Consider the following 115343-nt stretch of genomic DNA (forward strand, 5'->3'; position numbering starts at 1 on the left):
AGCGCGCTGCTTCATGGGCGGCAACGCGGTCATTACACACCAAGGCCATATCACAGCCGGCATTAATAGCCGCATGGACGCGCTCATTAACACCACCTACGACATGGGCCGCTTTCATCGATAAGTCATCTGAAAATAACACGCCGTTAAAGCCCAATTGCTTACGAATGATGTCTTGTAACCAGATGGTAGAGAAACCCGCTGGTTTATCATCGACTTGGTCAAAGATAACGTGTGCGGGCATCATAGCGTCTAACCATGGCATAGTCTGTATAAAGGGTTGCATATCTTGCGCTGCAATCTCAGCAAAGCTGCGGGAGTCTATCGCATCCGCTACATGTGAGTCGGGTGCGACTGAGCCGTGACCTGGGAAGTGCTTGCCGGTAGTGGCCATACCCGCGGCTTTCATTCCGCGCATAAATTGGGTGCTTAGCGCGACGACCGCTTCAGGGCTGGCGTGAAAACCTCTATCTCCAATCACTTGGCTGACCCCATCAATATCTAATACTGGCGCAAAGCTTAAGTCGATACCCACAGCCAATACTTCTGCTGCCATCAGGTAACCACAGTCATAGGCCAGTCTTAAAGCTTGGCAAGGGTCTGTAGTAAATAGAGCGCCTAACTTACCCATCGCGGGCAAAGGACTAAAGCCGTCTCTAAGCCGGGCGACGCGGCCACCTTCTTGGTCGACACCGATTAAGATATCAGGGTTATGATGGCGAATGTCTTCGCATAAGGCGCGTACCTGCGCAGGTGACTCGACATTCCGAGCGAATAAAATAACGCCGCCCACTTGCGCTTGCTCAATCAAGGACACATCATCCGCTGATAGCTGAGTGTCGCCTACATCAATCATCAATACACCGTACATACCTACTTATCCTTTATGCTAAATCCATGCCGAATCAATACGAAATCTTAGCGACATTATGACAGCTATTGCTCGATGCCGCACACACCTTGGCGCAAGTTATTACTATCTATAGTATGATAATTAGCGAGTAGCAGGTATATTGGTAAGGACGCTGTTAGAAACTAGGAGGGACCGCTCATGCTGTGCAATAGCTTAAGAAGCCACATACAGTTTGGTCACATTTGCCCCTAGAGAGTTATGCTAATATTTAGCAAAATTTAACCTTTATCCTGTGCTTACGCTATACCTTAGCAGGAAGCAGAGCAGCGAAAGTTGCCGTTAATTTAATCTATATCGCAATAGTTTTTGCCCCAGCCGCCCAAGCTGGTAAATATAGACTAAGGTTGCAAACAGAGCCTAGCCTGGCGCAAGGTTACCCTTTTCGATTTCTTATTTTATAAACTGATAATTATTTAGGTCTTAATAATGAAAAAACAATCTACGCAATGGTTATTAAGTGCGGCTGCCGTCGGCGTTGCTGGTATCGTATTTTCGCAAAGCTACGGTGTGGCCGTGGCCAGTACAGCAACCGAAGGCTTTCAAATCACGCCTGAGCAGCAGATGACCACGCGACAAGTGGCAGCATTGTTGGACCGCAGTCATTATCTTAATCAGCCGCTCAACCAAGAGATGGGCCGGAAGATTATGCAGATGTATATCGATAATCTAGACCCCAATCACACGCTATTTTTGCAGTCTGATATCGACGAGTTCAACAAGAAATACGCGGATAATTTCGCGGATCGTATGAAGCGTGGTGACTTGTCTGCGGGCGTGGCTATCTTTGAGCGCTATCGCAAACGCTCTAGTGAATACTTTGATTTTGCTAAAAAGCTGCTAAAAACGGATGTGAACCTCAAGCGCAAAGACACCATCGTCCTCGACCGTGAAGATGAGCCGCACTTTAAGTCGGCTAAAGAACAGCGCAACTATTGGGAGCGTCAAGTCACCTTCCAATTGATGAGCATCACTTTAGGCCAAGAAAGCGAAAAGGCGAAAGAGAAGGTCTTTTTAGACAACCCCGATATTACCCGTGGTCAGGACTTAGTGCGCGATGATAAGCGCAGTCCTAGTGAGATTTTACTCAACCGTCTCTCGCGTCAGCAAGGCCAGTTGGAGCGTCTAAAAGACGATGAGATTATGGAGACCGTGTTAAATACGGCCATGCTCACTTATGACCCGCATAGCAACTACTACGCCCCTATCCAAGCGACTGAGCTCCAGATTCAATCGAGTCTACAGTTAGAAGGTATCGGGGTCTCTATTCGTCCTGACCGTAAAAACCCAGACTATACGCGTATTGTCACTCTAGTGGATGGCGGTCCTGCGGCTAAGACAGGCCAGGTGAAACCCAATGACTTAATCATTGGTATTGCGCAAGATGGCAAAGCCATGCAAGATGTCGTGGGCTGGTCCACGCGCGAAATCGTGGGCCTTATTCGCGGTAAACGTGGCACGCCAGTGACGATTAAAGTTCGTCAGCCCAATGCTCCTGAAGCCAGTGCCCGTACTATTACCATCGTGCGTGATGTCATCGAGCAAGAAGAGTCTGGTGTGACTCATCGTGTGGTCGAAGTGCAGCGTCCAGGTATCGATGAAAGACCACAACGTATTGGGGTGCTAGAGATTCCTAGCTTTTATCTCAACTATAAAGCACGTCGTAATGGCGAGAACTACCGCAGTGTCAGTATCGATACGCAACGGGCTATCGAGGCGCTGAATAAACAAAATATCGACGGGATGGTGGTCGATTTACGCAATAATCCAGGCGGCTCACTCGATGAAGTCGCGAAAATGTTGGGTCTCTTTATCAAAGAAGGGCCATTGGTACAGATTCGTGATAACCGCGGTAATGTGCAGGTCTATAAAGATGAAGATGGCGGCAAGCAATTATATGATGGCAAGCTTGCCGTGATTACCAACTTAGCTTCTGCTTCCGCTAGTGAGATTTTTGCTGCTGCAATCCAAGATTATGGCCGCGGTTTGGTAGTAGGAAGTACGACCACCGGTAAAGGCTCGGCACAGATTCAATTGGATAATTTAGCGTTAGGCTCGGCGACGTTAACCCAGCGTAAGTTTTACCGTATCACGGGCGGCAGTACCCAGAATAAAGGGGTAGTGCCTGATGTCGAATTGGTCAATATTTATGACGATGCCACCTTTGGTGAGCGCGCACAGAAATATGCGCTACCTTGGGATACTATTAAGACGGCGGCCTATAAACCGGAAGGAAAGTTTGTCTCTGACACGCTAGCGACGCTCAATCAGCAGTCTAAGATTCGTCAGACCACCAATCCAGAATTTGTCTACCTATCGACGTTGAACAATATCCGCGATATGGAAGATGAGAAAGCGCCACTAAAAATTAATATCGACACTCGCCGCGCTAAGATGAGACTCATCGAGCAGCGCACTTTAGAGGCTGAAAATAAACGTCGTGTGGCAACGGGTGAAAAGCCTTATGCCGATTGGAACACTTATCAAGCGGCTATCGATGCGAAGTTTGAAGAGCGCAGCCAAATGAAAGAAGCCGAGCGTCCACAACTGCCAGAAGATGAAGTGTTTATCAAGGAAGCCGCCTACTTGATGCTAGACGCTGATCCGGTGACCAAAGTAGCGCCTAAGCCTAGCGTGACCCCTGCTGGACCTGCCGCGGCTAAAGCTGCGTCCACTACTCTAGAACCCACGCAGCAAGACATCATCGCGACCAAACCTGAGGTCGTAGACACTGCTGAATAATTAGTCAAGGTAGCTAAGTAGTCAAGATAGCATTGTGCTGATAAAAAAAAGGCTAACCGGAAAGGTTAGCCTTTTTTTATGACGAGAGTTTTATAACAAGACCTTGAGCTATGCTTTAAACCTCAGTAATTAGAGGTAGCGTTACTCGAACGCTTAAACCTTCGTTAACGTCTTGAGTATTAACTCGATTGGCGGCAGTAATCTGCCCACCGTGGGCAGTAATGACGGCGTGAGCAATGGCTAATCCTAGACCATGACCACCGGTCTGTCGTTGCCGCGCACTGTCTAACCTTACAAAGGGCTGAAAAATTTGGTCGATATCCGCTTCTGTGATGCCGCTGCCTTCATCTTGAATATCAATAATCACGCTGCGATCATTATTATAATGGGGCATGCCCATCTTTTTACGGCGATTATTTAAAGCAGTGTCGGTTGCTGTAGTCGTCATAGTCTGGACTTTGACGCTCACTTGCCGACCGGCAGGGGTATGCATAAAGGCATTGCGAATGATGTTCTCAAGCGCGCTATGGACTTGCTCAGCATCGAGCATTAACGCTAGGTTATCGGGACCTTGGTAATGCCATTGAATGTCTTTTTGTTGAAATTCAAACCGCACATCCAGGCCAATTTGCTCGATAATCTGCACGATATCGCTAGCGCTTTTTTCGGGAGCGCCTGAGCCAATGCCCATCTGCAAAGATTGAATATGGATGATTTGCCCAATTAACGCATTGAGGCGGGCCGACTCCTTTTGGATGCGGTCGAGGTAGTTGCTGGCTTGCGGAGCTCGGTCATGGGCCAGCTCAGTAGCCACCTCTAACCGTGCTAGCGGCGAGCGCAACTCATGGGAGATGTCGCTGAGCATTTGCTGGCGAGCTTGATCGCTCTGCTGTAGCCGTTGTGACAATAGTGCGATATCTTGCGCCAAAGCGCCGAGCTCGTCTTGGCCCAGATGCGTCAGTGATTGCCCTGCAGCATAATGGCCATGGCTCAGCTCATGCACAGTATGCTGCACTTTACGAATACGCCCGGTCAGTGAGCGACTGAGCCAATAACAAACCAGGATGCTAAAGAGCAATAGCAAAGCAAAGCGTAAGCCTAGATAACTTTGCTTCATCGCAATAATTTCGCCATAAGGCAAGCGCGGATAGAGGTGAATATTGGCGGTGCGCCCATCGGCTAGCGTAACCGTAGTCTCGGGCAGCTCATTACCGTCACGCCAAGCTTTAAGCGCGGCTTTGCCAATGTCTGATAAGGGCGGTGCCAAGCTACCGGGAATTTCTGTAGGGCCGGCTCTCGAAGCCGCTCTAGTTCTCGATTCTGCAGGATACAGACGCGATTCCTCAGCACCACCACGCGGCGTATAGGAGCGTGGCCGCCAGCGCTCTGCTGGAAACAATACATCCCCGGCTGAATCTACCACGATGACCTGATGCGATATGCCCCGTTGGTTCTTATACAGCGTCTTAACCGATTCAATATCCCCAGCTTGAAGATACTCGGCAATCTGGGTTTGTATCTCTGTCAAATAAGACACTTGCTTGCGCATGCGCTCATCGATAGCTTGGGCCATTAAAGTACGCTCTACCAATAGAGTGAGCGCTGATGTGAATAAAACGGTCAGTAACATCGCCAAAAATAACCGCCAGAATAAAGGCAATTTGGCGAAAAGCTTAAACTTGCTTGGCGAGGGGGCAGCCTGGGGCTCGGATAGGGGAGTAGCGGTCATAATACCAACTGATAACCACGCCCGCGCACGGCTTTGATGGGGTCATTATGATAGGACTGGAGTTTTTTGCGCAGGCGCGAAATATGCACATCAATACTACGGTCGTACGGCTGCAATTCGCGCTGTAGCACCTTTTGCGACAGCCATTCTTTACTGACCACGTCGCCTTTGTGGCGCAGTAGATTGAGAAGCAAGTCGTATTCAGTACCGGTGAGCGATAGTGTATCGCCATCAATCACACACGTGCGAGCACTGGTATCCATATCCAGGCGGCTGTCCGGCAGTGGGGTATCATCCGCTATGGTGGGGCCTGAGCGCTTTACCACAGCATTGATACGGGCCAACAGCTCGCGGGGGTTACAGGGTTTCGCGATATAGTCATCCGCGCCTAACTCTAAGCCAATAATACGATCGATTTCATCCCCCTTGGCAGTGAGCATAATGACGGGAGTAGAGGAGGCGGTATTGGGCAGCTGCCTTAACACGCTGAGGCCATCCATCTTGGGCATCATAATATCGAGCACCAGTAAATCATAGGCGCGAGTCTGCAACATCTGAAGCACTTGTTCGCCGTCATAGGCACAATCACAGCGCACATCATAACTGCTCAAATACTCCTGCAATAGCGCCGTCAATTCAACATCATCATCACCGAGCAAAATATGCAGCATGGTCTCACCTTTATTATTAAGAGTTAGCTTTGCCGCCGCCAGCCTAAATCTAGTGGGCAGTCACCCACCTAAATACGACGCCAAGCCTTAGTTTGATTACCATTATTGTCTAAGGCGCGCGCCCAGAGCAAGCTTCTGATGCAAACGTTACCTTTCTTAAAGTTTCATCATCCAACGCAACGCAGTACTGCCTTATCATAGCGCTCATAGGATGCCAAACTATCGGCATTACTGGATACCCTAAAAAATTTAAACTTCTATTTAAATATTAACCAGTACAGGCTCCATCACTTTTAAGATGACTGTAAACCCTCAATTAAAGGAAATAACGATGAAAAAATTACTATTAAGCACCTTATTAGCAGCCAGCTCTACTTTAGTATTGGCCAGTGGCGCACAAGCGGCACCAACCGCAACGACTAGCGCTACCAACACAACCACTATCAAGCAAGTTGATCAAAAGAAAGTGGATAACAAAAAAGCGAACTTTAAAAATAAGCGCCACAATGGTTTTGAAGCGCTCAACTTAACAGACGCGCAGAAAGCTAAAATCAAAACCATCATGGAAGCACAGCGCGGTGAAGGCGACCGTACGCAGATGCGTGCTGAGCATCAGCAAACCCAACAGAAAATTGCTGATTTGACTAAAGCTAGCACCTTAGATACCCGCGCACTAAATACTATGGCAGATGCTCAAGCGGCAAAAGCCAAACAACGCTTTATCAAACGCGTACAAATGCAACATGCTATCGCGCAAGTGCTAACGCCAGAGCAACGTGAGCAAATGGCTACGGCCCAAGCTGAGCGTCAGCAAAGATTCGCTCAAGGTTGGAAACAACATAGCAAGCCTGCAGCGAAATAATACTTGGCAACTTACTGCTATCGGCAATGGCAACTTGCTACGAGTAGCTTACGGCTATAGGTAGGTCGATTTAAAACCGATAGAGTTAACACCGATATTAGTTGCATGACCTATTAAACTTAAAAGCATAAAAAAGCCAGCATCGTGAGATGCTGGCTTTTTATTATTACGGCTTTAAAGCCAGTCCTATTTAACTAGTACTGCTTTAACAAGTCGTGATTAGTGCTGAACACCACCGGCGCCGTGGACATGGCCATGGCTCAATTCTTCAGCAGTAGCTTCGCGAACTTCAGTGATTTCAACGTCAAAAGTCAAAGTTTTGCCCGCTAATGGGTGGTTGGCATCAACAGTAACGATTTCGTCGTTCACGTCTTTTACAGTCACTAGCATCACTTGGTCGCCAGACTGTGACTGGAACTGCATACCCGGTTGGATATCTTCAACGCCTTGGAAGTTATCACGTGGAATCTCTTGAACCGCTTGGTCATGGTACTCGCCATAGCCGTCAGCAGGAGCAACAACAGCGGTCAATTTATCGCCAGCAGATTTGCCTTCAAGCTGTGACTCTAGACCTGGGATGATGTTGGCGTGGCCATGTAGATAAGCTAGTGGCTGACCTTCTGGTGATTGGTCAATCACGGTGCCTTCTTCATCAGTTAGCGTGTAGTTGAATAGTACAGCAGAGTCTTTTGTAATCGTAGTCATAAAGTATCCTAAATTTGAATTCAAATAGTAAAATGAAAAGATAAATAAACCGAAAATAGGGGTGCACTTACCCGGCACACGGGACAAATAGAAAAGGTACGATAGCCTTTTATTCGGCGATTAATACCGCTCTATGGCGAATTAACCGTCTATTTTGCCAGTTTATATGATTAACTTTAGCAGTTACTCCCATTAATAGCGATGATAGGGCTAAGTTTCAAGGCAAAATAATAAAAAGATGGTACAAATTTTCAAACTTGTGTTACTTAAACGTTAATTTGGCCACTTATTTTGCCAAATTCAGTAAAACTGCACTTTTTTAGCCTGATAAACGAGTCGCTTGTCTTTACCTATAGAGAGGTCGGGGCTAGATAACGATAGATATTACACTAGGAAATACAGCGATTGAAACGATAAGCTACAGCTGTCCGTATGGTATCGGCCACTTGCTTTTACCGAACCAGTTACTTGGCTATAGTTGACGATAAATTGTGGATACTCTAGGCTAAGGTCACTGCTTTCCACCGTTTTCTGACTCTGGCTAGTTACGCTAGACCCATGATTTTATTCTAAACCTATAATAAGACGCTATTATGACTGACCTTACTGCTTCTGCCTTATCTGCTGCCGCCCCTTCCCAAGTATTGAGCGACCCTTTAGCAACCGTACACTATCATCTCGACTTTGAGCGCTATGCGCAGCATCTGGTGACGGTACAACTTAGTTTTATCGCCAATGATGATCAGCCGATACTATGGCTACCTTCGTGGATTCCGGGCAGTTATCTTATGCGCGAGTTTGCCCGGCATATTACCGCAGTGCAATACAGCGTAGCGGACGAGGATACTGATGACTATAATGATGACGCAGCTACTGAGATTGGTACTGAGGCATGGCTCGATACAGGGTTAAATGACGATTTAGATAGTGACATTACGGCAGACGACCAGCTAGCTGGTGCCGATTTTGAGGAAGACCTGGCGCTACACCGGGCACAAAAGATTAGCAAAAGCGAATGGCAATTGACTGAGGTTAACGCCGGTGATGAGGTCTACGTCACCTACGAGGTTTATTGTTTTGATTTATCAGTACGTACGGCTTATATCGATCAGCAGCGTATTTACGGCAACTTTACCTCGCTAGCTTTGACTATTGAAGGCCAAAGTGAGCAGCCGATTGAGGTGACTTTAAGTGTACCTATAGTGTTTTATCAAGATAAAACGGAGCAAGTGAAGCTGGCTTGCGGGCTAAAAGCGACCCATCTGCACACGGAAGAGGCGCATTATTATCAGTTACAGACTGACAGCTACGCGGCGCTTATCGATTATCCTTTTGAGTTGGCTGAGCAGGTTGAGGGCTCCTTTATTATCCACAATCAAGCAAAAGAGCCTTTAGTCCATCGCTTATTTATCTCGGGCAAGCACCAGACCGATGTCGCTCGCTTGCAGCAAGACTTGGCGTCTATTTGTCAGACCTATGTCTCGTGGTTGGGCGATACACCCTTTAGTGACTATACCTTTATGACCTATGCCAGTGGCAATGATTATGGCGGGCTTGAACATATTAACTCGACCAGTTTGATTGCCCCACGGCGCGACTTGCCCAGTAGCCATGAGCCAGAAGAGCCCATGTCGGCCTATCAACGCTATCTCGGCCTGTGCAGCCATGAGTACTTCCATTCGTGGTGGGTCAAAACAGTACGTCCCGATGTCATGATGGAGGTGGATCTACGCCAAGAGGCTTATACCCCGCTATTGTGGGTGTTTGAGGGCTTTACCTCTTATATCGATGATTTTATGCTGCAAGCGTCCGGCATTATTAGCCCCAAAAGTTATTTAGTCCTGTTAACCGAACAAGTGAACCGCTATTTGCAAACCCATGGTCGTCACTTGCAAAGCGTAGCAGAGTCGAGCTTTGATGCTTGGATTAAGCTGTACCGCGCTGATGAGAATACGGGCAATGCTGGGATTAGTTATTATAATAAAGGCGCGCTTGTGGCACTGTGTTTAGACTTATTATTACTAAAACATAGCGAGGGTAAATATCGGTTATTCGATATCGTAAAAGCCTTCTATGCGCAGGCGAAAGCGCAAGGTAAGCGCCGGATTGGTATGACTTCACAAAACTTAGGTGAGGTTATCGGCGGCTTTATCGATGCAGAGATTTGGACAGACTTTAAGGCGCGTTATGTCGATGGCGTAGAAGAGTTGCCGTTTGTAGAGTTGCTAGCAGCAAATGGTACTAAAGTGAATGAGGTCAAACATAATAATACCTTACCATGGGGTATACGGGTGGAAGAGACCTCAGCGGGCTTACAGGTGTCCAAAGTGCTGCGGGATAGCGTAGCGGCTAGTGCCGGCCTCTCGGCTAAGGATATTATTGTGGCAATAGACGGCATTAAGGCCGATAAAGCGCAGTTAAAACATATCGCTGAGACCGCTACAGCAACCGTAAGCTGTCATGCGTTTCGCCGAGATGAGCTGCTCACGCTGCAGGTTCCTAGCAAATTGACTGCCCAGAATGAGTGGGGACAAACGCAAGAGTGTGTCGCCAATCCTAGCTTGGATAAAGTGCAATTAGCTTTGCAAGAATCGGGTTGGGAGACTTGGTTAAACGCACCCTATGCGTAACTCTTAGTCCTATTATTGCCCCTATTTACTGGCCACAAAAAAAGCGCCGTTAAGACTGTCTTAGCGGAGCTTTTTTAGCGCACTTGTTGCCTTAGTTATCAGTCTATATCTATTCGTTTTAATCCGAGTTTAATGCTGGCTAAAGTTTTGAATCTGAGTTTTCTTATTCTACTGGCTCTGCCTTTAGCGTAGCATTGTCAGTAGTATCAGGGCTATTCAACCCACCCTCCACAGATGCCGTCTCGTCTGCTAAGCCATTTATTGCCGGCTCAGCCGCGTCCTTTAAAGGCACTAAGCGCGGTTTCGCATTGATACCTTGGGTCAGTAACCAAGCTTCTAACGCTTTAATTTCAGGAACTTGCTCTTCGATAATCTGCGCCGCCAGTTGCCGCATTTCCGCATCATTACCATACTTAAGCTGGATATTAGCAATAGCTTCGGCACCGCGATGATGCGCGAGCATAGTTTGGGCAAAGATTAAGTCGGGCGTAGGCGAGGCAATAGCGGTCCGTATCCGCTCATTCATGGCTGCAATAGCATAATGATAAGACTCACGAATCTGGATAGTACTGGGGTCAGGGCTACGCGTGTCAGGGTGCGATGCCATCCATTTACGCAGCGCATCGATTTCGTCTTGTTCGGTACTAAGAATGGTATCAGCAAGTTGGCGCAGACTAGGATCACTACCATAACGTTGCTGCAGTCGAGTCAAATCTACGGCGCCGCGATGATGGCCTAGCATGACCCGCGCAAAGGCGACATCGACATTATTGATAGAGAGCATCAACTGCATCTCATCGTCCATCTTTTCCATAGCCTTGCCATAGTCTGCTTGCAGCCCGAGCAACACCTGGGTGTCAGCGTCTACTATGGTGGTACCGGACGCTACAGGCTGCTCTGGGTTTGGTTGTTCATCATCTATTGCACTCGTCGGGGGCGGCGCCGGTTCCGTCGTCGTCGTGGACGGCTGCTGCTCAGCATTAGGCTGACAAGCAGTCAACGTGGTGAGGCAAATACCGGCACAAAAAAGAGGGAGCAAATAACGAAAAGGCTGCATGATAATTCCTACAACAGAGCGTGAACAAAGCGAGCAAAACGAGCTAAAAAGGCATCACTAAGGGGATGTTCGCTTTATGATACGTGATAGCACCTGTATAAACCAGTACAGGACAGTGGCTAGCTTGTTAAAAATGCAGAATTTTTGTTTATATGATTTTATTAAGTAAATTTAAACTTTAAATTAACCTGTATATAGGTAGATGTTTATAGCAGCTAATAATAATTAAAAGCTCCTAATGAACGATTTGCAGCCGTTATTTAATACCGAGCTGTTGTAAGCGCTCATTATTCAAATGGACGCGGACAAATTTACCCACCTCGATATTACCCAATTCAAAACTAGCGACCGACCAACGAATCAGGCGCAAACACGGCAAGCCCACATGGGCCGTCATACGTCGCACTTGACGGTTTTTACCCTCATATATAGTGAGCATTAGCCAAGCGGTGGGCACACTTTTACGCTCCCGAATCGGTGGGATGCGTGGCCAAATAGCTAAGGGCAATTCGCTCACTTCTAAGTGCTGTACCAAAGCCGGCAAGGTCATGCCATCTTTTAACAATACGCCTTGGGTCAGCTGAGCCAATTGCTCAGGGGTAGGGGTGCCCTCTACCTGCACTAAGTAGGTTTTACCTTGTTTGCGATCCTTTAGGTGTTTGGGCGGTTGCGTAATGGCGCGATTGACCCGACCATCGCTGGTGAGCAGTAGTAGGCCTTCAGAAGTGGCATCGAGTCTACCGACCACTCGCAACGACTTATCCGTAAAAAAGTCTGCTAAGGTGCCAAAGTCATTATTATCATCATTGCGAAATTGACTCAGCACGCCGTAAGGCTTATTGAATAAGATGACATCAGGCATAGGGACGGTATTCCAAAATAGAGAAAAGTGAGGGTATAAGACGGGTGATAAGTAGCATTCTATGAGGGCTGTTAGCAGGGCTTAACATAGGACAGCTCTATTATTAACAGAGATTTTAAGCTCAAGTTACCTAGCTGTCGGCGTAGTCTATCATGCTATAAAAGCGATTTATATTAATACTAAAGCCCCGTTTGTTGCTATAGGACGTCCTTAAAGGAGTGAGTTTGCTCACTCATTCAGCTATAGTCAGCAAGCCTTATTCAAACAGCCTTATAATAATGAAACTATAACCTTACTAATAATAAGGCTATTTATTATAGTGCTACTATATTGACTAATGTAGCTAACGAATACTAGCGCCTAAGACCTGAGGGAAGCTACTTTCCATTAATAGGTGGTCTTTTATTGAAAACCCATCTGCTAGCAAAAAATTACCTACTAATAAAAAGCTACCTGCCATTAAGGAGTGCACCCATATGCCCTATAACCAAGTCATAGTCCCTACGTACGGCGAAAAAATAACGGTTAATGCTGACCTATCGCTTAATGTGCCCAATCACCCAATCATTCCTTTTATCGAAGGCGATGGGATTGGCGTAGATATCACTCCAGTTATGATAAAAGTGGTCGATGCCGCTATCTCAAAGGCTTATCACGGTAAAAAATCTATCGTTTGGATGGAGACTTATTGCGGGGAGAAGGCCGCGAAAATCTACGACGGCCCTTATATGCCTGCAGAGACGCTAGAAATTTTGCGTGACTATATCATCAGTATTAAAGGGCCTTTGACCACACCCGTAGGCGGGGGTATGCGTTCGCTAAACGTAGCGCTGCGGCAAGAGCTGGACTTGTATGTGTGTCAACGTCCGGTGCGTTGGTTTGCAGGCGTGCCCAGTCCTGTGCAGCATCCTGAGCTCACCGATATGGTGATTTTCCGCGAAAATTCTGAAGATATCTATGCGGGTATTGAGTGGCAGGCCGGTAGTGATGAGGCTCAAAAAGTCATCAAGTTTTTGCGTGAAGAAATGGGCGTAACCAAGATTCGTTTTACTGATGACTGCGGTATTGGCATTAAACCCGTCTCTAAAGAAGGCACGCAGCGGTTAGTACGCAGAGCGATACAACATGCCATCGATAATGATTTGCCCAATGTGACCTTAGTTCACAAAGGCAATATTATGAAGTATACCGAAGGCGCGTTTAAAGAGTGGGGTTATGAGTTAGCCGCAGAAAATTTTGGTGCTAAGCTACTCGATGGCGGCCCTTGGATGACTATAAATAATCCTAAAACGGGTAATGAGTTGGTCATCAAAGGTGTCATCGCCGATGCTTTTTTACAGCAAATTTTAATGCGTCCATCTGAGTATTCGGTAATCGCAACGCTAAACCTCAATGGCGACTATATTTCAGACGCGCTCGCAGCACAGGTGGGTGGTATCGGTATCGCACCTGGCGCCAACAAAGGGGATGCTATTGCGGTCTATGAGGCGACTCATGGGACGGCGCCCAAATATGCCGGTCAAAATAAAGTCAATCCAGGCTCGCTGATTTTATCAGCTGAAATGATGCTGCGGGATATGGGTTGGACGGCGGCGGCTGACCTAATTATTAAAGGGATCCAGGGGGCTATTGCTAATAGAACCGTGACTTATGATTTTGAGCGGCTGATGGCGGATGCTACGCTTTTGAGTACTTCAGAGTTTGGGGAGGCGGTTATTGAGCATATGGGGGGGTGAGTCTTCTTTTTAGGTTGGTAGTTTGGCTCAGCTGTTGAGGTAGATGCCCAAAAAATCCCCCTAAATCCCCCTTTGTAAAAGGGGGACTTCCAAATCTTCCTCTTAAGAAGCAGTGTTTCTCACCTTCATGAAAGGAGGACTGTGAAATCCCCCTCTTGCGAAGCAGTGCTTCTCACCATTAAAAAAGAGGGACTTAAATGCTTATAATCATCCATAAAAAAACACCCCAAAGGCTAAAACCCTTGGGGTGTTTTCATTACTGCTAGTTAAGCGCCGGTTAACATAAACCGCCTTAACGTTAGCGAGCTAAGCCTATTATAAAGAGGCTAAAGCGTCATTGAACAATTTGCTTGGACGCATAACTTGTGAGGCCAATTCTTGGTCCGCATAGTAGTAGCCTTTGATGTCGACCGCTTTGCCTTGAGCTTCGTTCAGCTCTTTAACAATAGCGTCTTCATTGCTAGCTAGCTTTTCAGCTAATGGCGCAAATTTCGCTTTTAATTCTGCGTCTTCATCTTGAGACGCTAATTCTTGAGCCCAGTACATAGCCAGATAGAAATGGCTACCACGGTTGTCTAATTCACCGGTTTTACGCGATGGTGATTTGTCATTCAACAGCAGCTTTTCAGTAGCAGTATCTAGCGTATCCGCCAAGATTTTCGCTTTAGCATTTTTGTCATTCTCAGCTAAATGCTCTAGTGATACGGCTAGCGCTAAGAACTCGCCTAGAGAATCCCAACGCAAGTGGTTTTCTTCAGTCAGCTGCTCAACGTGCTTCGGTGCAGAACCACCAGCGCCAGTCTCAAACAAACCGCCGCCCTTCATTAATGGTACGACTGACAGCATCTTCGCACTGGTACCTAGCTCTAGGATAGGGAACAAGTCAGTGAGATAGTCACGGAGGATGTTACCGGTAGCAGAGATGGTATCAAGGCCACGAGCCACACGCTCTAGGGTATAACGCATCGCACGTACCTGAGACATAATCTCAATGTGCAAGCCCTCTGTGTCATGATCTTTAAGGTACATTTTAACCTTTTTGATCAGCTCGTTTTCATGTGGACGGTACGGGTCTAACCAGAAAATAACAGGGGTATCTGATTCACGGGCACGGCGTACGGCCAATTTAACCCAGTCTTGAATAGGCTCGTCTTTAACCTGACACATGCGCCAGATATCGCCCTTTTCAACGCGTTGCTCAAGCAGTACTTCACCGCTGTCCACATCAACAATACGCGCTACACCGGTATCGCTAGACTCAAAAGTCTTATCGTGTGAGCCATATTCTTCCGCTTTTTGCGCCATTAAGCCAACGTTAGGGACGGTACCCATAGTGGTTGGGTCAAAGTTACCATGCCATTTGCAGAAGTTGATCATTTCTTGATAAATACGGGCGAAGGTAGACTCAGGCATAACCGCTTTACAATCATACAGTTTACCATCAGCGCCCCACATTTTACCGCCATTACGAATCATAGCTGGCATAGAAGCATCAACAATCACGTCGCTTGGTGAATGGAAGTTGGTAATCCCTTTAGAAGAATCTACCATGGCCAGACGCGGACGATGCTCTTGGCAAGCATGCAAGTCTTGCTCAATTTCTTCACGTTGTGAAGCTGGTAAAGTAGCGATTTTGTCGTAGAGATCCGCCATACCGTTATTCACGTTAATACCTAGTTCTTCAAAGGTTTTACCGTGTTTCTCAAAGGCGTCTTTATAGTAAATTCTGACCGCATGACCGAAGACGATAGGGTGAGACACCTTCATCATAGTGGCTTTTACGTGTAGTGAGAATAGGATACCGGCTTCGCGGCAATCTTCCATTTCACGCTCGTAGAACTCAAGCAAGCATTTCTTTCTCATATACATCAGGTCGATGACTTCTTTGTCTAGTAAAGCGATTTCTGGCTTTAAGACTTTGATAGTACCGTCCTCTAACAACAGCTCCATACGTACAGTACGAGCTTTGTCTAGCGTCATGGATTGCTCGCCATCGTAGAAGTCACCGCTGTGCATGTGTGAGACGTGCGTTTGTGACCACTGCTTCCACTCACCCATAGAATGCGGGTGTTTGCGGGCGTAGTTTTTCACGGCTTTTGGCGCACGGCGGTCTGAGTTACCTTCACGCAATACTGGGTTTACCGAGCTGCCTAAGCTTTTGCCATAACGCTTACGAATTTCTTTTTCTTCTTCTGTTTGTGGGTCTTCTGGGAAGTTAGGAATAGCAAAGCCTTTGCCTTGCAACTCTTTGATAGCCGCTTTTAACTGCTGTACAGAAGCACTAATATTCGGCAATTTGATGATGTTGGTGTTAGGATCCTGCGTCAGTTTACCCAGCTCAGCTAAGTTGTCCGGTACGCGCTGCTCTTCCGTTAAGTAATCTGGGAATTCAGCTAAGATACGGGCAGCAACTGAGATATCAGTCGTTTCAACAGAAACCCCAGCCGACTTAGTAAAGGCTTGGACAATAGGTAATAGGGATAGGGTGGCTAGCGCAGGCGCTTCATCGGTTTTTGTATAAATAATTTTTGACATTATAGTAATAAGTTCCTTTAGGCTGGAGTGAATAAAAAGGCTTGAATATAATTTTTGGCATAGGTGCTTGCTGCTATACGTGAAGAATACTAGGCAGCAGGGCACTATGGGATTAGCTTAAGTGCATCATAGATAGTCTCTTACAGATTTTGAGACCGGTTAAAACTTTACTTTGGCTAGCTTAGAATGACTTTGGATAACTTTGATTGACATGACATAAAAACGGCTGTCTAAACAGGGCGTTGCTACAACCCGCCTGCCTGATGCTCTATTATAGTGAATCCACTATAGTTACGCTACGATGTCAATCACGGATAATGAACTTAGTGTACTGTTTTCGCTCATATCGTATGTATCATAATTATATTAAGCTAGTAACAACGTTATTCTACCAGTCATTGGCACTGATATCATCTTTTCCAGACAAGTAGTGCGTTTTCATTCGCTTATATAAGCACTCGAATCAGCAGTCCAAATCAGTATAAAACTGCGCCTGTTATCTGGCTATAGGTGATTTTATAGTCTGATGTTGCGAGAAAGCTACCGACGCAAGACTAGCTAGCAAAGCTCTAATTGAATAATTAGGGCTTTTTTTATGCGGGCAATGCTTATGGCGGCCATCTATAAATTAGTGACCTCAAAAATAATCTTCCTAATAAAAGGTTAAGAGCAGCCTTCTACCAATAAGATAGCCTCAGGCACCCCAATCTCGATGCTAGCAACTTGACCTTGCAATTGGTTTTGTAATGCAGGCGTCCATGCTTGCGGCGTCACCTCATTCTGGCTTAACTTCTGACCACCTGCCATCTTATATTTAATCTGTAACGGCGGCTGTCCGACTTCTATTGACTGCGGCTCGACTGGAGCGATGAGTTGGTAATGGTCGCCTGTAGCCTCATATTTATCCAACTCATAAGTCAGTGTGGCCTTATGGGCTTCCCAAACCTTAGCAGCAGGGTCACCCACTTTAATAGTGTTATAAAACGCAACGTTCGCGTCATTGATACGGATCAGCGCCATTTTATTATCGATAATCTGATACAACACCTCCGGCATTTTATCGTCCGATTGTGGCGTATTGGGGGCGTCGATTGGTCTGGTGAAATAACAGCTGGCATTATCAAGCTGTAAATCGGGTGGCTGTAGCTGCTGCTCAGTTAGGTATTCGGGCGTTATGGTAGTACCAAACTTTACCCCTTGGTAACCTTGCGGACTAACGACATCGGCTGGATAAGGGGCGGGCATCGCGTTAGAGGATTGTAGCGAAGGGTCGGGATGAGAGGCCTCTGCTGTGGTCGGTGATGAGGTAGTTGCTGGGGCAACATTAGTAACATCAGTAGATGGGGTGGCTGACTCGCTATCTGCAGCCTCGCTCGGAGGAGTATTACAACCCGATAAGGCGCAACTACTGACCAATAACAATAGCGGTAATAGCGCTGTTTTAGGCATTAAACTCATATTATGGATTAGGGTCATTCGTGTATCCTTACACAGTAAAAGCTGAATTATACGCTGACCGACTAGCGCTAGAATTAGGCTAGTCATATTTGCAAATTGTGACAGCAAAATATGTAAGGTTTGGTAGGCTAAACGTATTCTAATTAAAAATATTTTATGCTGTGCTTATGACTTACTCGTACGCTTTGACGCAAGATACGGACTGGCAGAGCCAAACGGCTTGGCAAGTCCCCGATACGCCCTTTATGTCTTTTGCCTTTTGGCAGGCGCTGAGCGACACCGAAGCTATTGGCGGTGACTCTGGCTGGCTGCCTATTTTTATTACGGTTTATCAGAATAATAGCAGTGCTGACGAGACTAGATTGGTCGCTGTAATGCCTTTGTTTGTTAAGGGCCATCACCGCGGTGAGTTTGTCTTTGACCATGCTTGGGCAGAGGCCTTTGCTAGGTACGGGGTAGACTATTATCCGCGACTGGTGACCAGTATTCCTTATACGCCTATTACCGGCCAGCGCTTATGGTTGGCCGAGGGTATTGAGCTCAGTGCTGACATTTTGATTGCGGCGCTAGCGGGCGTGGATGATATCGCTGCTCAGGTCAAAGCCTCGAGCTGGCATGGCTTGTTTGTGAGCGAAGAGATGGCAGAAATAGCCACTAGTCCCGCTATGATGCGTGATATAGAACCGGTATTACTGGCTGCCGCTACGGATATGAATGAGTCCATCATTGAGCAGCAACTGTTTGAGCGGCAAGGCTGTCAGTTCCTTTGGCAAAATCAAAACTTAATGAATGAGGGTAAACCGTTTGCAAGTTTTGATGAGTTTTTGCAAACGTTGACGGCGAAAAAACGCCGCACCATCCGCAGCGAGCGTAAAAAAGTCGCTAAGCAAGAGCTGGAGTGTCGGCTCAAGACCGGCGATGAGATTACGGAAGCAGACTGGGCGGCGTTTTACCATTGCTACGTGATGACCTATGCAGTGCGTGGTCAGCACCCTTATTTAACCGCAGACTTTTTCACCCAATTGGGCGCGAGCTTGCCCGAGCATTTGATGTTAGCGCAGGCGTTGGACAAGCGTGGTGAGATTATCGCCAGCAGTTTATTTTTATGCGACACGTTAGGCAGTGAAAATTCTACTTTATATGGCCGCTATTGGGGCGCTCTCGGCGAGTACGATAGCCTGCATTTTGAGCTGTGTTATTACCAAGGGATTGAGTTTGCGATCGCTCAAGGGTTAGACTACTTTGACCCTGGTACTCAAGGTGAGCATAAGCTGATTCGGGGCTTTGTGCCTACCGCCACGCATTCTCTACATCGCATTTATGATGCGCGGTTTGTGCCTGCCATTGGTCATTTCTGCGAGCAAGACCGTGAGCATATGCGCCAGTACCGTGAGCAGGCCCACGCAGCGTTGCCTTTTAATGAGGACAATATGCCCGCTTTTAAGGGGTAGGAAAATACTACCCTCCTTTATAAAAACTGATAAACCATAAGACGCAGCCAGTACCATGACCCTGAAATGCCCTAAGAATCTTTTATTAACCCAATCAGCCACAGCTCAGACCCTCACGGCTAGCTTAAGTGGCGATACGACTCCTGCAGGTTTACAGCCTTGGCTGTATTCTGATGGCTCATTAACGGCATTGTTAGAGGCGAGGGCAGGGCAGCCATTACGGGTACAGCGAACCTTTGAAGGCTATCGGCCGTTAACGCTATCGCAAAAACGCCAACTCGGCTATCAAGGGGCCAGTCTCAATCGACCGATGCAAGCTTGGGTACGTGAAGTCCTATTGTTTGGGAATGATAAGGACCCCTGGGTAGCGGCGCAAAGCTTATTTCCCTTACCCAGTTTGCAGGGCGAGGCCAGACGGTTACAGCAATTAAAAGGTACGCCTATTGGCTACGTCTTATTTAAACGCCAACGTACTTTGCCCAATCAGCGCTGGGTGAGTTTGACCGATCAAGGCTGGCAACGGCAGACCCGCTACGATTGGTATGGTCGACCTCTCTTAATTAGTGAAACTTTTTTACCGCGTTTTTCCGTAAATCTTGGCTAGGTGTTGGCTAAGTTCTGGCTAGTTATGCGCCAATCTGTGATGTGAGCTCGGATAATATTTATAGCCAGTCTTGTTCACCTCTATACTTATGCACTTTTATATCTATACTTATGCCCTTTTATAAAAGCTACTGCCAGTATTTCTGACTCAATATCGATGACTCATAAAACTCTCTTTGCGAGTGACTGATATACATTAAAAAGAGTCAGCCTAAGCAAGTTCTTTTTTGCCCTCTACTCAGTAAATTTCATGTTACACTTAGGGCTTAACTGACATTATTTAGGTAGGGTCTAGTACCCACAAAGCGGTTATGGCGTCAGACTTATCGACTGTACCCCAAAGTACAATGGTCGCTCTTCTTCTTTGTAAGTGTATTTTTGTTTAGACGCATCATTGCTGCCCTAAACGCCGACTCTAGATGATGCTTAAGTTACCTCGCAATAATAAATCATCGGACTTTTCTAACGCCAATAGGACTCAACCATGTATAAAGACATCTCTATCCAAGAATTTGATCCCGCCCTATACGAAGCCATGACTGCTGAGAGTAGCCGTCAAGAGTCACATATTGAGCTGATCGCTTCAGAAAACTACTGCTCACAAGCGGTAATGGAAGCCCAAGGATCAGATTTAACGAATAAATACGCAGAAGGCTACCCTGGCAAGCGCTACTACGGCGGTTGTGAGCATGTCGACGTGATTGAGCAATTGGCTATTGACCGTGCCAAAGAGTTGTTCGGTGCTGAATATGCCAACGTCCAGCCACATGCTGGCTCACAAGCGAACTCAGCGGTATTTTTGGCGCTATTAGACGCCAACGACACTATCTTGGGTATGAGCTTAGATGCGGGCGGTCACTTGACGCACGGTGCCCATGTGAACTTCTCTGGCATCAACTATAAAGCTGTTCAGTATGGTCTAAATACTGAAACGGGCGAAATCGATTATGAGCAAGTTGCAAGCTTAGCGCGTGAGCATAAGCCTAAGATGATCATCGCTGGTTTCTCTGCTTATTCACAAGTGGTTGATTGGGCACGTTTCCGCGAAATCGCTGACGAAGTAGGCGCTTATCTGTTCGTCGATATGGCTCACGTAGCCGGTCTAATCGCTGGTGGTGTCTATCCAAGCCCAGTACCTTTCGCTGATGTGGTCACGACGACTACGCATAAAACTTTACGTGGCCCACGTTCTGGTTTGATCTTATCGCGTGATGACAAGTTGGCGAAAAAGCTAAACTCTGCGGTCTTCCCAGGCAACCAAGGTGGCCCATTGATGCATGCCATCGCTGCCAAAGCGGTCTGCTTTAAAGAAGCCCTACAAGATGACTTCAAAACTTACCAGCAGCAAGTCGTGAAAAACGCTAAAGCTATGGCGGAAGTGATTCAAGAGCGCGGTTATGACATCGTCTCTGGCGGTACTGAAAACCACTTGATGCTAATCAGCCTAATCAAGCAAGAAATGACCGGTAAAGAAGCCGACAAATGGCTTGGCGAAGCTTACATCACCGTCAATAAAAACGCTGTGCCTAACGATCCTAAATCACCATTTGTGACTTCTGGTATCCGTATCGGTACGGCTGCTACGACGACTCGTGGTTTTAATGAAGACAACTCTCGTGAACTAGCGGGTTGGATTTGTGACGTATTAGACAGCCGTGGTGATGAAACGGTCATCGCTGAGACTCGTGAAAAAGTCAAAGCTATCTGCAAGAAATTGCCTGTATATGCTAAAAACCAGTAATCTTTTAGTCAGTTCTTAAGCATAAAAAACCGCTTAGCTTAATTGGCTAGGCGGTTTTTTTATGGCTAAGAATAATTTTTATTTTTGACGTAGGGTGGCGTTAGCGTAGCGTAACCCACCAGATTTAGAGTTTTGCTGGGCTAAAGCCACAGCCTACGCGACCTTGCGCAAAATTTTATTTATATTTAATTCTACATTCATAGGAGTACTTATTGTCAAATCATCTAAGTTTATTCGGGTCAGTATTAACGGCTTTATTAATTTCCGGTTGTGCAAGCCAAGCTTTAGAGACGCCTCTAGAGACACCTGCGATTGGGAAAATAGAAGTCCCTGAGCCTGCCGCCATTATTAAACCCGAACCCATAAAGCAACCTTTGCAAATCGCCACTTGGTCACCCACTCCGCAGATGGGTAGGTTTACGGCGATGAATGCAGGCTATTTGCGAGCCTACCAAAACTGTCTGGTTTTAACACGAGATAAAGACAGCTTACCGACGGATGAAAATAGTTTATTGTTGGTATTGGCCGATACGTCCTTCTCTTGGGATGAGGAAAAACAAACGCTAGTATTCGAAGACAAGCCTTATAAGCTCGGCGATGAGCTTTATCTCGGCGGCGGCTCGTTTAGCTATCCTATTGGTATTCTCACGGATCAGGTGGAAATCAATTGGAAAGAGTGTGGTTTAAGTCGAGGGTGGTTGGGCGGTTAGGTAAACCGTCCATATAGGGCCATTCAAATAAGGACATTCAAAGCAACGATTTTGACGTAGCGTAGCGTAACCCGCCAGATTTAGAGATGAGCTATAGATCTATAGTTTTGCTGGGCTACAGCCTCAGCCTACACAATCTTTGTAAGTCCTTAAGTTTATTGGGAGGATGTAGGATTTTATCCACGCTACGCCATTTGCTAGCTATAAGGCTATAAAATAATATCCGAATAATTTAGATAATCGACATGCAATAGGCGAATCGCAAAGTCGGCAGCAGCATCGCTGTCATTATTGCCATATAAGACCCCATCGACGAACTTTACCTGCCCCGCTTGGCTAAAGCTGGCTGAGGCGCTGATTAATTTAAAGGCTTGGTCACCGCTAGCATTCACATTGGCATCTATCGCCGACAGACTGATTTTATCCTCGCCCGATTTAAAGTCCGTAATCACGTCGCTTAGACTTAATTTGGTACTCGAATCGTATTGGGACTCAAAGATAAACACATCTTTGCCCGAGCCCCCGCTCATCGTATCTTGGCCGCGACCACCATAAATAGCATCATCGCCAGCATTGCCATAAAGCGTATCGTTACCCGCTAAACCATAGAGCTGGTTGTCCTCGGCATTGCCCACCAGTTTATTATGCCAAGCGTTACCGATAGCGATGCCGCCCTTATTTAAATACAAACTCTCGACGTATTCTGGCAAACGGAAACTCACCGTACTATAGACGGTATCATTGCCTTGTTTTGAGTATTCAAGCACGCGGTCATCATAGTTATCCACGATATAGACGTCATTACCGCTACCGCCTAACAGGGTGTCTTTGCCCGTACCGCCGCTCAGATAGTCATTGCCAGCACCGCCCCGCAAGGTATCGTAACCCGCCATCCCGTGAATGGTATTGTCATAGTCATTACCCGTGATGGTGTCGCTAAATTCAGAGCCGGTAGCCTTCTCAATCTTGGTGCCATAGCCAATAAACATCTGGCCTGCTGTCAAGATACTTGAGCTCTTATTACCCACATGACTCCACTGGCCCTCGCTCATATTGAGGGTGGTATTGGTCCAAGCTCCCGATAAATCGATACGATCGACGCCCGCGCCATCCCAAATATAGTGGTCAGTGACGTGATAGGTATCATCACCCGCGTGTTGCTGAGTACTCGGCCCATAAATATATTGTAGCGCTGCTAAGTCGAAATCGCCCAGTACCGACTCGCCACCCGTACGGTCGTAAGACATGATGGTATGACTCACATGGTCTTCGCTAGTAGGTAGGGTGGGCCAAGGGTCATTGGCATCAGGCCCTTGATAATGCGGGTGTTTGAGCCCCAAAGTATGCGCGGTCTCGTGCAATACCGTATAAACCCCGAGCGAGCCATCCAGCTTAAGGTCGATGTTATTAAATCGGCTGCTATTAAAGTGTACATCGCCACCGGTTTGACCATAGCCCGTATAGCGGCTGCCCTCAGTACCATATCTATTGCTTAAGTCATCCATAAAAAAGGTCATTTGTGCCTCGTTGAACGCTACAAACTTGACGTTAAGCACTTGCTCAAAATCCTTTAATGCAGATAGGACCACATTTTTTTCTGTGCTGTTAAAGCTGCGGAAGTTTTGTGGTAAGCCATGTTCGATGGCATTGCCGTCTTGATTAGGGCTGGTCGCAAAATTATAGGTAATCGTTTTGAGAGTAGTGCTCGGCAGGTCGATATTCGCCTGGACAGTACGCTCAGCTTCGTGAGTCCACGTGAGTAGCGAGTCTATGAAATAAGGGCGGTTGTCTTGCGCAAAGTACTTATTGTCCATAACATCAGCAGCCATATTGAGAAGTTGAAAAGAGAGGGCCGAATAAAGCGCTGCTAGTGTAGAACAATCGATAATTACAATTGTGAGGGGAGTCTTACTCAGGATATGTCATTGTAATAACTATGTTTATATATTTAATTAAATTTAAATAAATACTTAAATATCGATGACGAGTTCAAGGGGCTGTAAAATTACTGAGGCCGCAAAAGAGGTACGCTACAGTTTGCAATGCTGCTATAGAGAAACAGAAGGGCGAAAAATTTTTATAAAACTATCAGCAGGTAAGCTCAGTTATGAACCATAAGTAAGAGAGCAAAGCTTAAAAAATAAAAATGAATTAGTATGGTTATCATTAATAAGTCGGCTGCTATTTACCACTGATTCTCATATACAGCCATTCGTCGATTATTGCAGATCGATTACAAATTAGTAGGCAATAAAAAACGCCAGCACAAAGCTGACGTTGATTGAAGTAAATGAAGGACTAAGTAAGGTTAAATTTACCCTTATCCTTGATTAAAAAGTAGCCGTGGGGACTAACCGCGCACTTCACCATGGCCGTAAACGATCCATTTTTGTGAGGTAAGGCCATTGAGACCTACGGGACCACGTGCATGGATTTTATCAGTAGAGATACCAATCTCAGCCCCTAAACCATATTCAAAACCATCAGCAAAACGGCTAGAAGCATTAATCATCACGCTAGCGGAATCGACTTCGCGGATAAAGCGCTGCGACTTGGTATAGTTGTCAGTGATAATAACGTCGGTATGGTGGCTACCGTGTTTGTTGATATGGGCAATAGCGGCATCTAGCCCATCAATGACCTTAATAGCGAGGACTGGCGCAAGATATTCGGTATCCCAGTCTGCATCGGTAGCGTCGCTCACATGGCCGGCGAGTTTGGCGTTGTCTTGTAGCAGAGCTTTCGCTGTACCATCCACACGCAATTGCATATTGTCATCGGCGGCAATAATAGCTTCAGCAATCTTAGGCAGCAGTTGCTCCGCGACCGCTGTATCTACCAACAAGGTCTCCATGGTATTACAAGTGCCGTAGCGATGGGTCTTTGCATTCACGCTCACTTTGATAGCGATTTCAGGGTCAGCATCGGCATCGATATAAGTATGGCAGTTGCCATCTAAATGCTTGATGACGGGGACACGGGCATCACGGCTAATGCGTTCAATTAGGCCTTTGCCACCACGCGGTACGATGACATCGACATAGTCGGTCATGGTGATGAGCTCGCCGACAGCCGCACGGTCAGTGGTCTGTAATACTTGCACGCCATGCTCAGGCAGACCGGCTTTTTGTAGGCCTTCTAACACGCACTTAGCAATAGCTTGATTGGACGCAAATGCTTCAGAGCCACCACGTAGGATGATGGCATTGCCTGATTTAAGCGCGAGTGAGGCCGCCTCTAAAGTGACATTGGGACGCGATTCATAAATCATACCGACCACGCCTAGTGGGACGCGCATTTTGCCCAACTGAATACCAGAGGGGCGGAAGGTCATGTCGGAGACTTCACCGATAGGATCGGGTAGCGCAGCGACGTCTTTTAGACCTTGCAGCATGCCGTTAAAGCGGTCTTCATTTAACTCCAAACGATCGAGTAGGGCAGCGTCTAGATTATTCTTTTCGCCATTATCCATATCGATTTTATTAGCCGCTAGAATAGTGTCCTTAGCTGCGAGTAATACCTCATGGATCGCCATTAAGGCGGCATTCTTGGTGCCCGTATTCGCTGCCGCGAGTAGACGTGAAGCCTCGCGAGCTTGTTGGCCAACTTGCTGCATATAAGCGGTAATATCAGTAATGGTCGTGGTCGTCATTAAAGTCTCCTTTGCTATTATGTTGAATGTTTTTTTGCAGTAATGGTTTTGCAGTAATGGTTTTAAAATAAGAAGGTTGCCATTAACATAGAGCAGATGGTGCGGATAGTAAAGGCAAATCCGTGCTGAGTAGCGGTTTCGTAAACAGAAAATAGCCTTTAGCGTATTTTTGTTGGGGTCTATGGTAGTCCAAGTTAAAAGGTATGTGAGAAAGACTAAATTTAAGTTAAAATAAGCCGAGCTTCTTTACAACTATTTGCTGTAGAAGCTCGCTAAAAAGTTAAGTTTTCCTAGCGGTATGGTGGATCAATAGCTTATTTAAAGCGCTTATTCATAATTATCTTTATAGTAAGTTTTTTAGTAAGTGTCCTGTTGCTGCCCGCCTATGGAAAGCTTTTATACTCTTTTTCCTAACAAGGAATACCTGATGACCAAAGTATTAAATATTCGTTCTACGAAGCTTCTTATTCTTCCTACTTTAGCGGTGGCGTTATTGCTAGGGGCTTGTGGCGATAAAAAAGCGGCTACTGCTGAGGCCGATGCGAATGCACAGCCAGATGCGCAGACTCAGGTTGAGCAAAATGCGACGGCCGTGGCCACTGATGATATGGATCACGAAGGCATGGATCATGACCATATCGAAGAAGGCGTAGCAGGAGATAATGTAGCGGTTGCCGAAGCTGCAGACACCGGTGATGTCGCTGTCGCTAGTGGTGATGACGTATTAGATGGTACAGAAACTGAAGAGCACATTTCTACTAATTAAGAGTACTGGTCTACTAATTAACAGTGTTGGTTTATTAAGCCATCCTGCCTAGCGGGAATTAATAAGCTGTTGCCAGTATTTTTTATAATTGATAATAATTTACAGTAGCCGAAAGCCTAGCGTTTTCGGCTTTTTAGTGGCTGAGGGGTCGCTGGACTAGGCTTATCACGGCATTAGTGCTATATAGTCAGTCCACTCAAGATTTGACACAGAGTCACTGGTATAAGTTTGCGCCTGCCTCAGTCATATAATGACTTCTAGCCAGAAAATTTATATTAGTGACTCGCTAAGTACCCGTTTTAAACAGGACTGACTATAGAATTGACTACATAGAGTATTTGCCTTTTCCCCCCTGTTTAAGCGACAATAGGCCGGATTGACTATTGGCTAGTCATAACACTCTTCTCCTATAATTAGGCCCGCTACTTTGCGGCACGTCTCAAAAACTCATTCGATGGAATCTATTGACACCATGTCCGATACTGCTAATCGCCCAATTGCCCTAACGCTTGATAATATTTATAAAAGCTATGGTTCGCTCGAAGTCTTAAAAGGCGTATCGTTGACCGCTTATGATGGCGATGTCATCTCTATTTTGGGTTCTTCGGGCTCGGGTAAATCCACTTTATTGCGCTGTATCAATCTGTTAGAAAAGCCTAATAAAGGCGATATTATCTTGGGCGACGAAAAGCTGCTGCTGAAACCTGGTAAATCGGGTGAGTTGCAAGCGGTCAATAATCGCCAGTTAGAGCAACTGCGTGCGCGCGTAGGCTTTGTATTCCAAAACTTCAATCTGTGGCCACACCGTACCATTTTGCAAAATATTATTGAAGGGCCAACGCAAGTCCTAAAAATTAAAAAAGACCAAGCTATTAGCGAAGCGGAGCAACTGTTAGAGAAGGTGGGTCTATTAGACAAAAAAGATGCGTATCCTGCCAATCTGTCCGGTGGCCAGCGCCAACGCGTTGCTATTGCTCGTGCTTTAGCGATGCAGCCCCGCGTCTTGCTATTTGATGAGCCCACTTCAGCGCTAGATCCTGAGTTGGTCAATGAGGTGCTAGCGGTCATGCGCGATCTGGCAAAAGAAGGTCGGACGATGTTAATCGTGACTCATGAAATGCGCTTTGCCCGAGAAGTCTCTAGCCAAGTGGTGTTCTTACATCAAGGCCGTATTGAAGAGATGGGGACGCCTGAGCAGGTGTTTGATAATCCAAAATCGGATCGGGTACGTGACTTTATGGGCTCGCATCGTTAGAGTGACTGGCCTTTAAAGCTTTTAGCTTAGACCTAGTAGAGAAAGACAGATCCTAGTATCTGTCTTTTTTGCATTTACAAGAGTAGGGTCTGTATGGCATCAATCCAATCTGTCCCAAGCTATGTTAGCGGACAACGTTAATGATGTATGAAGCCTTGCTTTATACCCCTTAATAGGCAAATAATTAGGCTATACACTCATCTCATTACAACATAATGACCCGCTAACCCTAAAGTGTTTGTTTTTGATAATGCGCTAAGGTATTATCAATTTGATTACATATTGCAACGATTCGTTAGCATTTGCCATTATCTTTGTCGCATACCTTGCCAAGGGATGGCCATGCTAGCCGCCTTAAAGGAATTTAACATGGTAACTTCTCGTCTTCTATGGTCAGCTTTGTCCATCTCGACTGCTATAGCTCTAAGCGCTTGTAACCAGGCTCCTGAAGAAAAGACCGACGCACAAGCCGATGGTGCAGCTACAGACACGCCTACTAAAACCATCCGTATCGCTACTGAGGGCGCTTACCCTCCGTTTAACTTCACCAACTCTGACGGCAGTCTTGGTGGCTATGATATCGAAGTAGCCCAAGCCCTATGTGACCAGATGCAAGCCAAATGTGACATCGTCGCTCAAGATTGGGACGGTATTATTCCTGGCCTATTGGCTAAAAAATACGATGCGGTAGTGGCGGGCATGTCGATCACCCCAGAGCGTCAAGAAAAAGTAGACTTTACTGAACCGTACTTTGCCAACACTATGGTTTGGCTAGCTCCAAAAGACGGTGGCTTTGATCCAAAAAACATCGCCAACGTAAAATTGGGCGGTCAGCGCTCAACCACGCCAGGCGCTTATTTGCAGGATAATTATGAAGGCAAAAACGGCGTAACCGTGCAGTTGTATGACAACTATGACAACGCTTACTTAGATTTAAAATCAGATCGTAGCAATGCAGTACTGGCAGAAAAAGTCTCTGCAGTAGCTTGGTTAAAAGACAACCCTGAAGGTTTTGGTATCGTTGGCGATGAGATCGACAATGATGACAACATCGCTATTGCTGTGCGTAAAGGCGATGCTTTAAAAGAAGACTTTAACAAAGCCTTGGATGAAATCCGTCAAAACGGTACTTTGGCTAAAATTGAGCAAGCGAACTTCGGTCAATAATTATTTTAGTGCCGAGTTGGTAAACTGCTAGCCCGTATTTTATACCCCGGATTGATAGCTTATTGGCCTACGCGCTGAGGGCTATTAATCCGTACCCCTACAAAAGAAGCGCTTAACTATTATATATTGTGGCTATACGCAAAGCTCATTAGCAGGATTGGCGTCTTTCTCGCAATACCGATTAAGCCCGACTGTGCCGGCTACGCTGCGGCAGCGCTATATAATGCATTAAGCGTCTTTATGCCTATTAAGGAAACCCCATGACCCCACTTTCAATGTCTATCAAATCAGTAATGCTAGCCTCATTAGGCGCTTCAGTATTAATGCTAAGCGCTTGTAATAAGCAAGCTGCTGAAACCGATGCTGCGCCAACCGCTGATGCGACTACCGATGCCGCTCCGCTTAATCTGAAGATTGCTACCGAATCCAGCTACAAGCCTTTTAGTTATACCGATGCTAATGGCGATGTGATTGGTTATGAAATCGACCTGACGAATGCTCTATGTGAGCAGATGCAAGCCAAGTGTGAAATCATCTCGCAGGATTGGGATGGTCTTATCCCAGGTCTAAATGCTAAGAAATTTGATGCCATCATCGCCGGTATGTCGATCACCCCTGAGCGTCAAGAAGTGGTTGACTTCACCGACCCGTATTTCCATAGCGGTATCATTTTGATCGGTAAAAAAGGCGATGACATCAACGTTGATGGCCTTAAAGGTATTCCAGTAGCCTCGCAGCGTGCGACCGTCTCTGCCCAGTATCTGCAAGACAGCCATCCTGAAGCTAATATCAAACTTTATGATACCCAAGATAACGCTTATCTTGACCTAACTTCAGGCCGTGTTCGCGTCATGATGTCCGATAAAGTGACGGGTGTGGATTGGTTAAAAACCGAAGCGGGCCAAGGCTATGAAATTAAAGGCGCTGAAATCACCTCACCAGATGGCGATGCTATGGGTATTGCCTTCAGAAAAGGCGATCCTTTAGTTGCGAAGTTCAATACTGCACTAGGCGAGCTAAAGTCTAGTGGTAAATACGATGAAATCACAGATCGCTATTTCGGCACTAGTACCACGGCTGCTGCACAAACGGCCACCAACAATACTGTGACTGCGGGTGAAGTAGATGCCGTAGTTGAGCAAGAAGGCGATGCAGTCGACGTCGACGCTAAATAATCTGGTCAATTAAGACGGTAGGCTACGGCAGAATATTTGCCAAAGTATGCTCCAGTCTTGCTTGATTAGCTTAATAGGCTAAGAGTTTGCGACCTCGATAGAAGTGATGGCTTTTATCGGGGTTTTTTTATCTCCAGACGGTCGCGAGAGTAGGGTAGCGATAGCAATACGCGCCCTGCTATTTGCTAAACATGGTCAGATATTTACGGGGTTATAAGCGAGCTGATAAACTTTTGTGTAGGCGCTGCGCTGGGTGATATTTGCTATTAACTATCGGGTAGTCATCTATGATAAAATCACGCATCATTTCGATCCAGCCAGCTATCTTAAGGATATTTGCCAAACATTTTGGCGAATAGACTGTCTACTTTTAGATCATTTTGCTATCACGCGCGCTGCTAATCGAGTAGTGTTTACCAGTATAAGTATCGATTTATAAGTGGCCTGTCAGATTGCCACCGCATAGGATGTGGTGCTGATATTTCCTACCATAGCCCCAATTACTCTTGAGTAGATAACCGTGTTTGATTTACAAGGCTTTGGTGCCTTATTACTAAGCGGCGCTGTCGTGACTATCAAGCTTGCTATGACCAGCCTAGCCTTTGGTATGGTGCTGGGGCTGCTCGGTGCGACCGCCAAACTGTCCAAGATTTGGATACTGCGTAAGCTTGCGACGGTATATACCTCGACGATGCGCGGGATTCCTGAGCTGCTGCTCGTCCTCTTTATTTACTATGGCGGCTCCATTTTGCTCATGAGCATTTTGGAGACCTTCGGCTATACCGACTATGTCGAAATCAGCGCCTTTTGGGGCGGGGTGATGGCGTTGTCGATTGCTTTTGGCGCCTATGCGACCGAAATCTTTCGGATGGCGATCCAAGAGATTCCAATCGGGCAAAAAGAGGCCTCTCAAGCTATTGGCATGCGGCCACTACAGACTTTTTGGCGCATTACTTTGCCGCAGGTTTGGAGCATTGCCTTGCCAGGGTTGGGCAATCTATTTTTGGTCCTGCTCAAAGATACGGCTTTGGTATCGGTCGTGGGTCTCAAGGATATTATGTATCAGTCTTCACGCGCTGCCCAATCGACGCAGCAGCCGTTTACCTTCTACATGGCCGCGGCCATTATCTATTTAGGACTGACCGTCCTGATCACGGGCTTTATGATGTGGCTTGAGTGGCGCGCAAATCCTGCCGCTCGCTACGCCAAAAAACTCACTCGTCAGACGATATCAGGGTAGAGGGACTTATGGACTGGAATTGGCAAGTTATTTTTGAGCATATCCCAGACTTACTGGGCGGCTCTGTTCTCACCATTCAATTGGTGTTATTTTCTGGCATTATCGGGCTGTTTTTTGGTTTGGTATTGGCTTTACTGCGCTTATCGAATAATTGGTTGGTGCAGGCGCTGCCTTTCGCTTATATTTTCTTCTTTCGTGGTACACCGCTGCTGGTACAAATTTTCTTAATCTATTATGGACTGGGTCAATTTGAGTCCGTGCGCGAGTCTTGGCTCTGGGAGCCGGTACTAAGCCAGGCTTATTGGTGTGCCATAATCGCCTTTACCCTCAATACTAGTGCCTATACCGCGGAAATTATTCGCGGCGCTATTCAGAATATTCCGGTCGGTGAGCTGGAGGCGGCAGACGCTATCGGTATGTCGAGATGGCAACGTCTGACCCGCATTACCTTACCGCGAGCCTTTGGTATTGTCTTACCTGCGTACAGCAATGAAGTTATCTTTATGCTCAAGGGCAGTGCCTTGGCGTCGACGATTGCTTTGATGGATATCACTGGGGTCGCGCGGACTATTAGCGCGCGGACTTATACCTTGATGGAATTATTCTTTGCGGCAGGTATCGTCTATCTACTGCTGTCTTGGGTGATTTTGTTCACTTTTAGAATGCTAGAAAAAAGACTCAATCGTCATATGAGTTATGTGCCGCCCGATGTCGTGACCCGCACCATTCCTTAATAGCGGGCAGGCTACTTATAAGCCGTCGACTCATACTCATCGAATCAACAGGATATTTTTTATGTCTCATGCTCAGTCCGTCAGCCCTTCTACAATTGGTAAAGTGGTCTGTGTTGGCCGCAATTATGCGGCGCATGCTGCGGAGCTGGGCAATGACATTCCGACTCGGCCCATCCTGTTTATCAAGCCGGCCTCTAGTATTGTGACTTTAGATACCCCGATTATGTCGTCGGTGAGCGACTCACGCCGTGGCAACTCGTATCCGGTGCACTATGAAGCCGAGCTGTGTGTGCAGTTGGGTAGTGATTTAAAAAAAGCCACGCTACAGCAAGCCAAAGCGGCCATTAGCGGCGTGACTTTAGGGTTAGACCTTACCTTACGCGATTTGCAAAGCGAGCTTAAAGACAAGGGTCACCCTTGGGAGCGCGCTAAAAGCTTTGATGGCGCCTGTGTGCTAGGGGATTGGGTCAGTCCTGAGACTTTCGGTGACTTCACGAACGTTAAATATCAATTGTTCATCAATAAGACCTTAACCCAAGATGGCAATACCGCACTCATGCTGTTCCCAGTCTATGAGCTGTTGGTCGAGATTAGCCATGCCTTTAGTTTGCAGGCCGGCGATGTGATTATGACCGGGACTCCGAGCGGCGTTGGCGAGCTAGAGTTTGGTGATGAGCTAAAATTAGTGTTAGGCGGGCATACTTGGCGCGGCAGCGTGGTGTAGGTTGATTTGAGCGCTGTGCTCGTTGCCTGCAGCAGTGGTTAGCTAGACGCAGTAAAAAACAGCCTTACTAGAATAATCCATAACCACCGTTATTTTGATAGCGGTGGTTTTTTATGGTCAGCATTATTTAACCCCACCTTTGATAGTGTCATCAGACTGTCATCAACCTTTCAACGTTATGTCATCAAATCTGCGTAGGCTTATGCCATTGCATTAATCCAGCTTTTATCTTTTACCACGCTAGACTTACGCTAACCCAGCTGCCACGCAAGGTGACCTATTATGACGTTATCCGAAAATACAATAATAAATACTCAGACCCTAGCCCACGATATTGGTGAGGACTCTAACCCTACTAATAACCCTGAATTTCACAATATCATCCAGCGACGTATGAATCGTCGCAGTGTCCTCAAAGGCGGTACCGGACTGACCGCAGCGGCCTTTTTTGGGGCGCTACCGCTAGTGGGATGTAGTGATGATGATGATAATGATGTGAATACAGACAAGGGCAATGATGCGGCTGTCCCTGCCAGTGGCGATTTAGCGCGACCAGAGAGCTTAAACTTTACTGCTGTAGCCCATTCTACTGCACCCACCATGAGCGTAGCGGCAGGCTACAAAGCTGAGATGATTCTACCTTTAGGCACCCCGATAATTCCTGGACTTGAGAATTGGAAGGACAACCGCGAGCAGTCTGCCGAGTCTTTTGAGCAGCGTATGGGCGACAACCACGATGGGATGTGGTTCTTTGGCAAAACGGGCAATGGCTATGATCCAAAGGCTTCGGACACCGGCTTATTGGTTATGAACCATGAGTACGTTAATAGCGCAGAGCTAAGCCCATATGGCTATAAAATTATTGAGGATAAGAACGCTGCCCCTATCTATCAAGAGCAGCGTCTGGCCTCGGACATTCGCCGTGAGGTTAACTGTCATGGGGTGGCGGTAGTCGAGCTGGCCCGCCGCGCCGATGGTCAGGGTTATGAGATGGTGCTGGGCTCTAAGTTTAACCGCCGTATCACCAGTAGCTCTGAGTCGCAACTGGCAGGGCCAATAGCGGGATCTGATTGGGTGAAAACCAAGTATGACCCTACTGGCAATAAAACCCGCGGTATCAACAATAATTGCGGCGCCGGACTGTCGCCATGGGGTACTTACCTCACTACAGAAGAGAACTTTTTAGGGGTGTTTGCGCGCGGTTCAGATGCTGCTAAATTAACGGTTACTGAAAATTATGGCCGAGCTCGTTATGGCGCTGAAGAGAGCTTTCCCGGTTGGGATTATCTATGGCATACGCCGCCAGCCAAAGATGCCAAAATTATGGATGAGTTTTCACGCTGGGATATGACAGCGGTCGGGGCGACAGCGCTGGATGACTATCGCAACGCCTTTAATACCTTTGGTTATATTACGGAAATCGACCCGTTTGCCCCCAATTCCTTGCCACAAAAACGTACTGCTCTAGGTCGTTTTGCTCACGAAAACTGTGCCTATGCACCCGTCAAAGAGGGGCAGCCGGTAGTATTCTACATGGGCGATGATTCGCGCGGTGAGTACATTTATAAATTTGTCTCCAAAGCCGTCTGGTCCAATAGGGATATCGGTGGCGGCCTAAAAGCGGGCGACAAATATATGAATGAGGGCACGCTCTACGTCGCGGTCTTTAACGAAGAGGGCAGCGGTGAGTGGCGACCCTTGACACAAGGTCAAAATGGCCTCGATAGCAGCCATGCCCAGCTGCCTTTTAATACGCAAGCCGACGTATTGGTCTTTGCGCGAGCTGCCGCTGATGTATTAGGCGCAACTAAAATGGATCGTCCAGAGTGGGTGTCGGTCAGTCCCATCACGGGCGAGGTGTATGTCACCTTGACCAACAATAAATACCGCGGTGTGCTGGATGAGCAACCGGTAGATGGTGCCAATCCGCGTAGCTATGCCGTCGGTGGCAAAGCGCGTGGCAACGATAATGGGCATATCATTCGCTGGGCCGAGAGCAAGGGCGACCACGCAGCCACTACCTTTGAATGGGATATCTATCTGTTTGCTGGACCCAGCGACTTGACCGCAGAAAATCTATCCGGTCTTAATGATAGCAATGACTTGTCATCCCCTGACGGTCTCTATTTCGACCCACGTGGTGTGCTCTGGATTCAGACCGATGACGGCGCATATACCGACACGACCAACTGTATGCTGCTCGCGGCATTACCTGGTAAAGTGAGCGATGGCGAGGTTAAGACCACCTCAGCCGGGCAGCAAACTCGGGTCGGCATGCAGGCCAATGATAATAACATCAAGCGCTTCTTCGTCGGCCCAGAAGGGTGTGAGGTCACGGGCATCACCATGACGCCAGATTTCAAAACGCTGTTTATTAACATTCAGCATCCTGGCAATACTTGGGGCGCAGTCGTCGGAGGTAGCACGCCGCGGTCAGCTACAGTGATGATTACCAAGGAAGATGGCGATGTAATCTTGGCGGAGTCCCTGCAAGCAGCGGCCACTACCCCTACAAAATAATGGGGTAGTATGACGTTGGCAACTCCTCATTAAGGGGCTAAATCATAATAACTCCAAGTTACGGCTTGGAGTTTTGATGTTTTAACCTCTTAAAAAATTAGCACTATTAACAAGTATATTTAGCATACAAATCATAGTGTTCCCATTCGCTTAATTAAGAGATAATATAGGCCATTACTTCTACCCTTAAAACTATTTAAATTATGCCTAAGTCCAAGCCAATCGATACCATCCATGACCTGTTTGCTACTACGCGACGTCCCCCCGAAATCGATGCCGGTGCTGATTATAGCAACCGATTTCAGGGCAATGTGTATGAGCAGCTGGCTGCGTTGGAATATATTTACCTAGATGAGTTGACCGCAGAAAAAGTAGATGACAGCTATGCTATGTCCATGCGCGAGCCGATATCTTTGGCCGACTTTTTTGAAGGGCTGACGCAGCTGGCCACTATGGGCGTGGTGGAAATCACGGATATCGTAGAAGCCATTCACCGTGAGATTCTGCTGCGCCCTTTAGGCCGGTTTAATGAAGGCAATCTCGATAAATGGCAAGGCGGTATCACGGGCCGAATCTATGGCACGATACGCAGTGTCATGGCACTGGTAGGGAACAATCTCGCTTCAGGACTGCGCCTGTATAACAACGTGCGCAATCCTAAAGAAGTGCGGCGCTTACCGAGAAGCTTGCGCCGACTGGTCAATATCTTAAATGGGGTGATGGGGGATCATTTGGTCAACCATGATAACCCGTTGGCTGTGCCTATGGTGCTGTATGCTAGCAATGGCTACCCGCAACGCGAACCCTTGTCAGGACGTATTGTGGTCTTATGTCATGGCCTGGGTTTGAGTCATCTAAGCTGGCAGGCGTCTAAAATCGGTAATTTAGGCGAACAAATTGTCGAGAGTATGCCAAACACTACCGTGTTATATCTTAACTATAATACCGGGCGACGTATCTCCACGAACGGGCGCGACTTGTCTAAAACGCTACAAGACTTAGTCGATAACAACCCAGACATTACCCAAATTGATTTAATTGGGCATAGCATGGGGGGATTGGTGGCTCGTAGTTCGCTGTTTTATGGCAAAGAGCAAGGGTTTAGCTGGGAGAAGCAGGTGGGGAATCTTATCACGCTAGGCTCTCCACATCAGGGCGCCAGTCTCGAGCGTATTGGCAACTTTGTACAGGAAAGGATTGCGCAGCTGCCTTTTGCGGGCTCCTTAGCAAAATTAGGCGATTTGCGTAGTGCGGGCGTCATTGATTTGCGTCATGGCAGTATTCGTGATGCGGATTGGAAGTCTTTAGAAGGTCGCAGTGTGCTGCCATCCGACTTTCGCCATCCTGCGCGTTTGCCTTTGCATGTGCGTACTTACTTGGTGGCGGCGGTGTTGGTCGAGCCCCGTTATGACTCGAAGACAGCCAGCTTTTTAGGGGATGGTCTGGTAGCAGTGGAGTCTGCGTTAGGGGAGCATACGGAAGAGCATACTTTAGCGGTACCGGAAGGGCGGAAGGCCGTTTTTTATGGGGTCAACCATATGAACCTTATGTATAGCCGTAGAGTCACCAAGCAAGTGGTCGCCTGGTTGTTGGACAATGGCCAAAGCGAGGGCAGTGATGAGGATGATGTGTGGGGTACGCGCATCAACTCTTATCCTAATGATCTAAGCCTATTGGTTTAAAGGTGGCTGGGTAAGTAAGGCTATCGCACAAAAAAAGACTCATGAATTTTTTATGAGTCTTTTTTTTCAGTTGCAGGGTGCGCGCGGCACATCGTACCGTTCTTAGAAAGTATAAGCAGCTCTTGGAAGAATAACCAGCAGCATTATTAATTAGTAAACCATCAAGAGTAACCACTACCTAGTTTAAAAATAAGTCCTAATGCACCTTACCCTGCAAAGTTGTGTTATAAAACTCACGCATATCTTTAATCATCTTAATGGTCTGCAGGCGAGCACCGCGGTGGATACTAACCAGATTGATAAAGCCATGCGGCATACCCGGCGCCTTGTCGTAGGCCACAGTTATGCCCTTTTCTGCTAAGCGCTGCGCATAAGCTTCGCCTTCATCCGATAAGATATCCAGCTCTGCCACCGCCACATAGGCAGGGGGCAACCCATCGAGCGTGCCGTAAATAGGGGAGGTCACGGTGTGGTCGTTCTCTTTGCTATCACTAATATATAAACTTTCAAATAGATCTTTGTCCCTTAAGGACAGCAACGTACCCGCACTATACGTTTTATGACTGTCATAATTGCCTTTGGCATCCGTAACCGGATAGATGAGCCATTGCATAATAGGACGGACGGCATTATTGGTCTTGAGCAATTGCTGACAAACCACAGTCGCTAAGTTGCCACCAGCACTGTCACCGGCCACGATAATATTGCCCGCTTTATAACCAAGTTTTTTGACATTTTCTGCTGCCCAAACGACGGCATCCATGCAGTCATGAATCGCTGCTGGTGCGGCATGTTCTGGCGAGAGACGATAATCGACACTCAGGACCGAAAAACCAGAGTAATAGCAAAGGTAATGGCAAAACTCATCGTGGGTTTCGAGATTGCCTAACGCAAAACCGCCCCCGTGAAAAAAAACTATTAAGGGCAATTCAGCTACATTTTTGGGGGTTTGAGTGGTGGTCAATTTCGGCACATAGTGGCGCAGCTTAATGCGTTGCTGATGGCGGTTCTTAAAACTGAGGTCACGCACAGCATATACCGTGGGCTTAGCCCCTTGTAGCGCGCTGACACTGCTATTAAAACGCTGGCGAGAACTGTTGATATTAGAGGAGATTAAGCGGCCACCGCTGCCCATATTATTGGCGGCCATAATCAGTTGCATTAGCGGGTCGGCACTGTCAAAACGAGGTTGTGGGTCGAGGCGTTTGACTAATGTCATCAAAACGCGATCCGGTAGCTTGGCCAGTGCTCTAGTAGTGCGGGCTTGCGCTTGATAGTAAACGGGGCTATGGGAGGCCATTTTGAGCAAAGGTTTGCTAAGCTGGGATAGGGTTTTAATAGGCATGACACATCCTTGTACATGAGTATTATAGTGATTCTGAGTAAAGCATATTTTGTTAAGTTAATACACCACGTTATCTAACTACCGAGGTCAATAGTCTGGGGGCGCTATAGCGGACGGCTTAGGCGTTATTTTGCTGAGCATCATGAAGGAGTGTTCGCATAAAGCAAAACCCCCCAAGCGGTTAACTTGAGGGGTTAGGGTATATTTATTATAGATAAAATAATCTAAGCATCAGTTATATGAATAAGCAGCATTAAGCAAAAATCTGCTCAACATCGGCCTTGCTAAAAGTATAGACCGAGCCACAAAAGCCACAATCCATCTCAAAGCTACCGTCTTGCTCTGCAATTATCTCTAAGGCTTCTGTTTCACCGATTTGCTCAATCGCTGAGGCACATTTCTCGCGTGAGCAAGTACAGCCAAATTGCAGGGCGGTCGGCTCAGGAGCCACCACATTTTCTTCGTTATAGAGGCGATAGATAATTTCATTAGCATCTAAGGTAGTCAGCTCTTCAGCTTTTACCGTACGCGTCAAAATCGTTAGGCGCGTCCATAAATCATCATCAATCCCTGCGTCTTGCTCAAGCTCAGCCTCTAAGCTCTCTTGACTGGTGCGCGGTAGCATTTGTACCAAAACACCACCGGCTTGCAAGCCATCACAGGCCAGATTAATTAAGGTAGGAATCTGGGCAGATTGCAACTGATAATGCGCCAAACAAGCGGCCAAGTTGTCATGGCTGCGCTCAACGATACCTTGATAGGCTTCGCCTTGCTCGGGTTGAATGTTAATGAATAACACGCCTTTGCCCACTTCGCCCAGTTCAGCAAAAGCATCGTTGGCAGTAGATTTAGCAGCCCACGCGGCCTGTTCGCTAGCACTTTCACCTTTCCAACTGGCCAAAGCGCGGATAATACCTGCCTGATCGCACTCTGCCATGGCCCAATTCAAGAGACTGTCGGGGTCAGAAGACTGGATTTGGATAGATAAAGTGCCGTTAATCTTTAGCGTACCAATCAATAAACTGGCAGCGGTCAGCATCTCACCCAAAAGGCGTTTGATGGCTTCGGGGTAATCTTTTTGTGCTGCAATAGTCGCATAGCTGCGCTCTAGACGTACGACATCGCCACGGACGGGAGAGTCTTGGATGAAAAAGCGCTGGCGTAGGTCTGCATTAGGTGTCGTCATATAGGGGCTCTGAGCTAGTTTATGGCTGACGACAATGGATAGCCGGTCGCAGCCATAAAGGGTCATAAAATAGGGTTATTCTGAGTATCGATAGAGAGTCATGTCTGGCGATAATGGGTAATTAATGGGGGCGAGACTCACTTTATCAACACTTTATCAGCGACTTGTGACACTACTTTTACATTATTTCTTAACGGGTTTATGGGCTTAGCTCATATCTGATAGATTGTATTATTACTTAGTAATTAGCCGGTTATAGATAGGTAGAGCTTAATAATCGTCAAAGCAAGCCTTGCTACAGGCCAATAACCATAGGGCACGCAGCTATCCATAAAAATACTTTAGCTAAACCCTAATGTATTGTTGCTTAGTATTGCGCAATTGTTTTATGATGAGGGTTGATTACAGTGTTTTTGCAAGGGCTTGCAAGCCGCTTTTTTACAGAGCAGCACTGTGTAATTCAGGATTGATATAAAAAGGACTTCATAAATGACCTACTTCAAAAAGTCATTGACCATGGCGACTCTAATAGCGCTTGGTCTTACAGGGTGTAATAACAATCAATCTACCAGTGAAGCGCCGGCCGCCGATCCCAATGCAACGGAAGCGCCCGCGACTACTGGAGATGCTTCAGGAACGCTCGATAAAATCAAACAGTCTGGCACTATCGTCGTCGGCCATCGTGACTCTTCTATTCCTTTCTCTTATATCGCTGATGATCCTAAGCAGCCAATGGGCTATGCGCATGATTTAGAGATGAAAATCGTCGAAGCAGTGAAAAAAGACCTCAATATGCCGGATCTAAAAGTCCGCTATAACCTTATCACTTCACAAACCCGTATCCCACTGGTGCAAAACGGCACTATCGATTTTGAGTGTGGCTCGACCACCAATAATGAAGAGCGCCAAAAACAAGTCGCGTTCTCAACCGGTTTCTTTGAGATTGGTACGCGTCTATTGACCAAAAAAGACTCAGGTATTAAAGACTTCCCAGACCTAAAAGGCAAGCGCTTGGTGACCACGGCTGGTACCACCTCTGAGCGTTATATCCGCCAATATAATGAAGAAAAAGGCTTGGGTGCTGATATCATTTCAGCGAAAGACCATGGCGAAGCTTTCCTAATGCTAGAGAGCGGCCGTGCCGATGCCTTTATGATGGATGATGTCTTGCTCGCTGGTGAGAAAGCCAAAGCGAAAAACCCAGACGAGTGGGTCATCGTGGGTGAGCCACAATCATTTGAAATCTATGGCTGTATGATGCGTAAAGACGACCCGCAGTTTAAAGCCATCGTCGATAAAGCCTTGACCGATACCTACGCCTCAGGTGAAATTAACGAAATCTATAAAAAATGGTTTATGAGCCCAATTCCACCGAAAAACATCAACATGAACTTTGAGATGTCAGACAACCTTAAAGCCTTGATTGCCGATCCACATGATGGCGATCAACCAAAAATGGCGACGGCCCAATAACGAGAAGTCCTAAGTGATTGGTTACGCCGCAGGGATCTAATAATTTTTAGGGTTTATAGCCATTGGTATTATGAGCACATAGCCCAAAAAGTTACGACGCCCACCCGTCAGCTTATCACTAGCCGGCGAGTGGGCGTTTTACTTTTGTGGCAGATAGCTTCTGTTGCACGAAGTACATCTGAATCCATAAGTTAAAAATAATCATAATAAGCAACACAGGGAAGTCTAGTTAGAGCGTGCTAAGAGCATTTATTAATAACCGTTTAGCGCATTCTAACTAATGATTTTGAGCCGTATAAGCAAGTCAGGGAGACTTACGCATGAATTATAGCTGGAACTGGGGCGTGCTCTTTGAGTCGACCGGCATTGGCGATGGCATCTATTTGGATTGGATGCTCACCGGGATAGGGTGGTTATTGCTCATTGGCAGTTTTGCTTGGGCAATAGCTATGGTCATTGGGACGGTACTGGGGATTATGCGCACGCTGCCGAATAAGTGGGCACGGGCTATTGGTACCGGTTACGTGACTTTTTTTCGTAATATTCCGCTGTTAGTGCAGCTGTTTTTTTGGTTTTACGTGGCGCCAGGCTGGCTGACACCGGCTTTGCAAGAGTATTGGTATAAAGGCTTGTCCCCCAATGCCTCCGCCATGATTTCTGCGACGATTGGCTTAGGGTTATTTACCGCCGCCCGTATCGTCGAGCAAGTGCGTACGGGGATTGATTCCTTGCCCCCTGGGCAATCGAACGCCGCTTATGCGTTAGGATTAACCACCGCGCAAGCTTATAAGCAAGTGCTGCTGCCGCAAGCCTTTCGAGTCATCTTACCTCCGCTCAGCTCTGAGCTGACCAACTGCTTTAAAAATGCTTCGGTGGCCTCTTTGGTTGGGGTAATGGAGCTGATCAGTCAGACCAAAACTATCAGTGAATATACGCAAAATAATATCGAAATCTACACTTATGCGACCATCATCTATCTGCTGTTTAATCTAACGTTGATTGGATTGATGGGACTGCTAGAGCGCAAACTTCGCGTGCCTGGCCTGATTGCAGGAGGTCAAAAATGAGCATAGCTATGAGTTTGGCCATCAGTATGATGAATGATTTAGCCACCGCCTATCCCGGATTAATGGGTGGGATGATAACGACCTTAAAAGTATTGGGCTTGGCTATCGTCGGCGGGATGACTTTAGGCACGATACTGGCGTTAATGCGGCTATCGGGGATTAAAGTTTTAGCGATTCCGGCGCAGCTCTACGTCAACTTCTTTCGCTCGGTGCCACTGCTACTAATTCTATTGTGGTTCTATTTTGCTGTGCCGATGATTTATAACGGTATTACCGGTAAATACATCATGTTCGACACCGCGTTCACCTCGTGCGTGGTGGCGTTTATGGTGTTTGAGGCGGCTTATTTCTCGGAGGTAGTGCGTGCCGGTATTCAGTCTATTGGTAGCGCGCAGGTCAATGCTGCCAAAGCCTTAGGCATGACCTATGGGCAGACCATGCGACTTGTCATTTTACCGCAAGCCTTTCGCAAGATGACCCCGTTAATTCTCCAGCAATGTATTATTCTCTTTCAAGACACAACTTTAGTATTTGCTATTGGCGTTACCGACTTCTTCCGTGCCGGCTATGTGCGCGGCGAACTAATGGGATTACTAACGCCCTATATTTTGGGCGCTGGTGCCGTCTATTTCATTATTAGTCTGTTGGCGTCAGTCGGAGTACAAAGGCTGCAGCGTCGCTTAAGATTTTAAATGACCTAATAATCGCATACGTTTCACGCCCACTTTGGCAAGTTTTAGGATATAAATTATGAACCATTTAGAGAAAGCCGCTTTAGGCAAAGACAATACCTTGATACAGCCGGCCGTGATGCCTATTGGTGTGGGTCAAGGCGGAGATTCTTTTATTAATGAATTTGGTGGCTTAGTCACCGATAACGGCCATGCCAGCGACGAAATCGTGATTAAAATGACGGATGTCAGCAAGTGGTATGGCGACTTTCAGGTACTCACCAAATGTACAGCTCACGTCCATCGCGGCGATGTGGTGGTCGTGTGTGGCCCCTCCGGCAGTGGTAAATCCACGCTCATTAAAACCGTTAATGGGCTTGAGCCGTTTCAAGAAGGTGAGATTTTGGTCAATGGCATATCCGTTGGCGCGCCAAAAACCGACTTACCTAAACTGCGCAGTAAAGTGGGCATGGTGTTTCAACACTTTGAGCTGTTTCCGCATCTGTCTATCATCGAAAACTTAACGGTCGCCCAGGTAAAAGTACTCAAACGTAGCGATAGTGAGGCTAAGCAAAAAGGCTTGGCGTATCTCGACCGCGTGGGGCTCTCCGCGCAAGCTAAAAAATACCCTGCCGAGCTTTCCGGTGGTCAGCAGCAGCGAGTAGCGATTGCGCGCGCATTATCCATGGATCCCGTCTGTATGCTATTTGATGAGCCCACCTCGGCACTAGACCCTGAGATGATTCAAGAGGTGCTCGATGTGATGGTAGGGCTGGCACGCGAAGGCATGACCATGATGTGTGTGACTCATGAAATGGGATTTGCCAGTCAGGTGGCCAGTCGCATTATCTTTATGGATGAAGGCCATATCGTGGAAAACTGTAGTAAAGACGAGTTCTTCGAAAGTGCTCGTAGTGAGCGTGCTCAGCAGTTCTTATCGAAGATTCTTGACCACTAAGTTAATTGCTCGCTTTGTTTTTTATACATTAGCCTTTATAAAAACAGCCGCCTTAAAAGTCCCTACGGGGGCTTTTTGCATTTTAAGGATTGGCATTGCAATAAATAGACGGTTAGTGAATGTGCAGCCGTTTACTGATAGCCATTACTGCTATAGGATAACTGCTACAATAAGCCATCTACTATTTATAACTATTCACGATGACTACTCTTAGTAAATAACCTATTAAAAACTTAGTATTAACAAGGATTCTATATGCACAGCGAAACCAATCTAAGCGTCGGCGATACGGCAGAACCTGCAACTTCTACTTCGACTACTAACAACGGCATCGTTATCATCGGCGCCGGTCTAGCCGGGTGGGGTGTCATCGATGCTATTCGCGCTAAAGATAAAGACATTGCTATTACGCTAATCACGAGCGATAACGGTGACCGCTATCATAAGCCCATGCTTACTATGGCGATCAGTCAAAATAAAACCCCAGCAGATTTAGTCCGCGCTACTGGCGCTGATGCAGCGGCTACCGCGAATGTGACCTTAATGGCGCAGGCTCGCGTAACGAATATTAATGCGGCCGATAAACAGGTGACAGTCGCTGCGTGTGATGACAGCTTATGGGAAAAGACTATCAGCTATGACAGCCTAGTATTGGCCATGGGCGCGCATCCCGCTTTCCCTAAAAGCTTACCGGAAGAAGTCGTCTGGCACGTGAATCATATCGAGCGTTTCGGTCAATTGCAGGCGGAGCTGTCCCAAGGGCCACAAAAGATAGCTATCGTTGGGGCGGGTATGGTCGGTACTGAAATCGCCGAAGATCTGCTTAAGGCTGGCCATGAGATTACCTTGATTGACCTCAATGACGCGCCACTCGCGCAATTATTGCCTACCCAAGCGACGACCCGTATCCGTGAGGCCATTCGCTCGCAAGGGATTCAATTCTTAGGCGGTTGTAAAGTGGATACCGTGACCCCGCTCGATAATGGTCAATATGAGGTCAGCTATTCGCCGTTAGAGACCCAACAAGCTGCAGACTCAGATAGTGCTGATGCTAAAAGTGGAAAATTTGTGGTCGACCATGTGATAGCCAGTACCGGGCTATTGGTCGATGCTAAATTGCCAGAATCGGCGGGTATTAACTTTGACCGTCGTAGCGGCATCGTCGTTGATGAGCAGACTTTGCAGACTAGCCAAGCCGATGTTTACGCGATTGGTGATTGTATGTCGATTGGTGGCGTACCTTGTCGTTATGTGGCCCCACTAAGAGCACAGGCGGCGACGATTGCGGATGCCATTTTAGGTCATGAGCACGCAGGTTATAGCCATAAGCCCCCGATGATTCGCCTAAAAAATAAAGCTATTTCTGTGATGGTGACAGGCGTGCCCGATGCCTGTGCTAATTGGCAGAGTGTGACGGAGACGGCAGATGAGTTGGTCATGGAGCAGCACGATAGCGCTGGGGCAGTAGCTGCCACAGTGACGGTAAAGTCGCCGCTAGCGTAAAACAGCCAAGATCTATTAAATTCAGCAATGGCTGGTAACTTCTTATTGCGCTTTAGCGTAGGGCTAAACTCTCAATATTATGGCAAGGAAGCCAAAGGATTGATGAGCCATTGTTTCCATTATTTATTTTAGCGATACGATTCGTATCACTATTATTGACACAACCATTTTTGAACAGGTATAGTAGGGCTATCTAGGATTGATAATGAGCATGGCAGCGAGCAGGCGTGAGGGCTACGGAATAAGGTAAATTGCCTTATTCGCTTAGCACTTTTAATGACTGCCGTAGTGCTATGACGCCATCAAACAACGAAAGGATTCGTTATGAACGACAGCAGTACTAAAATAAACGACACTGTTTTAAATATGAGCCAAGTGGCTCGCGTCGATATGGGCGCAAAATCTGCTAATGCCCCCCTAAAAACAAGCCATGATAAAGGCCCTGAAGTCCCGTTAATAGAAGCGACAATCGGTGATTTTTTTGATGCCGTGGTGGCTGAGCATCCGAATCGCGAAGCTTTAGTCGTCTGTCATCAAGGCATTCGTTGGACCTATACCGAGTTGCAAAGTAAGGTCAATCAATTGGCCAGCGCCATGATTGAGATGGGTATGGAGATTGGCGATCGTATTGGTATTTGGTCGCACAATAATGCCGAGTGGCTATTGATGCAATTGGCCACAGCGAAAGTAGGCGTGATTTTAGTCAATATTAATCCCGCCTACCGCAGTTTTGAGCTGCAATATGCCCTGAATAAGCTGGGCTGCTCCGCGCTAGTTCTCATGCGCCATTTCAAATCCAGTGATTATGCCCAGCTCATCCGCGAGCTCTGTCCTGAAATCTACCACAAAGATTATAAGCAATTAGACTTGGTCGAAATTCCTACGGTCGAGCGTATCATTTGGATTGATGAGCCGGATAAGGAAGAAGACTTTGGCTTTATGCAGAAGTTCTCCGCATGGATGGCAGAAGGCGATGCCAACGATCCGCGCGTAGCAGAACGCCAAGCGCAACTCAAAAATACCGATGCCATTAACGTCCAATTTACCAGTGGCACGACCGGTACGCCGAAAGGCGCGACGCTGACCCATCGTAATATTCTGAATAATGGTTACTTCATCGGTGAGGCTATGACCTTGACCCATGAGGATCGCCTGTGTATTCCTGTACCGCTTTATCACTGCTTTGGTATGGTGTTGGGCAACCTCGCTATCTTGACCCATGGTGGCTGTATCATTTATCCCAACGATGGTTTTGAGCCGCTAAGCGTGTTAGAAGCGGTAGAAAAAGAACGCTGTACCGGTCTGCATGGCGTACCGACAATGTTTATCGCTGAGCTGGATCATCCTGACTTTGCCAACTATGACCTCTCGACGCTGCGTACTGGGATTATGGCCGGCTCAAGCTGTCCGATTGAGGTGATGCGCCGGGTCATCGATGAGATGCATATGAGCGAAGTCACGATTGCTTATGGGATGACCGAAACCAGTCCGGTATCTTGCCAGACCAATAAACATACGCCTTTAGACAAACAAGTCTCTACCGTAGGCTTAGTCCAACCGAACCTTGAAGTCAAAATTGTCGATACTGAAACGGGTGAAGTAGTGCCTATCGGGGAGACCGGCGAGCTATTGACCAAAGGCTATTCCGTGATGAAGGGCTATTGGGGCAGCCGCTTTAAGACCCGCGAGGCCATCCAAGATGGTTGGATGCATACCGGGGATTTGGCGACTATGGATGAAGACGGCTATATTCAAGTCGTGGGTCGCAGTAAAGATATGGTGATTCGCGGTGGCGAAAATATCTATCCGGTAGAGATTGAAAACTATCTGTATCGCCATCCTCATATCAGCGATGTGCAAATCGTTGGCGTACCCGATGCTCATTATGGTGAAGTATTGGCGGCCTGGATTATTCCTAAAAAAGGCGTCAGCCTCACTGAGGATGAAGTAAAGAAATTCTGCCGCGATCATATTGCCCATTATAAAGTACCCACGTATTTCCGCTTCGTCGAAGAGTACCCTATGACCATCACGGGTAAGATTCAGAAGTATAAAATCGTGGAAGCGATGAAAGAAGAATTGGGCTTAGCATAAGTTGTCTGTTGCCAACCGCGTCTGTCTTACCCTAAGGCAGACTACCGTTCACCGTTAGCCTAGCTAGAATCAACGCTTTATTAGTTTGAATAAGCGTCTAGCTATTTATAAAACAGACTTTTGCAAGGATGCCTAATGTCGGAAATTCTCTCTATCGATGGTTTAAATACAATTGAAATGCGCGCCAAGTCAGCGAATGCGCCCCTAAAAATGAGCCATGATAAAGGGCCAGTAGTGCCGCTTATTGAGACCACTATTGGTGATTTCTTCGATAGCGTGGTTGCCAAGTATCCAGAGCGTGAAGCTGTGGTATCTTGTCATCAGGGCATTCGCTGGAATTATCAGCAGCTGCAAGAGAAGGTCAATCAGCTCGCTAGCGCCATGATTGAGATGGGTTTAGAAGTGGGCGACCGGGTCGGTATTTGGTCGCACAACAATGCTGAGTGGCTGTTGGTGCAACTTGCCACAGCTAAAATCGGCGTGATACTGGTCAATATCAATCCGGCTTACCGCAGTTTTGAGCTGCAATATGCCTTAAATAAACTCGGCTGCTCGGTACTGGTACTGATGCGCCATTTTAAATCCAGTGATTATGGGCAAATTATCCAAGAAGTCTGTCCTGAGATTTACCATAAAGACTATAACGAGCTTAATTTAGTAGAGATTCCGACCGTTGAGCGCATCGTCTGGATAGATGAGCCTGAGTCTACTGGCCAAGCAGACAGCGATGCCGAGCAAGACTATAGCTTTATGCAAAGGTTTTCGGCGTGGATGGTCGAAGGTGATGCCAACGATCCGCGGGTGGCCGAACGCCAAGCATCGCTTAACCATACCGATGCGATCAACGTACAATTTACCAGTGGCACGACAGGCACGCCAAAGGGCGCTACTTTAACGCACCATAATATCTTGAATAATGGTTATTTCTTGGGGGAGGCGATGGACCTTACCCAGGATGACCGATTGTGCGTCCCACTGCCGCTATACCATTGTTTCGGCATGGTGGCGGGTAACTTAGGGGTGATTACTCATGGCTCCTGTGTGGTCTATCCAAGCCATAGCTTTGATCCTCTAGCGGTATTACAAACTGTAGAAAAAGAAAAATGTACCGGCCTGCTAGGCGTGCCGACGATGTTTATCGCCATCCTTGCACACCCTGAGTTTGAAAATTTCGATTTATCGAGTTTGCGCACTGGGATTATGGGCGGCTCCAGCTGTCCTATCGAAGTGATGCGCCAAGTCATTGATAAGATGCATATGAGTGGCGTTACCATTGCTTATGGCATGACCGAGACCAGCCCGGCATCGTGCCAGACCAACAGCCATACGCCAGTAGAGAAGCGCGTGACCACCGTCGGTATGGCGCTGCCCAATACCGAAGTGAAGATTGTTGATACCGAGACCGGTGAGGTCGTGCCGATTGGCGAGACTGGTGAAGTACTCACTTACGGTTATTGTGTGATGAAAGGCTATTGGGGCAGCCGCTTCAAGACTCGTGAGGCCATTCAAGACGGCTGGATGCATACTGGTGATTTAGCAAAGATGGACGAAGAAGGCTATCTGACCGTGGTGGGTCGCAGTAAAGATATGGTGATTCGCGGTGGTGAAAACATCTATCCGGTCGAGATTGAAAACTATCTGTATCGTCATCCCGATATCAGCGATGTGCAAGTGGTTGGTGTTCCCGATGATCATTACGGTGAAGTATTGGCCGCGTGGATTATCCCTAAAAAAGGCCTTACCCTAAGCGAAGGAGAGGTCAGAGCATTCTGCCTCAAGCACATCGCTCGCTATAAAATCCCGACCTATTTCCGCTTTGTCGAAGCCTATCCTATGACCATTACCGGTAAGATTCAAAAATATAAGATAGTCGATATTATGAAAGAAGAGCTGGGTATAGCTTAGGGGCATTATGAGTTAAACAATGTTCTTAGTAAAACAACGTTCTTAGTTATAGTCAGTCCACTCAGGATTTGGCACAGAGTCACTGGTATAAGTTTGCGCCTGCCTCAGTCATATAATGACTTCTAGCCAAGAAAATTATACCAGTGACTCGCAAAGTACCAGTTTTAAACAGGACTGACTATAAACAATGTTGCTGGCTAAAGCCTATAGAGTTAACCCAGTTACTTTAATAGCAGTTATTTTAATAGCAGTTACTTTAATAAAAGTTATATTAAGCAAAGTCATAAAATAGGGGCGATTGCACGTTTGCTAAAAAGTAGACGCTAAACCTTAATTACTAAATACGTAAGCATAATCAGAAAAGGGATGTCATGAGCGCAATTATTACCAGTAAGCTAAGTCCAAACTCCAAAGAGTTTGCAGAGAACACCGCGGCGATGCAGGCGGTAGTAGACGACTTACATGCCCACTTAAAGAAGGTCACCCAAGGCGGCTCCGAGCGCGCACGTGCCAAGCATATAGCGCGTGGCAAGTTGCTACCGCGAGCGCGTGTTGAGCAATTGCTCGATTCTGGCACGCCTTTTTTAGAAGTGGCACCGATGGCGGCTCATGATATGTACGGCACCGACGTGCCAGCCGCTGGTGTGATTGCCGGTATCGGCCGTATCAACGGTGTGGAGTGCATGATTGTCTGTAACGATGCTACGGTAAAGGGTGGTACTTACTTCCCTATGACCGTGAAAAAGCACCTGCGCGCGCAAGAGATAGCCCGCGAAAACCATTTGCCTTGTATTTACTTAGTCGATTCCGGTGGGGCTTATCTGCCCAGTCAAGATGACGTCTTTCCCGATAAAGAGCATTTTGGCCGCATCTTCTTTAACCAAGCCAACCTCAGTGCCGCTGGTATTCCACAAATCGCAGTGGTGATGGGCAGCTGTACTGCCGGTGGCGCTTATGTGCCCGCGATGAGCGATGAGTCTATTATTGTTAAAGACCAAGGCACTATCTTTTTGGGGGGGCCGCCGCTAGTGAAAGCAGCGACTGGTGAAGAGGTTAGCGCCGAAGATTTGGGCGGTGGTGATGTGCACACCCGCTTATCTGGCGTGGTGGATTATCTGGCGCAAGATGATACCCATGCGCTGTCTTTAGCACGCGATATCGTCGGTAACTTAAACCGTGACCCCAAGGTTATCCCAAATCAAATCGCACCGCGTCCGCCCAAGTATGCCGCCAAAGAATTATACGGCGTGATTCCAACCGACACCCGCAAACCGTTTGATATTCGTGAAATCATCGCTCGTATCGTCGATGCGAGTGAATTTGACGAGTTTAAAGCGCGCTTTGCTACGACCCTCATTTGCGGCTTTGCCCATATCGAGGGCATGAAGGTGGGTATTATTGCCAATAACGGTATCCTCTTTAGTGAGTCTGCGCAAAAAGCCACACACTTTATTGAGCTGTGCTGTAAGCGCAAAATTCCGCTAGTGTTCCTGCAAAATATCACCGGCTTTATGGTCGGCCGCAAGTATGAAAACGAAGGTATCGCCCGTCATGGTGCCAAGATGGTGATGGCCGTGGCCAATGCTAGCGTGCCGAAGTTTACCGTTATCGTCGGCGGTTCGTTTGGCGCGGGCAACTACGGCATGTGTGGTCGAGCTTATAGCCCAAGATTTTTATGGATGTGGCCCAATGCGCGCATCTCAGTGATGGGCGGCGAGCAAGCCTCCTCGGTATTGGCCACCGTCAAACGCGATAACTTTGAGCGTAAAGGCGAAGCTTGGAGCGCGGAAGATGAAGAGGCCTTCAAAGCGCCTATCCGTGAGCAATACGAGCAGCAAGGCCACCCTTATTACGCAACAGCTAGATTGTGGGACGATGGGGTGATTGATCCTGCCGATACCCGCCAAGTCTTAGCGCTCGGGCTGAGCGCCGCGTATAACGCACCGATTGAAGAGACCAAGTTTGGGGTCTTTAGAATGTAGGTCGGTATCATAGACACTATAAATTGATAACTAAAATAACGAGACCACTATGACTGACTTTACGGATTTTACGACGTTAGAGATTAAGGTCGTCGATTTAATTGCGACGGTAACCCTAAACCGTCCAGAAAAACGCAATGCTTTTAACGATGAAGTCATTGCAGAATTGGACCGGGCTTTTAGCACGTTAGGTCAAGACGCTGAGATTCGCGCGATTGTCTTAGCCGCGCGCGGTAAAGCTTTCTGTGCCGGCGCCGATTTGGGTTGGATGCGGGCTATGGCAGATTATAGCCGCGAAGAAAACCTAGCCGATGCGGCCAAATTAGCACAGATGCTCAAGACCATTTATGAGTGCCCAAAACCCACCGTAGCTGCGATTCAAGGTGATGTTTATGCCGGTGGTATTGGCCTTATTGCCGCCTGTGATGTGGCTATTGCGGTGAAATCTGCCAGTTTTTGCCTGAGCGAAGTACGCTTAGGGTTAGCCCCAGCCACTATCAGCCCGTATGTCATTAAAGCGATGGGTGAGCGAGCTGCGCACCGTTACTTCTTAACCGCAGAAGTCTTTGATGCCAAAGAAGCGCGCCGTATTGGTCTGATCCATGAGCGAGTCAGCGAAGAAGAGTTGGCTGATACGATCGAGCGCTTATGTAGCAAATGGCAGCGCACCAGTCCCAATGCCGTTAGAGTCTGCAAACAACTGATTCAGCGGGTGGCGGGTCAACAGATCGACCAAGCCTTAATCGATGAGACAGTCGCAGGCATCGCGGATATCAGAGCCTCGGATGAGGGCCGAGAAGGGGTGCAGTCTTTTTTACAGAAGCGCTCGCCTTCATGGCTGCCCAAATTAAAGTCTGAATGAATTAAAGTCTAAATAATGAGCTGAAATACCTTCAGCACACTGCAAAAATATTAGTAATAGCGCCAATAACCCGGCTAATGATAAGCCAAGTAATAAGGCCGCCAACCAAGCTTAAACAAGGACCGTTATGTTTTCTAAAATCTTAATTGCGAATCGTGGCGAGATTGCTTGCCGAGTAGCGGCTACTGCCAAACGTCTGGGCGTGCGTACAGTCGCCGTCTATTCGGATGCCGACCGTTATGCCAAGCACGTGAGCGTCTGCGATGAAGCTTATTATTTAGGCGGTTCTGCGCCAAAAGACAGCTATCTCAAAGGCGATGAGATTATCGCTATCGCCAAGCAAGCCGGCGCACAAGCTATCCACCCTGGTTATGGTTTTCTTAGTGAAAACGCAGGCTTTGCGCAGGCGTGTGCCGATGCCGGGATAGTATTTATTGGCCCGTCAGCCTCAGCGATTACTGCGATGGGACTAAAGTCTGAGTCTAAGCAATTAATGGAGTCAGCAGGCGTGCCTTTGATTCCCGGCTATCATGGCGATAATCAAGACCCAGAGTTTCTCCATAGCGAAGCGGATAAGATTGGCTATCCTTTATTAATCAAAGCCAGTTCAGGCGGTGGTGGTAAAGGCATGCGTTTGGTTGAGCGCAGTGAAGACTTTATCGATTTGCTCGACTCGTGCCGCCGTGAAGCCATCACCAGCTTTGGCAACGATGCGGTATTAATAGAAAAGTATGCCCTCAATCCACGACATATTGAAATTCAGGTGTTTGGTGACCATCAAGGTAACTATGTGCATCTGTTTGAGCGCGATTGCTCGGTGCAGCGCCGCCACCAAAAAGTATTAGAAGAAGCGCCCGCTCCTGCAGTCGATGAAACTATGCGGGAAGCGATGGGTACTGCGGCGATTAATGCCGCCCGCGCTGTGAATTATGTGGGGGCAGGTACGGTAGAGTTTATCGTCGAGCAGCGCCCTAATGGCGATGGCAATACCGAAATGAGCTTCTACTTCATGGAGATGAACACGCGTTTGCAGGTTGAGCACCCGGTCTCCGAAGCGATTACTGGGGTCGATTTGGTCGAGTGGCAATTGGCGGTAGCTGCTGGTGCGCCATTACCAAAGTCGCAAGATGAGCTGGTGATTAATGGCCATGCTATCGAAGCCCGCATTTGTGCCGAAAACCCAGACAATGATTTCTTACCCGCGACCGGTACGCTATTTACCTATCGCAAGCCTGAGCACAGCAGCTTTCGCATCGACGGCGTACGTATTGACGACGGTATCAACGAAGGCGATGTCATCAGTCCTTTTTATGACTCGATGATTGCCAAACTGATCGTGCATGCGCCTACGCGTGAACAAGCGCTGGCCAAGCTCGATCAAGCTTTAGCGCAGACCCGCATTGTGGGCTTGCCAAATAACGTCGCTTTCTTACGCCATATTTTAGCCACGGATTCTTTCAGTCAAGCCAAGCTGGATACGGCATTAATTGAGCGTGAAAAAGAGGTTTTATTCGATCAGCAGCCGCTTGAGCTATCGACCCTAGCGGCGGTGGCTATTATTAATAAACTGACCCAAGAGCAAACCTGCCTTGCTAGCCATTCCACTGACCCTTTTGCTCAGCTCAATGGCTGGCGCGCTTACAGTGCTTATGAGCGTACATTCACGCTGGAGTATGCTGACCAGCGTTATATCGCCACGGTGGTAGAGTGGCAAGGCAGCCAAGCGAATAGTGGCTTTAAATTGTCACTGCAACCGGTAACGGCTGGCGATGGCGCTGACTTACAGACTGAGCAGCAGCAACTGGATAGCGCAAATACTATTTTCTCAGGTCAAATTGACTATAGCAGTACCGATGCAGAATCGCATACCTTGTGGGTAGACGGTCAGCGGGTGCCTGCACAAAGTTGGGTGAATAACGAGGTCGTGCATGTCTTTACCGAAGACGGCAGTGATCAAATCACCCTAATTGATATCATGGCGCACGTGGGTCAAGAGAGCGAAGCCGTAGGCAGCTTAAAGTCGCCCATGCCTGGTCAGGTCGTGGCCTTTAGAGTGGCTGCTGGCGATAAGGTGAAAAAAGGCCAAGCCTTAGCAGTCATCGAAGCCATGAAGATTGAGCATACGATCAATGCGCCCGCTGATGGTACTGTCGCTGAATTATTATTCGCGCCTGGCGATTTGGTCGCGGATGGTGATGAATTACTGCGCCTAGACACTGATGAATAGCTGCTAACGAATAGACACTGAAGTAAACACTTAAGAGTGAAACCCTATGAGTTATCCCGACAATGTATTAATTGTAGACGTCAGCCCTCGCGACGGCCTACAAAACGAAAAGCAAAACGTGCCGACTGATATCAAACGTGAGCTGATTGCGGGTTTGATTGATGCCGGGGTCAAAAAGCTAGAGATTACCAGCTTCGTTTCCCCAAAATGGGTGCCCCAGATGGGCGATAATGCTGCCTTGATGCAAGCCCTAAACGATGCCAAGCGTCATAGCGACGTGTGCTATTCGGTGCTGGTGCCAAACATGCGCGGCTTTGAAAGTGCAGTCGCTTATTCACCCGATGAGGTAGTGATCTTTGGTTCAGCCAGCGAAGCCTTTAGCCAAAAGAATATCAACTGCAGTATCGATGAAAGCATCGATCGTTTTGCCCCAGTCGCAGCCGCTGCCAAAGCTGCTGGCATCAAAGTCCGCGGTGTCATCTCCTGTACCGTAGGTTGTCCTTACGAGGGGGAGATCTCGCCAGATAAAGTGGCTTATGTCACCAAGCGTTTGGTCGATATCGGCGCTGAACACATTGGCATTGCCGATACTATCGGCGTGGGCACCCCGATCAAAGTACAGAATGCCCTTAAAGCCGCCTTCGACTATATTGATATTGCGGATATATCGGGGCATTTCCATGATACTTATGGGCAAGCTGTCGCCAATACTTTAGCAGCGCTTGAGCTAGGTATCCGTCAGTTCGATACTTCTACGGCCGGTCTAGGCGGGTGTCCCTATGCCAAAGGTGCGACCGGTAACGTGGCCACCGAAGATGTGGTCTATATGCTGCATGGTATGGGCATTCATACCGGTATTGATTTAGATAAATTAAGCTTGGTTGGTCAACGAATTAGTGATCATTTAGGCCGAAAAAATGGCTCAAAAGTTGCTACGGCGCTGCTCAATCGCTAAAGCATTAACTGGCTAGCGCCACTGAATTATCAACCTATTTAAATGGTTAGGATTCTTCAAGATTGGTGATCTCTATTAGCTATCAATCTGAGCTGTTTTTTATTATCGTCAAGTAAAGTTAAATTCGAATCGTAATGGGTCGCACTGTATCTTTCTTAGATTGAACTGTCTGTACCCTAGCACTTATCGTTGATAGTATTTGTTTGACCTTTTATTTCCAAAGTTTTCACTTTAACGACCCTCACTTTTATTTTAACCCCTTAACTTATTACCAAAGTTAGCCCATAGAAAAGGATATTTTATGTCGACCCTCGGATTAGATTTTCAATTAGGCGAAGATATCGCCGCCCTTCGTGATAGCGTCAAAAGCTTTGCGGATGCTGAGATTGCCCCACGCGCTAGCGAGATAGATAGCGGTGATGCTTTCCCTATGGATTTATGGCAAAAGATGGGTGACTTAGGCTTACACGGCATCACCGTCTCTGAAGAGTATGGCGGCGTTGATATGGGCTATGTGGCACATATGGTGGCGTTAGAAGAGATTAGCCGCGCTTCTGCTTCAGTCGCGTTAAGCTACGGCGCGCATTCTAACCTGTGTATTAACCAGCTCAAACGCAATGGTAATGAAGACCAAAAACAAAAATACCTGCCTAAGCTAATCAGCGGTGAGTCTATCGGAGCACTCGCCATGAGTGAGCCGGGCGCAGGGTCTGACGTCACCAGTATGTCACTGCGCGCTGTAGAAAAAGATGGCGGCTATGTGCTCAATGGCACCAAAATGTGGATTACCAACGGCCCTGATGCGGATGTCATGGTGGTCTATGCCAAGACCAACCCAGAGTTGGGCGCGAAAGGCATCACCGCATTTATCGTTGAGAAGGGGATGGAAGGTTTCGGTACCGCGCAAAAGCTCGATAAGCTCGGCATGCGCGGTAGTAACACCGGTGAGATGACCTTTAAAAACGTCTTAGTGCCTAGTGAAAATGTCCTAGGTGGCGTGAACAATGGGGTCAGAGTCCTGATGAGTGGTCTCGATTATGAGCGTGCTGTGCTAGCAGCAGGTCCGGTTGGGATTATGCAAGCGGTCATGGACAACGTCATCCCTTATATCCATGATCGTAAGCAGTTTGGTCAGTCTATCGGTGAGTTTCAGCTGATCCAGGGTAAGGTCGCGGATATGTATACCATTTTGCAAGCCGCCCGCAGCTTCCTATACACCGTCGGCAAAAACCTGGACGCCCTCGGTGATGGCGATGGCCGCCAAGTGCGTAAAGACTGCGCCAGTGTCATCCTTTGGTGTGCGGAAAAAGCCACTTGGATGGCCGGTGAGGGCATTCAAATCTTTGGTGGTAATGGCTACACCAACGAATACCCACTAGGCCGCTTATGGCGTGATGCCAAGCTCTATGAGATTGGTGCTGGTACGAGTGAAATTCGCCGCATGCTGATCGGTCGTGAATTGTTTAATGAGACCAAATAGCGGTATTACATTTAAATAGCACAAGATAAATTAGACAGACTTTGGTTTAATTGACTTAACCAATCCGGTATCAGTTTGCGAATAAGCGGTTGTAATAGCCTTGTTTGCTGATTATATTGACAGCTATATTAAATAAAAATAACGGTGGCAGCATAAGTTGTCACCGTTTTTTTATCGCTAAAATAACCAAGAGGAATCTCGAAAGATGATGACCCCAATGCCACCACGCAAACCCAGTAAAAATCTTCTGGTTAGTCTTACGCTATTGTTGGCCGCTATGATGTTGCATACGCCAGCTCAGGCTGAGCTTATTGATTTGTCTGCTCAGGATAATACTACTGAAAGTATCTCTGAAAGTGGCCTTGAAAGCAGCTCTGAAACGTTCAGTATCCGAGATGCTTACTGGGTAAAAAAACCGAATATGAGTCGGGTAGCTCGTTATAGCCCTAGTAATGCTTTTGGCTGTGTTTACGATGAAGAGCAAGGCTATATTGAGCCCTGTAAAACCGATAAGTTGGCGATGTTATTTAAGCTACGAGTCGATAAAGAGGGCAGCATAGTCCAGATAGACGTGGTCGAAAGCAGCGGGATAGCACGGTTAGATAAGGCCTTTATGCAAGCTATAAAGCCTGCGCAATTAAAGCCTTTTATGAAACAGGGTCAGCCAGTGATAGGTATTGTCTTATTGCCTGTAGTTTATGCCAAACCTTAGCTAGACCAGAAGCTTAAGGGTTAGGTTTAAAGGAGAGCTGCCGATTTTGTGACTCAATAAGTAGCAGGATTGCTAGCGTTAATAATCATGAAAGAACCGACCCAATCCCTCTAATAATAAATCGTCGCGGATATATACTGAGCGATTAATATGTTGAGCAATAATGGGTGCGTCGCCCCCGGTAAATATCAGCTCGAAGTTGGGATAACGATGGCTAATCTCGTTAATAGCGCCGACGATGGACAGTAAGATACCTCGGTGGACGGCATCTTGGGTGCGTAAACCTGGTGAGATACTGTCAAATACGCCATTCGAGATGGTAATTTGCTTAGTACCCGAAAATAAGGATTCGCGCTGCAAATAAATACTGGGAAAGATATAGCCGCCCATATGCTCGGCATGATCAATCAAATCGATGGTGACCGCGGTACCACAGCCAATGACACACTGGCGTTTTTTACGGTCGACGATGCCCAGCATTTGCAGCCAACGGTCGACCCCCAATTGGTTCGCATCGTAATTACTGCGCATTAATTTATGCTCAGCATCGACATGGACAAACTCAAAGGCGATGCCTAAGTGACTCAAAGTTTCCGCAACCGAGGCATTAATCTGCTCGCCTAAAACGGAGGAAATGCCAATAAACTCAGGGGCTAAGCGCTCAATACGATCCGTCAGTCCCATTAATAGTTCGGCTGGTGCTTGCAAATGTTGCCGCGCCTGATGCGTGACAAGTTGCCCAACCTCATCGGTCAGCCAGTATTTAAGGCGCGTATTGCCAAGATCCAGCCAAAGATTCGACATAAAAATAGGGTCCTTGGGGTAGGGTATTTGTTTGGTCTAGCGTGCTATGGGGGTCAGGCTATATGAGCGACAGACAACCTATCCCAACTATACGGGGTTGCTCAGCACATCAATACGGCCAGTAAAAAGCGACATTAGCGTAGCGTCATCAAGGCGCAATTGCAAACATCCATGCGGACTTATCCCACTAGCTACACCTGATAGTGTCTCTTCAACCTCTTGTATTTGCCGATGCACCTGCAAGTGTCTACCTGCCAAAGCATCAACTTGCGCAAATAACTGCACAAAGTCATCGACGCGACTTGGTGTGTTACGCATCTGTTCAAAGCGTGTGTAAGCATTAATCAAAGCTTGTGCCACTTCACCATACAGTTGAGGTAAGGCTAACGCTTGTGCTTGATTTGCTGATTTATCTTCCCATAAGTCCGCAAGACTAATCGCACGATAGCTCATGCCTTCTAAGGTTTCAGTGGTCAATAAAGGCGTGGCTAAAATGTTAATGCCAACGCCAATCACGCAGCCGATGAGCTTGCCATGTTGCCATATCGGTTCGATTAAAATACCGGCCAGCTTGTTAAATAGTAGCTTGTTAGCGGTTGCTTTATCTGCAGCTAGCGGGTTATCAGTAGGGTCATAAAACCCTAAATCATTCGCCCATTTGACCCCAATAGTAGGCTTACCTTGGGCAAAAAGCTGAGTATTAAGCTGCTGAATCACCGGCATCATCGCCAGCTCAAACCCGACTATTAAAGAGAATAAACCGGTAATGGGTTGCGTCATCGGCAAATATAGAGACAGATAAATATTGCCCTTTGGCGATTGCCAACTGCGGCCATGCTGACCACGGCCCCCACTTTGACGGTCTGCCGTTAATAAGTGTGGGCGAGTAGCATCGAGATGAGCGTCTTTAATTTCAGCGATCAATTGACTGTTGGTGGATAGGGAATCGCTTTGGTGGCGGTGATTTAGATTAGAGAGTAGGGGCATCAGGCGGCTGCTAAATAAGAATGGTGAATTGAAGCGTAAAGGCTTTGCTAAAGGGTCTGTTATACTGAGCGCTAGCTAAATTAGTGCCATTTAGCGGACGGTGTTTACATAATTAAGTGTAGCAGTTTACGGTTGTATTTCGTTAATTTTAACTGAGCGGTGGCCGAATAGACAGGTTAGACTGCTGTAATTCTTATTGATAAAGGTGTAGTGCGATGGCGATGGTGGTGTGGTTTTTAGTAGCGGGTGCGTTTGCGGGAGTCTGTGCTGGTCTGTTTGGTGTTGGCGGTGGCATGATTATCGTCCCAGCTTTGATTTGGCTATTCACCGCATTTGGCTACTCCCCTGATGTCGTGGCGCATTTAGCCGTTGGGACGTCGTTAGCCACGATAATTGTCACTTCTATCAGTTCGCTGACTGCGCATAATAAGCGCGGCGGGGTACGGTGGGAGGTTTGGAAGCGGATGGCAGGCGGATTAGTCGTCGGCAGTCTATTAGGAGCGGCAGTGGCCGATCAAATTAACGGCAATACTTTGCAGGCTTTAATTGGGGCCGGTGCGCTACTCATTGCCTTCAAAATGCTCTTTATGTCGAATAAAGAACAGCTGGGTAAGCCCTTACCATCGACACCCGTTCAGGTAGGAGCAGGGACGGGTATTGGCTTGGCTTCCTCCATCTTTGGGATTGGTGGCGGTAGTTTGACCGTGCCGTTTCTCACTTGGGCAGGGTTGCCGATGCGCCAAGCGGTTGGCACTTCTGCGGCTTGCGGTCTACCTATCGCTTTAGCAGGGGCTATCGGCTTTGCTTGGTTCGGTCAAGACGTGGCAAATTTACCAGAAGGCACGTTTGGTTTTGTTCACATCGTCGGTTTTTTCGTCATCTCTTTTGCTAGCTTTATTATGGCGAAGCTGGGCGCAAAATGGGCGCATCAATTGCCCGCTGCTACGCTAAAGAAAGCATTTGGGGTCTTACTGGTATTTGCTGGGGGTCAGCTATTGTGGTCGGGGCTTCAGGGCATGGGGGTGATTTAGACTGGCGTGCTTATACAATCTCCTAGATATAAGATGAGTTGTTTAAAATGTTTAACCAAAGTCTGCAATCCAAATCATTTATGCATATATAGATATAATGGGAAGCTGAGCAATTCTGCTGAGTTTCTCGATAAAGTTAATCTATAAACTCAGCAGAATTACTTACATTAGCAATCTAGGATGAACTCACAAACCTACTCAGTTTTCAGGTAAAATACGCCGCTTTAAGCTAGCAACTTCACCTTATACTATGCGGCCTTCATGCGTTTAAAATCTCTCAAGCTGGCAGGCTTTAAATCCTTTGCCAATCCGACTACCTTTACCTTCCGCCATGGCATCACCGCTATCGTCGGACCGAACGGCTGTGGCAAATCCAATGTCATCGATGCCATTCGGTGGGTACTGGGGGAGTCGTCTGCCAAGCAGCTGCGTGGTGGCGCGATGAGCGATGTCATTTTTGCGGGGACCGATAGTAAAGCCGCCAAGAGTGTGGCGAGTGTTGAGCTGACGATTGAGCATACTCAAGATGAAGCCACAGGCATTCGCCACGAATTAAACCTCTATCAAGAGCTATCGATTCGCAGGCAGGTGAATATAGACGGCAAGTCTGACTATTTTATTAATGGCACGCGTTGCCGTCGCCGTGATGTTATCGATGTCTTTTTAGGCACGGGTCTTGGCTCTCGCAGTTATGCCGTGATTGAGCAGGGCATGATTGGGCGTATTGTTGATTCGAGCCCGCTACAGTTGCGCGAGTTTATCGAAGAGGCGGCAGGGGTCTCTCGCTATCAAGCCCGCCGTGAAGAGACGCAAAAGAAGCTGATCACTACCGCTGATAACTTAGCACGGCTAGATGATATGCGCAGTGAGTTGGCGCGTCAGCAAAAGACTTTAGCTCGGCAGGCCGCCAGTGCGCAGGCTTATCAAGGTTTAAAAGACGAGCTCAGTGACGTGCAGCAAAAGCTTGCGATAGCGCAATTGACTGAAGCTAAACTACAAGAGCTCAAGCATAAAGCCGAGCAGCAGCAAGTTAATAAACAAGTTGAAGCCTCGACAGCGACTATTAATACACTCAAAGAGAAGCTAGCCAAGTTAGAGGCGCGCATGGCTGAAGCGCAATGGCTAAAAGACGATGCGCAAGACCGCTATCATCAACATGAATTGGCCCGTCAGCAAGCCAATCATCAATTGAGCACCCTGCAAGAAAAGCTGACCCAGAGCGATCGCCGGATTCATGGCTTGCAAGGGCAGCTTGAGCGTAGTGATGCTGAGTTGGCCGAGTTAGCGCAGCAGTATAGCGAGCAGAATGCCCGTTTAGAGGCATTAGCGCCAACCATCATAGCGTTAGAGAGCAAGCTCGCCGAGCAGCAAGCCAGTCAAGCACCGTTAGAGGCGGCTTGGCAAACGCTACAACAGCAAATCAATGATATACAGTCGCAAATACGTCAGCAGGAGCAGCAGCAAGCCCTCCAAGCGCAAGCCCAGCAGCAGCTCAACACTCAGTTAGAGAAATGGCAGCGCCAAGAGAGTAAGTGGCAGCAGCACTTTGCTGAGTTGTCTGGTGTGAACTCCGTAAATAATGAGTCGGTAGCTGCTAATGCAGAATCAACAATTAGCCTAGGCGAACAGCTTAAGCAAATTCGCGCCACGCTAATCAGTCTTGGTCGTCAGCACGAGGACTTAGAAGAGCGTCTGGCCAGTGCGCAACCTAAATTGGATGAGCTGGCCCAAACACTGCAGCAAAAGCAGCAAACGCAGCAAACTTTAGAGAAGCGCCACGCTAGCTTGTCGGGTGAATACGATAGCTTGCACCGGATACTGCATCCTCCCAAGCAAACGCTAAGTTCAAATAGCGCGGTTAAGTCAGAAAACTCTCTATCCAAGTCTGACAATCTTGAGCAATTAGCTAATTTACCTAAGTTAAGCGAAAAAATTGAACTTACCCAAGCAGGTAAGGCCCACGCCGATGTCTTAGATTATTGGCTGACGCTATGGTTAGACAGTGCACTGGTAGAGAATCCGCTAGTAGAAAGTGCCTCGCCAGAGTTCGCCGCCACGTTAGCTGCCCTATATGCACAAGCGTTTGACGCAGCTCAACAAGTATCAGCAGCGACCAATAGCTTATTATTTGCGGCAGATTCGAGTTCTTCCGCTACCGCACCCTTGGTAGATGTTGCTAATGCCACGCCATTAAGCCAATTAATTAGCCAGCCGAAGCTAGCGATTTGGCAGCAATGTTATTTACTTACGAGTGCTATAACAACAACGTCTGTGCAAGACGAGTCCTCTATGCTACGTGAGACCCTCGCGCAGTTGCCCAAAGGGGCTTTATTACTCACACCATCGGGCTGGTTGGTAAGTCATGCCGGTACGCTACATCTGTCTAAGCTGACGGGCAAAGGTAATGGGTCGAATAATGCGCAGTTTTTAGCACAGCGATTGCAGCAGCAAGACCGACTGGCCGAACTAGAAGACTCGCTAAGTGAAGTAGAAGACACCTTAGATAGTCTAAATCGTGAGATTAAAACCTTACAGTCGCAGCATGATGAATTGGCGGTCACGGTGCAAGAGTTCAATGCGCAAGCCAAAGCCTTGACGCACAGCGAACATAGCGAACAGCAACGCCTAACCACTTTGCAAGCTCAGCACGAGCGCCAACAAGCCGAGCGAGCACGACTGCAGGCTGAGCGTGAGACCTTAGATAGTGAGCAGCAAGAGCTTAAGCAAACGCAGGCGGACTTAAAGGCGCAAGCGGCAGCCATTGCTGAGCAATTAGCTAGACTACAGCCGCAATTTAGCGAGCTACAAAGTGAGCGCGACCGTCTTGCTAGCGAGCGTGAGCAGCATCAACAAGTCCTGCAAGCTGACCGCGAGTCGCTACAAAATTTATGGTTTGAGATAAAAGAAGCGACGTTAGCCGCTACTAATGCCGACACGCAGCGCACTAAGCTAGCTACGCAGCAAGAGCATTTGCGCAACTCGCTACAAGCAGCTGAGCGGCAATTAGAGCGGGATCAAGTGAAGTTGCCTGAGCTACAAGCGGCGCAGAAATCAGCCGATAGCGTAAGCCATGAGCAGCAAATCGCCTTAGAAGAGTATAAAGCCAGTTTGGCAACACTAAGGTCGCAGCATACGGATGAGCACCAACAGCTTGAAGCGCTACAAAGTACGCTGCAGCAGCAACAGGCAATGCTTGCTGAACATATGACCCAAGTGGCGATTTATGCTGAACGTATTAAAGAGGCTAGCGAGCGTCTACTAGCGACAGGCTCAGCGGTCAGCCCATCGACCATCTTAACTGAACTTATCGCTTACGGCAGTCATAGCTCACGCACCAGTAAGCAAGCAGACAATCAAGCCGAGCTACAAAAGCGCGAAGCCGAACTTACCCGCAGGCTGTCGACGATGGGCGCGGTCAACTTAGCGGCAGCAGCAGAATTGGTAGAAGTAGAGTCACGGTTACTACCCTTAGAGCAGCAGATTGGTGATATTACCGCCAGTATGGATACGTTGACCGATGCTATTGCTACGATTGATACCAAGACTAAGGCTTTATTTAACCAGACCTTAGAAGCGGTTAACCGCGACCTAGCGAGCTTATTTGCCAAAGTCTTTGGCGGGGGGCAAGCTATGCTCAGCCTACAAGACGATGACAGCCTAGCCAAAGCGGATAAATGGCGCGCTGGTATTGAGCTGATGGCACAGCCCAAAGGTAAGAAGAACAGCCGCTTGGCCGTATTGTCTGGGGGAGAGAAAACCCTCACCGCGCTTAGCTTAATCTTCGCTATCTTTAAGCAGCACCCCGCGCCATTCTGTGTGCTCGATGAAGTCGATGCTCCACTTGATGATGCCAACGTGAAGCGCTTTACCGGGCTGATTCATGAGCTGGCCGATGATGTCCAATTTATCTTTATTAGCCACAATAAACTCGCTATGCAAATCGCCGATGAGCTTAAGGGTATTACCATGCCGCAAGCTGGCGTATCCACCTTAGTCAGTGTTAGTTTAGAAGAAGCTGAGCAATATATTGACGTTTAGCTAGAATAGTTTTACCTTTAGCATTTTTTGCAGTCGTGATGACGATACCTGTCAGTCATGTTAGACTATTGCCAACTCCACGACCTTTTATTTTCCAACTTATATTGCCTCAGGCGCTAGGATGTAACGAAACCATGACCACGATTCAGTTTATTTTGATTGTCATTGCTGCACTGATTATTTTAGCAGGGTTATTTATGGTCGTCCGAAGTCTCAAGCGTCAGCACAGTGGTACCGCCGCTCGTGAGGTCGAGTATGACAAGAATGGCATTCCTATTATTCCTCGTCATGAGCGTAACTTAGTCGATGAGCCTGACCTAGCTGACACCATCGCTGGCGAGACTACGATCGCCCCTGATCGCAGTCATCTTAATGCGGTGATGGAAGAAGACAGCGCGCAGGAACACTATACTGAGACGACTTATCAACCAGAGCAGGGCGCGTATCATTCTTATGAGGAGCCTAGTAGCCCTGAGTATAACGATTGGCAAACTGAGCAGCGCCGTGATGATGACACTGAGTTCAGTCATATTGCTAGTGAATTGGATGGCGAGCCTGCTGCTGAGCGCGATGCTTTCTCAACGTTGGTCTCAGCGACTGAAAATCTAATGCCAGTGATTGATACCGCTGAAGAGCCTAGCTTTACGGATAATAGCCCTGTACTGGACAAGCATTTATTAGCAGCCGCTGACCAAGATCAAAATAGCCCGCTGAATAACGCTACTGATAACATCAACATCACTTTATTACCGCGTGAAAATATCGACCAGCCTCCTTCCGTGATTATCCGTGGCGAGCAGCTGCTAAAAATCGTCGATAAATATGGTCTTAAATACGGTGCTATGAACATGTTCCACCGTTATGAGAATAAAGACGGTACCGGTATTCTTTGGTTCAGCATGATGGGTATTACTCACGATGGCATTGCACCTTTTGATCTCAATACTATGCCACAGACGGGCTTTAGTGGTCTGGTGATGTTCTTATCATTACCGCATCCAAAGGCTTTGCAAGGCTTTGATAGCATGATGAGTATTGCAGGTCTGGTCTCGCGCGAAATCAATGCTGTCGTAATGGATGAAAATAACCAACCTATTACCCAAGATTTAAAAGCCCGTTTACGTACCGAAGTCCAAGAGTACCGTGCGCCTTCACGTTAATTGACTTTTTCTCTCTATTTAAACTTATTCGCAATAAAAAACGGCAGCCTGTGCTTATCACGGATTGCCGTTTTTTTATGGATGTTGGTTTTTGATGGATGGTGCTAAATAGAGGGTATTTTGGAGCTAATCCTGCTCTTGCTTGTATCTCCTCCGCTAGGCGGGGCGGGCACTATGGTCTGATGGCATTCCTGCTCAGCGAGACTACCCTCAGTCAAGTGCTCGCAACCCGCCCAGCGGAGCAGGATACCGCTGCCATCAGGGCTAAACCGCACCTCAAGTCAACTTTGGCAGCGAAGATAACTGTCGTTAAGGTATCCACTTTATCCGTGGGGGTTGCTTCGCGCCACCCACGCTACGGCAATTGCAACTGCTAGACTATGGCTTTAGCCCAGCTCCTTTTATACGAGACCTAACTCAGCTTGTTCACCATCTTCAACGGCAATACCTTCATGGCCTTACCAATAGCGGTCCAAGGCATAGAAGGGACGCATGCTTCATCAACGCCCGATTCAATAGCAGCCACTAGCGCCTTGCTGCCCGTATCTACATCGACTTCAAAAGGCAGCTTTTTCGCCCCTTCGTTAATTTCGGTACGGATATAACCCGGATATAGCGTAGTAATTTGAATAGGTAGCTCGTCGGCAAGCATTTCTGCTCGGATACCTTCCGCCAAATGCGCCAGTCCCGCTTTACTCGCCGCATAGACCGTTAGATGTTTGGGCATACCGCGCATTGCCGACATACTAGAGATGGCGACGAGGTGACCATGGTTCTGCGCCCGGAAGATTTCCATCGCTGATTCGCACTGGGCTAAGGCGGAGATAAAATCTACTTCAGCAGTACGGCGATTAATCTCAAAACGTCCGGTACCAATGCGGCGTCCTTCGCCCACGCCGGCATTGACAATGACTCGGTCTATGGTGCCGAAGTCCGCGGCGAAACTTTTAAATACGCTAAATACTGCGTCGTAATCGCTCACATCTAATGCTTGTAATTCAACGCGAATATCTGGATTAGCCGTCAGCAGTTCAGATTTTAAGGCTTCTAGTCGCTCAGTTCTACGGGCACAAATAGCCAAGTTATAATCGAGTGAGGCAAACAACTTTGCCATACCCGCACCAATACCCGAACTGGCACCAGTAATTAATATAGTTTTATCTTTACCGACCTGCTGCTGTTTTAACGCTTTGATAGCAGTATCGGGATTGCTCAATACCCCTTTAGCGTCTTCCACCTTACTCTTAAGGCTGTTTTGCATTACACCTAATAGGGTTTGCTTGGTTGCGGCTTGCTTGCCCTTATTTTTCTTATCTGTTTTCTTATCTTTTTGCTTATCGGTTTGTGGATTAGTAGTCATCGGATGTCCTTATCAGAATGAAAATTAGGGTTTATTACCTACATTAGTGCCAAGTGAGGTAGCGCTCGCCTGCTGTATAGAGATGCGTATGCTCGTTAAGTGAGAGCAATCTAGGTTTGCCCTCTTTTAACGAGATACTGGTCACGCCGGTATTCACTAAGCTAGGGGTCACTCTATAGGCCGCTTGACTGTTAGGTTTGCCATCTCCTAATAGCGCTGCTGTTAAGGCCGCAATCACACCACCAGAGGTAAATATTAGCAAGGTTTTTGGGGCGTCAAAGTCTTGTGTTAGCGCAATAATTTCTTGTAAGGTTTGTTGCACACGCGCATTAAACGCCGGCCAACTTTCTAAATAATCGTCATCAAAATTGCCCGAATGCCAACGCTGCATAGACTCATAAAACAACTCTGCCAACCGCCCCATGGGTTCAGGACTTTTAGTCACTTCCGCCATCACCCCAGCTTGCGTAGCAAACTTCGGATTGGATTTGATAAAGATATCTTCGTGGTTAAATTCATTCAATCCGGCGAGCACTTGCGGTTGGGCTAAATCCGTAAAATTAGAATCATCGTTAGCCTGTTGCAGACCTTCTAAACCGGCTTGATACCCCTGTAAAAAATGCTTTGCTGAGTCCCGTTGGCGTGACAGGGTTCCGGTCATCATGCCATCTATTTGTCGTTGCAAGCCCGCATATTGAGCCCCGAGTAATTGAGCTTGTTTACTGCCCAAGTCTGAGAGTTGGTCATAGTTTTCTTGGCCAAAAGAGGCTTGCCCATGACGGGCAAATAGCAGGGTGGTCATAATACGGGCTCACCTAAGATAAATTAAGAATGAATTGTGCAATCGCTTATTAGGGCGGGTCCTAGTTATGGGTTCGCTAAAAAAGCCATTAGCAAACCGCATTGATTACCCACTACTTCAAAAACTTCTCGGCGATTTTTTGTACAGGCGCTGGTACCTTATCATGACTAACCAACTGGCGACCTTCATGTTTGGCAATCAAGGTCAGGCAGCGTGCATGTAACGCATGAATGATAATCCAAAAGTTTTTAAAGGCTGGGTTGTCGGTCTGTTTATGGTAGTAACGGTAATAAATTTGCTGGGCAATACCGGCTAGGCGAAACAGACCAAACACTTCGTAAAAAGCCCAATTATCGACCTGCATGCCAGTCTTTTCTAAATAATAATCGACCACTTCAGCCCGAGTCATCATCCCTTTTAGGTGAGTAGGTTGACGGCGCGATTGCTTCATGATTTTATTATCATCGGCTTGTACCCAATAGGCCAATGCACTACCTAAATCCATCAACGGGTCGCCTAAAGTCGCCATTTCCCAATCCAATACGCCAATCACGGTGGTGGGATCGTTCGGGTCGAGGACGACGTTATCAAAGCGCCAGTCGTTATGAATCACACATGTGCTGCTGTCTGCCGGTAGGTTGCGTTTTAGCCATTGGCGTACCAGATAAAAACTCGGCACGTTGGGGGTCTTCGCTTTTTTATAGCGCTTGTCCCAGCCACTGACTTGACGCTCACAATAGCCTTCACCTTTACCCAAGGACATCAACTCAGTATTCGCGCTATAGTCCACCTGATGCAGCTCAATTAAAGCATCGATGACATTGGTACACAGCTCACGTACTTGGGTGGTCTCTAAATCGAGTCCTTTAGGTAGGTTGGAGCGGGGAATAATACCGACCAAACGCTCCATGACATAAAAGTCACAACCGATGACCGACTCATCCTCACATAGCGCGATCATTTGCGGGACATAAGGATAGTCCTCTTTTAAAGCATGCTGTACCGTGTACTCGCGTACCATATCATGAGCAGATTTAGCCTTAGTTCCTGCCGGTGGTCGACGTAAAATCAAATCAACATTGTCATACTGCAAGCGGTAGGTCCAATTGGAGGCACCACCAGAAAACTGGGTCACTTTAGGCTCGCCCTGCAGGTCAATATCCTGCGCTTTTAACCAGTCGGTGACTGCTTGGGTATCTAGCGTCTCTGCACTACGGACTTCTCCCGCCTTATCGATAAAGGCTTCGGTCTTAGCAGCAGGCTGAGAAGTCGTAGTGGCGGTTGCTGAAGCGGGCTGTTCTGACATGAAAAATCCTTTTTTAGCGGTCATTATTAGTGTTAACGTAGGCCAGCTGTTTTATGGTTACGGCTAAGCCAAGTAATAGTTTGCTCAAGCCTTATGAGCTGGATGGTGGCTTTTTGCGACTAAAACCCCGCTTTTTAAGTTCTAATTTAGCAATCATAGTCTTATGCACTTCATCTGGACCATCAGCTAGACGTAAGGCACGCGCTTGCGCATAAAATCCGGGTAACATCGTGTCCTGACAAACCCCCATACCCCCATGCAGCTGCATCGCCATATCTACGACTTCTTGCAATACGGTAGGCGCCACGACTTTAATCGCTGAGATTTCCGTCAAGGCGGCTTTGGTGCCTTGTTCATCCATTTTCTGTGCTGCATATAAGGTCAATAGACGCGCTTGATCGATTTTAATACGGGCTTCCGCAATACGCTCGAGGTTACCACCGAGTTGTAAGATAGGTTTACCAAAAGCGGTTCGGCTCATGCCACGATCGATAGCCATCTCTAGCGCTTTCTCTGCAGCGCCAATACAGCGCATACAGTGGTGAATACGCCCTGGCCCTAAACGACCTTGGGCAATCTCAAAGCCCATACCCGGACCTCCGATAATATTAGCGACCGGCACGCGGACATTGTCAAAGCTCACTTCGCCATGACCATGCGGCGCATCATAATCGCCAAAGACTTGTAGCATACGCTCAATATTTACGCCCTCAGCATCCTTGGATACGAGTACCATGGAGTGCTGTTGATGGCGGCCTTTACTCTCATCAGGGGTATGCGCCATGAATATCAGCAGGTCAACATCAGGATCGCCTAGACCTGATGACCACCATTTTTGACCATTTAAGACAATCTCATCACCGTCGACAATAGCGGTAGCCTGCATATTAGTCGCATCGCTAGAGGCCACTTCGGGCTCAGTCATACAAAATACCGAACGCGTTTTTCCGTCAATAAGTGGGGTGAGCCAACGTGCCTTTTGCGCTTCCGTACCATAGCGCCACAACAGCTCCATATTGCCACTATCTGGGGCGTTACAGTTAAAAATATGCGGGGCAATTAAGCTGCGTCCGGTCAGCTCAGCGATAGGGGCGTAGTCAGTGACTGATAGTCCGGCACCAAACTCGTCATCGGGTAAGAACATATTCCATAGACCAGCCTTGCGAGCCTTGTTACGTAACTCTTGATAAGCCTGCGGCCATTGCCACTGGGTCCAATCACCGCCTTGATTCAGCTGATGACACTCTTGCCAAAAATCCGCTTCGATAGGCTCGATTTCTTCCGTAATGAAGGCTTGGGTGCGCTCGTAAAAGTCTTGACCGCGCTGACTGGTGGGCTGCATAAACAAAATCCTTTTGTTAAAAAATGAGGCGAGTAATGTGGAGCAAAAAGAAGGGGATAACTACTAATAAGTAGACAATAAATTGAGTGGAAAAATTTAATAAGTCATTAATATAACTATATTTTTAAGCAAGCTATGTAGCAAAGCTGTGAGTGCAATATCTCTGCTTAGTAAAATTATCATAGCATAGATAGTTAGACCGATAATTGAGAGGAATAGTTTGCTAAGTCATTGGCTGACACTTGTTAGGCACAGGGGTTTAGCGAAGAATGACATAGCGTAATTTGTATTTAAACCTTATAAAAATACCTTCGATAAACTCTTGGTTAATATTATCTAAGTAGCAATCTTGGTATGATAACGCTATTCCAATTTGCATATTGATTAAGACGCCGACTATGACTGATTCCGATAATAATTCTGCAAAAACAACGACTGCTACTGCTAAAACCAATGATGCTCCCGTGCGCCACGATGATGCGGATATTATTGCGCAAATGCGCCAACTGATTAATGCCTTACGTATTCATAATAATGCCTATTATGTCTTAGATGAGCCGCAGATTAGTGACAACGAATATGACCAGTTGCGCCTAAGCTTAATCGAACTCGAAGAGGCCTATCCTGATTTAATTCAACCGGACAGTCCGACCGGGCAAATTGGCGATTCACCGTTAGCGGCCTTTTCACAATTACCGCACGATATCCCGATGCTATCGCTAGGTAACGTATTCAATAAAGATGACCTCGCTGATTTTATGCGCCGAGTCAACGATCGTTTAAATGCATCCCAGCAGAACCCCGAATATGAGATTGAGATGAAGCTAGATGGTCTAGCGGTCTCTATCAAATATGAATACGGCAAATATGTGCAAGCGATTACCCGTGGTGACGGGCAAGTAGGTGAAGACATTACCCAGAATGTCAAAACCATTAATAACCTACCCTTAGTGTTAGACGCGGTCGCTGATATTGCCTTACTAGAAGTGCGCGGCGAAGTGTTGATGCCCAAAGCTGGGTTTGAGCGCCTTAATCGTCAAGCCGAGGAGAGCGGTGGCAAAACCTTTGCCAACCCCCGTAACGCAGCGGCAGGCAGTTTGCGCCAGCTCGATCCCAACATTGCTGCCAGTCGCCCATTAGCGTTCTATGCTTATTCGGTCAATCAAGGTTTACCTAAGACTATTACTAAACAGTCAGAGGCCTTGGCTTGGCTCAAAGAGATTGGCTTTACCGTCAGTGCGGTGCAAGTGGTTAATGGATTAGCAGAGGCGCAAAGCTACTACGAATCGGTCAATGACAGCCGTCCAGAGCTGCCGTTTGAGATTGATGGCACGGTCATCAAAGTGAATGATTTAGCCCTACAAAGTCAGCTAGGTTTCCTATCACGCGAACCACGCTGGGCGACCGCCTATAAATTCCCTGCTGAAACGGTTATGACGACTTTAAACATTATTGAATGGCAAGTGGGGCGTACTGGCCAAATTACGCCGGTGGGTAAGTTAGAACCCGTTCAAGTAGGCGGCGTCACCGTGAGTAATGTGACCCTGCATAACTTTGGTGAGATTCAGCGTTTGGACGTGCGTGCTGGCGATACTGTGAGCGTACACCGAGCCGGTGACGTGATTCCTAAAATTTCTCGCGTCTGGCATGAGATGCGTCCTGAGGGCACCACCCCGGTGGTATTACCAAAAGCCTGCCCCGTTTGTGAGTCTCCTGTAGTGATTCCTGAGGGTGAGGCTTTGGCCCGTTGTACCGGCGAGCTATTTTGCCCTGCCCAGCAGCAAGAAGCGTTAATCCACTTTGTCTCGCGCCGCGCTATGGATATCGATGGGGTGGGCGAGCGCTGGCTGATCAGTTTCTTTGAACAAGGTATCGTCAAGACCGTGGCGGATATTTACCGCTTAAAAGACCACCAAGACCAGTTGGTCAATATCGAAAAACTGGGAGAGAAGTCGGTCACTAATATGCTGGCCGCTATCGAAGCCAGTAAAAAAACTACATTGTCTCGGTTTATCTATGCGCTTGGTATCCGCGGCGTGGGTGAGTCTACTGCGCAGAATTTAGCCCAACAGTTTGGCGACTTACCAGCGCTTGCAGCGGCTACGATTGAGCAACTACAAGAGACGCCTGATGTGGGTGATATTACCGCTGAGCAGGTCTATAACTTCTTCCGAGCACAGCATAATATTGATGTGATTCAAGCCCTGATAACGGCTGGCGTGCATTGGGATAAGGTCGAGCAGGTCGCCACCGAAGGGCTGCCGCTAGATGGGCAGACTTGGGTGATTACCGGGACATTATCCAGTATGAGTCGTGATGAGGCCAAGGTAAGACTGCAAGCCTTAGGCGCTAAGGTCTCTGGCAGTATCTCTGCCAAGACTTCTGCGCTGCTGGCGGGCGAGAAGGCGGGGTCTAAACTTACTAAGGCTGAAAAGCTAGAGGTCAAAGTGGTTGATGAGGCTGAGTTTTTGGCTTTGATTGGCGAGTAAACTATTAGGGATAAAGTCCCGAATAATATTATGACGGTATAGTGGGTTGGCGGTAGCGTAACCCACCTTTTTATAAATACAGTATTACCAAAGGGGTTAGCAATTTTCTCTTATTTATCCCGTGGGTTAGCACCCACGCTACGCCACTTTCGAAGTTAGTGTAGGGGGTTGGTGTAGATAGCTGGTGTCGATATAAGATATTAAAAAGAAATAAACCCAACAAAAAAAGACAGCCAAAGCTGTCTTTTTTATTCTCTAAAATAACTAGCTAACGCTTAACGATACTGATCAAAGAACACCGTGGCAGCGCTTAAGCAATAAGGCGCGACCATACCATGATAGCTGCTTAATTGTTCAGTATAGCTGGCGGTTTGCCCTGCTGCCTGAGCTTCGGCTACGCTTTTACCTTTATCGATAGCTTCGGCATAGGCCACTTGATAAGTATTGGTCAGTAGAGTGGTTAAGTTACTGGTGAATTTGTCCTGAATGGCCATGGCGGCTGCACGAACATTCTTATCTACGGCAGGCGGTAAGGTCGAGACGTAAGTTGATTTGTCAGCCGCGCTGCGAGCCTCTTGATTGGATAAATCCATATCTATTAAAGCAAAAGGCTGCTTAGCGGTCGACTTCCAAATACGGGCTTGCGCATCGGCATTGACATCATAAGTCACGCTAGGGTCTTGGTTACCACCACAAAGCAGCATAGGCGACTTAGGTTGATAAGCGCGTAAGTCATTATCAATAAAGGCTTTACGCACAGCCAAGTTAGATTTTACTGGCACTGCGCCATTAGGAGCGCTAAAGGTCGGATAGATACCGTCCGGATGGCTTTGCATATCCTGCACGTATTGCGCTCGGAAATCTGTATTGAACAGATAGGTCTTGTCCGAGAAGCCAAAAGCGTTTTTAGGAGTAGGAGCAGGCAAAGCCTCTAAAACGTCATAGCCAGTAGGTGACGATTGAAACAACTGCGTGGTCGGGATTTTACCGGCAAAGAATAAACCCACTAGATTATCATTGGTGGGAAATAAGTTGGGAGCAGTCTCAGCATATTTGTCCGCATAGACGCCCTCAATCAAATTATTGTATTCATTGTCATAACTGCGCGTCAGCATCGGTAAGAAAACCGTTCCCCCATAGATGACGTTACCGGACATAATGGAGTCGGCAAAGGCGGTCAGCGCATAAGGCCCAGACGCAGGACTCACAGCGGTGGCCGGTTGTCCTTTGTCATCCAAGGCTTTGGCGGCTGCCATCGCGACATAGCCGCCTTGTGAATAGCCGGTGATAAACAACTTGTCACTGGCTTTAACATTGGTAGCAGCCGCTTTATTGCTGGCTAATTTCTCAATAGCTAGCCTACCGGCATGTAGCCCATCTAACATCTGCTGACCTTGTTGCAAGGTCACGTAAGGGGCATATTTCAGCTCAGATTTATCATAGCCAGGATAGTTCGGCGCGATGACGATATCGCCTTGACCGGCAAAGTTTGCTGCGATAAGTAGGGCGGTATCATAGGCGGCATTTTCAGGGTCATTGAGAGCCGCTAAGTTATAATTCTGCACGGGTGTGGTGCCGTGGGCATAGAGCATGATAGGCCGCTCGCCTTGGCAGTCTTTATTATTAGGATCGTCAGTATGGGGCAGTATGACAGCGCCGGTAGCGTTGGTCGCCTCACCTTTTAACCCCGTCGTGGTGTGGTTAATATACTGCACGGTGATGCCACAAACGGGATCGGCATCGACAGCCGCACTTAGTCCAGCGCTGGCTACCGCCGCTTTAAGCTCCGCTGCCGTAAAGGTCTTGGTGACCACGGGCGCATCAATTAACGTAGCCTCACTGATTTTTTTGGGCGCATCAACGGCAAATATATTGTCATTATCATCGCCACAACCTGCCAGCACTAAGCTGGAGCAGATCACTAAGCTGGTCAGGGTAATGGTTTTACTTAAACGGATATGTTGGGTCAGCGCGCTCAGAGGGTGCGCGGGATTGGTCTTAGACATCGCAGTTTACATCCTTGTATAAATCAGCTTTTCATTATGGTCGCTAAGGTTTAGCTCAGCGCTATGTTAGGCCTAGCGCTAAGCCATAGCTTAGAATTATTATTGCTAAATTCTTACGCTATATTAATATCTTAGCATGGTTGTAAAGCAATTCTTACCGTTTCTTTGAGGGGTTAATGTAGAGCTCTGCAACCCTAATTTACCCACAATAAAAAGAGCCAACCTAAGCTGACTCCTTGGCAAATTAAAAGCAATTCACTAGCGCCAATCAAGGATACGATTAACGGTATTGCGCAAAAAAGGAATTGGCAGCCTGCAAGCAATAAGGGTCGACGCCGGTATGATAGGTAATAGACTCAACTACCGCTGCCGTTTTGGCGCTATCAGCTCTTTTTTCAGCGGCGGCTTCGTCTAGCCCCTCGGCGCGTGCTTGTTGGTACGTCGCTGCCCAGATGGCGGCTAATTTAGCGTCTAATTGATGACTAAACCCCTGCTGTAATTCAGTGGCAACCTCACGTAAAGGCGTATCAATAAGCGTAGGTAAGGTGCTGATATAAGGTGACTTACCGGCAGCTGCTCGGGCGGCTTGGTTGGTAATATCAACATCCAACATGGCAAAATCAACCGCGCTATTATTCTGCCAAATCAGCGCTTGCGCATAAGTATTTACCCCAAAAGTGACACTAGGATCTTGATTGCCCGCACATAATAATACCGGTGCTTTGGGCACATAATCGCGCAAATCATTGTCTATAAAAGCTTGGCGTATTGGTAAGTCGGTCTGGGTAGGGACAGGGCCATTAGGGGCTTTAAAGTCAGGATAAATACCATCGGGGTTCACCGCCATATCGTCGATATATTTAGCTCTAAAAGCGGTATTAAATAGATAATTATCGGCTCCGAAGCCAAAGTCATAAGCCGGACTGGGTGGCGAGATATCCTTGAGAGAGTCATAGCCCACTGGGCAATCTTCAAACAATTGGGTAAAGGGGAGTTTGCCGTTGAAATAAATACTGGGCACAGATTCAGTGGTGGGAAATAGCGTGGGCGCAGTAGCTGCATATTGCTCAGTGTATACCCCATCGAGTAGATCACCATATTCGGCCACATAGCTGCTGGTCAGCATAGGCAAAAATAAGGTGCCGCCAAAGATAACATTGCCCGACATTAAAGAGTCAGCAAAGGCAGTTACGGCATACGGCCCCGAGCCAGGACTCACCGCGGTTGCACTCATGCCCATGCCATCGAGTGCTTTGGCAGTCGCCATCGTCACATAGCCTCCTTGTGAATAGCCGGTTAAAAACAGCTTGTCGTTATAAGTGACGGTAGAGGTTGGCGTGCTGTCTTTTTTTGGCATCTGGCTATTGATTTGCTCGATAGCAAGTTTACCCGCTTGGAGACCATCTAGCATCTGCCGGCCTTGCTGCGCGGTAATATAAGGCGCATAAGACAGGTCAGATTTATCATAGCCTGGGTAGTTGGGCGCTATCAAAATGTCACCTTGACCCGCATAGCTAGCGGCGACTACCAAAGCCTTATCATAAGCGGGATTATCAGGGTCATTGAGCGCAGCTAAATTGTAGCTTTTTTCGGCGGCAGTGCCATGGGCATACAGAGTGATAGGCCGCTCGCCTTGACAGGTAGGGTCTTCGCCATGGGGCAAGATAACCGCACCGGTTGCGTTGGTCGCTTCGCCTTGTAAGCCGGTGGTGGTATGGTTTATATACTGCACGGTGATGCCGCAGAGTGGGTCATCGGCCACGAGGTTGGCTAAATCGGCAGCGACTAGGGCGGCTTTAAGCTCAGTAGCGCTAAAAGTTTGCGTGATAACTAGGTCATCTATTAGCGTCGCCGCACTCATTTTAGGCGGGGGCTCTGACGTATCCTTATCATCGCTGTCATGAAAGCAGCCGCTTAATACCAAACTGCCTCCTACCATTACCCCCGTTAGAGTCAAGCGTATGCAAAAAAGGAGTCTGGTTAAGGATAAGGTAAAAGATTTTTTGGCAGTAAAGGGGTTAAGAGCAGTAGGTGCAGGAGCTTGGCGTAATAAAGGGGCAGAGCGCTGAATAATTTTCATAGCGGACATCCTTGTCATAATATTGAAGGGTCGCGCTAATTAAAAGTATCGCCCTAATCCTTAAGCTATTACTGTCTATTACCATAAATAAAAGGGCGCTTACTCTATACGGTATAGCGCCCTTTATCTTAACATAACTGTTTATTTAATTTTTATTAACTATTAATTTTTACTAATTAGCTGTGGTTTTGCTTGCGTCGGGTTGAATCAAAATAGGCAGAGTTAAACCTTTGGCAAAATCGTCTGCAAAAACATAGTCGTGGCGGCTAGGCGCAATTTCAGGGGTGGTGTGCACAATCATTTGAATGTTCTCGCCATCGGTCAACTCATGGGAGACATAGCGGGTGCCCAATTGATCCAATACTTGCGTCAATGCTTCATTACTGGCCATCCCAATAGTGAGATTATGCTGCGCAGTTTGGGCATCAACTTTGAAAAAATTCATATAAGCCGTGACTTGTTTACTATCGGCAGCAAAAGGATACTGAAACTTATCTGCCGCTATAGGAGCGGTGCCATTAGCGATTTCTGACCAATCGATTTCATACGGTTTCTCTAAAGTGCCTGGGGCAAGCTCATGGTCGTTTTCTGTCCCAGCCGCCATTGCATCACCACTCTCAGTAAGGGCGGATTGGCTGGCGTCACTAGCGGTATCTGTCTGCTCAGCGCTGGCAACGTCTGTTGCGTCAGCTTGTGTTGCCTGTTGCTGGGTAATCTCAGCATCTTGGCAGCCTGCTAGCAGACCAACACTGAGCAGTAGCGCCGTACTGAGCACCAGACTGGCGGATTGACGGGGGCGAAAAATAGAGACAAAAGAGATATTTTTCAAAAGGATCACCTAATTGAGTCTGCTAACCGAGCAAAATATGTTGCGATTTGATCGGAGAGTATAGCGAGGAATATAGCAAGAAAGTTAAGCCCTCTATGGTAGCGCACTTTAGGCTAGGGGCAAAAAAATGCCCTGTAATATATTTGTGAGCCCCATAAAAAAACAGCCACCCTAGGGCCGCTGTTTATGGTCAATGCTATCTGAGCTTGGCTGTTTTAGCTTAGCTTAGCTTAACTAGCTTAGCTTAAGAACTAAAGCCTTAAAAGCTTGTGAGTCTTAAAGCTTTTTACAGGTGGCTTTATATTCGTCGCCATTGGCCCAGTCTACGGCAAACATAGCTTCTTCACCTTTAGTGTGCCATGACAAAGTGGATTCTGGGTTGGCATCATTGACATAACGCACGCCTGAGGCAGCAGGTTTTTCATTGAGTAGCACTGACTGTTGGTTAAATTTCAGAGCAGGCAAAGTCACGTTGAGCATGACTTGTTGTTTATTGACCGATTGCTTGGCCAAGATTTCACCAGCGTCACCGCAAGTATAATGCTCAGGCGCCATACGGTCATAGGCCAACTGGGTTAATTGTTCAGCAGGTTTAGGCGTAACTGTCGGTGCCGTTGGGCTAGTAGCACAAGCACTTAATAAAGCAAAAGCAGGCACAGCCATAGCAAATTTGGTTAGGGTTTTCATAAGGTTTGCCTCAATTTATTGGGATTAGTTGTAATCGTTGTTCGGTTAATTAATTTTTTCATAATTAGAGTTAATTAATTAGCAATAGCTCAGGTTAGCTCATAAGCTGATATGGTGCTCATGATACCTAAGCCTCTTAAGAATAATGTTAGTAATTGTGAGGAATATGTTAGGTCGAGTAACTCGTTAATAGATTGATTTTATTATAAAAATAATAATGAACAACTGGTGGTTCTTATCTTGCGATTGCTCAAAAAAACTATAATATAGCGGTGCTAGCGATAGCTATAGGAAGATCCATTTTTGTATAAAAAAACCCCGCTAACGGGTAGCAGGGTTAATTTTTATGTTTTTATTAAAGATGAAAGCATACGAGGCTAATCACACTCTTTTACTATCTCAACTAGCTCATTTTTCTAGGAGGTAAGCCCGTGTGCTGAGTCTGGAAGTTTCCTTTTTTCACCTTTGGCTTATTCATAGTCTCGCCATTGCTGCGTACCGACTTTGCATTAGACTGATCGCGACGTTTGGCAGAGTCAGTGCCCACGCGGCTGTTCTTTTTACGCGCTGATTGATAGCTGTCTTGACTGTCTTTACCCTCTAAGCGAGAGTTAAATGGCGGTATCAAGCAATGGCGCGCAGTACCGATTAAATCCTCACGGCCCATACGTTTTAGTGCAGCCCGTAGCAGGCCCCAGTTTTTAGGATCATGGTAGCGCAAGAAGGATTTATGCAATTTACGCTGCTTACCCGATTTGACGATATCCACATTTTCAGCAGCACGAGTCACCTTATGCAAAGGGTCTTTGTGCGTGTGATACATCGTGGTCGCCGTCGCCATCGGACTCGGGTAGAACGCCTGGACTTGATCCGCACGATAGCTGTTGCGCTTGAGCCAGATGGCCAAATTCATCATATCTTCGTCGGTAGTGCCAGGGTGCGCTGCAATGAAATACGGAATCAAATACTGCTCTTTACCAGCTTCCTGACTGAACTGCTCAAACATGGCTTTAAAGGCATCGTACGAGCCCATGCCCGGTTTCATCATTTTATTTAAAACGTTAGATTCGGAATGCTCAGGCGCAATCTTGAGATAACCACCAACGTGATGCGTGACTAATTCTTTAACATACTCAGGGTCTTTGACGGCCAAGTCATAGCGCAGTCCTGAGGCAATCAGAATCTTTTTCACGCCTGTGATGCTACGGGCTTTACGATAGAGTTGGGTCAGATTGCTGTGGTCAGTCAACAAGTTGTCACAAACATCGGGATAGACACAAGAAGGCTTGCGGCAGTTTTTCTCAATCGTCTCATCTTTACAATGCAGGCGATACATATTAGCGGTCGGGCCCCCTAGGTCAGAGATGACCCCAGTAAAGTTAGGGGCGGTATCGCGGATAGCTTCCACTTCACGCAGAATAGACTCTTCTGAGCGGTTCTGAATGATGCGGCCTTCGTGCTCTGTGATTGAGCAGAATGTACAGCCACCAAAACAGCCGCGCATGATATTCACTGAGAATTTAATCATATCAAAAGCGGGAATCTGGGCTTTACCATAGCTCGGATGTGGCAAGCGCGCGTACGGCAAGTCAAAGATATAGTCCATCTCTTCTGTAGACAAAGGCAGTGGCGGTGGGTTTAACCACACGTCGATATCCGTTCTCGAGTTACCACCACCGGTACCATGACGCTGTACCAAGGCACGGGCATTACCAGGGTTGGTCTCAGTATGTAGGATACGGCTAGCATGCGCATAGAGAACAGGGTCAGATTTCACATGCTCGTAATCTGGCAAGCGAATCACCGTCTTTTCCCGCGGTGGTAATTTTAGCTTATGTTTACGGGCAGTCAGTGGCTTTTCAGCCTCTGCTTTAGAGGTTGGGACCATTAACTTGACCACTTGCACGTCATCATTAACTTGATCGGCATTGATGACTTTGTCAGTCACAGGTTCAGCGACAAAGCCTTTATATTGACGTTCCATGGCTGATAAGCCGGGTTGCTCGTCTTTATCTTTTTCAATTGCACAGCTGTCCACATCTTCCATCATCACATACGGGTTGATAATGGGGTCCACACGGCCAACCGTATCGACATCGTTACTGGCCACTTCAATCATATCGGCTTGCCAATGACGGCGTGATGGCGTCAATAAATAGGCCGTACCGCGCAGGCTGCTCATCTGCTCAAAGGTGTAGCCTTTTGATAATCCATGCACCACATCGACAATAGCGCGCTCAGCATTACCGTACAGCAGCACGTCAGCGCGACTGTCTAGCAAGATACTGCGACGCACTTTATCCGACCAATAGTCGTAATGCGCGATACGGCGCAAGCTGCCCTCGATACCGCCTAGGATAATGGGCACATCAGAGTAAGCTTCGCGGCAACGTTGGCTATAAACAATAGCGGCGCGATCCGGACGTTTATCCGCCACGTTACCAGGAGAGTAGGCATCATCACTGCGGATACGACGATCGGCAGTATAGCGGTTGATCATGCTGTCCATATTGCCCGCGGTCACGCCATAAGCATAGACGGGTTTGCCCAAAGCCATAAAGGCGTCTTTGCTGGTCCAATCCGGCTGTGCAATGATACCGACGCGAAAACCCTGTGACTCTAAAAGACGCCCAATAATGGCCATACCAAAGCTAGGATGGTCGACATAAGCGTCGCCGGTCACGATGATGACGTCGCAGGAATCCCAGCCTAGTGCATCCATCTCTTCGCGAGTGGTAGGCAAAAATGGCGCAGGCTCATAGCAACTGGCCCAATGCTTATCGTAGTCATATAAAGGAGTAACGCCATTTTTGAAGGCGGTGCGAGCGATGGTATCGGCAGACATGGGGGTAACCTGTGAGTGGCAATAATTGGATAGCGCGTGCATACCGGTTAAGCGCAGACGTCATAATAATAGGCAAGCGCAAATAAGTCGCTGTACGCTAAGGAGCTGATTATGTCGCGAGGGCTGAGTGGGTAAACAGACAATAAGAAATGGTGGCTTAATAGCAGTAGGTGTAATCTTGCTCATTTTATCATGAATATAGCTCAGGATGGCAAAGGTTTATAGTCTCGGTTACATTTGCAGCAGTCAAAGTAATGGCTGGTTTAAATAAATTGGGGTGCAAATAACGTTGGCGATACTTTTTATAACACGCTGCCTATTTTTGCTAACCAAGCCGCTATTTTGCCTTCGCTTAGTAGCCTTTATACTAGCGGCACAACTACAGTAACGTTAGCTCTAAGCTCCCATGGCATAGCTTTTGCCCTACTATTATAAGTCACTAGTGGCATCAGCGTACTATTAATAATAAACAGATAGTTAGTGTTTATTAATTAACTAATCACTGCAATGCTAATAATCCAAGCAGTTGATATATATTAGGTATTATTTGAATCATGCTAATTATTTGTTCTGTATGAAAAAATATATGTCTTAAGTTTTTCGTTTATAGCGCCCGGTCATTTTTAACCGAATCTTTCTATAAATTAAGCTACCTTAATTAACCGACAACTATCTATTAATTAGCTAGTAATTAGCGAGAGAAGGGTGTTAAATAGGGGCAATAATAGGCTAAATACACCTTAAAAATCAGTATTTTGCACTAATAAAGTGACTTTCGCCCTTAATCTTTAATCAATATGGGGCAGGAGTGCACTTTTTTAGTGCGTCTGTAAGGCAGTAAGGGTCATTTATGGGCAGCGATGCCATAGCCAGCAGCATGATCGTAGGTGAGCTAGTGGTTTGAATTCCAACGCAGTGGACTTGACGCATTAGTACGTCCCTGTGATAAAAGTTCTAGAAGGTAGGAAATTAATGAAAAATAGTGAAACAACCATTCAAACCAAACCCTTAACTGCTGAAGACTATCCCAGTTGGCTAGCATTATGGCAGCGTTATTTGACGTTTTATGAGACCAGCCTACCCATGACTACTATCGATTTTACTTGGCATCGATTGTTGGATAATGAGTTTCATATCTATGGCTTTGGCGCTTGGCAGCAGGAAGGGCAAGCCGATCCAGTGTTAGTGGGGTTCACTCATGTGGTGCTACACCCCAACACTTGGGATACGACTTATTGTTGTTATTTGGAAGATTTATTTGTCAGCGAATCCGCACGTGGGCAGGGAGTCGGCCGTATATTAATAGAGCAAGTGTATGACTTTGCGACTTTGAATGAGTGCAACCGCGTCTATTGGACCACGCAAGAGGGCAATAAAACCGCGTGTCTGTTATACGACACCATGGCCACCAAAACCGATATGGTGCAATACCGTAAAAACCTATAACGATACCGGCTGCATGGCTACTATTAAGAGAGGTAACAGGGTCACTTGTTGCCTTTTTTCATATTTAAATTCTAATTCTATACCTCGTACTATGTCTAGTTTTATGCCTAACACTGCGTCATTGCTTATTGCTGAATTGGGCTAATTAATCCAAGAAAATCTTGGTGCCGCTCTTAGTAAAGTTCATCACAAACTGACTTTTAAAATTACGCACATTATTCTCATAAGTGAGCTTATCGCGGGTAAATTGATGATAGTCGCTCATATTTTTCGCATTGATTACTAACATAAAATCAAAATCTCCAGATACCTCATAGCAACTCATTACCTGCGACTGCTCATGCATTAGCCGCTCAAAACGATGCTGCATAGAATTATTTGAGCGCTCCATCTCTATCATCACAAAAGCGGTTAGGCCGTAGCCCACTTTATTAGGATCAACGATAGCGACTTGCTTAGTGATGACCCCAGACTCTATTAATTGCTGTACGCGGCGTTGAGCAGTAGCCACTGAAACATGGACGTGCTCAGCAATCGTTTTTAGCGGTAGCGTGGCATCATCTTGCAGCAAGTTTAAGATGGCTTTATCGGTAGCATCTAACAGATGGCTCATTAGGGGTCCTTATCTTATAGATAGTCTCAATGTGTTATGGATTAGTGTGTTATGGATTAGTGATTATTATCATAATAATTTTGATAGGTGATAAAAATTCAACATATAAATAGTTTCGTGATAAATAAAACCATTATCTATGATAATTAGATAAATTTTATCATAAGGAGAGCGTAAAATATGGCCTATCGTTTACTACTAATATTCAATCTTTAATATTCAACCTTTAATATTAAGCATTGGTATTTAACACTGATAATGGCATATTGCCCTTAATAATTAGAGAGACTCATGACCACCCAAGCTACTGCGAACCTCCCTATAAATAGTTTTATTGATAAATTACCATTGCCTGCTTTTTTTCGGGAAGGTGATGCTGCTCAGCGTAATTTATTGCTAGGGATTGGCTTGGCGGTATTGTCAAACGTGTTGTTCGGGGTGCTGTATGTGTATAGCAGCTGGCTAGCACCATTATCGGGTACGCAGGTTTTTGTTTGGCGGATGCTCGCAATGTGGGTCGCATTAGTAGGTTTTTTACTATTTTCAGGGCGTATGGCCACCAGTCTAGCGGTACTAAGCAACCTTAAGACGGCTAAGCAATGGGTGTGGTTGTTATTACCAACCCCGATTTTTGCCAGTCAATTCTGGTTATTTATGTGGGCACCGGTCAATGGCCAAGGCGTACAGACCGCTATGGGCTACTTCTTATTTCCCTTGATGATGGTCATTTTTGGCTGTGTACTCTTTGGTGAGAAACTTTCCAAGTTACAGTGGTTTGCGGTAGCTTTAGCGGTTCTTGGGGTGGGGAGTGAGCTAATTCGTACGCAGAGCTTATCTTGGGCGACTTTATGGGTATGTTTGACCTATCCCATTTATTACATTATGCGCCGTAAGCAAGGTATCTCTGCGGTGACCGGGCTATTGGTCGATTTGACAGTTTTGGCACCTTTTGCAATAGGTTATCTCTTATTTATCGCGCCCACCACTTTAACGATGGTGACCAGTTCGGCTTATATGATCGCTATGGTTGTTGGTTTGGGCATTATGAGTGCTTTGGCGATGCAGAGTAATGTTGAGGCCAGCCAAAAGCTACCTGTGAACGTCTTTGGCATGCTCAGTTATCTCGAGCCTGCGCTGTTATTTATGCTAGCGATTACGGTGTTGGGCAACCCGTTTGAGCAAGAAATGTTACTCAGTTATGGGCTTATTTGGTCAGGGATTGCTTGCTTGATTTGGCACGGGGTGAAGACTTTAAAACACAATAAGGCTCAACGTGATAATAAAGCTGAGCAGATTGATGCGAAGGTAACGGTGAGTTAATAGCTTGTAGGTTATGGCAATCCGCTAGGTCCAAGCAGTCAGCCTTAATGAGACAACAGATACGTCTAGACTAAACTCACCATTTAGCCGATTGTTAAAACCAAAAAAGCCCTGCAATGATGCAAGGCTTTTTTATTTTTAAGGGATAGGGTTTTATAATAAACAACACTTTATGTTTAAGCTTAGCCTAGTCTAAATGCTGCTTAAAGCCACGCTGTTTATCGCGTTCCCAATCTCTGTCTTTTAGGGTTTTACGCTTATCGTGCATTTTCTTACCTTGGGCTAATGCGATTTGGCATTTCACCATCGAACGCTTCCAATAGCAAGATAACGGTACGCAAGCGAAGCCTTTTTGGTTTACTGCGCCGTATAATTTATCGATTTCACGACGATTCAATAGCAACTTTTTGGTGCGAATAGAGTCGGGGTCGACATGGGTAGAGCTGGACAATAGCGGCTGGATATGGGCACCGAATAAAAACGCTTCGCCATTGCGAAAAATCACATAGGCTTCGGTAATGCTCATTTTACCGGCACGTACGGCCTTAACTTCCCAACCCTCTAACACCAGACCGGCTTCAAAAGTCTCTTCAATGAAATATTCATGACGGGCTTTTTTATTGGCACAGATTTGGTTGTCAGGTTTTTTAGATTTTGACATCATAACCTCGCTGCAGTAGGGCAAAACTCTCTAGGCTCTTTCCCTAAAAAATATCCCTGCTTATAACTGACTAATTCCTCACTAGCGTGAGTCGAGGCGCTATTGTAGCAAACCCGCATTGTAAAAGTCTAAAGGCCAAAGTAGGCGTTATGGTTAACGCAGTATAGTTAATCTTATTTAAGATGGTGACATTTATAAAGCCCATTGCCTATTCAACGTAGACACCGGCAAGATATAATAAGGGATTAGGCGTATTCACTATCGCGCAAACTTGTTAATATATAAGGGAGCGCTTGATTTTTCGCTTTATTCTTACTGCTTTTTTCCTTATCACTGATTAGATGCCTTGCCTATGACACCTATTACCCCAAAGACGACCAAAGCCGATACCTTACATACCAAGATTTTGTATCCGGGTACCTTTGATCCTATTACCAATGGTCATGTCGACTTAGTCAATCGTGCGGTAAAATTGTTCGATGAAGTGGTTATCGCTGTAGCCATCGGGCATCATAAAAAGCCGATGTTTACTTTTGAAGAACGCGTGGCCATGGTTGAGACTGTATTCAGCGATTTGCCACAAGTATCAGTCATTGGCTTTGAAGGGTTATTGGTCGACTTTATGCGGGAAAAAAAGGCGACTGCGGTCTTGCGTGGTCTGCGGGCTATGTCTGATTTTGAATATGAGTTTCAGCTGGCCAATATGAACCGCGAACTTGATGAGAATTTTGAAGCGGTGTTTTTAACACCATCGCAAGATTATTCGTTTATTTCATCGACTATGATTCGTGAGATTGCCAAATTAGGCGGTGACGTGACCAAATTTGTTCCCGAATGCGTATTGGCAGGCTTTAACGAGAAGTTAGCTAATAAGTAATTTGGTTAGCGGTAGTGCATGAGCTTAAACAATAGCTTAGCTGATTTAGCTAGCGCTATTTAATGCTGTTTTTTAATTAAAGTTATGATGGTAGCAGAATAACAGCTGCTATTAACTCCATTCGCTTGAAATTAATTTACTAAAGTGAACCAGGAGATAGGGAGAAATTCGATGGCACTACTCATTACTGACGAGTGCATCAACTGTGACGTTTGTGAACCGGCCTGTCCTAATGATGCTATTTACGAGGGCGAAGAAATTTACGAGATTAATCCAGACCTGTGCACGGAATGTGTCGGCCATTTTGATGTGCCGCAGTGTGTAGAGATTTGTCCGATTGACTGTATCCCAAAAGATCCAAATTACCCTGAGACCGAATCTGATTTAATGGCAAAATATAAACGTATCACTGGGCAGTAACTGGTAGCTAGTATTTTATTGGCCCATAATTTTTTATCTTTAATTCTGCAAACACACTAAAAAGAACTCGGTATTATGACTTAGACTTTGTTATACTAGCGCGCTTGGTAAACCAGACGATCGCCGTTTGCCTGTTTTTAGCAACTTGTTTGTTATAAGCAGCTAGAGGGAGGAAAGTCCGGGCTACATAGGGCAGCGTGCCAGCTAACGGCTGGGCAGGGTAACCTGACGACAAGTGCAGCAGAGAGGAGACCGCCTTATTGCTTTCGGGTGATTCGGTAAGGGTGAAAGGGTGCGGTAAGAGCGCACCGCGTGGCTGGCAACAGTTCACGGCAAGGTAAACTCCACGCGTAGCAAGACCAAATAGGCACCGGTATGGCGCGGCCCGCGTTCGGTGCGGGTAGGTTGCTCGAGCGGCTCAGCAATGGGTCGCCTAGATGAATGATCGTTCAAGACAGAACCCGGCTTATCGGTTTACCAACCTTTTTAGTGGTTTTTACAAGTTTTTTAGCAAGTTTTCAAATTATTATCAGTTTTGGGGTTGACGGTCGGCAATGTGTTCGGCATAATAGCGACCCTTAAAAGGCGATGTAGCTCAGCTGGTTAGAGCGCATGACTCATAATCGTGAGGTCAAGAGTTCAAGTCTCTTCATCGCCACCATATTTAAATAAGAAAGTCAGCAACTTAGGTTGCTGGCTTTTTTATTGGGCGCTATTTAGCTGCGCTTATAGTTCTAAGGGTTTGATAGGAGAAGTAAACTAGTAAATGGTCTTGGCCACTCCTAATAATCCTCTGATGTAATAGCAGGGAGCGACACTCGGCTACCGATTATATCTTGTATCTTGCTTATAGCTTACTTATCATAGGGGCTGATTTTCCCTGTAGTCTACGAGTATCGCGGTATTATATGTCAGTTCAGCTTCCCCCTTATCGTCCGGTAAAGCATCGCAGTGGCCTAAAAGTCATGGGCGCGGCCTTCCATGCGCTCCTGATGCGTGAATTGCAGACCCGTTTTGGTGGCTATCGTCTGGGTTATCTTTGGGCGCCGTTAGAGGTTTTATTACAAGTTTTAATTTACTTAGTAATTTTCGGAGCTATACGTGAAAAGCTAGTCCCAGGAATGGACTTTATGCTATTCCTAATATCTGGCATGGTGCCTTTTCGTATGTTTCAGCGTATTGCTGTGCGTGCGCTTGGAGCAGCGGAAGCGAATAAAGGTCTGCTAATGTATCGGTCGATTCGTCACATTGATGTCATTATTGCTCGCTCTTTTTTAGAACTTATAATCTATTTTTTTACTTTGATACTTCTACTATTAGGGTTAGCTTTTTTTGATATCTATCCCAACTTAGGAAATTTACACATCGTTTTATTCTGTTGGATAACTTTATTTTTCTTTAGTTTTGGCGTAGCGTTAATGATGATGGTAGTCGGTTTCTATGGTGGAGAGCTTAGTAAAGTTATCACTGTCATTTTTACTGTACTATATTTCACTTCTGGCATTATTTATCCTATCCATATTATTCCTGAGCCTTACTTTAGTTATTTGTTATACAACCCTTTTATTCACAATATTGAATTAATGCGTCATGCTTTTGCCCCCAATTACCCGGCCTTTCATATTGATATTTGGTATTTTATAAAATGGATGTTTGCAGTGAATTTTATAGGTTTATTACTCTATAAATATGCTGAGCGCGATATGATTCGCTCTCGATAAAATATGCTGTTAATTGAATAATAGGCAATATAAGATAACTAGCTATGATTCAAGTTAAAAATATTACTAAGTCATTTATGACTAAAAATGGCCGTCATTACTTATTTCGTGATCTAAATTTAATGATTGGTGATAAACAAAGCGTTGGCTTGTTAGGACGTAATGGCGCTGGGAAATCGACACTATTGCGTATTATTTGTGGTCTTGATGAGCCCGATAGTGGCGAGATTATTACCAACTCGACCATTTCGTGGCCAGTAGGCGTAGCGGGAGGTTTTCAGGGCAGTTTGACGGGACGGCAGAACGTCCGCTTTGTCTGCAGGCTGTATTCGAGTGGCGATTATATTGATGAAAAAATTCGTTTTGTTGAAGAATTCGCTGATATCGGTAACTATTTTGACATGCCAGTAAAGAGTTATTCGTCAGGTATGAAAGCGCGACTGACCTTTGGGCTGAGTCTTGCGTTTGATTTTGATTATTATATGCTTGATGAAGCGGGTGCTGTAGGGGATGCTGCGTTCCGTAAACGTAGTGAGGAAATATTAGCTGCTAGACGTGAACAAGCAGGGTTTTTAGTCGTGTCGCATAACTTAGGCGACATCGAACGAAACTGTGACATTGGCATTGTATTAATGAATCAAACCGCGCACGTGTTTGAAGATCCTAAAGAAGCGATTGAGGTGTATAAAGAGCATGTCCACAAAGCGAAAAAATAAGATTATCAACTTCTCGCTGTTAATCGGCCTCGTGATTCTTCCTTGGGTGCTGATTATTTTCTATGTGATGACGTTAGCCCATCCTCGCTATATCTCAAATGCAGATGTGGTGGTCAAACAGGTGAGCGATACCACAGTGCCTTCGGCTGGAGGATTGACGGCATTATTAGGGGTTAATAGCACCAGTAAAGAAGACGCGACTTATCTCACCGAATATATTTTGTCGAATGATATGGTTAAGCGCTTAGATGCGCGCTTTAAATTTCGTGAAGCCTATTATGTAGACGGTAGCGATCCTATCTATGAACTTGCTCCTGATGCTACCCAAGAAGAGTTGCTGGAGTATTTTAAGAAACGAGTTCGCATCAATTTAGATGAACAGAGCTCCATTCTTACAGTTACCACAGAAGCTTTTTCTCCAGAATATGCTTTGCAGCTGAACCAAGCTATTCTTAAAGAGTCTGAGCAATTTGTGAACCGGATCTCGCAAGATGTCGCTCGTGATCAGTTAACTTTTGCAGAGACCCAGCTTAAAGAAGCCGAAGATAAGCTCAATGACTCAAAAGAGCAGCTACTGAATTATCAGAATAAGAATGAAATCTTTGATCCGCAAGCCAATGCGGTGATGGTCAATCAGTTGGTCGGTAGTTTGCAAGCCCAACTGTCGTCACTACGCACTGAGGAGCGCCAGCTATTAAGCTACCTTAATCCTGATGCACCGCAAGTCGTGTCTTTGCGCAGTCAGATTACGGCCGTAGAACAACAAATAGAACAAGAACAGCAGAAACTAACCTCTCCGAACACCACCAAGCTAAATAAACAAGCGGTGCAGTTTGAGAGTATCAAAGCTGACGTAGAGTTTGCTACGGAGCTGTATAAGATTTCCTTATCTTCATTGGAAAAAGCGCGCTTAGAAGCCTTCCGCAAGATGAAAAATCTAATTGTCATTTCTACCCCTTATGAAGCAGAGGAAGCCACCTATCCGCGGCATATGTACATTATTTGGACCTCCTTAGCCTTACTGCTAGTGTTGTATGGGTTTATTCGTTTGATTATAGCCGTCGTCAAAGATCATCGCAGTTAAAGTGGTGTTGATAGAAGCTGTTAATATAAGTATTGTCGCTAGAATTAGTTAAGGAATTAGACCCATGAATCTACCCCCACGTCCTGCTGTGACTGTATTAAGTCGCGCTTTAAGCTTGTTATTAGTAGCTAGTGCAGTGTCAGGTGCTCAGGCTGCTAGTAGCTATGCCGATCAGTTTTCTGGGACGAGCTTTGGAACGCGAGCCAATAGCGTGGCGCAGAATAGTGGCCAAGCCTTTAGTAATGGCGTGCCAGCACAAGCCTCAGCGCAGGAAGCGGTTGATGCAGCAAGTCTCCCTTCACAGTCGGTTATCACGACCACGCGGCCCTATCAAAATGTCGCTACTGAAATGAAGATGTTTGGCGAGCAGTTATTCCGTGGGGCGTTTTCAACCACATCAGGCTCGACCTTTAACGACAGTTATACTATTAATCCAGGCGATAATGTCCAGGTCCGTATGTGGGGCGCTTATCAATATGCCGCTACCATGACGGTCGACCCACAGGGTAATATATTCTTACCTAACGTCGGTCCTGTACGTATTGCTGGTGTGAAAAACGGTAATTTACAGAGTGTCGTGGAGCAAGAGGTCAAGCGTATTTATCGTTCCAATGTAGGGGTATATGCCTCACTAGAGCAAGCGCAACCTGTAAAAGTCTTCGTGACCGGTTTCGTAGAGCAACCCGGTTACTATGGTGGCCTAGCAGCCGATTCTGTATTGTCCTATTTAGATCGTGCTGGTGGCGTTGATCCCGAGCGTGGCAGCTATATCGATATTCAAATTCGTCGCAATGGTGGTTTGGTCCAGCAAGTTAACCTATATGATTTCTTATTAGCGGGTCAGTTGCAGCCGTTTGCTTTCCAAGATGGCGATGTGATTACGGTCGCTCCGCAAAAGAAAACCTTTGAGGTCTCAGGCCAAGTACAAAACCCTTATACTTTCGAATTTAACGTCGCTGATTTGACCATTGGCGATGTCTTAAGTGTGGCGAACCCAGCAGCCAATGCGACCAACGTCAGTATTACCCGCAGTTCAGGGCGTGCGCAAACCGCAGAGTACTATACCTTAGCGGATGCGCAAAATGTCGCCGTTTATAATGGCGATAAATTGGTCGTCACTTCAGATCGTTATGCGGGCACTATCGCGGTACAAGTTAAAGGGGCTCATACGGGTAATGGCGCAGTAGTTCTACCTTATGGCGCGCGCCTAAAAGATGTCGTAGCGCAGCTGCAACCTACCCAATTGGCCAGCATGACCCATCTGACTATTTACCGTGAGTCTATTGCTGATCAACAAAAAAGGATGATTAATAAGTCCTTAGATCGCTTAGAAGAGATGACCCTTGCCACACAATCGACGACGCGTGAAGAAGCTGCCTTACGTCAAGATGACGCGAATTTAGTCAAACAGTTTATCGCTAAAGCCCGTAATGTTCAGCCAACAGGTCAGCTGGTCGTCGTGCCGAACTCTTGGCAAGATGTGATTCTGCAGCAGGGGGATATCATTGAGATTCCTGAGCAAACTTCCGTCATTACCGTTAATGGTCAAGTGCGTGCGCAAGGGGCATTAACCTTTAATCCTAACTTTACTGTGGGCGATTATGTCGCGAAATCAGGCGGCTTTGATGATAATGCCGATACTAGTGAAATTTTAGTGGTGCATCAAAATGGTGAGAATGAAGTCGTGAACACGGCCTATCGTATTCAGCAGGGCGATGAGATTATGGTGTTGCCGAAAGTGAAGACCAAACGGGTCGAGATTACGCGTGGGGTGTCACAGATTATCTATCAGCTTGCAGTGGCCGCTAAAGTTATCTTAGATTTGTAATTACAATGAGTCATAGTCAACGAATAAGCGACCTAGCACCTCCTGCTGAAAATAGTGGCAATTACGACGCTACTGCTACGCCCGCTATTCCAGCAAGCCTAGGGGTACTAGGGCAGGGTATGATAAACAATAATGCTTTGCTGCCCGAAGTGTTGGGCGCTCATATTCTGCGTTGGTATCCTTGGTCGGGTTTCACTGCTAACGCTGCACCACCTGAAGCGTTTATAGGGTGGGGACGTAAAAAGAGCTTCCGCCGCGCCAGTAAGCAAGCCCGCAAGTATGGGGTTGCTGCTTTGAGCGTAGAAGATGGCTTTTTGCGTTCACTTGACTCGGGGATTGCCAGTAAATACGGTTTAAGCGTCGTCGTTGATGATTTGGGTATGTACTTTGATCTGAGCGCGACCTCGCGTCTAGAGCAGCTTATTTTAGCCACTGCTGTGCAGTGGTCAGCTGAGCAGCTCACTACTGCGCAAGCTTTGATAAACAAGCTGTGTACTCATGAGTTAAGTAAATATAACAGTACGCTAGCGTGTCCATCTTTAACTGCCTCAGCGCCTCCCTCTAACAGCTATCATGTCTTACTAATTGATCAAGTCTTTGGCGATGCTTCTGTTAAAGGAGCAGGGGCGAGTGCGCAGCATTTTAAGCAGATGCTAAAGAGCGCTTGTCAGCAGCATCCTGACGCCACAATTTGGATTAAAGCCCATCCTGCTGGTAAACAAGGTTATCTGAATTCTCTTAAACTGCCCCAACGTGTGCAGGTCTTAACGGACGCTGTCAATCCTATTGCTTTGCTAAAACAAGTCGACCATGTTTATACAGTGAGCTCGCATATGGGTTTTGAAGCCCTGATATTAGGCAAAACCGTACATTGTTTTGGCGTCAATTGGTATAGTGGTTGGGGATTGACTGACGATCGCCAGGCCCCAAAACGATTGCTAAAAAAGGTCATGAAGCGCCGCTTAGCCTGTTATCAGAAAGCTACGGGACAGCGTAACAAAGCCGCTCATCAAACATTGACCAGTCTTATGTCAATTGATCAGCTGTTTTACGCCGCTTATATTGATTATAGCCGCTATGTTGACCCAGCAACCAAGAGTGCCTGCGATTTAGATACCGCTATGACTTGGTTAATTAGTAACCGTCATTGGCAAGCACAATTAGCAACGCCGTTAACCATATATGAATTTAGCCGCTGGAAGTTGCCTTTTGTTAAAGCGTTCGTAGACTTCCCTAAGACCCAGCTATTTATAAAACCTAAGCCTAGGCTGAAAAATTTACTGCATCCTGACCATTTTCGTATGGGCTTGAGTAGCCCTGCTTTAGTTTGGGGGTTGGCAAAACGCCAAGAGCTGCAAGCAAGACTACAGAAAAAAGGCGTGGCCGCACCGCCAATATATTGTATGGAAGATGGATTTATCCGCTCGAATGGTTTGGGCGCCACATTATTAGCGCCCTTGTCCGTAGTGATTGATAGCCAAGGGATTTATTATGATGCCACCCAGCCTTCTGACCTCGAACAGCTATTGGTCACTAGTGCCGAGTTAACGGTTGAGCAGCAAGCGCGGGTACAAAGGTTATGGCAAAAGTTATTAGAGCAGCGAGTCAGTAAATATAATGTCGGGCAAGCCAATAAAGCCAGTGGGGTTGGTAAGGCAAAAACCAGGGGTCAACGCCGATTACTCATCGTTGGCCAAGTGGAAGATGATTTGTCCGTTAAGTATTGCGGCTCAGCCATCACTACCAATACTGCGCTTATTCAAAGAGTCCGCTGTGAGCATCCAGAAGCTTATTTAATTTATAAGCCGCACCCTGATGTGGAAGCTGGGTTACGCTCAGGTAAGGTTGCCGAGTCAACTTTAGCCCTGGTAGATAGTGTGGCTTATGAGATGGCTATGCCGGACTGTTTAGATGCAGTAGATGAAGTGCATACCATCAGCTCATTAACTGGGTTTGAGGCCTTGCTTAGAGAGCTGAAAGTGACTTGTTATGGTTTGCCTTTTTATGCGGGATGGGGTCTAACGACAGATATAGATGCGCACGTCGAACCCAAATGTAGCTATCTACAGCGCCGCCAACGCTCCTCTACGTTGACTCTAGAGCAGCTTATTCATTGCACCTTGATTGATTATCCCCTATATCGCCTGCCCAACGGTTATGGGCTAGCGCAGCCTGAGCAAGTCATCGATTACTTATACCCTGCAATCAAAACCACGGTTAATAGCAGGCTGACGACCAGTACCCAACAACACCTAAAAACTAAATTTATGCAGCAGCGCCAACGTTGGTTAGCACTTAGTAAAAATTAAAACGGATTGTTAATACAAACTCGAATCGTATTAATAGAAAATTGTGAAGCCAAGCAGTCTTATTAAGTATAATTAGTCCTTTATCTGTTAGATTGCTTATTAATTGCTACACTTTTTTATCCTCATCGTACGTCTGTACGCGTTAATCAGGTATTTTTATCTTATGGCAGCATCAATGCAACACTTGCTAACTCACCAACACGTGTTGTTATTACAAGGCAAGATGGGGTCATTTTTTAATCGATTTGCGAGTTTTTTACAGTCGCAAGATATTGCCGTGAGTAAAATAAATTTTAATGCAGGCGATGCGTTTTTTTATAAACATGAGCAGGCTCATAACTATACAGGCACGCTAGCGGCTTTTGCGGCTTGGTTGGCAGGGTTCATTGCTGAGCATAAGATAGACGCTGTAGTCTGCTTTGGCGATTGCCGGCCGCATCATCTACAAGCGGCCAAGCTGTGTGAAAAATTAGGAGTATCCTTTTTTGTCTTTGAAGAAGGCTATTTGCGCCCGGATTACATTACCCTACAAGAGCACGGTATTAATGGCTACTCACGCTTAAACACAGAAGATATCAAAGCGTTAAAAAAAGCCAATGACAAGCCACTGTATACGCATAATCGTTTTTATCGACTGTGTATTGCTGCCATTGTTTATTATGTCATTACGCGGGCTTTTAAACACCAGTATCCTCACTATCACCATTACCGCGGTATGACGGCCTGGCAAGAAGCGATAGCTTGGTTAAAGGCTCCTTGGCGTAAATTGGCCAGCTATTATCCGGATAAAAAGCTGCAAAAAAACTTGGTGAATAAAGCAGATGGACAATATTTCTTAGTCAGTTTACAAGTGCATAACGACTCGCAAATTACCCATCACAGCCCGTATTTGGATATTGTGCAGTTTATCGATGAGGTGATTAGTAGCTTTGCTAGCCACGCCCCGCAAGAGCAACTATTAGTATTCAAACATCACCCGCTAGACCGAGGCCATCGTGATTATCGAGCTGTAGTGAGCAGTATCGCTGCCCGTTATAATATAGCCGATAGAGTGTTTTATGGCTGTGATATGCACCTGCCTACCTTGATGAAGCATAGCAAAGGTATGGTGACGATTAATAGTACGACAGGTCTGCAATCTATTTATCACCAAAAACCCACTAAAATTATGGGCCGAGCCATATATGATACGGAACAGCTGACCGACTCACAGCCGTTAGATGATTTTTGGCAGACGCCTAAACGCCCCGATAATGAGTTTTACCTGCGTTTTAGAGAATTCCTAATTGAACAGACCCAATTGAATGGCGCCTTTTATGGCAAGTCTCCTTGGATGTATAAACACTTGCATCCTAACGCCTTTATGGGCAGTGAGACCGACCAGCAAAGTAAGCTGCAGCCATAAACGGTATTTGGATATTACTTTACGGGTAAAGCTGTTAAAATAAGCCCTTGCTTAAGGCTTTTTAATGTCAGTTCATCCTAAATTTGGGTGAATACTGGGGCATTACCAAGGTCTTTAGGCCACCAAATATTGTTTTAAATTGACGTTGCACTAGCTTGATTCTAGTCTTAATTAATAGACATTTACTTTTCAACTGAGCCCGTCTTCACCTGATCCAAAATAAACCGATCCAACATTAATAGGCGCATTCGTGACCGCATTAGCAAATATTCGTAATTTCTCAATCATTGCCCATATTGACCATGGTAAATCGACGCTTGCCGATCGATTCATTCAAATGTGTGGGGCGCTACAAGACCGTGAGATGCAAGCTCAGGTCCTAGATTCTATGGATATCGAGCGTGAGCGTGGTATCACTATTAAAGCGCAGTCCGTCACGCTGTATTATGACCATCCTAATGGTGAGCGTTATCAGCTGAACTTTATTGATACCCCAGGCCACGTAGATTTCTCTTATGAGGTGTCACGGTCTTTAGCCGCTTGTGAAGGTGCATTGTTAGTAGTCGATGCGGCGCAAGGCGTTGAAGCGCAGTCAGTAGCCAACTGCTATACCGCCGTTGAGCAAGGCTTAGAAGTCTTACCGGTTCTCAATAAAATTGACTTGCCGCAAGTTGAGCCTGAACGGGTTATTCAAGAAATTGAAGACATTATTGGTATTGAGGCCGTAGATGCGCCACGCGTATCGGCCAAGTCAGGTCTTGGGGTAGAGGAGCTGCTCGAGACTTTAGTCGCTGTTATTCCAGCGCCTACGGGTGATCGAGAAGCGCCATTACAAGCGTTAATTATTGACTCTTGGTTTGATAACTATCTAGGCGTGGTTTCCTTAGTTCGTGTGCGTCAAGGTAGCGTGAAAAAAGGCGATAAGATCTTTATTAAATCTACCAAAGAGCCGCACTTGGTAACCTCTATTGGGGTCTTTACGCCTAAGCCTTTGGATACTGGCAGTTTAGAAGCCGGTGAAGTGGGTTTCATTATTGCTGGTATTAAAGACATTATGGGCGCGCCAGTCGGGGATACTATTACCCACGCGAAAACCCCTGATGTTGACCGCATTCCCGGCTTTAAGAAGATCACCCCGCAGGTTTACGCGGGTATGTTCCCTGTAGACTCAAACGATTTTGAAAAATTCCGTGAAGCTTTGCAGCGCTTGCAGATTAATGATTCAGCGCTATTCTTTGAACCCGATACCTCAGATGCTCTAGGCTTTGGTTTCCGCTGCGGCTTCTTAGGTATGCTGCATATGGAGATTATTCAAGAGCGTCTTGAGCGCGAATATGATCTTAACCTGATCACCACGGCGCCTTCGGTTATCTACGAGATTGTCAAAAAGAATGGCGAAACCATTAAAGTAGAGAACCCGTCTAGACTACCAGACCCTGGATTCATTGATGAATTCCGTGAGCCTATTGCGCGTTGTCATATCCTAGTACCGCAAGACTATCTCGGTAACGTTATGAAGCTGTGTATGGATCGTCGTGGTATCCAAGTCGATATGCGCTTTATGGGCAGACAAGTGCAGATGGTGTTTGATATTCCTATGGGAGAGGTCGTTATGGACTTCTTCGATCGTTTGAAATCAGTGTCCCGCGGTTTTGCCTCATTAGACTATGAATTCGAGCGTTATAGCACGGATAAGCTGGTGAGAGTTGACGTGCTGATTAATGGTGAAAAAGTAGATGCGCTAGCGATGATTTGCCATCAAGATCAATCGCGTCATCGTGGTAATGCGTTGGTCGAAAAGATGAAAGAATTGATCCCAAGACAGATGTTTGACGTGGCTATTCAAGCGGCGATTGGTAGTCAGATTATCGCTCGTAGTACGGTGAAGGCCATGCGTAAAGATGTGACAGCCAAGTGTTATGGCGGTGATGTCTCACGTAAGAAAAAGCTGTTGTCTAAACAGAAAGAAGGTAAGAAACGCATGAAGCAAGTGGGCAGCGTAGAGATTCCACAAGAGGCCTTCCTAGCGGTATTGCAAGTAGACAGCTAAATCTATTTTCTTGCTAACGAAGTATTGAGAGATTGTATTTAAATAAATAAGCATGATAAGTCGATACAGATTTACTTTGCTGATGACTATCCTTTTAAAGAATGTAGGGCACGTTGATGGATTTTGATTTTAATTTAATATTGGTACCATTGACGTTGGCCTTAGGTCTGGTGTGGTTGTTGGATAAATTAGTTTGGAAACAGCGCCGCACCAAGGGTCGTGGTAAAGAAAGCACCTTAGTCCGTTGGGCTTATGATTTCTTTCCGGTACTGGCGGTAGTGCTTATCGTGCGCTCTTTTTTAATCGAGCCTTTTAATATTCCTTCTTCTTCAATGGTGCCTACTTTATATACCGGTGATTTTATTGCGGTAAATAAGTTTGCCTATGGGGTCCGCTTGCCATTGACCTATAATAAGGTCTTGGATACAGGCAGTCCTGAACATGGCGATGTTATGGTATTTCGTTATCCTGAAAAACCAAGCATCTACTATATTAAGCGAGTGATTGGCTTACCAGGCGATACGGTCAGCTATAACAATGGTACGTTGGCTATCAATGGTGAGCCATTAGAGACACAGCCTGTTGATTTTGCAGCTGATGAGACGTTGACTTCACAATTAGTACCTGCTGGTCCAAGACCGACGGGAGAGGTGGTCTCTGCAGAAGAAGCTATAGCGGAAGGTCAAGAAGAAGAGGCCCACGCCGATTATTATCAAGAGAAACAAGGCAAGCACGAGCATCTTGTCCGTTATTTAGAAGCTTTTAATAGTTCACAATATGGGCCGTTTTTGCAAGCTGAATCGCCTAATGTAGTGACTTCTGCGGGGACGCAATGGCAAGTCAGTGTGCCAAAAGGTCAATATTTCGTGATGGGTGACAATCGTGATCGTAGCGCCGATGGCCGTTATTGGGGCTTTGTCCCTGAAGAAAACTTAGCGGGTAAAGCGGTTTATATCTGGATGCATAAAGCTCCCGGCCTTAAGCTTCCTAGCTTTTTTAGAAATGGCGCTATCCATTAAATCTCATTTAGAGACCTTGTTTATAGATAGTAAGCTGAAATTTTAGAGCGCTCAAGTCTTTGTGCAATAGGTATGATTTGATTAGGAACTTTTATGTATTCACCGAAGAATAGCTTGCCAAGTGCTCAAGTGGGAGCCAGTGCTAGTGGTGTTATCATTTTTATTCTAGTCCTTATTACGGCTGTCAAATTATTGTTAGCGATTGTTCCTGCCCAGATTAGTGATTATCAAATGTCTAATTTAATTGCTGCCGAGCTTGAAAAAGCAAATAATCAAAATAAAACGGCTGCAGAGTTTATGACCGCCTTGGCTACTCAGCTCAATATTAATGCTAGCTATGATGCTAAAGTGGAGGAAATAATTACCTTCAATAATCAACAAGTAGGTCAGCTCGCTGTTCACAAAAAATATAGTAAAACGAATAACTTCTTTGGTAATGTAGATATTGTGAACCGTTTTGAAGAGGATATTCCGGACGTAGCAGCTAAATAGTCAGTGACTGACAGCCCTTTTAAAGTAGTAGTCAGTCATGGCTAGTTATTTTTCTCCCCATATTTATATAATGAGTCATTCTCGTTTAATTAGGAAAGCATGAAGCCTGTTAAATCTTTACAGACGTTTCCAGACCCTACCATCGCCCTTGCTACTGCCGAACCCGTAAGTGCAGAATTCCTGCAACGTTTGGCTATTTTAATGCGTAGCTTAGGGTATCAGTTTCGCTCACCAGCATTACCAAAACTGGCTTTGACCCATCGCTCTTTCGATAGCAAAAAGAACTACGAGCGACTAGAGTTTTTAGGCGACGCTTTATTGGGGATGATAGTTGGTGAGGCTTTATATCATCGCTACCCTTTAGAAAACGAAGGTCGATTAACCCGGATGCGGGCGACCTTAGTAAGACAAGAATGTTTAGTGACCATCGCTAAATCATTAGGCTTAAGCGAACATCTTATTCTTGGCATTGGCGAGCGTAAAGGCGGCGGGCGTCATCGCGCTTCAATATTGGCAGATGCTGTCGAATCTCTGATAGGCGCTATCTATTTAGACAGTCAAGATATGGACACTGTCCGTAACTGCGTTTTAGCGTGGTACGGTGATATGATTAATAATGTTAATGACCAAAAAGTGCTTAAAGACGCAAAAAGTCGCTTGCAAGAATGGCTACAGGGTCAACAGATTGACCTGCCTACTTACGAGTTGATGGAAACGCGTGGCAATGCCCCAAATCAGATTTTTGTGGTTAGGTGTCATGTCGATATCGCTGAGTGCCCAGATATCACTGAGTCTGGAGAGAGTCGCCGTATTGCTGAGCAGAAAGCTGCAGAATTGATGGTAGCTCAGCTGAATAAGCTGACACGCTTTAACAAAAAGCGCTAAGATTGCTTGAGGTAATAGATATAACTTACTGGGACAGGCCAAACCCTATTTTAGGTTAGGTCGACCTCTAACCCCTTATTTAATCCTTTTTCAACCCCTTGTTATTTTATTCAATATTTTTTAAAACGAATTTTAAACTCAGTTTTGTACCCAAATTTAAACCTATTTTTGAACATAGCTTTTAAGCTATAAGGCCTAGTTAATTATAATGAAAGATTTAAATTCTAATCAAGATGCTGCTCTCGAGCAGGCAGATACTCCTAATACTCTTGCCGTAGAAAATGCGGATGATTTTGCACATACCGATAGTGCAGATAGCGATGATGCGGCTATCAGCGTGGATGACCAAGGCGAATTGGTAGAAAGTTTTGCGGCTATCGATGATTTCTTCGCTAACAACACGGCTTTGCCGAATGCCGATACTTTTAAGTCGGGGTACGTGGCTATTGTAGGTCGGCCGAATGTGGGCAAATCGACGCTCATGAACCACCTGTTAGGGCAAAAGCTATCGATTACTTCGCGTAAGCCACAGACTACCCGTCATCGTATTCATGGCATTTTGACCAATCATGAGATGCAAGCGGTGTTTGTTGATACACCTGGTATCCATAAAAATGAAGTGCGCGCTATCAATGAACGCATGAATAAAGCAGCAGTATCCGCCTTAGTTGATGTGGACTTAGTATTGTTCGTAGTCGATGCAGACCAATGGCGTGAGGACGATTTACTGACGTTACAGAAGTTGGGCGAAACCAACCTAACGGTAGTGTTGGTCATCAATAAAGCCGATACGCTTAAAGACAAAGGCAGTGTATTGCCGTTGATTGAAGACTTTAGCGAAAGTTTTGATTTCGCTGATATCGTTCCCGTTTCTGCGCTTAAAAATCAAAACTTGGACCGTCTGCAAGAGGTTATTGCCAAGCATTTACCCGTTGGTACGCCTATTTATGACAGCGAGCAAATCACTGATCGCTCGGAGCGTTTTTTAGCGAGTGAGATTATTCGTGAAAAAATTATGCGTAGTGCAGGTGATGAAGTGCCTTACGATTTAACAGTGCAAATTGATGGCTTTAAAGATGAAGCGGCTCATAATGATCCAAAGACGGGCCGTAAACGCAAAGCTTGTACTTTTATTGATGCCACTATCTATGTAGAGCGCGATGGCCAAAAAGCCATTGTTATTGGTGATAAAGGTCAACGCATTAAGCAAGTGGGTATGGATGCCCGTAAAGATATGGAGCAGCTGTTTGATAAAAAAATCATGCTGACGCTTTGGGTTAAAGTCAAAAAAGGCTGGTCGGATGACGAGCGTGCTTTAACCAGTCTAGGCTATTAATAATTTTTTAGCGTTGATACTGCTGCAATGGGCGGATAGAAGCTCGTTGCAGGGGGGAGTAAACAGCGGTTATGCGTAATGAGACATTGACTGGGTATGTACTGCATCATCGCGCTTATCAAGAAAAACGCGCTTTATATTATTTATTCACCGAGCAGCATGGCATTGTGCATGGAGTTGGCAAACGTGGTTTGCCACTATTTGAGTCTTTGCAAATGTTTGCAACCGGCAAGCGAGAGCTGAAAACGTTAACGCAAGTACAAATGACTTCAGTTAATGCGACCATACGTGGTAGTCAACAGTATGCTGGGTTGTATCTTAACGAAATCCTGTATCGTCTCTTACCGGTTGAAGACCCTTTGCCGGAGCTATGGACACGTTATGCAGCCAGTCTAAACTTATTGCGTGCCCCATTAAGCGCTGATGAGTTAAAGTTATGTTTGCGAGAGTTTGAGCATAGCCTGTTTAATGCTTTAGGCTACGAGATATTGTTAAGTTATGATGCTGAGGCACAACCCGTTGAGCCTGCGCAGCACTACAGTTATCGACCAGAAGTTGGCTTTATGCCTGTAGTGAGCTCAGAGGTTATAGAATCTAATGGCTTTAGCGTAGCGAACATTTTTAGTGGCAGTGAATTATTTAAAATGCAAGAGCAAGGGATTTGCTTAGCCACTCTACCGCTTTGGTCACGCCTTAATCGCGATTTAGTTGCTCATCTTTTAGATTATGAACCGCTACAAAGTCGACTGTTATGGCAACAACAACAGCGTTATCAATAAATAGACTTATTAAATCCTAGTCTACTGTTCAATCTCTTCAAGTCCTGTTCCGCTCTTTTATGCAAAAACTTTCTTTATATTATAAATAATCATCGTAGCGAGGTTTCTGGTTATGACATCATCTAAGCGCCCTTTGTTAGGGGTCAATATTGATCACGTGGCGACATTGCGCCAAGCACGCGGTGTTAACTATCCTTGTCCTGTGGCAGCTGCTCGTATTTGTGAGCAAGCTGGCGCAGACGGTATTACTCTACATCTTCGTGAAGATCGACGCCATATTCAAGATTATGATGTCTACGCTATGGCAGAGGCTATTACCACGCGGATGAATTTAGAAATTGCCGCTACTGCAGAAATGGTAACTATTGCTTGCCAAGTAAAACCAGCTTGGGTTTGCTTGGTACCAGAGAAGCGCGAAGAGTTGACGACGGAAGGTGGGCTTGAGGTAGCAGGCCAGCGAGAGTTACTGACTGAAATTATTGCGCAATTACAGGCGGCTGGTAGTCAGGTCTCACTTTTTATTGACCCTGAACCCAAGCAAATTGCAGCGGCTATTGCTTGTGGTGCTGACGCCATCGAGTTGCATACGGGCGCCTATGCTGAAGCGGGGCTAGCAGACGATTTGCCCCAGCAGCAAACAGAGCTTGAGCGTATCAAAACCGCCGTTAACTTTGCCAAGAGCAACAAAGACAGTTTAATTGTGAATGCTGGTCATGGTTTAACTCGAGATAATGTTGGGCCTATCGCCCAGATTGAGGGGATTTATGAGTTGAATATCGGCCATGCCCTAATTGCGGACGCGGTCTTTATGGGCTTAGCTGAGTCAGTCAAAGCGATGCAAAAAGCCATGGAGCCGAGCATATAGAATAGCTTTAAATAGGTTGCCCATAATACTCTTTAACAGCCGGTACGACGATTACTATAAGGTCTAGGAGTAATAATACCAACATTACTAAAGGTAATTTGAAACATGCTATTGGTGTTGCTTGAGAATGGGCAGTACTTGATGTGGCCCATATTTCCTCTAGGCAGGCCTGTATCTCCAAAGAACTTAGTATAGTGACGTCTTGCCCCCATTCTTAGGGATAAACTGCCGTATTTCAGCCCAGTAGCTTCTCTAATTATCAATTTATCGGTTAGAGCGTCATAATGTCTATTATTATTACGGTCTATAAATAACAGTAATTCTTCATCACTGTTCCTATGACAGCGTCCTGTACCATTGGATAAACAGAATAAGACATCATGCCGAATAATAAAACTTTCACTTTTAGCCTGTTTTAATATACTCACTAAAACTCTTTCAATACGTTTTGCCTCCATTTTTTCTTGCCAGTCCTGAAAATTGGGAGCGGCTATGCCCACTATAATTATTAAAATCATAATGATAACTAATAATTCAATTAGAGTAATGCCATGTTGTTTACCTGATGAAGCTATTTCCATTGCTATTAAAGGCATAGTGGTTCCAGATCTCACATTAATGAGAAGATGACCAACTGTTATTATTTGAAATTGCGATTCATAGAGTTAAGGGCTGATAAATTCGAGCCATAGAAGCTGTGGAATGGTGAATAATCTAGTTATACTTATATATTTAATTTAATATTACTTCAAAATATTTTTATAAAAATTTATTATTGGATTGGATTAAAACCAGTTCAAGTGTCAGTAATTGTTTCAATATAGTGGCTTTTCTTATCTAAGATAGAGAAGTAACAAAAAGTGTATTAGAATGGCTAGTAAGAAATAAAGACATCCTCTTACGTAATCGCTTTGACAAGTAGGGTTGGCTTAACAAAGGTTATAAGTTTTTTATAACTACTGTGAATGAAGGTCTTATAAGTTAGATGATGTATTGTCTTAAGTTACTATAGAATTACTATTTCTTAGCCCTTTAACCTTTTTGGTGTTAATCAGTGAGTCTGCTTAGTATTAAATAAGAAATTAGCTGTACTTATAGGGTCAGATAAAAAGTTTTTCTTACTGATTTAGATAGTATTTGTATGTTAAGATGTAATAATGTGTAGCTGCTGACAGAAAAAAGTTGTAAACTTTATTGATAGTCGCTAAGCTACTTCGTAATTGTTTTATAGCAGGATATATCCCTGTGAGAGGGTAACTCGTTATAAAGCGCAGTAGAAAGTTGGTTTTGCGTAACGCATGACTTAAATCATCCTTTGGAGGAAGTCCATGAAATTGAATAAAATTGCTCTAGCTTTAGTAGCAGTGGCTGCAGCGCCAATGGCAGCAACAGCTGGTGTTACTGTTAGCCCACTACTTTTAGGTTATCACTACACTGACGAAGCTCACGATGAGCAACGTGATATCTTCCGTACTGGTAAAGATCTTTATCAGAACGGTCAAACACCTTCACAACAAATCGGTGATGGCTCTCGTGGTAATGATAACGGTGGCGTAGCCATGGAAAGCGGCCTATATACTGGTGCAGCGCTTGGTATCGAACTAACCCCTTCTACTCAGTTCCAAGTTGAGTACGGTGTTTCTAACGCTAACGGCGAAGCTTCTGAAGATTCAGCTGACGCGGGTGTTAACCGTTTTGATATGGAACAGCAAACTTTATCTGGTAACTTCTTAATTGGTACTGAAGAGTTCACCGGTTACACTGAAAGCCCATTCAAGCCATATGTATTGATTGGTGCTGGTCAGTCGAAAATCAAAGTAGAAAACCAAGAGCAATACACTAACAGTGCTGGTAATGTCGTTAAAGCAGGTACTGAAGTATCTCAGTCTACTGACACTATCGGTAACCTAGGTCTAGGTGCTATGTATCGTATCAACGATGCACTAAGCCTACGTGGTGAAGCCCGTGCTATCCACAACTTTGATAATAACTGGTGGGAAGGCATGGCTCTAGCTGGTCTAGAAGTCGTACTAGGTGGCCATTTAGCACCAACAGTAGCAGTACCACCTGCTGAGCCAATCGATACTCCAACAACTCCTATTATTGTTGTTGAAGAAGATCAAGACGTTGACTCTGATGGCGATGGCGTAATCGATAGCCTAGACGCTTGCCCAGGCACTCCAATGAACGTCGTAGTTGACGAGCGCGGTTGCCCACGTGAAGTAGTAGTAAGCGATGAATTGAAAATGGAACTTCGTGTCTTCTTTGACAACGATAAGTCTAAGATCAAAGATCAATACAAACCAGAAATCGCTAAAGTAGCAGAGAAGATGCGCGAGTATCCTAACTCTACAGCTCGTATCGAAGGTCATGCTTCTAAGACTGGTCCTTCAGCGAAATACAACCAACGTCTATCTGAAGCTCGTGCCGTTGCCGTTAAGTCTATGTTGACTAACGAATTTGGTGTTGCTCCAGGTCGCTTAAGTACTGTTGGTTATGGTTATGAGCGTCCAATCGCGCCAAACGATACTGAAGAAGGTCGCGCTATGAACCGTCGTGTTTATGCCATCATCACTGGTGACAAATCTATGACTGTTGAACAAACTAAAGACATGGAAGTTCAATAATTCCTGCTCTAGTTGATAAGCGTTGATTAATTAAAAAAGCCATCCTTCGGGGTGGCTTTTTTTAATGCCTAACTATATTTTTTTAATGCATAATTATAAAGATATTTTTATTTACATTTTATATCGGTATTGGTAAATAGCTTTGAGCTTAATAGCTGTCTTATATAGCCGACTATAGCAATAAAAATATATTATCTTACCTATCATGACTGCACTTAAGTCACAAATTTATCATCTATTAATGATATACTACCCGCCCTAAGCGCAGATAATCGTATCAGAATGCCTATATTATGGTGTCCATGCTGATTATAAGCAGTAAAGTAGCTTAGTTTAGTAAGATATTTTATATACACACAAGAGCATTTTATATGGCGAACGACATTCAGAACTTGCGTAATATTGCAATCATTGCCCACGTTGATCACGGTAAAACCACTTTGGTCGATAAGCTATTACATCAATCTGGTACTTTTGGCGACCGCGCAAATATCGCGGAACGTGCAATGGATTCAGGTGATATTGAGCAAGAGCGTGGAATTACGATTCTTGCCAAGAATACTGCTATCAAATGGCAGCATCCTAACAAAGATATTGAATATCGTATCAATATCGTCGACACCCCAGGTCACGCCGACTTCGGTGGCGAAGTTGAACGTGTTATGTCTATGGTAGACTGCGTATTGCTAGTCGTGGATGCTGTTGATGGCCCTATGCCACAGACTCGTTTCGTAACGCAAAAAGCTTTCGAACAAGGCTTGAAACCAATCGTTGTTATTAACAAGATTGACCGTCCAGGTGCGCGTCCTGATTGGGTAATGGATCAAATATTTGATCTGTTTGATAACCTTGGTGCGACAGACGAACAGTTAGACTTCCCAGTAGTTTATGCTTCAGCATTGAATGGTATTGCCGGTCTAGAAGCCAACGAATTGGCTGATGACATGACGCCATTATTCGAAACTATCGTTGATGTAGTGCAACCACCACAAGTGGATGCAGATGCGCCATTCCGTATGCAGATCTCTAGCCTAGACTATAATAGTTTCGTAGGTGTTATCGGCATTGGTCGTATCCAGCGCGGTAAAGTTTCTACCAATACTCAAGTTACGGTTATCGATAAAAATGGCAAAACCCGTAATGGCCGTATCTTAAAAATCATGGGTTACCATGGTCTAGATCGTATTGATGTTGAAGATGCGCAAGCAGGTGACATCGTTTGTATCACAGGTATTGATGCTTTAAATATTTCAGATACTATCTGTGATCCAAGCGCAGTTGAAGCTCTACCAGCACTAACTGTTGATGAGCCAACTGTTTCAATGAACTTCCAAGTTAACAACTCACCATTCGCGGGTCGCGAAGGTAAGTTTGTGACTTCACGTAATATCCGTGAGCGTTTAGAGCGTGAGTTGATTCATAACGTGGCGCTACGTGTAGAAGATACTGAGTCTCCAGATAAATTTAAGGTTTCAGGTCGCGGCGAATTGCATCTATCAGTTTTGATTGAAAACATGCGTCGTGAAGGTTTTGAGATGGGCGTATCAGGTCCAGAAGTTATCGTTAAAGAAGTAGACGGTAAACTACAAGAACCTTATGAAAACGTTATTTTTGATGTTGAAGAAGAGCATCAAGGTTCTATCATGGAACAAATTGGTCTGCGTAAAGGCGAGATGACCGATATGCAAATCGACGGTAAAGGTCGTATCCGTATTGAAGCGACTATGCCAGCCCGTGGTTTGATTGGTTTCCGTTCAGAGTTCCTAACCTTAACTTCAGGTACTGGTATTCTGACCTCTAGCTTCTCGCATTATGGTCCACAGAAAATTGGTACTGTAGGCGGCCGCTCTAACGGTGTATTGGTCTCTATGACCAATGGTACTTGCCTAGGTTTCGCACTATTTAACCTACAAAAACGTGGTAAATTGTTCGCTGAGCCTCAGTTAGAAGTTTACGAAGGTATGATCGTTGGCCTAAACTCGCGTAACGATGATATGGTAGTGAACCCAACTACGGGCAAACAGCTCACTAACGTTCGTGCTAGTGGTACGGATGAAGCGTTGACTCTAACGCCAGCTGTCAAGTTTACTCTTGAGCAAGCTCTTGAATTTATTCAAAGTGATGAGCTGGTTGAAGTAACGCCAAAGTCGATTCGTCTGCGTAAGCGTTATTTGACAGAGAGCGAGCGTAAGCGTCATGGTCGTAAGAAAGACGCTTAATACTGATAAAGTGATGCAGATAGAGGATAAAAGGTAATTTAGTAATACTTAACATTATTTTACTAAAAATCACTTCAGCATAATATTCTTTGTCCTCATAATGCTGTCAGTGCGATAAAAGTAGTAGCCATAGAGTGTTCAAACTATCGAGCACTGTAGGCTACTATTTTTTTTGCTGTTATTTTATAGTAGGTATTTCAAAGCAAATATTCTACGATAAGCTGTCTTAATTTAGCTAAGACAGTGATTAGTATTCATTGAGTCAACAAGGTCTATAGAGGAGATAAATTTATGAGTATGATGTCTGAGTTTAAAGAGTTTGCCATTAAAGGCAATGTAATGGATTTAGCAGTCGGTGTTATCATCGGTGGCGCATTTGGCACCATTACTACCTCACTGGTTGAAGATATTATTATGCCTATCGTGGCTATGATATTCGGTGGTGAGCTAAACTTCCAAAATATGTTTGTTACTTTAGGGGCAGTTCCTGAAGGGGTGGCTAGAAATTACGAAGCATTAAAAGCGGCAGGGGTACCTATTCTTGCCTATGGTAACTTTATTACAGTATTGATTAACTTCATCATCCTGGCGTTTATTATCTTTATGATGGTTAAAGCGGTTAACCGTTTACGTCGTTCAGAGGAAGAAGTTGCTCCGACAGAGCCAGCAGAAGATATCGTATTGCTACGTGAAATTAGTGCAAAGTTAGGTAATAATACTACTATCAATAAGTAATCACTTTACTACTAGCATTATAGATATTGCCTAAATTTGAGTGGCAATAAATGGCACGAAAAAAGGGCTAACTGTATGAGTTAGCCCTTTTTATTGTCTAAAATTCTTTAAATATTTTGTATAGGATGAATAAGAATTATCGAGCAATCTTAAATAGCATTTAGTTATTGGCCAATAATGACTATATTAGCTATTGAGGAGTAACGATAACTTGATCGTTGGTATTAATAAGAATTTCTGAGGGTTGATCAACCACGATACGCACCACATTATCATTGACCGTTTGGCTCTTATAATAATTGTCCTCTGCTACTGTGCAGCCTAAGCAGCGACTCATAGCTTCCCAAGGCTCGACCACTAGTTTTTGCTGGGCTTGATCGCTATTACCACCGGCTAAAGAGAAGGGTAGGCTCACGATATAAGCGGCAGTGCCGGCTACAGCGGCTACCAACTGTAGCGGCTTACCAACAATGGTATCCACAGCCATAGTCTCATAAGAAGGACCAAAGTCTGATTCATTAATCTCAATCGCCGCATAAGTAGGCTGTGAAGCCGTAACGACCAGACCCACCATGGTAACCAAGGTCAGTAAAGTTTTTTTGATACTAGTAACAGCCATAATGACGTCCTCAAAGAATAATATTGTCAAAGCAGTAAGGGTGGCCAATAATAACTGGCACAAAATGAATGGTTATACAATTTAAGCGATTATTAGACTTGGGCGTGTCCTCAATTGAATCATGAGACTAAAAATGAGATAGATTTTTGTCAGTCCATGGAAATTTTGCAGAGAATATGAGCATATTGTCTAGAAATTTTCGCAGAGTGACGGGAATATAGCCAGTTTTAGTCCATTACACGCTAGTGTTGTTGATTGAGGACATGCCCTTATATACTGACATTAAAACAAGTTGTTACTCTATTAGCAAGACAATTAAATGCCTGTCAACACACGCGGCTGACACTGCGGACAAAAGACGCTAGCACGGGCATTGAGCTTAATATTCTCTAGTAAATGACCGCACTGATTGCAAGCCTCGCCTTGACGACCATAGACATGTAAAGTCTGTTGGAAGTAACCCGTTTGTCCACTAGCGACGGTAAAATCACGCAAGGTTGAGCCGCCCAGTTTAATAGATTTGGCTAAAATTACTTTGATATGGTCTACCAACTCATCGAGCTGAGTTTTAGAAAGGCTGTCGGCAGGAGCGGCAGGGTGAATACCTGCTAAATATAAAGCCTCAGTAGCATATATATTGCCCACGCCTACCACCACGGCTTGATCCATAATGACAGACTTAATAGCTCGGGTTATGGCCCGTTTAGGTTTCTTATTCACAACCGTGGCTTTACTCGTTACTGCTGGCTGTCGCTGAATTAAATCATACAGATACTGACTATCAAAGTCCTCTGATAAGGGCTCAGGACCTAAATGATTGAGCAGCTTATCACCATACTCTTTATGCCATAGCACAGCGCCAAAACGTCTAGGGTCATGGTAATGCAATTGCGCCACTGCTCCTGAGGCCTCAGTGAATTCGATAATCAAATGATCATGCTTGCGAGGGGCGGTTGCTAAAGGATACTGCTGTAGACTGCCTGACATGCCTAAGTGAATAATAAGACGCTTAGAGTCGGCTACAGTGGCAGCATCAGGCTTACTAAAATTTAATATTAAATATTTAGCACGTCGCTCAACGCTATCTAGTTGATAACCGACCAACTCTGCCAAGTTGTTAGGCATAGGCCAGCGTAACTTAGGTTGAAAGACTGTAACGGCTTGAACCGTATGTCCTAACAGAGGCGCCAGGCTGGTTTTAGTGGTTTCGACTTCGGGGAGTTCAGGCATAGTAGCATCAGCACACAGATAAAAGGGAGAGCGCCTGAGAGATTAACAAAATCTCTCAAGCGGTTGATTAAAGATAGGGATAAAAATAAAAGTAACGGCCGTGATAATTTATCATGACTACGTGGCTTAGAGCAGCTAAAGCTAACGAATTAGGCAACTAATCATTAGTTTAGCTGCAGGCTGTCTTAGGAGACATCGCGGCGTGCATGCAGAATACCAGGCTGCTGTTCGAGTTTAGCCAGTAGCTTAGATAAGTGTGACAAGCCAGCGACTTCGATATGAAATTTCAAGTAGGCAATATTGTCGTCTGTACTAGAGGTTTCAACTTGACGAATATTAATATTTTCATTGTCCATCACTTGGGTCAAATCGCGTAGTAGGCCGCGTCTATCATAAGCTTCAAGAGTTATTTTCACGGGCTGATAGCGCCCTGTATTCGAATGCCAAGTGGCACTGATAGTGCGTTCAGGCTCACGCTCGACCATACGGATATACTCAGGGCAGCCTCGATTATGGATGCTAACCCCTTTAGACAGGGTAATAAATCCGGCAATGGGCTCGCCATGCACGGGGTGGCAGCAGCCGGCTAGGTTAATTTCAATATTATCCAAGCCGTCCACACATATTTTATAGGCATCCAACTTGCCCGTAGCTTTAGGATGCACGCTAGGGATAAAGATTTCATCGTCTTTTTCAGGCTCAAGATGCAGTTGCTTAGAGATATGCCCGGTCAATTGATTAAGACCAATCTCACCCGTCACCAAACCTACTAAAATATCATCAGCGCAGTTCACATGAAAAAACTGGACGTAGTCGCTGAGGTCGATACTGTTAGGGTGCACCGATAAGCGATCCAATTCCTTAGTGAGCATCTGCCGTCCGATTTCGATATTCTTATCGCGATCTTGACGGTTGAACCATTGGCGCAGCTTGGAGCGGGCTCGGTTGGTATGAATATAACCTAATGAAGCGACCAGCCAATCGCGGTTGGGCTCGCGAGACGCTTTAGTAATAATCTCGACCTGCTCGCCGGTCTTTAATTGATAGGTTAGCGGAACATAGCGCTGATTGACGCGCGCGGCTTGGGCACGGTTACCCACTTGTGTATGCACATAATAGGCAAAATCAAGCACTGTCGCCCCTTTGGGAAGCTCAGTAATATCGCCATCACGACTGAACACATAGATACGCTCAAATTCCCCAAAATCAACCGATTGCTCTTCTTCATCAAGCTCAACAAGGGCCGCGTGGGTCACCCCATTTTCATCGGTATATTTAGGCCGCGCTTTGGTCTCATTGTTATTCAATGACAGCAATTGACGCAGCGAGTTTATCTTTTGGTTTAAATAAGTATCTTTCTTATTTTTCAGCCCTTCTTTATAGTTCACATGCGCGCACATACCCAGTTCCGCTTCAAAATGCATATCGTGGGTACGAATTTGGACTTCCAAAGATTTTTGTTCTGCGATAACGGCGGTATGCAAAGAGCGGTAGCCATTAGATTTAGGGTTGGTTAGATAGTCATCAAATTGCTCGGGGATGTGACGCCATAAGCCATGGACTAAGCCAAGGACATAATAACAATCCGCAGGGGTGTCGACCAATACGCGTAAGGCGCGAATGTCATATAACTGATCAAACGAGAGGCCCTTTAGCTTCATTTTCCGGTAGATAGAATAGATGTGTTTTACTCGCCCCGACACATTGCCCTTGATACCTGCATGCTCTAAGGCATGATTAAGCTGTTGCTGCACCCGTTCGATATAATCCTCACGCTCGCTGCGTTTTTCTGCCAACAGTTTCGCGATTTCTTTATAACGATCTGGTGCGAGGTAACGGAAGGATAAGTCTTCTAACTCCCACTTCAGTTGAGCAATCCCCAAGCGGTGCGCTAAAGGGGCGTAAATAGTCATAACTTCACGGGCGACGCGCTCTTGCCGCTCTGGATTAGAGAACGACAGCTCACGCATGGCAAAGGTACGCTCAGCCAGCTTAATCAACACGACCCGCACGTCATTAGTGACGGAGATGAGCATACTATAGATATTGGAGAGCTGCTCGCGCTGGTTATTAGCAAAATGGTCTTCTAGACGTTTATTATTTTCAATACTGTCAGACAATTTGCCCATGGCCAGCGTATCTTTGACCAATATGAAAATATCTTCGCCAAAATGACGTTGGATGTCTTGTAAAGAAATCAAGTTTTTACGGGCACTACGATAGAGCATCGCGGCCACTAAGGCATCTTCATCTTGATATAAATAAGTCAAAATATCGGTCATGCCGATACCCGTCACATAGGCCCCTGAGCGTTCGGATTCAGCCGTCGTCATCTGATTACGAATAAACTCACAGGCAGCAGTCAGCTTCGGCAGGTCTTCATAGCCGATACGTTTAGCGACCCCTTCTAGCCAAGCAGGGACATCAATATTTAAGGTATCCACATCCGCTACATCATTGTCATAGCTATACATATGGGGATCATTGGCCACCATAGGCTCTAATGATGCGCCGGTGATACTGGCTTTCAAGCGCAATTCGGCATCGGCAGAGGATCTTTGGAAATCCACCCCCTCCAAATCCAGCTCATCTGCATCCAAACGAGAGCGGTAGGCCGAACGGTCTAAGGTAGTGTGCAGTTTTCGCGTGGCCAACTGCTCTCTGATATCTGCAGGCATCTGCGCATAGGCATTGGCGGATTGTTGCGTGCGCTGATTGGCGACCAGCTGCGCAGCGAGCGTTGCACTATCAGCTTGTGTCGTTTGACCATCAACTAACGGCAATCCTTCGCGAATCTTGACCACGTTATGCTCCTTTTAGCGATATCAGCGGGCCACCCTAGTAAGGTCATGACCTCCCTTTATAAATTTGGGAAGTCAGGAGCTTAATCGCAATGATAAGTAAAAATGTCTTGGGCAGCTTTCAGTAAATAGGAAAGCTCATCCTTACAGGCATTTTTAAGCGATAAGCAGGGTAAGTCCTCTAATGGTGTATTGAATCTTACGATGAGTAATAAAAGTGCTGAGTTAAAATGACCTTATTGCTACCGGAAATAAGTGAAATAACAGGGCTAATGTGCCGTTATATAGTCATTTTTACCCAGTAAAAATCATGTGTTTTTTAATAGGATTAGTAGAGAGATAAAGACCACTATTATATAGCGAAAGCAAGGGATAACTCTGCTGAATAAAGGTATCAATTCATAATTAAACAAAGAGTTATTAGCCCATTAAGCTAGCAGTCATAATCCGTCAAGCTAAGTGAAATAATACTAAAAAAGATAGTAAAGATTAAACCGGCCATTTTCCAATAGCTGAGTTAGCCAGAAGTTAATTTAATAGTGAGTAGCGCCTAATAAGGTCTAAGGCTAGCTAAAGACGTTACTGGTTTGGCAATAAAAGTATCATGATAGGCGTAAAATACGCTCATCTAAGATGAGGCACATCATGGCGATAAGTCGTCGTTATTGCCTTGATAGGAGAGGGTGTTACGCAGTGCTGTCTTCGCTAGTATTATACAATTAACAGCAGCGAGTTGATGACCAAAATACTAGCTGCTAAACCATAGCCAGTTTGGTAATAAAAGCGACAGGCTCAAAGTAAAAGTGGTATAAGCACTGTAATAACAAAGGTCTATTATACTAAGTAATGCTGAGAAAAACCATAATAGCATTCTGGATTAACTATTCAGAAATACCTACCCACTCATTAAGCAAGGTCTATAATTAAAAATTATTAACTTGTCTATTAAAATTTTCTATTTAAATATAGGATAGCCGCTAAACTACCTGTAGTCAATAAAAAAGTAGCGAGTTAGGGTAAGGAGCAGGTGGTTATAATGTGGCTTGACGATGTAAAAGGGTTAAATAGAGGGGTGCAGGTTAAATAGTAGTTATGGGATAAAATAATAAAAAACCGCTATTCACCTTAATAAGGTCAATAGCGGTTTTTTTGTTCAAGCCGTGCTGAGTATAGCTTTTGTCTAAGGCATCTGAGTTTAAGCGTCTCTTATTTATACTATTTTTCAAAGCGGGCGATAGACTCGACATGGCCAGTATGACAGAACATGTCCATAACGCCGGCATGAGTCAAGCGATAGCCTTGCTCGATAAGGGCTTTGGTATCACGAGCTAGCGTTGCCGGATTACAGGAGACATAAACGATGCGTGAGGCATTAAAGCGGGGCAGGTATTGCATCACTTCCCAAGCGCCAGAGCGAGGTGGATCAATGAGGATAGCGTCAAAGCCTTGCTGCGCCCAAGGCTGCTCGCTAAAGTCTTTGGTCAAGTCCTGATTATAAAACTCAGTATTGGTGATGCCGTTACGTTGAGCATTATTAGCGGCGCGTTCCGTCATAGCGTCTGAGCCTTCCACCCCAATGGCCAGCCCTTGCGAGCCATCTTCGCCACCGACCAAACGGGCGAGGGGTAAGCTAAAGTTACCAAGACCACTGAATAAATCGAGCACGCGTTCGCCCGGCTTAAGGTCTAGCAGGTCGCAAGCGAGCTTGGTCATTTTACGGTTCACTGATAAGTTCACTTGGGTAAAGTCAGTGGGGATAAACTCGTAAGTGAGATTGAATTCT

At 46.1% G+C, this 115343-nt stretch carries 84 protein-coding genes, 1 tRNA gene and 1 other RNA gene (2 of these 86 running past the window's edge); 56 read left to right on the forward strand and 30 right to left on the reverse strand.

Annotated elements, in window-relative coordinates; translation table 11 throughout:
* A protein-coding gene (gene nagZ, locus ACZ2XM_RS05200) for a beta-N-acetylhexosaminidase (RefSeq protein ID WP_490587309.1) crosses the window boundary here: on the reverse strand, positions 1 to 871 show its 5' portion. Its footprint begins 206 nt before the window's first position; the window shows 871 of its 1077 coding nt (coding positions 1-871); the start codon lies at positions 869 to 871; its stop codon lies off the left edge, out of view.
* A 468-nt stretch (positions 872 to 1339) separates the two neighbouring features.
* Here nagZ and ACZ2XM_RS05205 point away from each other — a divergent pair, with 468 nt between their 5' ends.
* Entirely contained in the window at positions 1340 to 3652 is a 2313-nt protein-coding gene (locus ACZ2XM_RS05205) for a carboxy terminal-processing peptidase (protein ID WP_490587310.1), read from the forward strand.
* A 115-nt stretch (positions 3653 to 3767) separates the two neighbouring features.
* On the opposite strand, the gene ACZ2XM_RS05210 is transcribed toward ACZ2XM_RS05205, so the two are convergent.
* Both ACZ2XM_RS05210 and ACZ2XM_RS05215 read right to left on the reverse strand, forming a co-directional pair.
* Positions 3768 to 5381, reverse strand: a complete 1614-nt coding sequence (locus ACZ2XM_RS05210; protein ID WP_490587311.1) for a HAMP domain-containing sensor histidine kinase — start codon at positions 5379 to 5381, stop codon at positions 3768 to 3770.
* On the reverse strand, positions 5378 to 6052 hold the full coding sequence (locus tag ACZ2XM_RS05215; RefSeq protein ID WP_490587312.1) for a response regulator transcription factor: 675 nt from the start codon (positions 6050 to 6052) through the stop codon (positions 5378 to 5380). Before ACZ2XM_RS05215 ends, ACZ2XM_RS05210 begins: the two co-directional genes overlap by 4 nt.
* A gap of 331 nt (positions 6053 to 6383) precedes the next feature.
* On the opposite strand from ACZ2XM_RS05215, the gene ACZ2XM_RS05220 reads away from it, so the two are divergent.
* Complete coding sequence (locus ACZ2XM_RS05220; RefSeq protein ID WP_490587313.1) at positions 6384 to 6914, forward strand: Spy/CpxP family protein refolding chaperone; 531 nt, start codon at positions 6384 to 6386, stop codon at positions 6912 to 6914.
* Positions 6915 to 7133: 219 nt separating this feature from the next.
* Here ACZ2XM_RS05220 and ACZ2XM_RS05225 read toward each other — a convergent pair whose 3' ends face one another.
* Positions 7134 to 7619: an FKBP-type peptidyl-prolyl cis-trans isomerase gene (locus ACZ2XM_RS05225; RefSeq protein WP_490587314.1), complete on the reverse strand. Its 486-nt coding sequence runs from the start codon at positions 7617 to 7619 to the stop codon at positions 7134 to 7136.
* Positions 7620 to 8212: 593 nt separating this feature from the next.
* Here ACZ2XM_RS05225 and ACZ2XM_RS05230 point away from each other — a divergent pair.
* Entirely contained in the window at positions 8213 to 10249 is a 2037-nt protein-coding gene (locus ACZ2XM_RS05230; protein WP_490587315.1) for a M61 family metallopeptidase, read from the forward strand.
* Between the two features lie 163 nt (positions 10250 to 10412).
* Here the strand turns inward: ACZ2XM_RS05230 and ACZ2XM_RS05235 are convergent, their stop codons facing one another.
* Positions 10413 to 11306 (reverse strand): DUF305 domain-containing protein, encoded by an 894-nt coding sequence (locus ACZ2XM_RS05235; RefSeq protein WP_490587316.1) that lies wholly within the window; start codon positions 11304 to 11306, stop codon positions 10413 to 10415.
* 256 nt (positions 11307 to 11562) lie between these two features.
* Complete coding sequence (locus tag ACZ2XM_RS05240; RefSeq protein WP_490587317.1) at positions 11563 to 12168, reverse strand: pseudouridine synthase; 606 nt, start codon at positions 12166 to 12168, stop codon at positions 11563 to 11565.
* A 476-nt stretch (positions 12169 to 12644) separates the two neighbouring features.
* Between ACZ2XM_RS05240 and icd the strand changes: the two genes are divergently transcribed.
* Complete coding sequence (icd, locus tag ACZ2XM_RS05245) at positions 12645 to 13904, forward strand: NADP-dependent isocitrate dehydrogenase (RefSeq protein WP_490587318.1); 1260 nt, start codon at positions 12645 to 12647, stop codon at positions 13902 to 13904.
* Positions 13905 to 14219: 315 nt separating this feature from the next.
* Here icd and ACZ2XM_RS05250 read toward each other — a convergent pair whose 3' ends face one another.
* Together ACZ2XM_RS05250 and ACZ2XM_RS05255 are read right to left on the reverse strand one after the other, a co-directional pair.
* Complete coding sequence (locus ACZ2XM_RS05250) at positions 14220 to 16439, reverse strand: NADP-dependent isocitrate dehydrogenase (protein ID WP_490587319.1); 2220 nt, start codon at positions 16437 to 16439, stop codon at positions 14220 to 14222.
* Between the two features lie 663 nt (positions 16440 to 17102).
* Positions 17103 to 17915 carry a hypothetical protein gene (locus ACZ2XM_RS05255; protein WP_490587320.1) on the reverse strand — a complete coding sequence of 271 codons (813 nt, stop codon included), beginning with the start codon at positions 17913 to 17915 and terminating at the stop codon, positions 17103 to 17105.
* A 149-nt stretch (positions 17916 to 18064) separates the two neighbouring features.
* Here ACZ2XM_RS05255 and ACZ2XM_RS05260 point away from each other — a divergent pair, with 149 nt between their 5' ends.
* From ACZ2XM_RS05260 to ACZ2XM_RS05275, 4 genes are all read left to right on the forward strand, one after another.
* Positions 18065 to 19348 carry a GNAT family N-acetyltransferase gene (locus ACZ2XM_RS05260; RefSeq protein ID WP_490587321.1) on the forward strand — a complete coding sequence of 428 codons (1284 nt, stop codon included), beginning with the start codon at positions 18065 to 18067 and terminating at the stop codon, positions 19346 to 19348.
* Positions 19349 to 19403: 55 nt separating this feature from the next.
* On the forward strand, positions 19404 to 19952 hold the full coding sequence (locus tag ACZ2XM_RS05265) for a chorismate--pyruvate lyase family protein (protein ID WP_490587322.1): 549 nt from the start codon (positions 19404 to 19406) through the stop codon (positions 19950 to 19952).
* Positions 19953 to 20435: 483 nt separating this feature from the next.
* On the forward strand, positions 20436 to 21692 hold the full coding sequence (glyA, locus tag ACZ2XM_RS05270) for a serine hydroxymethyltransferase (RefSeq protein ID WP_490587323.1): 1257 nt from the start codon (positions 20436 to 20438) through the stop codon (positions 21690 to 21692).
* A 212-nt stretch (positions 21693 to 21904) separates the two neighbouring features.
* Entirely contained in the window at positions 21905 to 22402 is a 498-nt protein-coding gene (locus tag ACZ2XM_RS05275) for a hypothetical protein (RefSeq protein ID WP_490587324.1), read from the forward strand.
* 209 nt (positions 22403 to 22611) lie between these two features.
* On the opposite strand, the gene ACZ2XM_RS05280 is transcribed toward ACZ2XM_RS05275, so the two are convergent.
* On the reverse strand, positions 22612 to 24216 hold the full coding sequence (locus tag ACZ2XM_RS05280; protein ID WP_490587325.1) for a M10 family metallopeptidase C-terminal domain-containing protein: 1605 nt from the start codon (positions 24214 to 24216) through the stop codon (positions 22612 to 22614).
* Positions 24217 to 24752: 536 nt separating this feature from the next.
* The gene (locus ACZ2XM_RS05285) at positions 24753 to 26054 is read right to left on the reverse strand and encodes a glutamate-5-semialdehyde dehydrogenase (RefSeq protein WP_490587326.1); all 1302 of its coding nucleotides are present in this window, start codon (positions 26052 to 26054) and stop codon (positions 24753 to 24755) included.
* Positions 26055 to 26481: 427 nt separating this feature from the next.
* Here ACZ2XM_RS05285 and ACZ2XM_RS05290 point away from each other — a divergent pair, with 427 nt between their 5' ends.
* From ACZ2XM_RS05290 to ACZ2XM_RS05330, 9 genes are all read left to right on the forward strand, one after another.
* A complete protein-coding gene (locus tag ACZ2XM_RS05290) occupies positions 26482 to 26820 on the forward strand; it encodes a hypothetical protein (protein WP_490587327.1) in 339 nt (112 codons plus the stop codon).
* A gap of 472 nt (positions 26821 to 27292) precedes the next feature.
* The gene (locus tag ACZ2XM_RS05295; protein ID WP_490587328.1) at positions 27293 to 28075 is read left to right on the forward strand and encodes an ABC transporter ATP-binding protein; all 783 of its coding nucleotides are present in this window, start codon (positions 27293 to 27295) and stop codon (positions 28073 to 28075) included.
* Between the two features lie 369 nt (positions 28076 to 28444).
* The gene (locus ACZ2XM_RS05300) at positions 28445 to 29242 is read left to right on the forward strand and encodes a transporter substrate-binding domain-containing protein (RefSeq protein WP_490587329.1); all 798 of its coding nucleotides are present in this window, start codon (positions 28445 to 28447) and stop codon (positions 29240 to 29242) included.
* Between the two features lie 260 nt (positions 29243 to 29502).
* Positions 29503 to 30417: a transporter substrate-binding domain-containing protein gene (locus ACZ2XM_RS05305; RefSeq protein ID WP_490587330.1), complete on the forward strand. Its 915-nt coding sequence runs from the start codon at positions 29503 to 29505 to the stop codon at positions 30415 to 30417.
* A gap of 520 nt (positions 30418 to 30937) precedes the next feature.
* A complete protein-coding gene (locus tag ACZ2XM_RS05310; RefSeq protein WP_490587331.1) occupies positions 30938 to 31657 on the forward strand; it encodes an ABC transporter permease in 720 nt (239 codons plus the stop codon).
* 8 nt (positions 31658 to 31665) lie between these two features.
* The gene (locus ACZ2XM_RS05315) at positions 31666 to 32391 is read left to right on the forward strand and encodes an ABC transporter permease (protein WP_490587332.1); all 726 of its coding nucleotides are present in this window, start codon (positions 31666 to 31668) and stop codon (positions 32389 to 32391) included.
* Between the two features lie 61 nt (positions 32392 to 32452).
* Positions 32453 to 33115: a fumarylacetoacetate hydrolase family protein gene (locus tag ACZ2XM_RS05320; RefSeq protein WP_490587333.1), complete on the forward strand. Its 663-nt coding sequence runs from the start codon at positions 32453 to 32455 to the stop codon at positions 33113 to 33115.
* 282 nt (positions 33116 to 33397) lie between these two features.
* On the forward strand, positions 33398 to 35635 hold the full coding sequence (locus tag ACZ2XM_RS05325; protein ID WP_490587334.1) for a PhoX family protein: 2238 nt from the start codon (positions 33398 to 33400) through the stop codon (positions 35633 to 35635).
* Positions 35636 to 35838: 203 nt separating this feature from the next.
* Entirely contained in the window at positions 35839 to 37317 is a 1479-nt protein-coding gene (locus ACZ2XM_RS05330; RefSeq protein ID WP_490587335.1) for an alpha/beta fold hydrolase, read from the forward strand.
* A gap of 196 nt (positions 37318 to 37513) precedes the next feature.
* Here the strand turns inward: ACZ2XM_RS05330 and ACZ2XM_RS05335 are convergent, their stop codons facing one another.
* Both ACZ2XM_RS05335 and hslO read right to left on the reverse strand, forming a co-directional pair.
* Entirely contained in the window at positions 37514 to 38662 is a 1149-nt protein-coding gene (locus ACZ2XM_RS05335; protein WP_490587336.1) for an alpha/beta hydrolase, read from the reverse strand.
* A gap of 253 nt (positions 38663 to 38915) precedes the next feature.
* Complete coding sequence (gene hslO / locus ACZ2XM_RS05340) at positions 38916 to 39848, reverse strand: Hsp33 family molecular chaperone HslO (RefSeq protein WP_490587337.1); 933 nt, start codon at positions 39846 to 39848, stop codon at positions 38916 to 38918.
* A 489-nt stretch (positions 39849 to 40337) separates the two neighbouring features.
* Here hslO and ACZ2XM_RS05345 point away from each other — a divergent pair, with 489 nt between their 5' ends.
* The 13 genes from ACZ2XM_RS05345 to ACZ2XM_RS05405 all read left to right on the forward strand — a co-directional run bounded on the left by ACZ2XM_RS05345 (position 40338) and on the right by ACZ2XM_RS05405 (position 57737).
* Positions 40338 to 41321, forward strand: a complete 984-nt coding sequence (locus ACZ2XM_RS05345) for a glutamate/aspartate ABC transporter substrate-binding protein (RefSeq protein ID WP_490587338.1) — start codon at positions 40338 to 40340, stop codon at positions 41319 to 41321.
* A gap of 320 nt (positions 41322 to 41641) precedes the next feature.
* Positions 41642 to 42388, forward strand: a complete 747-nt coding sequence (locus tag ACZ2XM_RS05350; RefSeq protein WP_490587339.1) for an amino acid ABC transporter permease — start codon at positions 41642 to 41644, stop codon at positions 42386 to 42388.
* An 8-nt stretch (positions 42389 to 42396) separates the two neighbouring features.
* A complete protein-coding gene (locus tag ACZ2XM_RS05355; RefSeq protein WP_406947288.1) occupies positions 42397 to 43080 on the forward strand; it encodes an ABC transporter permease subunit in 684 nt (227 codons plus the stop codon).
* Positions 43081 to 43297: 217 nt separating this feature from the next.
* On the forward strand, positions 43298 to 44017 hold the full coding sequence (locus tag ACZ2XM_RS05360; protein WP_490587464.1) for an amino acid ABC transporter ATP-binding protein: 720 nt from the start codon (positions 43298 to 43300) through the stop codon (positions 44015 to 44017).
* Between the two features lie 255 nt (positions 44018 to 44272).
* On the forward strand, positions 44273 to 45520 hold the full coding sequence (locus ACZ2XM_RS05365) for an FAD-dependent oxidoreductase (RefSeq protein ID WP_490587340.1): 1248 nt from the start codon (positions 44273 to 44275) through the stop codon (positions 45518 to 45520).
* A 366-nt stretch (positions 45521 to 45886) separates the two neighbouring features.
* Entirely contained in the window at positions 45887 to 47614 is a 1728-nt protein-coding gene (locus ACZ2XM_RS05370) for an AMP-binding protein (RefSeq protein WP_490587465.1), read from the forward strand.
* Positions 47615 to 47791: 177 nt separating this feature from the next.
* The gene (locus ACZ2XM_RS05375) at positions 47792 to 49519 is read left to right on the forward strand and encodes an AMP-binding protein (protein ID WP_490587466.1); all 1728 of its coding nucleotides are present in this window, start codon (positions 47792 to 47794) and stop codon (positions 49517 to 49519) included.
* A gap of 371 nt (positions 49520 to 49890) precedes the next feature.
* Positions 49891 to 51501: a carboxyl transferase domain-containing protein gene (locus ACZ2XM_RS05380; protein WP_490587341.1), complete on the forward strand. Its 1611-nt coding sequence runs from the start codon at positions 49891 to 49893 to the stop codon at positions 51499 to 51501.
* Positions 51502 to 51550: 49 nt separating this feature from the next.
* On the forward strand, positions 51551 to 52363 hold the full coding sequence (locus tag ACZ2XM_RS05385; RefSeq protein ID WP_490587342.1) for an enoyl-CoA hydratase/isomerase family protein: 813 nt from the start codon (positions 51551 to 51553) through the stop codon (positions 52361 to 52363).
* Between the two features lie 127 nt (positions 52364 to 52490).
* Positions 52491 to 54590, forward strand: coding sequence for an acetyl/propionyl/methylcrotonyl-CoA carboxylase subunit alpha (locus tag ACZ2XM_RS05390; protein WP_490587343.1), 2100 nt, complete (start codon positions 52491 to 52493; stop codon positions 54588 to 54590).
* Between the two features lie 46 nt (positions 54591 to 54636).
* Positions 54637 to 55545 (forward strand): hydroxymethylglutaryl-CoA lyase, encoded by a 909-nt coding sequence (locus ACZ2XM_RS05395; RefSeq protein ID WP_490587344.1) that lies wholly within the window; start codon positions 54637 to 54639, stop codon positions 55543 to 55545.
* 301 nt (positions 55546 to 55846) lie between these two features.
* Positions 55847 to 57025, forward strand: a complete 1179-nt coding sequence (locus ACZ2XM_RS05400) for an isovaleryl-CoA dehydrogenase (protein WP_490587345.1) — start codon at positions 55847 to 55849, stop codon at positions 57023 to 57025.
* 205 nt (positions 57026 to 57230) lie between these two features.
* The gene (locus ACZ2XM_RS05405) at positions 57231 to 57737 is read left to right on the forward strand and encodes an energy transducer TonB (protein WP_490587346.1); all 507 of its coding nucleotides are present in this window, start codon (positions 57231 to 57233) and stop codon (positions 57735 to 57737) included.
* 78 nt (positions 57738 to 57815) lie between these two features.
* On the opposite strand, the gene ACZ2XM_RS05410 is transcribed toward ACZ2XM_RS05405, so the two are convergent.
* Positions 57816 to 58541: a pantothenate kinase gene (locus ACZ2XM_RS05410; RefSeq protein WP_490587347.1), complete on the reverse strand. Its 726-nt coding sequence runs from the start codon at positions 58539 to 58541 to the stop codon at positions 57816 to 57818.
* 87 nt (positions 58542 to 58628) lie between these two features.
* Positions 58629 to 59528 carry a biotin--[acetyl-CoA-carboxylase] ligase gene (locus ACZ2XM_RS05415; RefSeq protein WP_490587348.1) on the reverse strand — a complete coding sequence of 300 codons (900 nt, stop codon included), beginning with the start codon at positions 59526 to 59528 and terminating at the stop codon, positions 58629 to 58631.
* A 215-nt stretch (positions 59529 to 59743) separates the two neighbouring features.
* On the opposite strand from ACZ2XM_RS05415, the gene ACZ2XM_RS05420 reads away from it, so the two are divergent.
* The 3 genes from ACZ2XM_RS05420 (at position 59744) to ACZ2XM_RS05430 (ending at position 65757) form a co-directional block, all read left to right on the forward strand.
* The gene (locus tag ACZ2XM_RS05420; protein WP_490587349.1) at positions 59744 to 60559 is read left to right on the forward strand and encodes a sulfite exporter TauE/SafE family protein; all 816 of its coding nucleotides are present in this window, start codon (positions 59744 to 59746) and stop codon (positions 60557 to 60559) included.
* Positions 60560 to 60820: 261 nt separating this feature from the next.
* Positions 60821 to 64597 carry an AAA family ATPase gene (locus tag ACZ2XM_RS05425; RefSeq protein ID WP_490587350.1) on the forward strand — a complete coding sequence of 1259 codons (3777 nt, stop codon included), beginning with the start codon at positions 60821 to 60823 and terminating at the stop codon, positions 64595 to 64597.
* Positions 64598 to 64731: 134 nt separating this feature from the next.
* Complete coding sequence (locus ACZ2XM_RS05430) at positions 64732 to 65757, forward strand: cell division protein ZipA C-terminal FtsZ-binding domain-containing protein (protein WP_490587351.1); 1026 nt, start codon at positions 64732 to 64734, stop codon at positions 65755 to 65757.
* A gap of 412 nt (positions 65758 to 66169) precedes the next feature.
* On the opposite strand, the gene ACZ2XM_RS05435 is transcribed toward ACZ2XM_RS05430, so the two are convergent.
* From ACZ2XM_RS05435 to ACZ2XM_RS05450, 4 genes are all read right to left on the reverse strand, one after another.
* Entirely contained in the window at positions 66170 to 67018 is an 849-nt protein-coding gene (locus tag ACZ2XM_RS05435) for an SDR family oxidoreductase (protein WP_490587467.1), read from the reverse strand.
* Between the two features lie 142 nt (positions 67019 to 67160).
* Entirely contained in the window at positions 67161 to 67919 is a 759-nt protein-coding gene (locus ACZ2XM_RS05440) for a histidine phosphatase family protein (RefSeq protein WP_490587352.1), read from the reverse strand.
* 112 nt (positions 67920 to 68031) lie between these two features.
* Positions 68032 to 69225, reverse strand: a complete 1194-nt coding sequence (locus ACZ2XM_RS05445; protein WP_490587353.1) for a phosphotransferase family protein — start codon at positions 69223 to 69225, stop codon at positions 68032 to 68034.
* Positions 69226 to 69316: 91 nt separating this feature from the next.
* Entirely contained in the window at positions 69317 to 70567 is a 1251-nt protein-coding gene (locus tag ACZ2XM_RS05450) for an acyl-CoA dehydrogenase family protein (RefSeq protein WP_490587354.1), read from the reverse strand.
* 398 nt (positions 70568 to 70965) lie between these two features.
* On the opposite strand from ACZ2XM_RS05450, the gene ligA reads away from it, so the two are divergent.
* On the forward strand, positions 70966 to 73056 hold the full coding sequence (gene ligA, locus ACZ2XM_RS05455) for an NAD-dependent DNA ligase LigA (RefSeq protein ID WP_490587355.1): 2091 nt from the start codon (positions 70966 to 70968) through the stop codon (positions 73054 to 73056).
* A 275-nt stretch (positions 73057 to 73331) separates the two neighbouring features.
* Here the strand turns inward: ligA and ACZ2XM_RS05460 are convergent, their stop codons facing one another.
* The 5 genes from ACZ2XM_RS05460 to ACZ2XM_RS05480 form a co-directional block, all read right to left on the reverse strand.
* Positions 73332 to 75062 (reverse strand): alpha/beta hydrolase family protein, encoded by a 1731-nt coding sequence (locus ACZ2XM_RS05460; protein ID WP_490587356.1) that lies wholly within the window; start codon positions 75060 to 75062, stop codon positions 73332 to 73334.
* Between the two features lie 280 nt (positions 75063 to 75342).
* Entirely contained in the window at positions 75343 to 77142 is a 1800-nt protein-coding gene (locus tag ACZ2XM_RS05465; protein ID WP_490587357.1) for an alpha/beta hydrolase, read from the reverse strand.
* 172 nt (positions 77143 to 77314) lie between these two features.
* Positions 77315 to 77971, reverse strand: coding sequence for a hypothetical protein (locus ACZ2XM_RS05470; RefSeq protein WP_490587358.1), 657 nt, complete (start codon positions 77969 to 77971; stop codon positions 77315 to 77317).
* A 276-nt stretch (positions 77972 to 78247) separates the two neighbouring features.
* Positions 78248 to 78658: an MliC family protein gene (locus tag ACZ2XM_RS05475; RefSeq protein ID WP_490587359.1), complete on the reverse strand. Its 411-nt coding sequence runs from the start codon at positions 78656 to 78658 to the stop codon at positions 78248 to 78250.
* Between the two features lie 403 nt (positions 78659 to 79061).
* On the reverse strand, positions 79062 to 81503 hold the full coding sequence (locus tag ACZ2XM_RS05480) for a YgiQ family radical SAM protein (RefSeq protein WP_490587360.1): 2442 nt from the start codon (positions 81501 to 81503) through the stop codon (positions 79062 to 79064).
* A gap of 972 nt (positions 81504 to 82475) precedes the next feature.
* On the opposite strand from ACZ2XM_RS05480, the gene ACZ2XM_RS05485 reads away from it, so the two are divergent.
* Positions 82476 to 82949 carry a GNAT family N-acetyltransferase gene (locus ACZ2XM_RS05485; protein WP_490587361.1) on the forward strand — a complete coding sequence of 158 codons (474 nt, stop codon included), beginning with the start codon at positions 82476 to 82478 and terminating at the stop codon, positions 82947 to 82949.
* Positions 82950 to 83094: 145 nt separating this feature from the next.
* Here the strand turns inward: ACZ2XM_RS05485 and ACZ2XM_RS05490 are convergent, their stop codons facing one another.
* Positions 83095 to 83562 (reverse strand): Lrp/AsnC family transcriptional regulator, encoded by a 468-nt coding sequence (locus ACZ2XM_RS05490; RefSeq protein WP_490587362.1) that lies wholly within the window; start codon positions 83560 to 83562, stop codon positions 83095 to 83097.
* Between the two features lie 291 nt (positions 83563 to 83853).
* Between ACZ2XM_RS05490 and rarD the strand changes: the two genes are divergently transcribed.
* On the forward strand, positions 83854 to 84882 hold the full coding sequence (rarD, locus tag ACZ2XM_RS05495; RefSeq protein ID WP_490587363.1) for an EamA family transporter RarD: 1029 nt from the start codon (positions 83854 to 83856) through the stop codon (positions 84880 to 84882).
* A gap of 187 nt (positions 84883 to 85069) precedes the next feature.
* On the opposite strand, the gene smpB is transcribed toward rarD, so the two are convergent.
* On the reverse strand, positions 85070 to 85546 hold the full coding sequence (gene smpB, locus ACZ2XM_RS05500) for an SsrA-binding protein SmpB (protein ID WP_201497905.1): 477 nt from the start codon (positions 85544 to 85546) through the stop codon (positions 85070 to 85072).
* 349 nt (positions 85547 to 85895) lie between these two features.
* Between smpB and coaD the strand changes: the two genes are divergently transcribed.
* The 17 genes from coaD (at position 85896) to pdxJ (ending at position 103329) form a co-directional block, all read left to right on the forward strand.
* Positions 85896 to 86420: a pantetheine-phosphate adenylyltransferase gene (gene coaD, locus ACZ2XM_RS05505; protein WP_490587364.1), complete on the forward strand. Its 525-nt coding sequence runs from the start codon at positions 85896 to 85898 to the stop codon at positions 86418 to 86420.
* Positions 86421 to 86591: 171 nt separating this feature from the next.
* The gene (locus ACZ2XM_RS05510; protein WP_490587365.1) at positions 86592 to 86840 is read left to right on the forward strand and encodes a YfhL family 4Fe-4S dicluster ferredoxin; all 249 of its coding nucleotides are present in this window, start codon (positions 86592 to 86594) and stop codon (positions 86838 to 86840) included.
* Positions 86841 to 86944: 104 nt separating this feature from the next.
* Positions 86945 to 87325: RNase P RNA component class A (gene rnpB / locus ACZ2XM_RS05515), an RNA gene on the forward strand.
* A 99-nt stretch (positions 87326 to 87424) separates the two neighbouring features.
* Positions 87425 to 87501: transfer RNA gene (locus tag ACZ2XM_RS05520), tRNA-Met, on the forward strand.
* Between the two features lie 304 nt (positions 87502 to 87805).
* A complete protein-coding gene (locus ACZ2XM_RS05525; protein WP_490587366.1) occupies positions 87806 to 88561 on the forward strand; it encodes an ABC transporter permease in 756 nt (251 codons plus the stop codon).
* Between the two features lie 44 nt (positions 88562 to 88605).
* Positions 88606 to 89277, forward strand: coding sequence for an ABC transporter ATP-binding protein (locus tag ACZ2XM_RS05530; RefSeq protein WP_490587367.1), 672 nt, complete (start codon positions 88606 to 88608; stop codon positions 89275 to 89277).
* Complete coding sequence (locus ACZ2XM_RS05535; protein ID WP_490587368.1) at positions 89255 to 90361, forward strand: KpsE/RkpR family capsule polysaccharide export protein; 1107 nt, start codon at positions 89255 to 89257, stop codon at positions 90359 to 90361. The genes ACZ2XM_RS05530 and ACZ2XM_RS05535 overlap by 23 nt, the downstream gene beginning before the upstream one ends.
* Positions 90362 to 90425: 64 nt before the next feature.
* A complete protein-coding gene (locus ACZ2XM_RS05540) occupies positions 90426 to 92189 on the forward strand; it encodes a polysaccharide biosynthesis/export family protein (RefSeq protein ID WP_490587369.1) in 1764 nt (587 codons plus the stop codon).
* 5 nt (positions 92190 to 92194) lie between these two features.
* Entirely contained in the window at positions 92195 to 94498 is a 2304-nt protein-coding gene (locus tag ACZ2XM_RS05545; RefSeq protein WP_490587370.1) for a capsule polysaccharide biogenesis protein, read from the forward strand.
* A 163-nt stretch (positions 94499 to 94661) separates the two neighbouring features.
* Positions 94662 to 95903: a capsule polysaccharide biogenesis protein gene (locus ACZ2XM_RS05550; RefSeq protein WP_490587371.1), complete on the forward strand. Its 1242-nt coding sequence runs from the start codon at positions 94662 to 94664 to the stop codon at positions 95901 to 95903.
* A gap of 250 nt (positions 95904 to 96153) precedes the next feature.
* Positions 96154 to 97953: a translation elongation factor 4 gene (lepA, locus tag ACZ2XM_RS05555; RefSeq protein WP_490587372.1), complete on the forward strand. Its 1800-nt coding sequence runs from the start codon at positions 96154 to 96156 to the stop codon at positions 97951 to 97953.
* 116 nt (positions 97954 to 98069) lie between these two features.
* Entirely contained in the window at positions 98070 to 98972 is a 903-nt protein-coding gene (lepB, locus tag ACZ2XM_RS05560; RefSeq protein WP_490587373.1) for a signal peptidase I, read from the forward strand.
* A gap of 93 nt (positions 98973 to 99065) precedes the next feature.
* Positions 99066 to 99464: a DUF4845 domain-containing protein gene (locus ACZ2XM_RS05565; protein ID WP_490587374.1), complete on the forward strand. Its 399-nt coding sequence runs from the start codon at positions 99066 to 99068 to the stop codon at positions 99462 to 99464.
* Between the two features lie 99 nt (positions 99465 to 99563).
* On the forward strand, positions 99564 to 100349 hold the full coding sequence (rnc, locus tag ACZ2XM_RS05570; protein ID WP_490587375.1) for a ribonuclease III: 786 nt from the start codon (positions 99564 to 99566) through the stop codon (positions 100347 to 100349).
* 208 nt (positions 100350 to 100557) lie between these two features.
* The gene (gene era / locus ACZ2XM_RS05575) at positions 100558 to 101685 is read left to right on the forward strand and encodes a GTPase Era (RefSeq protein ID WP_490587376.1); all 1128 of its coding nucleotides are present in this window, start codon (positions 100558 to 100560) and stop codon (positions 101683 to 101685) included.
* A gap of 71 nt (positions 101686 to 101756) precedes the next feature.
* Positions 101757 to 102464: a DNA repair protein RecO gene (gene recO, locus ACZ2XM_RS05580; protein ID WP_490587377.1), complete on the forward strand. Its 708-nt coding sequence runs from the start codon at positions 101757 to 101759 to the stop codon at positions 102462 to 102464.
* Between the two features lie 112 nt (positions 102465 to 102576).
* Positions 102577 to 103329, forward strand: coding sequence for a pyridoxine 5'-phosphate synthase (pdxJ, locus tag ACZ2XM_RS05585; RefSeq protein WP_490587378.1), 753 nt, complete (start codon positions 102577 to 102579; stop codon positions 103327 to 103329).
* A gap of 32 nt (positions 103330 to 103361) precedes the next feature.
* On the opposite strand, the gene ACZ2XM_RS05590 is transcribed toward pdxJ, so the two are convergent.
* Positions 103362 to 103925 carry a prepilin-type N-terminal cleavage/methylation domain-containing protein gene (locus ACZ2XM_RS05590; RefSeq protein ID WP_490587379.1) on the reverse strand — a complete coding sequence of 188 codons (564 nt, stop codon included), beginning with the start codon at positions 103923 to 103925 and terminating at the stop codon, positions 103362 to 103364.
* Positions 103926 to 104657: 732 nt separating this feature from the next.
* On the opposite strand from ACZ2XM_RS05590, the gene ACZ2XM_RS05595 reads away from it, so the two are divergent.
* From ACZ2XM_RS05595 to mscL, 3 genes are all read left to right on the forward strand, one after another.
* Positions 104658 to 105956, forward strand: coding sequence for an OmpA family protein (locus ACZ2XM_RS05595; RefSeq protein ID WP_490587380.1), 1299 nt, complete (start codon positions 104658 to 104660; stop codon positions 105954 to 105956).
* Between the two features lie 371 nt (positions 105957 to 106327).
* Positions 106328 to 108175 carry a translational GTPase TypA gene (gene typA, locus ACZ2XM_RS05600; RefSeq protein ID WP_490587381.1) on the forward strand — a complete coding sequence of 616 codons (1848 nt, stop codon included), beginning with the start codon at positions 106328 to 106330 and terminating at the stop codon, positions 108173 to 108175.
* Positions 108176 to 108466: 291 nt separating this feature from the next.
* A complete protein-coding gene (gene mscL, locus ACZ2XM_RS05605) occupies positions 108467 to 108910 on the forward strand; it encodes a large conductance mechanosensitive channel protein MscL (RefSeq protein WP_490587382.1) in 444 nt (147 codons plus the stop codon).
* A 190-nt stretch (positions 108911 to 109100) separates the two neighbouring features.
* Here the strand turns inward: mscL and ACZ2XM_RS05610 are convergent, their stop codons facing one another.
* The 4 genes from ACZ2XM_RS05610 to rlmD all read right to left on the reverse strand — a co-directional run.
* Positions 109101 to 109529 carry a hypothetical protein gene (locus ACZ2XM_RS05610; protein ID WP_490587383.1) on the reverse strand — a complete coding sequence of 143 codons (429 nt, stop codon included), beginning with the start codon at positions 109527 to 109529 and terminating at the stop codon, positions 109101 to 109103.
* Positions 109530 to 109844: 315 nt separating this feature from the next.
* The gene (mutM, locus tag ACZ2XM_RS05615) at positions 109845 to 110759 is read right to left on the reverse strand and encodes a bifunctional DNA-formamidopyrimidine glycosylase/DNA-(apurinic or apyrimidinic site) lyase (protein ID WP_490587384.1); all 915 of its coding nucleotides are present in this window, start codon (positions 110757 to 110759) and stop codon (positions 109845 to 109847) included.
* A gap of 185 nt (positions 110760 to 110944) precedes the next feature.
* Positions 110945 to 113563, reverse strand: coding sequence for a RelA/SpoT family protein (locus ACZ2XM_RS05620; protein ID WP_490587385.1), 2619 nt, complete (start codon positions 113561 to 113563; stop codon positions 110945 to 110947).
* A 1212-nt stretch (positions 113564 to 114775) separates the two neighbouring features.
* Positions 114776 to 115343, reverse strand: partial view of a 23S rRNA (uracil(1939)-C(5))-methyltransferase RlmD gene (rlmD, locus tag ACZ2XM_RS05625; RefSeq protein WP_490587386.1) — the 3' end only. 950 nt of this gene lie beyond the right edge of the window; only the last 568 of its 1518 coding nucleotides appear in the window; its start codon lies beyond the right edge, outside the window; its stop codon occupies positions 114776 to 114778.

Source organism: Psychrobacter sp. CoH-33_TS_01 (assembly GCF_058189395.1).

Excerpts from the sequence above, each read along its gene's own strand:
- ACZ2XM_RS05205 (WP_490587310.1), top strand. The coding sequence starts at position 1,340 with ATGAAAAAACAATCTACGCAATGGTTATTAAGTGCGGCTGCCGTCGGC.
- ACZ2XM_RS05210 (WP_490587311.1), bottom strand. The coding sequence starts at position 5,381 with ATGACCGCTACTCCCCTATCCGAGCCCCAGGCTGCCCCCTCGCCAAGC.
- ACZ2XM_RS05215 (WP_490587312.1), bottom strand. The coding sequence starts at position 6,052 with ATGCTGCATATTTTGCTCGGTGATGATGATGTTGAATTGACGGCGCTA.
- ACZ2XM_RS05220 (WP_490587313.1), top strand. The coding sequence starts at position 6,384 with ATGAAAAAATTACTATTAAGCACCTTATTAGCAGCCAGCTCTACTTTA.
- ACZ2XM_RS05225 (WP_490587314.1), bottom strand. The coding sequence starts at position 7,619 with ATGACTACGATTACAAAAGACTCTGCTGTACTATTCAACTACACGCTA.
- ACZ2XM_RS05230 (WP_490587315.1), top strand. The coding sequence starts at position 8,213 with ATGACTGACCTTACTGCTTCTGCCTTATCTGCTGCCGCCCCTTCCCAA.
- ACZ2XM_RS05235 (WP_490587316.1), bottom strand. The coding sequence starts at position 11,306 with ATGCAGCCTTTTCGTTATTTGCTCCCTCTTTTTTGTGCCGGTATTTGC.
- ACZ2XM_RS05240 (WP_490587317.1), bottom strand. The coding sequence starts at position 12,168 with ATGCCTGATGTCATCTTATTCAATAAGCCTTACGGCGTGCTGAGTCAA.
- icd (WP_490587318.1), top strand. The coding sequence starts at position 12,645 with ATGCCCTATAACCAAGTCATAGTCCCTACGTACGGCGAAAAAATAACG.
- ACZ2XM_RS05250 (WP_490587319.1), bottom strand. The coding sequence starts at position 16,439 with ATGTCAAAAATTATTTATACAAAAACCGATGAAGCGCCTGCGCTAGCC.
- ACZ2XM_RS05255 (WP_490587320.1), bottom strand. The coding sequence starts at position 17,915 with ATGACCCTAATCCATAATATGAGTTTAATGCCTAAAACAGCGCTATTA.
- ACZ2XM_RS05260 (WP_490587321.1), top strand. The coding sequence starts at position 18,065 with ATGACTTACTCGTACGCTTTGACGCAAGATACGGACTGGCAGAGCCAA.
- ACZ2XM_RS05265 (WP_490587322.1), top strand. The coding sequence starts at position 19,404 with ATGACCCTGAAATGCCCTAAGAATCTTTTATTAACCCAATCAGCCACA.
- glyA (WP_490587323.1), top strand. The coding sequence starts at position 20,436 with ATGTATAAAGACATCTCTATCCAAGAATTTGATCCCGCCCTATACGAA.
- ACZ2XM_RS05280 (WP_490587325.1), bottom strand. The coding sequence starts at position 24,216 with ATGGACAATAAGTACTTTGCGCAAGACAACCGCCCTTATTTCATAGAC.
- ACZ2XM_RS05285 (WP_490587326.1), bottom strand. The coding sequence starts at position 26,054 with ATGACGACCACGACCATTACTGATATTACCGCTTATATGCAGCAAGTT.
- ACZ2XM_RS05290 (WP_490587327.1), top strand. The coding sequence starts at position 26,482 with ATGACCAAAGTATTAAATATTCGTTCTACGAAGCTTCTTATTCTTCCT.
- ACZ2XM_RS05295 (WP_490587328.1), top strand. The coding sequence starts at position 27,293 with ATGTCCGATACTGCTAATCGCCCAATTGCCCTAACGCTTGATAATATT.
- ACZ2XM_RS05300 (WP_490587329.1), top strand. The coding sequence starts at position 28,445 with ATGGTAACTTCTCGTCTTCTATGGTCAGCTTTGTCCATCTCGACTGCT.
- ACZ2XM_RS05305 (WP_490587330.1), top strand. The coding sequence starts at position 29,503 with ATGACCCCACTTTCAATGTCTATCAAATCAGTAATGCTAGCCTCATTA.
- ACZ2XM_RS05315 (WP_490587332.1), top strand. The coding sequence starts at position 31,666 with ATGGACTGGAATTGGCAAGTTATTTTTGAGCATATCCCAGACTTACTG.
- ACZ2XM_RS05320 (WP_490587333.1), top strand. The coding sequence starts at position 32,453 with ATGTCTCATGCTCAGTCCGTCAGCCCTTCTACAATTGGTAAAGTGGTC.
- ACZ2XM_RS05325 (WP_490587334.1), top strand. The coding sequence starts at position 33,398 with ATGACGTTATCCGAAAATACAATAATAAATACTCAGACCCTAGCCCAC.
- ACZ2XM_RS05330 (WP_490587335.1), top strand. The coding sequence starts at position 35,839 with ATGCCTAAGTCCAAGCCAATCGATACCATCCATGACCTGTTTGCTACT.
- ACZ2XM_RS05335 (WP_490587336.1), bottom strand. The coding sequence starts at position 38,662 with ATGCCTATTAAAACCCTATCCCAGCTTAGCAAACCTTTGCTCAAAATG.
- hslO (WP_490587337.1), bottom strand. The coding sequence starts at position 39,848 with ATGACGACACCTAATGCAGACCTACGCCAGCGCTTTTTCATCCAAGAC.
- ACZ2XM_RS05345 (WP_490587338.1), top strand. The coding sequence starts at position 40,338 with ATGACCTACTTCAAAAAGTCATTGACCATGGCGACTCTAATAGCGCTT.
- ACZ2XM_RS05350 (WP_490587339.1), top strand. The coding sequence starts at position 41,642 with ATGAATTATAGCTGGAACTGGGGCGTGCTCTTTGAGTCGACCGGCATT.
- ACZ2XM_RS05355 (WP_406947288.1), top strand. The coding sequence starts at position 42,397 with ATGAGTTTGGCCATCAGTATGATGAATGATTTAGCCACCGCCTATCCC.
- ACZ2XM_RS05360 (WP_490587464.1), top strand. The coding sequence starts at position 43,298 with ATGACGGATGTCAGCAAGTGGTATGGCGACTTTCAGGTACTCACCAAA.
- ACZ2XM_RS05365 (WP_490587340.1), top strand. The coding sequence starts at position 44,273 with ATGCACAGCGAAACCAATCTAAGCGTCGGCGATACGGCAGAACCTGCA.
- ACZ2XM_RS05370 (WP_490587465.1), top strand. The coding sequence starts at position 45,887 with ATGAGCCAAGTGGCTCGCGTCGATATGGGCGCAAAATCTGCTAATGCC.
- ACZ2XM_RS05375 (WP_490587466.1), top strand. The coding sequence starts at position 47,792 with ATGCGCGCCAAGTCAGCGAATGCGCCCCTAAAAATGAGCCATGATAAA.
- ACZ2XM_RS05380 (WP_490587341.1), top strand. The coding sequence starts at position 49,891 with ATGAGCGCAATTATTACCAGTAAGCTAAGTCCAAACTCCAAAGAGTTT.
- ACZ2XM_RS05385 (WP_490587342.1), top strand. The coding sequence starts at position 51,551 with ATGACTGACTTTACGGATTTTACGACGTTAGAGATTAAGGTCGTCGAT.
- ACZ2XM_RS05390 (WP_490587343.1), top strand. The coding sequence starts at position 52,491 with ATGTTTTCTAAAATCTTAATTGCGAATCGTGGCGAGATTGCTTGCCGA.
- ACZ2XM_RS05395 (WP_490587344.1), top strand. The coding sequence starts at position 54,637 with ATGAGTTATCCCGACAATGTATTAATTGTAGACGTCAGCCCTCGCGAC.
- ACZ2XM_RS05400 (WP_490587345.1), top strand. The coding sequence starts at position 55,847 with ATGTCGACCCTCGGATTAGATTTTCAATTAGGCGAAGATATCGCCGCC.
- ACZ2XM_RS05405 (WP_490587346.1), top strand. The coding sequence starts at position 57,231 with ATGATGACCCCAATGCCACCACGCAAACCCAGTAAAAATCTTCTGGTT.
- ACZ2XM_RS05410 (WP_490587347.1), bottom strand. The coding sequence starts at position 58,541 with ATGTCGAATCTTTGGCTGGATCTTGGCAATACGCGCCTTAAATACTGG.
- ACZ2XM_RS05415 (WP_490587348.1), bottom strand. The coding sequence starts at position 59,528 with ATGCCCCTACTCTCTAATCTAAATCACCGCCACCAAAGCGATTCCCTA.
- ACZ2XM_RS05420 (WP_490587349.1), top strand. The coding sequence starts at position 59,744 with ATGGCGATGGTGGTGTGGTTTTTAGTAGCGGGTGCGTTTGCGGGAGTC.
- ACZ2XM_RS05425 (WP_490587350.1), top strand. The coding sequence starts at position 60,821 with ATGCGTTTAAAATCTCTCAAGCTGGCAGGCTTTAAATCCTTTGCCAAT.
- ACZ2XM_RS05430 (WP_490587351.1), top strand. The coding sequence starts at position 64,732 with ATGACCACGATTCAGTTTATTTTGATTGTCATTGCTGCACTGATTATT.
- ACZ2XM_RS05435 (WP_490587467.1), bottom strand. The coding sequence starts at position 67,018 with ATGCAAAACAGCCTTAAGAGTAAGGTGGAAGACGCTAAAGGGGTATTG.
- ACZ2XM_RS05440 (WP_490587352.1), bottom strand. The coding sequence starts at position 67,919 with ATGACCACCCTGCTATTTGCCCGTCATGGGCAAGCCTCTTTTGGCCAA.
- ACZ2XM_RS05445 (WP_490587353.1), bottom strand. The coding sequence starts at position 69,225 with ATGTCAGAACAGCCCGCTTCAGCAACCGCCACTACGACTTCTCAGCCT.
- ACZ2XM_RS05450 (WP_490587354.1), bottom strand. The coding sequence starts at position 70,567 with ATGCAGCCCACCAGTCAGCGCGGTCAAGACTTTTACGAGCGCACCCAA.
- ligA (WP_490587355.1), top strand. The coding sequence starts at position 70,966 with ATGACTGATTCCGATAATAATTCTGCAAAAACAACGACTGCTACTGCT.
- ACZ2XM_RS05460 (WP_490587356.1), bottom strand. The coding sequence starts at position 75,062 with ATGTCTAAGACCAATCCCGCGCACCCTCTGAGCGCGCTGACCCAACAT.
- ACZ2XM_RS05465 (WP_490587357.1), bottom strand. The coding sequence starts at position 77,142 with ATGAAAATTATTCAGCGCTCTGCCCCTTTATTACGCCAAGCTCCTGCA.
- ACZ2XM_RS05475 (WP_490587359.1), bottom strand. The coding sequence starts at position 78,658 with ATGAAAACCCTAACCAAATTTGCTATGGCTGTGCCTGCTTTTGCTTTA.
- ACZ2XM_RS05480 (WP_490587360.1), bottom strand. The coding sequence starts at position 81,503 with ATGTCTGCCGATACCATCGCTCGCACCGCCTTCAAAAATGGCGTTACT.
- ACZ2XM_RS05485 (WP_490587361.1), top strand. The coding sequence starts at position 82,476 with ATGAAAAATAGTGAAACAACCATTCAAACCAAACCCTTAACTGCTGAA.
- ACZ2XM_RS05490 (WP_490587362.1), bottom strand. The coding sequence starts at position 83,562 with ATGAGCCATCTGTTAGATGCTACCGATAAAGCCATCTTAAACTTGCTG.
- rarD (WP_490587363.1), top strand. The coding sequence starts at position 83,854 with ATGACCACCCAAGCTACTGCGAACCTCCCTATAAATAGTTTTATTGAT.
- smpB (WP_201497905.1), bottom strand. The coding sequence starts at position 85,546 with ATGATGTCAAAATCTAAAAAACCTGACAACCAAATCTGTGCCAATAAA.
- coaD (WP_490587364.1), top strand. The coding sequence starts at position 85,896 with ATGACACCTATTACCCCAAAGACGACCAAAGCCGATACCTTACATACC.
- ACZ2XM_RS05510 (WP_490587365.1), top strand. The coding sequence starts at position 86,592 with ATGGCACTACTCATTACTGACGAGTGCATCAACTGTGACGTTTGTGAA.
- ACZ2XM_RS05525 (WP_490587366.1), top strand. The coding sequence starts at position 87,806 with ATGGGCGCGGCCTTCCATGCGCTCCTGATGCGTGAATTGCAGACCCGT.
- ACZ2XM_RS05530 (WP_490587367.1), top strand. The coding sequence starts at position 88,606 with ATGATTCAAGTTAAAAATATTACTAAGTCATTTATGACTAAAAATGGC.
- ACZ2XM_RS05535 (WP_490587368.1), top strand. The coding sequence starts at position 89,255 with ATGTCCACAAAGCGAAAAAATAAGATTATCAACTTCTCGCTGTTAATC.
- ACZ2XM_RS05540 (WP_490587369.1), top strand. The coding sequence starts at position 90,426 with ATGAATCTACCCCCACGTCCTGCTGTGACTGTATTAAGTCGCGCTTTA.
- ACZ2XM_RS05545 (WP_490587370.1), top strand. The coding sequence starts at position 92,195 with ATGAGTCATAGTCAACGAATAAGCGACCTAGCACCTCCTGCTGAAAAT.
- ACZ2XM_RS05550 (WP_490587371.1), top strand. The coding sequence starts at position 94,662 with ATGGCAGCATCAATGCAACACTTGCTAACTCACCAACACGTGTTGTTA.
- lepB (WP_490587373.1), top strand. The coding sequence starts at position 98,070 with ATGGATTTTGATTTTAATTTAATATTGGTACCATTGACGTTGGCCTTA.
- ACZ2XM_RS05565 (WP_490587374.1), top strand. The coding sequence starts at position 99,066 with ATGTATTCACCGAAGAATAGCTTGCCAAGTGCTCAAGTGGGAGCCAGT.
- rnc (WP_490587375.1), top strand. The coding sequence starts at position 99,564 with ATGAAGCCTGTTAAATCTTTACAGACGTTTCCAGACCCTACCATCGCC.
- era (WP_490587376.1), top strand. The coding sequence starts at position 100,558 with ATGAAAGATTTAAATTCTAATCAAGATGCTGCTCTCGAGCAGGCAGAT.
- recO (WP_490587377.1), top strand. The coding sequence starts at position 101,757 with ATGCGTAATGAGACATTGACTGGGTATGTACTGCATCATCGCGCTTAT.
- pdxJ (WP_490587378.1), top strand. The coding sequence starts at position 102,577 with ATGACATCATCTAAGCGCCCTTTGTTAGGGGTCAATATTGATCACGTG.
- ACZ2XM_RS05590 (WP_490587379.1), bottom strand. The coding sequence starts at position 103,925 with ATGCCTTTAATAGCAATGGAAATAGCTTCATCAGGTAAACAACATGGC.
- ACZ2XM_RS05595 (WP_490587380.1), top strand. The coding sequence starts at position 104,658 with ATGAAATTGAATAAAATTGCTCTAGCTTTAGTAGCAGTGGCTGCAGCG.
- typA (WP_490587381.1), top strand. The coding sequence starts at position 106,328 with ATGGCGAACGACATTCAGAACTTGCGTAATATTGCAATCATTGCCCAC.
- mscL (WP_490587382.1), top strand. The coding sequence starts at position 108,467 with ATGAGTATGATGTCTGAGTTTAAAGAGTTTGCCATTAAAGGCAATGTA.
- ACZ2XM_RS05610 (WP_490587383.1), bottom strand. The coding sequence starts at position 109,529 with ATGGCTGTTACTAGTATCAAAAAAACTTTACTGACCTTGGTTACCATG.
- mutM (WP_490587384.1), bottom strand. The coding sequence starts at position 110,759 with ATGCCTGAACTCCCCGAAGTCGAAACCACTAAAACCAGCCTGGCGCCT.